Source organism: Methanomassiliicoccaceae archaeon DOK, from assembly GCA_009911715.1.
Lineage (GTDB): Archaea > Thermoplasmatota > Thermoplasmata > Methanomassiliicoccales > Methanomethylophilaceae > Methanoprimaticola.
In genome coordinates, this window is record CP047880.1 from 113,621 (window position 1) to 228,963 (window position 115,343).

Here is a 115,343-nt window from a genome sequence, read left to right on the forward strand (position 1 = left end):
GTTCAATTCCGCTCTGCGCTGGCATTTGGAGGCAGTCTACCTGGACATTAGTGCCTCGTTCTTTTCAAAATGGCTTGAAATTGAGAAGGAAAGTGGGAAGGATTCGTTTCCTGAGTTTATGTATGTCCATAGGGAAGAAGTGGGTTTCGACAGTTTCAAGGATTTAATCGATATGTACATGGAGCAGGTCGAGGACTATAAACCGGACATCTCTCGTCTGCAAGTAACGGTTCCGTTGGGGTTAATCAAGAGGGTTCTGGACACATACCCTGTGTTTGTAGAATATGCAAAGGAAGATGGCCGCATAACTGGCAAGATGTCGGAGACGCGTTACTATACCATAATTATAGCTGCTTATCTCAATCACGTCCATGAGGATTGGGAGAAGTTAATCATAATCAACAATGACTGATTCATAATCGTAAAAAATCATCCCTCTCTCGTTGCCTCTGAGCGCAAACGATGGCTCTGCCAGTTGCCAGCACCTTGACCTTCACGATTTCGATATGGGCGGGGAACGAGGGGTTTTCGGCCATGTGCAGATTTATTCCATTTAGTATTGATAAAACACTATTTGTGGCTAAGCAACAATTATAATTAATATTCTAAAGCCATGCCCATAGTGCTCCGCCGCATCTAGCATCGTCCGGGGTCACAACACCAATGGCTGGATAGAATGGCGCACCGACGACGGTATTATCCTGGACGAGGTTCTTCGTATGGCACCACAAAACGAATGACACGGTCTAACTGGAACCGTATCTGGACCTCAAGTGAGTTCCTGGAATCTTCGGTAGCTCGTTTTACCATGTATTCGGAGGATGTGGTTGCAAACATCATTATTAAGTCTATAAATGATACCATTATTGATGGAAGCACTCTACGTCATCTTCTTCACGATGAGTCCGGAGATCAGATACAGGATTGACCGTCTCGTCGAGGTCGGCCTGTATCCGAGTCTGAACGATTTCGTGAAGAGCTCGTGCAGAACGATCCTGTACTCCATGTCCAGGGCCTCTGTGGAGGGTCCGAGGTCTCTGGCGGATTGGACGGTAGCTGCCGTGGCGCTGTCCCTCACTTACCCGTGCTCCAAGGATGACCCTCGCGTGAGTACCAGGCTTCCTCTGGGTCTGTCCAACGTCTTGTCTCATACCGCTGAATCCATCGGCATGTCCGTAACGGCGCTGAAGCGGGCGGGGGTGATGGCCGAGCTGATGAACGCCGAGCAGTTCCTCAAGGAATACGAGATCGTTGGTAGCAAGGGCGCCGATTCCATGAAGGTCATGAGGATGAGGTACAAGGAATCCCACCGTGCAGGGGAGAGGGTCCCCGGAGGATGTGGCCGGCTGAACATGAAGAAGATCGACCGGGAATTCCATTCGATGATGGTGCAGAAGCGGCTCTAGACATCATTTTCCCAGAAATAATGTCGAATCAGCATTCGTTTCCATTAGCACTGAAAAAAGGTAGCCAGAACGAAGTGTCCATAGCCCACGGGGGGCTTTCGAACATATCATATATATTTCTAGGGCGACACAGAGTTATATCGTATAATTCGGTCATACATTTCTTCAGTTGTAGGGGATAATGGGTTTGTACTCGACATCAGTGCCGGCCTAAGTGACATAGCTCCTGCTGTGGTAAGGTGTAAATGACGATTCCGATAGGGTCCATCCTGATCGGTTTCGTCGTCTAGATATTTTGAACTCTCCGTCCTCCTTCACATCGTCGGGGGTCTTCCCTGCAAGCAGGAGCCCTGCCACCGTTTTTTCGTCCTCCGTCTCCATCATTCTGAAGAGCACCTCGTCCCAGCGGCGGACTATGCCCAGTTCCACTAGGTACTGCATAGACCTGTAGATCCTCGACGCCGTGTAGATGTCCGTGGACTCGTAAAGCACCGGCTCCCCCTCGGCGTCGGGGAAGAGTTTTCTCATCACGGCGTCCGTCTTCATCTTGGAGCCGTACTTCTCAAGAAGGTTGGGACAGTTTCCCCTTATGAGAGCTCCGACACTGGGGTAGACAAACTTTCTGACGATGTCTTCTGGCGCATTGTACGGGGTAAGTTTCCCGTCCAATGGGTTGACATAGATATGGTTGAAGAAATCGACGTCCACTATACACCCGTGGATCGTCCCCCATCCTCCAAGGGCCTTTACCTTTTTCGACACCTTGGAGGTGAGGCTCATGTAGCCGGCGGTGAACCTGCGGACGCACTCGGCGTATTCAGTCAGTCTGTCATAGTAGTAGCGCAGGTCCCTTGTCTTTGCGTTTCTCAACATACCCCCAGATAGCATGTAGAACGATCCGCGTGGGAGGCTGACGAAGAACATGTAGACTCCTCCGCGCTTGACCATGTAGAACGTCCCTATCTGGCTGCAGGTCATGCTGACGTGCCTTGAGCGGTAGAAGTCGTACATCTGGGCCTTGGTTATCTCGTGGATCCCGTCGGGGTAGTAACCCAGGGCGTCGCTGCGCCAGTAGGTGTCATCGTCTGCCATCGGATGGAACGACTTCAGCGAAACCCTCCCGCCGTACCCGATCTGGTTGTCAGCCAGCTCCACCGTACTCTCATCGATCGTGATGCGGTTACTGTGGTCGTGTCCGCGGACGTAGATCCAGTTCGGGTTCCTGGGGGCATCCGTCCAGTCGTGGAGGGGCATGTGGGTAAGCACCACCATGTCGTAGCGCTGGACGGCGGAGAGGAGCTGGCGGTACAGCCTGTCCATCCCTTCGGACAGACGGACCTCCTCGTCGCGGTCCATGCCCTCGCGGTACATGCCCGAGTCAGTGTTGTGATCCCCTCTCAGGCCGGAGAACCCCACTCCCCCGAAGACGGCGAGCCTGGCGCTCCTCAGAAGACGCTGGAATCCCTCGGGCGGGAACGAGCGCATGTACTGGCGCTTGACAACCTCGACGCCAGTGTCCTTGAAGACGATGAGATCCCCCTCCAACAGATGTATCCCGGCGCGCTCGGCCATGGAGCGGTACCACGCTATCGCCGAATCGCACGGATGACCTCCTCCACAATGGGTCTCCGGGTCCCAGAACTCGTGGTTCCCAAGGACTGCGACGATGCGCTCGCCGCCGATGCGGTGCGCGAGAGCGGTGTAGAACGCCTCAACGAGGCGGCAGTGATTGGACACGTCCCCTCCCACGAGGAGTACGGGGTCGCTGTCGTCGTCCGTGATGAAATCCTCGGCGATGCGCTCAACAACTTCCTCCACTAACGCCGAGACCTGTTCGGGTGTGGCGCCGTCCGGATGACGTTTCATTATCTTGGAGTCCAGGTGGATGTCGGTGACGTAGAACGCCGTCATGCGCTTCTGGAGGGCGAGGGAGCGCCCGGTTGATTCGATCAGGGCGTCGTTGGATGTCTCCGGAAGGGAGTATGGGGTGGCCTTACACAGGGCCATCCGACTCGGTTCGGGGACGTAGCCGTTCAGCTCCGCGTCTGACAGGTCATAGTCGCACGCTTTCAGGAACGGTTCAAAGTCATCGAATGTCCATGTCGTCCAGCCCTCGTCGTCATCGTACTTCTCTACGATGAACCTCCCCGTCCCGGGATCGTACCGCTTGCTCACGAACTCCAACGTACCACCGATATCGAAGGATGGTACGAATAGATGAAACAGTACGCTCAGCGTACCTGAGAATTAGACCTGGGAAGACTCGGTGACGAGATGAGTAGATGAAAATGGTCTCCGATTATTCAGATGCGATGGAGCATGTCGTTATCGAATCTTAACGAAATCAATCAACTTTGGTTTCGATATCTTCTTTCAACCATCTTCTCGCTGTGGAGTACGGGACGCCAGCAATTGCCGATGCTGTCTTGACATCTATGTCCAAGTCAATTGCACGTCTGATTGTAAGTAGTTTGTATGCTTTTGGTGCATCAATCTTCTTTTCGTCCGATTCGGTGCAGTTCTCGGCGTAGAACCTCTTGATTGTGTCGATGACCCTGATGGAGCTGACACCTCCGACCGTGCGGTTGAAAAGGTTCCAGTCGAACCCATCCCCAACGTAGAACGACGCCGAGGCCTCGTGGTCATAGCAAAATTCTCCCTCTTCCAGGTCCTCCTTCCTTCCGGTCCACTCCGTGACGGGCACTATGATGAGGACGGGCGAGTCCATATCGTAGTTCTGGAACGCGATAAGCTCCTCCGGACGCAGGTTAAGATGCTCCGTCTCTATGTACCGTTTGTTGAAGGCCAGGTCCTTCCTGAACTTCCCGGTGAGGTTTCCTGCATATTCCTTGTTGTTTATGAAGTTCCTGAACGCGGGGCCCACGGACCTGCTGGAGGGGGTCAGGAACCAAACCATCATGCGGAACTTGCGTATGATCCCCAGGAACCCCTTCATCATCACGCTGGCGTTGGTCTGGTTGGAGTCGCCCCCTATGAAGTTCTGGGCCTCGTCCAGGATCAGCAGGAACAGAACGTTTTCGCGTCCGTAGCGCTCCATGTTCTCGACCACCAGCGGGAACACCTCCTTCATGGTCCTGATGTGATATACCCCGTCCGGGGTCCCCTCCGTGAGCTTCCCGCTGCGCTTCGTGAAGAAGATGATGTTCGTAAGGAGGATGACCTTCCCCAGCCCGGGGAAGCGTCCCGTGACCATCTTCTCCGCGATGGCCACGGCCGTGTGGGTCTTGCCACCGCCTCTGAACCCGGATGTCAGCCAGACCGCACCGGGTTTGGCCATCCCCTCGATTAGCCTTCCGAACCGTCCCGTCTTCGTATTTCCGGATGTTACAGACTCCTTTTCCACAGTATCCCGACCAATTCCCTACGTCACCGAGAGGAGACACAGCGATGATGGAATCATGATGTCAATCTATAAATATTCTTATAAGAATATTTTATTAGATATGAGAATATCGAAAATGCACTTGAGAAGGGAGGGGATATCGTGAGGAACAGATTCGTGAAGGTCAAGGGTACGAATATCAGTCTGAACGCCACCAGGATAACAGAACTTGCGGAGGCGGGTGATCCGCTGATGCAGACCACTCTGGGGATGATGATCCTGTCCAAGACGCTCCCCCTCCGCAGGAGGGAGGAGGGAGTCACGTGGCTGAAGAGGGCGGCGGAGGGCGGAGATCCTCTGGGCATGTACGTGCTTGCGAGAGCATACGGAGTGGAGGGAGAACTGGATCCAGACGGATCCGAGGCGAGGATGTGGATGGAGCGCTCTGCGAAAGCCGGACACCCTGCCGCACAGGCCGAGTACGGGATGTCCCTGCTCGACGAGGGGGCGGACATCGACCAGGTGGATTACTGGGTGACTTCGGCATTCAACGGCGGCGACTGTAGGGGCGTGTACGCGCTTGGCTCTCATCTCGTGAAAAGCAATCCTCCGGAATCCGACGACTACAGGTACGGGGTGATGAAGCTTACCAACGCCGCCTTCGGTGGCATCTCCGACGCCACAATGGAACTTGTCGGAGTATACCTGAATGACGACAACCGCTTCATGGCCGCCCGCTTGCTCAGGAAGGCTTCTTCCCAGGATCACCCTCTGGCGAACTATATACTCGGAACTCTGTTGGTACGGGGGACTCCGTACATCGAGAAGGATCAGACCGAGGCATTTGCTCTGCTTTCAAGGTCCATGGAGCAGGGGTGCAGGGAGGCGGGGTGGACGCTGGGATCAATGTACCTATACGGGGTGGGTGTCGAAGTAGACCCTGGTAAAGCACTCGGATTGCTGGCCGACGGATATGAGAACGACCATCCGATCTCAATCCTTAATCTGGGCGTGATGTTCCTCGAGGGCATCGGTGTCGAGAAAGATCCCGAAATCGCGGCGAACCTGTTCCAACGGGCGTCCGAACTCGGCTCCAGGGAGGCCACGAACAATCTCGGCGTGATGTACGCTGTCGGCATAGGGATTCCCCGGGACTTGGATAGGGCCGAGAAGCTCTTCAGAGAAGCCGCGGACGAGGGAGAACCAAATGCCGAAATCAACATTGGCCTACTATGAACACGGTATTGCCCCATTGTCCAAAAGTGTCAATTTCCGAGAGTAAACACAGATTCATATTTTCTGTTATACTCTGATTCATAACTGATACTATATATCCTCCATAATCAAACATATTTTTAAGTCTGCAAAGAAATAAACTTGTTAGAGCATGGAATGCAGACAATGCTCAGGGGGAGAGAATGAAAGGAACCCGCGCATTAATCCTGGGCGGTGTCATGATGGTGACATTGCTGCTTTGCCTTTCCCTTCCGTCGGACCCGACTTGGGATGCCGAACGGGGGGGGGAGGAGGTGATGTCTTTGCGGACACCATAACCACACCCCAGGGATACACGATAAACACAGACGGACTCCAAGACACGGAGTTGTACACTTCTACCACGATTAGCGAAATCGAGAACCTCATCACGGTCACGGATTCCAGAGATCAGCCAGTTACCGATTTTGTAGTCGCCACTGGGGAGACCACGTTGCACGCTGGTTCGAACACCGTCCACGTCTATGTCAACGGCGTTTCCATCGCATCGTTCAGCGTCAATGTAACGGCCGTGGAGATAGAGAGCATGACGGCAGACCTCGCCGACGATTTCGAGATATACTCGTCCTACGACACGATGACCGAACTCATAAAGGAGCATCTAACCGTCACCGCTACCTTCAACGATGGGATCAAGAGAGAACTCGGTGGGAGCGAATACACTATCACTGGAGCATTCACGCCCGGCGTCGAGAACACGTTCACCGTAACCTACAACGATGATCCTACCAAGAGTTGCACCTTCGCGGCCTATGTGAACGAGCAGGTCTACGAGAGTCTGAGGGTAGAGGTGAATCAGACTAGCCCCATCAAATCCAGCACCTCGATGTCCATGCTGAAACTCACAACCTCGGAGGAGTTCGGAGACCATTCCGTGACCGTGAAGGTCTTCGGAAAATACGCCGACGGCAGAGAGGAACAGCTGGACTACACCCAGTACGATTTCACCGGCAGCCTCAACGTCAACGAAGGCACTCCCAACGGAGATGGGACGTACAAGGTCACGGTGACCGTTGTGGATTCCGCCACCGGACTCCTGTCAGAAACCTTCCAGCTGAGGGTCACGGCATCGGTCCCAACGTCCCTGACATACACCGGCGAGATCATCGGCTACATGGTAGGCGACAGGTACGTCGTCAACGCCGAGAACTTCACCGTCAGTTTCCAGGGAGGCGGTTCACGCAATCCCATCCAGAGTGAGCTGAATGTGTCATTCCCCGAAGGCTCCGTCGACGATGAAGGGTGCTTCACGACGACGGGTCTGAAGACCCTCACAGTATCCTACACGGAGGGAGTCGACGAAGATGGCAATCCCATAACGGTCTCCTGTAAGGTGAACGTGACCGTTTCGGCCGCTTTGGTCGACAGACCGTCCTTCGACTCCACTCCGGCGACCTACGACAACGGACAGGAGTTCGACAGGACCATGACCGGTTACGACGAATCCATAATGGACCTCGCCGTGACCCGCGACGGGGAGGCCCTCACCAATGGAGATGGGTACAGATACACAATCAGCGAGGATGGCACGCTCATCTTCCATGCTTCCGACGCTGGGGTGTACACCATAACCGTCGTTCTCGACGACAACCACAGGTGGAGCACATCAGCTGGAACTAATCCGGTGTGGACCTGGACGATATACAAGGCGTCCATCGACGCCGTCCTGGAGATCGATGGATGGGAGTACGACGGGGGGCTCCAGACACACGACTACGCCATCCATCAGAGGGGCGACGAAAGCATCGTCTACACAGATTTCAGCATAGTCTACTACTACGGGGAGTCCAACGACGGGACTGTGGACCTAGCCAGAGGTCAGGCAGTGACGCAACAGCCGACCCTCGCCGGGTCCTGGCACGCGTACGCGGTCGTCACTGAGAGCGACAACTACTACGGCGACACCACGGATGATGTGGACTTCACCATCGACAGGCAGGACGTGGTGCCGATATCGATAGCAGACATCACCTATGACAGCAGTGAGCATGACGTCTCGGGAAGCTTTGAGAACTACACCATCTCGGCCACTCCCCAGACCGTCGTGGGCGATTACACTGCCACCGTGACAATGACTGATGACTACTATCACAACCACGAGTGGTCGAATACGCACAGCAGTGTCACCACAGTCGAGTGGAGCATCGTCAAGGCCACGGTGCCGATCCCCACAATCGCCGGGGGGCCTTGGACCTATACCACAGATGCCGAAGGCAACGCAATCGAATACACCGTGAGCCTGGAGAATGAGTTCGAGGGGCTCGTGATAATGAAATGCGCCCAGGTAGACGTCACCATCGACGGCATAACGGCAACGTCCTCGCAGGCCGGGGTATACAGCCTGTCCGTGAGCCTGTCCGATTCCGACAACTACAGGTGGGAGGGCACAGGGGATGACATCTCTATCAAGACCATCACCTGGACCATCGGCAAGGCAGAGGTGAGTAAACCGACCCTGATTACTGACCAGCCGAAGTACACGGGCAACATCATCCAGTACACGGAGGCCATCGAAGTCCCAGAGCCATCGCTGGTGACCGTGTCCGGAAAGACGTCCGGAACCGATGCCGCGTCGTACACGGTGACAATCGAACTCGAAGATGCGGACAACTACAAGTGGGCCGAGACCGACGACTCCTCTCAGTTCACTCTGACCTGGTCGATCGTCCAGGCGTCCAACAGCATCTCGAACGTGACTGTCGATACAGATCCGTCACTGACTTACAACGGGTTTGGTCTGGACGTGTTCTCGGCAACAGCCGAGTTCGGACAGGATCAGATAACATATCTCTTCTCAACCGAACAGGATGGGGATTACACCGAGATGCAGCTTCCTCTGGGGGCCGGCGACTGGTACGTCAAGGCTCATGTGGATGCTACCAGCAACTACGCAGCGGCGACCTCGGCCGAAGGCACGCTTTTCCATATTGACAAGGCGGAGAACACTATCGTGCTAACCCCTTACGCCGACAACACCGTGACGTACGGGGAAAGCTGCGAGGCACCCGCCATCGACAGCGCCGACTACAGAACCGGTCTGGAGTTCCAGTACTCGGACTCCGAGGTCGGTGGGTACACGGAAGGGCTCCCGACGGACGCCGGCCTCTGGTACATCAGGGCACACGTGCCGGAGTCCGACAACTACCTCGAGGGACACTCCGAACCGGTGGAGATCGACATAGAGCGGTTTGCCATACCCTATCCTACGTTCTCGTACACCGGCTACTCGGTAGCCGAAGACGGTTCTTCGTTCATATACAACGGCACCGTAAGGACGCCGAATGTGGTCCTGGATGTAAAGGACTACCCGTATGAGGATGGCATAGTGGATGCCATCAAGTACACGCTGGTCTCCCAGACCAACGCCAACACCTACAACGTGACCTTCAAGCCGGGCGACAACTACAGGTGGGCAGACTCCTCGAACCCCGCAGGGGTGACAGGAGCGTACACCGCGGGATGGACCATTTCCAAGAGCGTCGTTGTGATCGGATCCTTCGACAGGACGATGGTGTACGACGGCAGCCAGTTCACTCCAGGGATCCCCAGGAATGACAACCTCTACAAAACCTACATCCCAGGGGCCCTGGAGATGAACGAGTACACGGCCACGCTGACCCTGATCTATCCGGAGAACTACGAATGGGGGATCAACAGTGATAGGAAGGATGACGGGACCACGCCGTGGGACTCCATAGACGGTACGAATCCCGCCGTCCTCCATGTCGGGTTCGCGATCACCAACCAGACCTACACGATAACCATCACGGTGTCGGATGTCACGTATCCAAATGCGCCCTCGCCAGATGTTGAGAGCATAGTTCCCAGCATCATCGGGTCCGACATCACGCAGATTGAGAATGCCTTGGAGGATGGATATTTCCAGTACTACTACAGGGTCCAGGGCGAAGACGGAAACGGTTCCACGGACGTTCCCACCGGAGTCGGACACTACGAGGTTAGGATCCATGTCGATGCTACGACGAGCTTCGACCAGGCTTATTCCGCATGGGTCCAGTTCAGTATCGATCCAGCGACCATCGAAATAACCAAAGTGCAAGGATTCGACAAGACTTATGACGGGACTGCGTTCTTCGTCGAGAGGAACGCAACACTTGAGGCCACAGTCCAGAATCCGGCGCAGAACGCGCTCGACTGGAAGTTCAGCCTGTCGCTGGACGGAGAGTTCACGGACGACCTTTCGCTCACCGATGTGGACACCTACACTGTGTACTACACCGTGTCGGCCCCCAACCACACGACCATAGGTCCGGATGAGGACCACTACTTCACGGTGAAGATCTCGCCCGTGGCCATTCCCGTGGACCTGGGAACGGGATCGATCGACTACGACGGCGAGACTCCGACGGCCGACGACCTTTGGGTCGTGTTCGGCGGAACGGTCACCGACCAGGTCACCGGTTATCTCGTACCGGGCGACACGGTCGAAAGGCTGGACATAACCCTGTTCGTTCCAGAGGATTCCGAGGACGTCTCCGAAACGCCCTACACGGTCGACGGAGACTGCGGGAACGGGAACTACGCGATAACCTTCACCCACGGGTCCCTGACCATCCGGCCGGTGGACCTGGAAACGCCGAATCCCACCATCGCGGCAGGCACAGGCCTCGTTTACAACAACACAGACTATGCGGTGAGCGACTACATCACCGGGCTCCCTCAGTATACAGACGAGGGCGACCCGATCACCTGGACATTCAGCACCTCTGCGGACGGATCGTACAGTGAGGGTCTGTCAGTGAGCGATGCGGACGACTACATAATCTACTACAGGGGTTCCGCCCCCAACCACAACGACTTCGTGAGTTCGGCCCAGACCACAGGCCAGTACCTTACACTGACCGTCGAGAAACGCCAGCTGATCATAACCCTGGAAGGTGTTCAAGTCGAGTACGGGGACGTACCGGTCTACGGAACCCCGGCGGTGAGCGGGTTCGCCAAAGACGAGAACCAGAGCGGTCTGCACATGGTGGTCACCCCGTCCAGCGGTTACGAACAATGGGAGACAGCCGCTGGTGTAACCCTGGACATCACCGTCGGTGTCACCGGTGACCTGGACAACTACACCTGGAAGTTCGGCGGTGCCGACCTCACAGTCACGGAACGCGGCATCACCGTGATTATCGATGACAAGAGCTCCGGATACGGGGAGGATCTGGAAGATCTCACCTGTCATCGGGACACCGGATCCACCATCAGGGATGGAGATTCACTCAGCAGCATCGTATTCGTCGGGTTCAAGAACGGCATCACTCCCACAGATGTCAGGGCGGGAGGATACCGCATCGTAGGAACCGATGTTCCGAACGACAACTACGACGTCACGTTCGTGGGTTCCGGGGACAGAAACAGGGACTACGGGATATACACCATAACTGCCGCCTCTGTGACGATCAGCTTCCTCGAGTTCACCGATGACGTCTATGACGGCGAAGAGAAGGTTTTCGGATACGAGCTCAGCGTCTCCGATGTTCCGCAGGATTCCGTCTCCGTCACCTACTACAGGCTAGTGGACGGAGCCCCGGCGGATCAGGTGGACAACGTCGTGGACGCCGGAACCTACAGGGTCACGGTCACGCTCAGCGGTAACTACACCGGTAGCGCGTCCAACGACTACACCATCTCTCCGGCGGACTACGAGGAGTACTACGACATAAGCATCACCTTCACCGACTCACAGCCCACCTACAACCGCAAGATGCAGTATCCGAATCTCAACCTGGAGAGCATGGAAGACTCTGCTCTGCACAGACTCGGATGGAGCTACTCGAAGGGTGCCACCAACGTCAGCGACGGTCGCGTGGAGGTGACAGTGACGTTCACGCTCCCCGACGAAATATCCGGGAACATCAGCGTCCCCGACTCCATGACGGCTTACGTCACGGTCCAGCCCGTCACGGTCGATGTTAATTGGGATAATGCCGATTTCGTCTACGACGGGACAGAACAGACCGTCCTGGCATGGTACTACCATGTGGATGACACGGAACATACGTCTCCGGTGTACTTGGACACCTCTGATGTGCGCACCTACATCGGAAACGAGGTTGCTGAGTTCAAGGATTGGGTCAACGGCGGGTATCTAATCACAGCCGATTTCAGGTCCGACGACAACCTGGAGAGGAACTACGCTCTCAGTCACTCCGACGACGTCAACGCAGAGAACTGTGACCGCAGCGTCTTCATTATGGCTCAGCGCCCCGTGACCGTGGTTGCGAACAGCTACACGATCACCTACGGCGATGAGCCTCCGGCCCTGTCCTGGCACTACCAGGAAGGCACCACAGATGCGGGGAAGTTCGTCCTGGACGGGGGCACCGTGGTCCAGGCCAGCGACATGACCACGGGGATCGCCGTGACAACATCGCAGACGGTCGAGGTGGGGACTCCCGTAGGCAGTGTCTACGTCAACGCCAGTTGTTACGGGATGACAGGCCTATCCAACTTCGATGTGACCTACGAGCAGGGTACCCTGACCATCGAGAAGAGACAGATAACCATCGACATACACAACCAGTCGTCCGTGTACCATCAGGAGATTGTCGTCTCCTCCGAGAGGGGAGAGAGTGCCGACGAAGGCGCGTACCACGTGGTCTCCGGCACTCTGCCGGACATCGCGAACCATCCTGACCTGGACCCGGCAATCGTGCTGGTGAAGGCGGAGGGAACTGACGCAGGCACATACGCCATCACTCTGGGAAGCTACAACCAGAACTACGAGGTGACCGTCCAGGACAACGGAACGTACGAGATACGCCCCGCGCAGATCACGGGCATCTCCGTCAGTCACGATGATTTCGATTACGACGGCAGCACACACGACGGGACGGAGTTCGAGACAAGCGCCGTGACGGTTGACGGGTCCGCATACACGTTCACGTTCTCCTTCACCGGAGAAAACTATGTCGCAGGCGAGAGCCTGACGTTCTCCGATGCGGGAGACTACACTGTGTACTACCAGGTCTCCGCGCCCAACCACGGAACCGTCGACGATTCGTTCACGTTCTCCATAGGTACTGCCCAGATTCACATCTCGTACACCGAGGTTGATGACTGGATATACAGTGGAGAACCACCGAACGTCTCGGGGACCTTCGAGTTTGGAGACGCCGAGGTGAGCATTTACAGAGGGAACTCCACATCCGCGGAGAATCTGGTCGAAGGAGGATTCACCACATCCACCGATGCGGATACGTACACCGTCCTGCTATACGTCCCGGAGAGCATCAGCTCATGGGACCACAACACGCCGAACTACGGATACACCGAGGCCTCATACCTGGTTATCATCGACCCCCTGGAGGTGTCGGTGGAATGGGTCTATCCCTCTTTCGTGTACGACGGGTACAGCAAGACCAACACAATCACGATCGAGGATTACATGGAGTTCGGCACTGGTGGGGATCACGACCATTCGCCCGAGCCCGTCACCACGACCTCCGGGAAAACGATGACCATGATTATCGCCACCGCCGGAACGTACCAAGTCTGGGTGGAACTCACCAGCGACAACTACTGCTGGGACAGCGACAACCCGGAGGAGAGGTGGTTCCCAGTCGTGTGGTTCATCTCCGAGGGCTCTAATGATTGGGTCAACGAACTAACCGAGTTCGGCGGCTGGGTCTACGACGGAGGATACGACGAGCCGCAGGGCGTGACAGCGGAGCACGGAACGGTGTACTTCATGTACTCGGCGACTGAGGACGGGACCTACACCAGGGCCCCCTTCACCGACGCCGGAACGTACTATATCGTGGCCGTGGTCGACGCCACCGAGAGCTACGGGGGGCTGAGGTCCGAACCCGTCGAGTACACCATCGAGAAGTGCCCCGTCGACATCGTGGAGGCAACCGGCGACACCGAGTTCACATACGATGGCTCGGTCCACACAGTGGCCGTTTCGGAATACGATCCAAAGAAGGTCTCGGTCACCGGGACCTCGGCGACAAACGCCGGGAACTACACCGTCACGGTGTCGCTGGTCGACGGACGCAACTACGTCTGGAACGACGGCACAGGCTCGTCCGAGGACTATACCATCCCGTGGGCGATCAACAAGGTCATCCTTACGCTACCAACATACAGCTCTGGTCACATCGGTGATGACGGAGTCGGGTTCCTGGAGTACAACCTCTACGAGCAGACCTATCCGTTCGTGTTCAATCCAGCCCTCGTAGAGGTGACTGGAGACACAGGCGCTGCAGCCAAGACCTACACGGCGGAGTTCAGGATCGTAGATTCCACCAACTATGCCTGGCCGGAGGACACACAGACCACGGATGGCGCATACGTCTTGGAATGGCGCATCGACCCGATGACGCTGACGGCCCCCACGCTGGACTCTGATACCACAGTTTACGACCCCGACGGCACGTACAACACCGTCACCAACTATGTGGCGGCGTACATGGGCCTGAGCACCAACTCCGTGTACGTGTCCGTGAGCATCGTCGGGGACGAAGTGACGCTCACGGCGGACAGGGTCAGCTCCGTACATGAGAGCGGACAGTACTGGATCGATGTGAGTTTCGCCTCTGACAACTTCCAATGGAATGATGGCACCCAGGAGGTCAAGCGTCTCTACTGGACCGTCACCCCCGTGCAGGCCACGCTGACTTCTGGAAACGACAGCTTCCTCTACGACGGGGAGGAGAAGACCTACAGACCGGGCGGGTTCGATGCAAATATGATGTTCATCGACGGCGACCGCAGGACCAACGCGGGGAGCTACGAGGCGAAGGTTACGCTCCGCGACACGCTCAACTATGTCTGGAGCGAGAACATGTCTGAGTACATCGGGGAAGACGGAAGCGCCTACATGCCCTGGAGCATCACGGCTGAGACGTTCGACCTGGACAGTCTCGCTGTGAACCTCGAGTTCATATACGACGGAACGCCGCACGTCCCTGTGTTCACCGACCTGCCGTCCTGGCTCACCGTCTCATTCGAAGGCGGTGTGACGGAAGCAGGCACCGGTGACGTCACGGTCACGTTCGCGACGGTCGGTCAGCCGGATTACACGCTGGAAACGACCGAGAAGACCTACACGGTAACCGTCGTCCAGCGCACCGTCACCATAGATGTGGCCGACGCCGAGATGACCTACGGCGGAGACGTCCCGAGCATAGGATGGTCCTACGCTGAAGGCTCCCTCGGTTTCGTCGAGTCCGACAGCGTGACCGTCGAGACGGGCACCGACTACAAGGGCGGAAACCGTGGAGAATACAATACGACCGCCACCACCACGGCGGACACCGGAAACTACAGCGTGAACATCAACCCGGGAACACTGACCGTGAACCCCATCGTGGTCTCGTACCCAGAGAACGACCAGGTCGAGTACACAGGGTCCGAAGTGGATTGCCCGTTCACTGGCCCCTTCACCGTGGTCTCCGGAGCCACAGCGACGTCCCTTGGCGACCACACCGCCACTATCTGTCTCAACGACCCCGTGAACTACGTGTGGTGGGACGGTACCAACGGCGACAAGACGCTTACGTGGAGGATCGTCGCCGGGGACCAGCTCATGGAGGACTACTTTGACGTGGACACGTCCGATGAGGTCTACACCGGTTCGGAGATTGAGAAGTCCGTCGTCAGTCTGAACCCCAACATCAGACAGGGCGAGGACTACACCGTTACCTACAGCGACAACATCGACGCCGGGACGGCCACAATCACCATCACCGGAATCGGAGACTTCGAGGAAAGTGTGCTCACCTATGAGTTTACAATCGGTCCGAGGCCGGTCTCTGTTCCGGAGCCTGTGTCCCTGGAGTATCAGGAGGGTGTGGAGCAGACCGCACCCTACTTGTCAAACGAGTACTACACCGTGTCCGGGGAGGTCTCCGGCACCGAGGTCGGGGATTACACCGTGACCTTCACGTTGAACAACACGGAATCGAGGAACTACGTCTGGTCCGACGGCACCTACGACCCGAAGACAGTGACCTGGCGCATCGTGTCGGAGCACGTGCTCATCGACGGATTCTTCGTCATCGACACGTCCGATGAGATCTACACCGGTTCGGAGATTGAGAAGTCCGTCGTCTGTGTTAACCCAGATCTGATTCTCGGCACCGACTACTCCGTGTCGTACAGCAACAACGTGGATGCCAGTACGACGGGGAACCCCGCGAGGATAACCATCACGGGTCTCGGAGACTACGAGGACAGCGTCCTGGAGTACACCTTCTGGATCGACAGGCTCGTACCCGTCCTGGAGTTTGTAGGGGACGGGTTCAGGAGCTTCGAGGACGAGGGCACGTTCTCCCTGACCCCGTACATGTCTGGAATCGGCGCGGACGACATTGTCTGGACCTCCAGCGATCCGTCCGTGGCCGAGGTCGATCCGGAGACAGGAGTCGTGGCAATCCGTTCCGTGGGAACCGCGGAGATCACCGCGACCTTCCCTGGAGACGGGAACCGCGAGGCAGCGGAGGACAGCTACACCCTGAACGTGGACGAGGTCAGAACCGAGATCGTGGTCGTGCCTGGAGGATCTGGCGGTGCCGGAGGCGACTCCGAGGTCATCTACGTGCCCACGGTCATAAGGCAGACCGTGGACGGTGGGATAAGCGACCTGACCTGGCTGCTGATTATCGCGTGTATCGTCGTCATTATGCTTGCCGTCATCTGGCTGATCTGGACCAGGAGGGACGGCGAATGATGTACGACGACGCGTTCCAGCTTATGCAGGAGAAACACGTGCTGTCCATAGTTCTGTACCTGGCCGAGAACGGTCCCAGCAGGAAGTCGGACATCTATGGGGCCGTCTCCAGGGGTACGAGGATGCCCGACAAGCTGGAATATCTGGAGAGGACGGGGATAGTCCAGATCTCCAACAAGGACGGCCGCGGATCCCTCATCTCCCTGACGGAGAAGGGGGAGAAAGTAGGGGAACTGATATCCGAAATAAAGGAGATGATCGATCGGAATTGATGATTCATTCGAAAATCGACAAACCATTGACTTCGCAAAGGAGTTAAACTAATGGTCGAGCGGTAATTTCTATTGTTTCGTAGACTACCGCTCGACCATCTTCATTTAATTAATCTAGTTTTGGATGACAGAAGATAATGACGAAGGTGGGGAGGTTGTCAAGTCTCTCATGTTGTATTCACATAGTTTCGACTGTTCATTAAAATGACTAGAACCATCTGGTCATTAAACATCTGTTTGCTATCCAACGAGATTTCAACGGTTTATTTATAAAACAAAGGGGGAGGGATTTTCTATCCACCCCTCCCCTGGGGGCTCATGGGATCAGCCCCTCCTCCCGAGCAAGTTTGATCAGGGTTGCCCGAGATATCCCATCGAACTGCTCCGCCAGTTTCCTTTGGGAGATATCGGGGTTCTCGGCGAGTATCGCCAGCAGCTTCTCCCTCTGATAGGTAGTAAGATGCTTCGGCCTCCTGCCCATCTTCTTCCCTTCGTTTCTGGCACGGGCCTGCCCATCTATAACACGGTCCCGAATGAGCTCGCGTTCGAACTCGGCGATGGCACCAAGCACGGTTATGAGGAGCTGTCCAGAAGCCGAACCGGAGTCTATGGGCTGGTCCAGGAATTCGATCTCGACGCCGTAGCGTTTCAGATCCTGGAAGATGTTCAGGAGGTTTATTGTCGAACGGGCGATGCGATCCAGCTTTGTAGCGATGATCTTGTCGAACTTGTGTTGTTTGGCATCTGCCATCATGCGATCCAGTTCCGGGCGATGCGATTTTGCACCGGATGCAACGTCTGCATATTCATCGAAAACAACCATTCCACGGGTTTTAGCGAAGTCCCTCAGCCTTTCGATCTGGTTCTCTGTGGTTTGGCGGTTAGTCGAAACCCTGCTGTATATTGCAACCACAGTCGGATTGTCCTGGTTACCAACCATGGCTAGTAATCTATCATGTCGACTTAGCGGTTGACTTTTGCATCATTTCAATCCAGTTAAGAGAATTTGGAGAGCATTACAATAAAATGGGTCTGTTAACTCAAATGCTGGATATAGCTGGCCATCAAGAACAAGTTAACAAAGTGAATGAAATTAATTTCCAGATTTGTCTTCATAGGGTATCTGGTCCAGCCATGAATGTTATGAATTGTGATACAAGTGGTCAAAAACTTGGTGTTACTTTGCTTTTCAAATGGCAATCGTACTTTCATGTAGCTGCATAACCATCCTGGATTTCAGCGGAAAGGGTTTGATAGTGAATGGAGTTAATTGAGTTAAACGAATTATACATGTGCAAAGATGAAAAAATCGACGGTTTACGCCACAAATCTGGGCGGGCCCACTTTCTGCATCCCTATCATCTGGTGTGAACATGCTCCGTTTCGTCGTATCTGACATTCTCACCGATGATGCCGCGCTCATCCGCAGGGAGGTTTTCATGGATGAGCAGGGTTTCGTCAACGAGTTCGACGAGACGGACGATGTGTCGCGCCATATCGTCGCGTATGACGGTGACTCGCCCGTCGCCGTATGCCGCATCACCCCTGGGGAGGACGGAGTGTGCCATCTCGGCAGGGTCGCGGTCGTGTCCGATCATCGGGGCAGGTCACTGGGATCCATCCTCCTGAGGGAAGCCGAGGCGCAGGCGTCAGACATCGGTCAGCGCCGCATGGTGCTGGGTGCGCAGGTCCGTGCCAAGGGGTTCTACGAGAGGCAGGGATACGTCGCATACGGTGAGGAGTACATGGACGAGTGGTGTCCCCACATCATGATGGGGAAGGACCTCCGATCACACCGTTGAGTCGGCCGAGGAACGCCTCCGTCCTGACCGCGACGTTCCTCACAAGGTTGTCGTAGTACAGGCCGTAGTCCATGTTGTGCAGGCTGGCAGGGCCGAAGAGGGGCGTCTGGCCCACGTCTATGTAGAATTCAGATGCCGTCGTGCAGATGACGGATCCGCGCTCCGTGTCCACACGTGCGTCGCCGAATCCAGGGACGTGCTCGAAACGGCATTCCCCGTGCTTGACGAGGCTTCCGAGGTTGTCCTCCGCCGGGGCGTAGGTCCCGTCGCGCCTCCAGTTTATCGGGTTTATGCACAGCGCTCCATCCCTGATCACGACGTTGTCCATGCCGACGTTCTCCGGTCCTTCGGTGTTCCAGGAGACGACGACCCCTGTGTCGTCCTCATGCTCCGCGAACCTCAGATGGGGGTTGGCCGACATGAACCTGCGGGTCACGGAGAATCCGATGACGTATGCGGCCACCATGCGGGAGTACTCCTCGGGATGTACGTCCATGTACTCGTCGAGTATCATCCCAGTCATTATGGAGCCCTGTGAATGCCCCGCGAGGATGAACGGGCGTCCGTCGTTCATGTGCTCGAAGTAATGGTCGAGGGCGGCGAAGACGTCCTCCCTCTGCGGGCCGTGCTGGAACTCGTACAGCTCGTCGTGTCCGAGGCGCTCCACCTTGAAGAGGTTGGTCTGTCTGTAGAACGGTGCGAAGACGTTCGTGGAACCTGAGAATGCGGATGCCTGTCCGATGAGCTTGTCCCGGGCGCCTGCGCGCATGACGGGGTTCGAGATCTCGCACACGTCGGGGGCGCCGGGAGACGGGTCGATGTACGTGGTCGGGTAGAGGTAGAACGTGTCCACCCCGTGGACGACCTCCGGTATCTGCAGCCAGTTGTCTGGATCGGAGTAGTCTGTTCTCGACAGGGCATCACCGTCGGAGAATCGACGTCCACGTAGATAACGTCCTGCCGTCCATATGGATGCTATCTCCATCTGTGCCATTTATATCGTTCAATCGCCATTTCTAAGACCATGTACTGCCAGAACTGCGGTTCTCAACTGCCGGACAGTGCGAAGTTCTGTGACCGCTGCGGAGCCAAGGTGGGAACGGACACGGAGCGCAGCAACGGCAACACCGAGTACAACATGGCATCGATCATGGTCAACAAGAAGAGCGAGGCTCTGGCCCTGATCCTGTCACTTCTGATTCCGGGTCTGGGGCAGATATACAACGGGCAGGTCTCGAAGGGTGCAATGATGATTGTCGCTGCGATCGTGTGCGCAGTTCTGATCTTCGTGTTCTTCCCCATAGGGATACTGTACATCGTGCTCTGGATCTACGCGATGTACGATGCGTTCAAGGACGCCAAGGAGTACAACCAGTACCTTCTCAGTCACAACGGCAACCCGCCCTGGTGAGGGTGCCGGACTCCAAACTCCTTATTTTTCAATACGACTCACACGGACCGTGCATCCCGGTTCCACTGAGGGTGCGATGCAGTCAGCATCCGCGCTGTCTCTGGCATGAGGGACATGATACGCTGCTCCTCCCGCCGATGACCCTGCGGACGAGGGTCGTCCCGCAGACGGGACAGGGCTCGCCGCCATGGGCGTATATGCGGATGTAGGGGGTGTTGCGGTACTCCCTGCCCCTGCCCTCGAGCCAGTCCTCGGCGGAGATCTCGTTCTTCTCGACGAAGAACTCCAGTGTGCGCGGAATCTCATCCGCAAGGTGTGTCCAATCCCCGTGTCCTAGCAGATTGGCGGGACACGCTGGGTCGATGCCGGTGGCGAACAGGATCTCGTCGGAGTAGATGTTGCCTATCCCCGCGACCACGCTCTGGTCGAGGAGACATTCTTTGATAGCCCTCCTGCTGCTGCCGATGCGGCCCTCCAGGTATTCCGCGGTGAATGACGGGTCGAACGGCTCCGGTCCCAGCTTCGACAGGCCGGTGCAGTCGTCGTCCTCGCCCTCTGCGAGGAGCCAGAAGCGTCCGAAACGGCGGGTGTCGGAGAACCGCAGCTCCATGCCGTCGTCAAGACGCACGACGATGTGGGTGTGGGGGTCTTCAGGGCGGTCATGCGGGGCAACCACCAGGCACCCTGTCATGCGCATATGCATGACCATCCTTTCTCCGTCGTCGAGCTGGGCGGTCAGGATCTTGCCGCGACGGGTCAGGTCGGTGAACCTTCTGCCCGTCAGGCGCTGTACGAACCTGTCCGGATCCGGGCTCCCGATGACCTTGGGGTGTCTGACCGATACGGAGGCCACCCTGCGGCCTACGATCTGCGGTCCCACGACACGTCTGACAGTCTCTATCTCCGGGAGTTCGGGCATTCGGATCTCAGCTCCTCGATGACTTCCTTATCCGCTCGTGGTAGAAGTAGTTGACAACGATCGGAGGGGCGTCGAACGGCCTGGACATGCTGTCGTCGTTGGTCACGTACTCGAGTCCCTGATCCTCGGAGAATCTGCGCATCTCCTCGTCCAGGTCCTCCCAGTAGCTCAGGTCCCTGCGGTTGTATATGCGGTCGTACAGGGGGACTAGGTCCGGGCGCTTCTCCGCGATGTAGCCCAGTATGTCCGATTTGAACGACCCTCTCAGATTGAGGTTCTCCAGCCAGATCATGTTGCATATGTCCTTCGCACGCAGCACGATCTCCCGCGGGTCGGTTATACCCGGGAAATTGGGGGATATGAAACACGTCGTGCGGATGCCTGCGTCATGGAATCTCCTCATGGCCTCCAGACTCCTCTCCACGGGCACAGCCCTGTCCATGTCTTCGCGGAACCCCTCGTCCAAGGTGTTGATGGACCAGGAGACGCGGGCGTCGGGGAACGAGGCTATGAGGTCCAGGTCGCGGAGGACCAGATCGGATTTGGTGGCGATGCTGATTCTCGCTCCGCTGCCCTGCAGCTGCTTGAGCAGTGCGTGCGTCCGCCCGTGTTGACGATCACCTGGCGGCTCCCCCGTTTCCGTCGTTTGCATCCGGGCAGTATCTGTCCAGGCACATGACTATGAAGTCGCGGATGGCCTCCCTGAAGTCCAGCGGGTCCGTGCTGAGGTTTGCCATGTCCAGGGCCTTCCAGGCAGGGGGGCTCTTCAAGCAGTACGCGTTGAGGCCAACGGCTTGGAAGTACACGGTCGTGTACAGTTTCGTGGCCGAGTCCCTGTCGATGTGCAGCTGCCCCTGCAGCATGTCGAGGATGCGCCCGAGGTCGTCGTAGTACTGCCTCTTGTACAGTGCCAGACGCTCCACGGATACGTTGGTCTCGATGATGGACAGCAGGATGTCCCCGTACCTCAGGAAGTCGCGGTGCGCGTTGAGAATGCCCGCCCACACCTCCGCGAAGACGTTGAGGGGATACGAGCATCCCTCGGGGAAGGCGGCCATCATGGCGTCGAAGTACTCCTTGCGCTTGTCGGAGGACAGCTCGAGGAAGATCTCCTCCTTCGTGGCGGCGTACTTGTATATCTGGGTGCGGGAGCAGCCGAGGGCATCCGCCAGGGCCGAGAGGGTGATCCTGTGGTAGGGTTCGCGGTTGAACATGGCGTCCGCCGCATCCTTGATCTCCTGCATGCGCTGTTCCTTCTGCTCGTCGCTCCTGGCTCTCTTGAAGTCGCTCATCGTACTGTCCCTTCCATCGGGATGACTAATGATAAGGCTGTTCAGATATTTTATCTTATAAAACAAAAGATATTTTAACAAGATATTAAGATTTATCATGTACTTTATACGGGAGAACATCCCGAGAGGTTGAGAACATGGACACGAAAGCCGGTGCATCGAAGGATGACAAGTGCGCGGATGCCAGAGGAGGGATGTTCGGACTGGGGGAGCCCAACGACGCCTTCGCCCAGTACTTCATAGGCCAGAGCTATCTGAGCATCCTCACGAGAGAGGGCGTGTTCACAGCCAACGTCACATTCGAGCCCGGATGCAGGAACAACTGGCACATCCATCATGCCGAGACCGGCGGGGGACAGATCCTCCTCTGCACCAGCGGCAGGGGATGGTACCAGGCGTGGGGGGAGAAGGCCAGGGGGCTGCATCCCGGCGACGTCGTGTACATCCCCGCAGGGGTAAAGCACTGGCACGGTGCGGCCAGGGACAGCTGGTTCTCGCACGTGGCGATCGAGGTCCCGGGCAAGGGCACCCGTAACGAATGGCTCGAGCCCGTGGACGACAAGCAGTACGCGGAGCTTGAGTGATTCCAGCCATCCGGCGTAGAGCGCGGCCATGGCGCATGGGATGCCGGATCGTCGAGACGAATGTAGACAGGAGTGGGTCGAAATGAAGCATGCTTCGTTTTTCAGAGATCAGGACAAGGAGATCTCGGGTATAGTCTCGAGGTTCCTGGACGAATCCATGTCGGAGTCCGGCGACGCACTGGATGCGCGCAGGGCGCATCTCGCCGTGCTGGCGTCGCTGATCGGATGCCAGGGGCTGGACGCGTTCCGTGCGGAGCTCGCGGTGGCGCTGGACGACGGGCTGAGGCCGGAGGAGGCCAGGGAGGTCGTCTGCCAGTCGATCGCGTATCTGGGTGTCGGGAGGTCCGCGCCGTTCGTCACCGCAATGTACGACGTGTTCGCCGAGCACGGCGTCAAAGCTCTGGAGAGCGCTGGGATGCTGCCGGACGACGAGAGGGTCGGACGCGGGTCCAGTATCCAGGCGGAGATGTTCGGGGATTTCATGAAGGATGCCTGGAAGGCGGGGACCGTCAACCGCTGGCTGGCGGCCAACTGCTTCGGGGACTACTACACCCGTGGGAATCTGACCCTGGCGGATCGCGAGATGGCCACGTTCTGCTATCTCATGGCGCAGGGAGGCTGCGAGCCACAGCTCGAGGCGCACATCAAGGGGAACATGAACATGGGGAACGACACGGGGGTCCTGCGCGAGGTCGTGCTCCGCTGTCTTCCGTATCTGGGGTATCCGCGCAGCCTCAACGCCATGGCGTGCATCGCCCGTGTGGAAGCCGAGGGGCAGGAGAGTTGAGGAGGATGCTCTCCTGTCTCTCGATATATACCATGACGTCCAAGATATGTATCACTATGTAATGTAAGCAGGAAAGCTTCAACACACACGTATCACGTTTCCCATTCAAGGTGTTCGTCTGAAAGGATCTGGTCGCGGGGATGGTGTCCATGAGGAGATGGAACGCTACAGGGACGCCATCGACAGACGGTCCAACGCCCGCATGGCCAGGGAGGAGGCTGACGGCACCGTATTCTTCAAAGGTCCCGTCGAGACCCTCACCCAGGAGCTGAAGCTTGTCGACGGGGACCTGATCCTCATACAGTGGGTCGCCGGAGGTGACAGCGACGGCGGAGACAACCACGGCTACAGACTGAGGAGGCTCGACGGCTACAGGTGGGGCAGGAGGACCATAAGGATGTCAGGAGAGTTCCACTACCAGTGGGCGGTGAACCTGCACCGGGTGAACGTGCGGAAGGCCCGCATCGTCAGGAAGACCGTCCGTGTCAGGCTCCCGGTCGAGAACGAGCACATCCTCAGGGCGGAGTTGGAGAGGGCACTCCGTCGGTCCGAGACTGTTGGCCGGACCCCGGCATCCGTCAGAGCCGGCCAGTACCTCGAGATGGAGATCGCCCCGATCGGGCGCGCCCTGGCGATCACCGCGAGGCTTCCGGGGAAGGCGGTCCACTGGATCCGCTACAGGGATGTCGACGGGGTGCTGCTGGGATTCGAGGAGTCCGACGGGAAGCACTATCCCTGCTACTCGTTCTCCCTTCCCGACGGGACCGAGACCGTCAGAGTGGACACCCATGCTGCCGTCGAGGACCTGGTGGACGAGCAGATGGCGATGCGCATCCTGCACAGGAAGTGCCCGAGGGACGTCAGGGTCAGGTGCTCCAGGCGCGATCCCGGGGACAGCCGCTGCGTCTACGTCTGATTCCCGACTATATACGGTATGGAGAATCCCCAGACAACCATCAACTAAGCGTCCGTGCATTTCGTGACGGTCGCATGTTCGGTGGTTCCAGAGAGCGCAGGGAGAAGGCGATGGCCGACTACCAGGCACGTATCCGTTCGAGGATGGACGAGGAGGTCGGAGAAGGCACCGTGTTCTTCTGCGGGCCTGTGGAAACCCTCCGCAGGGAACTGAAGCTCACTCCGAAGGGCGATCTGGTGTACATCGAACGTGTGTGCACCGGAGCCGAGGACATGGATGAGACGAGGGCGTACAAACTCATAAGGCTGGATTCATGGGAGCTGACCGAAAAGGGGTTGAAGTTCTCGGGGGAGTTCATGTACGACCACGATGACCATCTCTGGGGCGTTAGAGACAGTCGTTCCCGTCCCGTTCGCAGGAGGATCAGGGTGCCGCCGCCTCTGGAAAACGTCGATGCGCTACGGGATGTTCTGGGCACGATTTCCAAGTCATCAGGGGCATGCACCTCCGGCGGGGAGTCCGGAAGTCTGTTCGTGGAGATGGAGGTTCTCGAGCCGATTGCGGGAATCGGTCTCTCGACGGTTGCGCCACCCATATGGCTCTCGTCTGCACTGCTTTATGCCAGAACCGAAGGGGCCCTCGAAGGGTTCGAGGTCATAAGAGGCAGGCACCATCCAAGGTTCAGTTTCACCGACAGGGGAGGTTCCAGGCACTCATCTGTCGATCTGCGCCACCCTCTGGAGGACTCATACGATGACGTGGTCATCATGCTTATGGTCCGCGGTGACTTTCCTCGCAGGATCTCTGTGAGGTACAGGCGCAGCAATCCTGATGATTGTTATTGCGAACTATGATAGTCAAGATGACGTCGATTAACATTATACTTGAAATATTCAATTATCTAACCATGTTAAAAACATATTCGATAGTGATTAATTTATAAAACAGACAATTGTTTAAAAAATCACTATCGATAGTAACTTAGTGACAGTCGTGAGCAGATGATGCTTCTATGACTTGTCGTTTTTTTTGCAAAATGTAAGGTCTTCAGGGGCATTAGAGGAGTTTTCTGAGCTCCTCTATCTTCCCAGCGAGGTCGTCGATATACCGCGAGATCTCGTTCATGAATCCGTCGTAGCGGTCGGTGACGGTGGCGCCGTCGGGCGTGGCGTGGATGATCCCCTGCTGTTCGAGAAGTTTCAGGGAGTACCTCACCCTGTGCTTCGGTATTCCCGTCATCTCCGACAGTCTGATCAGACCGACGGGCTGGTTCTCCCTGACGGTCTTCAGGATGGATATGTGCCTCTCAAGGAGTTCGACGTCCTCACTGAGCGATCCGACTGGATCTCTGTTCTCAGTCATGTGACGTCATACCTCCGGCCATAATCTCCGATAATGGATTGAAAAGGAAGGGTTTGAGGAAGGGTCCCGGCTCAGCGGCCGTACCACTTCTGCTTGCCCCACTTGTTGTAGTTTGCCCACCATCCCTGGACGATGGATCCGCAGCAGTCCAGAGCCTTCTGCTCGGCGTCCGGGCCCTTGTAGGTCTTGTGGCAGTTCAGGCACTGCCACACGAGTTCGGGCTGTTTCTCAGCTTTCATCGGCGTGGAATTAGGGAGGACGATATTAAAGCTTACGCGTCATCTGGCGCTGGCACAGCAGTCCGGTCAATGACCCAGGGTACGTAAATCCGACAACCCGGGCGGCGTTCCGTCGGTTGTCAATCTGCATCGTCCGTTCTATGGACTGGCAATGTGGCTGGTCAAAAAATTCATTATATACTTTCGAACCCATCAACTAGGACCATGAACAGAATCAAGGTCATCAACGAACCGTCTGAGCTGGTCCCGATGCTCAGGTCCGTTGATACACCCGTCAAAAGAGACGTTTTGAAAGAGGTGACCTTGGAGTGGAGAACAGCGGACGAGATCGAGCAGAAATACGGTCCCGAGGGCAGGGACGCCATCATCTTCTTCGAGAAGATGAAACTGGTCGAGACACGCTGGCTGTCCAAGGACGGAGGGTACCCGGAGAAATCCTACCACACCTACTACACGTCTTTCAGCATCAACGCCCAGTGGCCGGTATATGAGATCAGCGATGTTCTCACCGCGGCGATGATGAGCGACGAGGAGTACGCGGAGATCGAGACCAAGATCCTAGAAGAGGTGGGGAAGGACGGAAGGTTCTCAGGCGACATAGCCGAGTCCCTGGGCCTCTCCTCAACTATGCTGAAGAGCCTTGTCCGCAGGTCCGTCAAGATGGATTACCGCGGACACAGGATAGAACTGATCCACGAAGAGTAAGCCGATGTCCAACATCTGGATTATGAGGATCGGCCATCGCCCCCAGAGGGACAAGAGGGTGACCACGCATGTGGCGCTCTCCTCCAGGGCCCTCGGGGCGAAGGGCATCTACGTGGATACCGAGGACCCCGTGCTGGAGGAGAACGTCCGCAGCGTCGTCCAGAGGTTCGGGGGAGACTACTCCATCAAGACCGGAGTGAGCTGGAAGGAGGCCACGAAGGACTTCCAGGGCAAGGTCGTCCATCTCACGATGTACGGTCAGAGGGTCGACGAGGCCCTGCCCAAGATCCCCCGCGACGAGGACATCATGATCATCGTCGGGGCGGAGAAGGTCCCGGCGGAAGTCTACCAGCGCGCGGACTTTAACGTGTCCGTGGGGAACCAGCCACATTCGGAGATTGCGGCACTGGCGATCTTCCTGGACAGGTTCACAGAGGGCAAGGCCCTGTACGCGGACCGCGGGGGAGAGCTCGAGGTGGTGCCGAACGAGAGGGGGAAGACTGTTGTCGAGCACCATACCGAATGAGACGGAATGCGTCGAGCTCCTCATCGAGGCGGGATGCAAACGCAGGGTCATAATACACTGCTGCACCGTGGAGGCCGTGGCGAAGGAGATGTCGTCCCGCATCGCGGGGGTCGACAGGGACCTCGTCCTCGCAGGATCGCTCCTCCACGACATCGGCCGCTCGGTCGACCATTCGATCATGCACGCCTACATAGGGTCGCAGATCGTGAAGGGTCACGGGCTGTCGCCGGCACTCGTCGACATCGTTCGCAAGCACACCGGCGCGGGTCTCGACGACGAGGATGTGGCCGAGATGGGCCTGCCCCAGGCGGACTACATGCCGAGGACGCTGGAGGAGAAGATCGTCGCCCACGCGGACAACCTGGTCAGCGACAACAAGGTGGTAACCCATCTGCACTCGGTTGAGAAGCTGAGGAACAAGGGTGCCGACCGCGGCGCAGACAGGATCGAGGCGCTGCACAGGGAGCTCTCCGAGCTCTACGGGGAGGACCTCGATGTGCTGCCGGACCGCATCGGCCAGTATCCGGACCTTCCGCTCGCCAGGAGCTTCGACCTGGTCTGAGGTCGGAGGCTGAAACTTCTTTTTTAAATCATATTCACATACGGAGTCAGTGATTCAAATGGTTACAGAGCTCAACGAATCCAACTTCGATTCCTTCGTGGAGTCGAACCACATCGCCATCATCGACTGCTGGGCGCCCTGGTGCGGACCCTGCAGGCGCATGGGACCCATTATCGAGGAGGTCGCCAACGACCTCGCCGGAAAGGCAGGGGTCGCTAAGCTCAACACCGACGAGAACCAGGCCATCGCGGTCAGGTTCAACATCAACGCCATCCCCACGCTCCTCGTCTTCAAGGACAGGGTCCTCGTCGACGCGCTCGTGGGACTCAGGCCCAAGGAAGACATCCTGTCGTACGTGAGCGGTCTCTGATGGAGACAGACGTACTGGTCATCGGATCCGGGCCCGCGGGCATCCAGGCCGCGATCCACGCATCGAGGCGCAAGGTCTCCGTCGTAGTCGCCGGGAGGCCGTCCGCCAGCGCCGCCGCCGGCACGGAGGTGGACAACTACTTCGGTACAGGGCTCGTGTCGGGCGACAGGCTCATCGAGGAGGGCGTCCGCCAGGCCGAGTCCACAGGGGCCGTCTTCTCAGGACAGAACGTCATCTCGTCCTCCCGGGACGGGGAGGCGTTCCGCTTCGTCCTCGAGGACGGCACGGAGGTGGTCTCGAAAGCAGTGGTCATCGCCACCGGGATATCCAGGAAGAAGCTGGGGATCCCCGGGGAGAAGGAGCTCTTCGGCAAAGGCGTGAGCTACTGCGCGGTCTGCGACTGCAACTTCTACAAGGGCCGCAGGGCCGTCATCGTCGGGAACGAGTCCGAGGCGGCGACCTCGGCGGAGATGATGACGGGATACGCCTCGGAGACGTCCTGGGTCGCCTGGGATGTGCAGGCCAGTCCTGTTCTGGTGGAGAAGGCGGAGGCGGCGGGGGTCAGGTTCTACGGCTCGAAGCCGCGCGCCATCGTCGGTGAGACCAAGGTGGAGGCGCTGGAGCTCGAGGACGGCACGACGATCCCCACGGACGGGGTGTTCATAGAACTCGGCGCCAGATCAGCGGCGGACATAGCCATGGACCTGGACGTGATGCCCGAGATGGACGACACCATCAAGGTGGGCACCGACTGTGCCACCGAGGTCCCGGGGGTCTACGCATGCGGCGATGTCACGGGCAAGCCGTGGCAGGTCGCCAAGGCCGTCGGCCAGGGCTGTGTGGCGGGAACCAACGCCGCGGCATTCGTGAAGGGAGAGAGATGACTGTTTCCGATCTAATCAACGGAATGCTCAGGGAGGACGGGGGGTTCCAGAAGGCCTTCCGCAGCATCCTCGACGACGAGCTGAACATGTCTCTGAACGAGTTCTGCCAGCTATCCGGCATCTCGCAGAGCACGATGTACAAGATACTGGAGGACAAACGCGAGCCAAACCTTCGCACCGTGCGCCAGGTGATCAAGAGCCTGAAGGTCCTGATGGAGCCGGAGGACTCCCACTTCATCGGGGTGATCGCATTCACCACGGTCCTGGAGAACCTCCCGAAGTCCATAGACATGGACGGGTTGACCGTGAACGTCAGGGAGTATCCGGTCTCCACGGTGGAGGACGCCATCATCGCGGCCGTCCGCGCCGAGCGCGACGGCGCCCTTGGGGTCGTGTGCGCGCCCATCGTCGCACCCACCATCGAGAAGATCCTGTCCATTCCGGTGTCCCGTGTCATACCCACGACAAGCGTCCTGCTGGCCATCGACAGGCTCAAGGACCTGGTCTGAAAACCCCTTCCCAATAACATTTCAGTTTAGCTACTCTAATAATAAGTTAATATACCAGCTTAACCGTGGTCATCTCTCGGTACCATGTTCGAGCTGCAGGTCGTTAGCAACACGCCCATGACGGGTGTGGACGATGTCAACGTCGTCGCCGAGACCCTTCTAGTGCAGATTGGATACCTTCCCAAGGGGTACGATCCCAAGACGGGTGCGATAACCGTGAGGGACAGCGTGCCGTACCGCCTGTTCATGGACCATCTGATGGCCCACCCCTCCAAGGCCTGGACCGTCGAGGAGCTGGCATCGCTCCTGGGGACCACCAAGCCCACCATATACAGGCACATAAACAAGCTCAAGTCGATGGATCTGCTGGAGGCCATGGACGTCGAGTACGACGGGCAGATCCGCAAGGGGTACCGCATAAGGTTCGGGGATCTGGTCAAGGCCTGGAGCTTCACCGAGGCCAACGTCAACATGGCCATGGAGAACTACCGCAAGACCATTGTCCATTTCCAGGAGCTTTCTCAGAAGAGGTGATTCGATGGAGAACGAGTACGTGGTCGCGCCCGGCGCGAGGTTCGCTGTTTCTTGGAGGTACTCCCGCGACGAGTGCAGGGAGTTCGAGGGCGTCTACAAGGGTCTGTCGGCCATCGGGACCGACACCGCCATGGTCTTCGACGTGGACGGTACCGTCAGGTTCCTCTCCGCATCATCGATCGTGTGCATGGACCAGCTCGAGGCTGCTCCTGAGAAGAACGACAAGAAGTCCGACGCCGGCAGCGTTTTCTATGGCTGAACCGGACATCGTCGCGTTCTCGCGCGAGATCATCGACGCCGTCAAGACCGGCAGGGTCTCGGACCGCGACCAGCTCCAGAATCTCAAGCTGAAGCTCTGCAAGGCCTACGGCTTCGGGGACGTGCCTCCGAACTCGGACATCCTGGCCAACGTCGAGCCCGGGGAGAGGAAGCTGCTCACCCCGTTCCTGGTCAAAAAACCGACCCGTACCATCAGCGGTGTGGCCGTGGTCGCGGTGATGACGTCGCCGCATGACTGCCCCCACGGACGCTGCTCGTTCTGTCCCGGCGGCGTGCAGAACGACTCGCCGCAGTCCTACACGGGCAAGGAGCCGGCGGCCAGGAGGGCGGGGCGGAACAGGTTCGATCCGTGGATGCAGGTCACCGACAGGGTGACCCAGCTCACAGAGATAGGGCACAAGACGGACAAGATAGACCTGATAATCATGGGCGGCACCTTCACCAGCCGCGAGCCCGAGTACCAGGAGTGGTTCGTCCGCAGGTGCTTCGACGCTCTCAACGGCGTCGACTCAGATACGCTGGAGGAGGCGCAGAGGCTCAACGAGTCGTCCGAGCACAGGTGCGTGGGGCTCACCGTGGAGACGCGTCCTGACGTCTTCACCCCGGAGCAGATCGAGAGGGTGATGGGGTTCGGAGCGACAAGGGTGGAGCTCGGAGTGCAGATCCTCGACGACGACGTGCTCGCAGGGGTGGACAGGGGACACGGTACCGCGGAGGTCCGCAGATGCACCCGCGACTGCAAGGAGCACGGCCTCAAGGTATGCTATCACATCATGCCGGGGCTGCCGGGGTCATCGCCGGAGAACGATCTCCGCTGCTTCAGACGGGTGTTCGAAGACCCGGACTACCGGCCGGACATGCTGAAGTTCTACCCGGTGCTCGTGGTGGAGGGCACGAAGCTCTACGACATGTGGCGGAGGGGCGAGTACTCCCCGTACCTGGAGGACACCGCCACCGAGCTACTGGCACAGATGAAGCAGCTCGTCCCGGAATACGTCCGCATACAGCGCATACAGAGGGACATCCCTGTCACGGAGATCTCCGCGGGCATACACAAGAGCAACATCCGTCAGCTGGTGGCGGACTACATGCGCGACAACGGGATGGAGTGCAGATGCATCCGCTGCAGGGAGGTCGGCCACAAGGGCACAGTCCTGAGGGACCCGTCCAAGGTCGTCCTCAAGGACACGGTGTACGACTCATGCGGCGGAACTGAGCACTTCATAGCCCTGGAGTACGAGGATGCCGTGGTTGGCTACATAAGGGTGAGGCTGGACTCCAACCCCGAGGCGACCATCAGGGAGCTCAAGGTCTTCGGCAAGGTCGCATCCATCGGCGACGAGGGCGAGGACTGGCAGCACAGGGGCTTCGGAAGGGAGCTCGTGGCCGAGGCCGAGAGGGTGGCCCGCGAGGCCGGCAGGACGAGGATAAGGGTCACCAGCGGAGTCGGCGTCAGGGGCTACTACAGGTCCCTGGGCTTCGACTACGACCTTCCGTACATGGCGAAGGACCTCCGATCCCGGTAAGCTGTTTAGCAAATCCGTATATACGGATATTCTGTTTAAGCAATCACTTAAACAGTGACACCATGGACGACATCACAGGCATCCTGAGGGCTCTATCCGATGAGACCAGGTTCTCGATCGTCACGATCCTGCTGAACCACGACATCTGCGCAGGAGCTGTCGCCAGGAGGCTCGGGGTGTCCGACGCCGCCGTGTCCCAGCATATGAAGGTGCTCCGCGACGCGGGGCTGGTCGAGTCCGAGAGGCGCGGATACTTCACGCACTACCGCGTGAACGTCGGTCTTCTCGAGGAGACCGCCGCCAGTCTGTCGGAGATGGCCGGATGGGTCCGCAGCCCATGCGACCCGGATCTGGAGGGATGCACCGAGGTCAGACGCGGCAGATGCCCAGCGGATAAGTGCAGCGGCGGATGTCCGAGGTCGGACGGCGACAGGTGCCCGGGATGCACAATGGGGTCATGCAATTCTGGAGATGCGACAATGAAGGTAGCAGTGACATATGAGAACGGGGAGATCTTCCAGCATTTCGGCAGGACCGAGCAGTTCAAGGTCTACGAGATCCAGGACGGGAGGGTGGTCTCCTCGGAGGTCGTCGGGAACGAGGGCAGGGGCCACGGCGAGCTGGTCGGGGTGCTCAGGCAGCTGGGGGTCTCCGTGCTCATCTGCGGCGGTCTCGGGATGGGTGCCAGGCAGGGCCTGGAGGCATCCGGTATCAGGGTCTGCTCCGGCAACGTCGGAAGTGCCGACGACGCCGTATCGAGGTTCGCCGACGGCACTCTGGAGATTCACTCCGAGGCCACCTGCCACCATCATGACGGCGAGGAGCACCAGTGCACCTGCGGCAGGCACTGATCATCCGTAGAACGGGATGGTGTCCCAGCTGGTGCGGCGCTTCTTGATGTCGCGACCCATCTTCCGGTAGTTCTCGAAGAGGGCCTCGTCCACGGACGGGCCGACCCTCTCCAGCGCTCTGACGAAATGGGCGGTCGTGACGCGTTCTGCGTCACGGTCCTCGCGGTAGGCGCACAGACCCGCCTCCCTGCAGAGGGCGGCGAGGTCTGCGCCGACATAGCCGTCCGTGACAGAAGCGAGCCATCCCAGGTCCACGCCGTCTAGGGGCATGCCCCTGGTGTGGACCTCAAGGATGCGCAGGCGGGAGGCCTCGTCGGGCTTGCCCACCAGGACCATCCTGTCGAACCTGCCTGGCCTCAGGAGGGCCGGGTCGATCATGTCGGGCCTGTTGGTGGCCGCCATCACTGTCACGTTCTTCATGCTCTCGACACCGTCCATTGATGTCAGGAGCTGCGCCACAACCCTCTCCCAGGCGGATCCGTCGCCCCCGCCGCGGATCGGGGCGATCGAATCGATCTCGTCGAAGAATATGATGCAGGGGGCCATCTGCTTGGCCCTTTTGAATATCTGACGAATGGCCCTCTCGCTCTCGCCCATCCACTTGTTCGCGACCTCCGGGCCGTTCACCGAGATGAAGTTGGTCCCGGACTCGTTGGCTATCGCCTTGGCGATGAGGGTCTTCCCGGTCCCGGGCGGGCCGTAGAGCAGGATGCCCCTCCCGGGCTCGATCCCCAGTCTCTCGTACGCCTTGTTCCCCTCCTCGGGGACGAAGACCTCCTCGATCTCCCTGCGGACGTCGTCCAGTCCGCCCACGTCGTTCCAGGTGACCTTGGGGATCTCCACGAGGACCTCCCTCATGCCGCTGGGTTCGACGTCGTTCAGGGCCTCGCGGAAGTCGTTCATGGACACCCTCATGCCCTCTAGTATCTGGGACGGGACGGGTTTGTCCAGGTCTATGGAGCTCATGCGGGAGCTGAGGCAGCGCATGGCGGCCTCCCTGCAGAGGGCGGCGAGGTCCGCACCCACGAACCCCTGGGTCAGTCCCGCAAGGACATCGACGTCCACATCGTCGGTCAGCGGCATGTCCCTGGTGTGCACGTTCAGGATGTCCGCCCTGCCTTTGCGTCCCGGGACACCTATCTCTATCTCCCTGTCGAACCTCCCAGGCCTCCTCAGAGCGGGGTCTATGGAGTCCTCTCTGTTTGTCGCGCCGATCACGATGACGTTCCCGCGGTCGCCGAGGCCGTCCATGAGCGTCAGGAGCTGGGCCACGACCCTCCTCTCGACCTCGCCGGACACCGAGTCCCTGTTCGGAGCGATGGAGTCTATCTCGTCCAGGAACACTATGCTCGGCGAGTTCTCGGAGGCCTCCTTGAAGATGTCCCTGAGCCTCTCCTCGCTCTGGCCGTAGTACTGGCCCATGATCTCGGGACCCCTCACAGAGTAAAGCGAAGCCCCGGATTCGTTGGCCACGGCCTCTGCGATGAGGGTCTTCCCGGTCCCGGGCGGGCCGTAGAGGAGCACGCCCCTGGGTGCGCCTATGCCGAGCCTGTCGAACAGCTCGGGGTGCTTGAGGGGCAGCTCGATCATCTCCCTGATGCGCTTCAGCTCCTCGTCCAGGCCGCCGACGTCGTCGTAGGTGATCTGCTGGCCGGTGTTCCCCTTCTTGGTCTTCTCCTTTCTCGGGGAGTCCCTGAGGACGATCTGCGTGCCCCCGGTGACGAGGACTGGCCCCTGGGGGACCGTGGAGACGACGGTGAAGGTCGACCTGTTTCCCATGAGGGCTATGTTCGGGACGATGATGTCCGTGCCGGCGACCAGGGGCCTCGCCATGAGTCCCCTGAGGAAGATGTCCTCGATGCCCTTCTCGAACTTGATGGTCTTCCCCTCGGGGATGTTGGGTGCCAGGACGACCTGCTCCGCCATCAGGGGGTCGCACCTCCGGACCGTGACGTTCTCGTCGACGCTGACGCCGGCGCTGGTCCTGGTCAGACCGTCTATGAAGATCATCCCCTTGCCCTCGTCCTCCGGATCGCACTTGAACACCTTGGCGACCACCTTCCTCTTTCCCACTATCTCTATGGTGTCGCCTATGTCGAGTCCCAGCGCCCTGCGGGACTCCGTGTCTATCCTTGCGCGGCCGTACCCGGCCTCGGACTGCCTCTGGGCCATGCCGACCTTGAGGACGATGGATTCTGTCATCGTCCGCCGTATTGGTCTGGCACATCATAAAGCACACGCGCGTGCCCGCGCGTAGGGTTAATAAGAGAGGGGAACCATGGCTTCAGCATGACGATCGTCGAGATCAGAATCGAGCTCAAGAAGGGGGTCGCGGACCCCGAGGGCAAGAACACAATGAAGACCCTCCAGTCCCTTGGCTTCCAGGGGATCTCCGGGGTCAAGACCGTGAAGCTCTTCGAGGTGGAGCTTGACGCCCCCGCCGACAAGGCCCAGGCCGAGGCGGAGGAGATGTGCAGGAAGCTCCTGGCCAACCCCGTGATCCAGAACTACCGCGTCACCGTGAGATGATACGATGGCCGGACCGATGATCAAACGCGACGTTCCGTTCGAGCTGTACGACGTGGACATCCTGTCGGCCTCGGACGACGTCCTGGTATCCGTCTCGAAGGACATGAGCCTCGGGCTGTCCCTCGACGAGATGAAGAGGATCAGAGAATACTTCAAGGCCGAGGGCAGGAACCCCACCGACGTGGAGCTCCAGGCGCTCGGCCAGGCATGGAGCGAGCACTGCTGCTACAAGAGCTCCAAGCCCATCCTCAAGGAGTTCGTCTTCGGGCTGGACAGGGAGGACATCCTGTCCAGGGGGGACGCGGGCGTCATGGTCTTCGATGACGATTACGGCTACGCCCTGAGGATCGAGAGCCACAACCATCCCTCCGCGATCGAGCCCTACGGCGGCGCGGCCACAGGGATTGGGGGCATCCTGAGGGACGTCGTCTGCATGGGCGCGCAGCCCATCGGGCTGGCGGACCCTCTCTGCTTCGGGCCCATCGACAGGAAGGGCGATCTCCCGCCGGGGGTCAAGCATCCCAGGTACCTCGTCAGCGGCGTCGTATCGGGGATCAGGGACTACGGGAACCGCGTGGGAATACCCACGATCACGGGAGGGTTCTTCTTCGACGAGAAGTACACAGGCAACTGCCTGGTCAACGTCGCCTGCCTGGGAATCGTCAAGCGCGACGACCTGGCGAAGAACTACGCCGGGGGCCCCGGCGAGGTCATGATCCTGATCGGCGGACGCACCGGGCGCGATGGGATCCACGGCGTGAACTTCGCATCCGCGGACCTCACCGCCACATCCGACGAGGACTCCAGAGGAGCCGTCCAGCTGGGCGACCCCATCACGAAGGAGCCGGTCATGCACGCGTGCTTCGAGGTCAACGCCAGGCACCTCATCACGGGGATGAAGGACCTGGGAGGCGGAGGACTGAGCTGTGTCGTGGGCGAGATGGCCCTCGACGCGGGCTGCGGTGCCGATGTGGACCTGGAGAACGTGCCCCTGAAGGAGCCCGGACTGGCCCCGTGGGAGATCTGGGTGTCCGAGTCCCAGGAGCGCATGATGTGCACATGCAAGCCCGAGAACGTGGAGGAGGTCCTGCAGATCTTCGAGATGTGGGACGTCCTGGCCACGCCCATCGCGAGGACCACCGACCAGAAGCGCACCCGTCTGTTCTGGAACGGCGAGATGATATTCGACATGGACCTGGAGTTCCTCACAGGCGGCCCCGTCTACAACAGGCCCTATGTGCTCCCGGACGTGTACACCAAGGAGAGGGAGAGGTTCCCGGAGCTGCCAGACGACAGAGAGGTCATACTGGACCTCCTTTCCGACCCCAACGTGGCCTCCAAGGAGTGGGCCATCAGGCAGTACGACCACGAGGTCCGCGCATCCACCGTCGTGCACCCGCTCGTCGGACCCCTCAACGAGGCCGGACCCGGCGACGCGTCCGTCCTCATGCCTGTCCCCGGAAGGTGGAAGGGCCTTGCGGCGGCCATCGGATGCAACCCGTGGTTCACCGAGGCCGATCCGTACAAGGGCGGGATGGCATGCATCGACGAGACCTGCAGGAACCTGGTCGCCGTCGGCGCCAGGCCGAACGCTTTCACGGACTGCCTCAACTTCGGCAACCCCGAGAAGCCCGAGAGGCTGGGCGAGTTCAGGGAGGCGGTCAGGGGCATTGGCGAGATCGCCAGGGCCCTGAACATCCCGATACCCTCCGGAAACGTCAGTCTCTACAACGAGGCCCCCGGAGGACATCACATCCTGCCGACGCCCATGATACTCGGCTGCGGACTCATCGACGACGTCAGGAAGGCCGTGACCGCCGACTTCAAGAAGATCGGCAGCTGCATCTTCGTCGTCGGGAAGACCCGTGACGAGATGGGCATGTCCCTCCTGTTCAGGAGGTTCGGCGGAGAGCAGGGCGCTGTGCCCGGAGTCGACGTCGACGCCCTCAAGAGGTACATGGACGAGCTGCTGCAGGCCATGGACGAGGGCATCGTCCTGAGCTGCCACGACTGCTCGGACGGCGGCATCGCCGTCGCGGTGGCGGAGATGTGCATCTCCGGTCACGTCGGGGCCGAGATCACTCTGGACGGGATCGACGGAATGGATCTCAGGAGGAAGCTGTACTCCGAGAGCAACAGCCGCTGGATCGTCGAAGTCGACGGCATGGACGTCACCAGGTTCACGGAGATCATGGGCGACGACGCCGTCCTGCTCGGAATCACCAAGGGCGACGGTCTGAAGATCAAGGACAACGGCACGTTCGTGCCGCTTGACGAGATGAGGCGTGCATGGAACGACCCCATCTGGAACATCATGGGAGGTGCTGCGGAATGAAGCCGGAAGACGTGAAGGTGTGCGTTGTCAGGATCGAGGGTACGAACTGCGAGGACGAGATGGCCTACGCGTTCAGATCCGTCGGCGCCCAGGCCGAGGAGGTCCACCTCAAGCAGCTGATCAAGCAGGCGCCGGCCGGCATGTGCCGCGACCTGGAGGACTACGATGTCCTGGCCTTCCCCGGAGGGTTCTCCGCGGGCGACTACGTCCGCGCGGGAGCGATCTTCGCCGCGAGGATAAAGGCGGCGATCGGCGGGGAGGTCAAGAGGTTCGTCGAGGCGGAGAAGCCCGTCCTGGGGGTCTGCAACGGCTTCCAGATCCTGGTCGAGATGGGACTGCTCCCGGCCTTCGAGGAGACGATGACCGAGCAGCCTGCCGCGGCCCTGTACACCAACGATTCCGGAAGGTTCGAGTGCCGTCCGACGGTACTGAGGAACGACAACCGCGGGAAGTGCATGTTCACCAGAGAGATCCCCGAGAAGAGGATGCTGATGATCCCGTCCGCTCATGCGGAGGGGAAGCTGATGAGCATGGACCCCGACTTCGTGCAGAAGCTCGAGGACAACGACCAGGTCGTGTTCAGGTACGTCTGTCCCGACGGATCCAAGGCCGTCTATCCCTGGAACCCCAACGGGTCCCCCTCGGACATCGCGGGGATCTGCAACCCTGCAGGTAACGTCCTGGGCATGATGCCGCACCCGGAGCGTGTGATCACGAGGTTCACGCATCCTGACTGGACCCGCGGATACACCGACGAGGAGGGTGACGGCAAGGTCATCTTCCGCTCGGTGATCTCGGCTCTCACAAACTGATTTTCAAAGCCCCCGGGCGACCGGGGGCGAACATATGGACGGTCGGACGAGCAGTCCTGCCGGTGATAGTTTCTGAAGAATCCTGCATTCGCCACAGGGGAGGCGGTCAGATGTTGACCTTCACATCGATGTGGTCGCCATCCTCCAGGCTCAGTGTCCTCCTGAGGTGGTACTGGCAGATGATCTCGATGGTGTCGACGTAATGCGACCTCTCCGGGACGACGATGGCGCAGTCGATGTTGCGGATCTTGGCCTTGTAGGCGATGACCTCCCCGAAGCTCCTCCCGTCACTGGAGAAGCCGTTGATCGTGATCCCGGCGATGCTCCTGACGACGTCCAGCTTGCCGACGTCCTCTGGGTCGACCTGGATGTTGAGCGTTCCCTGGAAGGGGGTGAATCCGAGCTTCGACTGGAACTGGGTCTTGTACCCGTCCTGGCAGATGTAGTATCCTCCCTCGCCCATACCGGACACGACATTGCCGTGTATGGTGATGTGGTCGGTGAGCTCGAAGATCCTGCGGTACTCGTTGTACTCCTTCTTCAGGTCGTCGATCCCCTTCTGGGTGAGCTTGATGCGCTGTCTGCGGGCCCCCAGGTCACGGACGATGTACTTCTCGTCCAGAAGCTCCAGGATCCTCTTGGATGCGGACTGCTGGCTCATCTCCAGTGCCTCCCCTAGCTCTCTGGAAGAAATCGCTATGTAATCGTCCATGGCTCCTAGCAGGGCGAGCTTCCTGAGTGCGAAGGAGTACTTCTCATCCATGGGTGGGGGAATCTGTTCCGCCGATTTAAACGTACTGAGAACTCGGTAGATGGGGTTTCCAGCAGGCGCTTTTCAGAATAATCGGATAAGAAAGGAAAGGCCCCGAGGGGCCTGTTTTCCGGGTCAGATCCTCTGGGCGTCGACCCACGTGGTGACGGTGGGGCAGGCGGCGAAGAGGATGTTGACGGCGCCGATGACGGCGAGCACGAGGTTCAGCCAGATGTAGGATCCCTCGTAGAGGATGGACAGGATGACCACGGCCTCGCAGACGGCTGCGAGAACGAGGATTGTGCTGCCCTGGACGGGGGTGAACTTGGTGAATCCTCCAGCGACGGCGAAGAACATGCATGCGACGAGCAGGTTCAGTCCGACGAGCGGCATGGAGTCGAGGGTTCCGTCCCAGGCGGCGGCGACAGCGCACAGAGCGATGATGCCTCCGATGAGACCGAGTGCGGCTCCGAAGACCATTTTCTTTGGAACGGGTGTCATTTTGGTACCTTCCTTTGATTGATTTACGCCTTCTTCGGAACGATCATCTTGGCGCTGATGGCAGCGAGCCAGACGATGCCGCAGGCGACGGTGATGACCTCGAGTGCCGCGATGCTCATTCCGACAGCGCATCCGAGGATGATCAGGATGAGGACGACTGTGATCGCGGAGTTGATCCTGGCTCCGTCCCTCCAGTCTCCGATGGCCGAGAGGACCATGGCGATGAACAGGAACAGGAAGAGGAGGATGGCGATGGTGTCGTGCGTGTTGCCGTTTCCGAAGTCGCTGTGGATGTATCCGGCGAGGATCAGGAAGATGGCGGAGATGGCGAGGATGCATCCGCTGGCGCGGTTGCACTCGGTCTCGCAAACGGCTTTGCCGAGTCCGCACACGAACACGAGGATTCCGACGATCATGCATCCGTAGTTGAAGAGATCAGCCGACATCTGGACGTCGGAGATGCCCAGGTCGGACAGCATGTTCTCCCCGTAGACCCAAGCCGAGTCGCCGTTGATCGCGACGATGAGAACGACCGCGAAGGCGAATGCGGCGAGCAGCCCGATAGCCGCGAACGGTCCGGGGTGGCGATTACTCACATTCATGGAGGACGTGTAGAAGTCCAATTTTTATATTGATTTCGTCCGTGGGGGTAATGTGGCTCTTGCCATCGGAGTGTGGATTTGGTGAAGAACCTGTTCTTCGTGGGAACCGCGGGCAGCGGTAAGAGCACCCTGGTGGGTGCGTACAGGGATTGGCTCGACGACGCGGGAGTCGACTCCATCGTGATCAACATGGATCCGGGCGCGGACTCGGTCCCCTACGAGCCGGATGTGGACATCCGCGAGTGGATCTCGCTTGACGAGGTCATGCAGGAGTACTCCCTCGGGCCCAACGGCGCCCAGATCGTCGCCGCGGACCTGATGGCCGTGAACATCCGCAAGATGATGGACGTCGTCAACACCTACAAGACGGACTACGCCCTCATCGACACGCCCGGGCAGCTAGAGCTCTTCGCCTTCAGGGAGTCCTCCGAGGTGACGGTCAAGGCCTTCGGGAGGGACGACTCGATGATCGTCTACCTGTCCGACCCCTCGCTCTGCAGGTCCCCCAACGGATTCATCTCGGCCATGACCCTCGGCGCCCTGGTCCAGTTCAGGCTCCAGCTCCCGATGCTGAACCTCCTGTCCAAGTGCGACACCCTGTCGGAGGACGACGAGCAGAGGATGCTCGACTGGTACTCGGTGCCGGATGTCCTCTACGGCGATCTCCTCGACTCCGATTCCATCCCCCAGACGGTCGTCGGCATGGAGCTCTTCAAGGCCATGGAGAACACCGGCGTGTTCGGGGAGATAAGGGCGGTGTCCGCTCAGGACTTCATAGGTCTGGAGGAGATCTACGCCGCATCCCAGCTGACGTTCTTCGGCGGAGAGGACAACGAGAGAGAGTGACGCTGAGTCCCGTCCCGCGGTCGGTCAGGTGCAACCCGGTCCGAAACGCGCGGAGAACGGGGTCAGTAAAGTCAGAATGAGAGGATGACGGGTCTGGCGGTTCTCCCGTCGCCCGTCATCCTTGGAGTTTCATACCATGGCCCGCAGGGGTCATGGCCGTTTCTTTGCTTGCTTCCCGCGGTCCGGAATCATCCGAACATGTACGCGGGGGCGGGCTTGGCCTTGTTCCTGCCTGCCTCGAGGACCTTGTCCTTCGCGTTAAGGAAGTCCTTCTCGGTGACATGGTCGCGGTCGTTCCTGATCGCGAGCATTCCGGCCTCGGTGCAGATGCTCTTGATCTCGGCACCTGAAACGCCCTCCGTGATCTCGGCGAGCTTCTTCGCGGAGACCTTCTTGTCGACGTTCATGTGGGCCAGGTGGATCTCGAAGATCTGCTTTCTGCCGTCCACGTCGGGCAGTCCGACGTCGATGATCCTGTCGAACCTTCCGGGCCTCAGGAGAGCGTCGTCCAGGATGTCGGGCCTGTTGGTGGCGCCGATGATCTTGACGTCGCTGGTGGGGGTGAAGCCGTCCAGCTCGGACAGCAGCTGCATGAGGGTCCTCTGGACCTCCCTGTCGCCGGACGTCGCCACGTCGAGCCTCCTGGCTCCGACCGAGTCGAGCTCGTCGATGAAGATGATGCTGGGGGCCTTCTCCTTGGCCAGCTGGAACAGCTCGCGGACGAGTCTGGCACCCTCCCCGATGTACTTCTGGACCAGCTCGGACCCTACCAGCCTGATGAACGTGGCCTGGGTGGCGTTGGCGACGGCCTTCGCCATGAGGGTCTTGCCCGTTCCGGGGGGACCGACGAGGAGCACGCCCTTGGGAGGCTCTATGCCGACCTTCGCGTAGAGCTCGGGTCTCAGCAGGGGGTCCTCCACGGCTTCGCGGAGCTCCAGCATCTGCTGCTTCAGTCCGCCGATGTCCTCGTAGCTGACGTCGGGCTTGTCGATGATCTCCGCACCGGAGACGACAGGGTCGATGGGTGCGGGGAGAACGCTCATCACGGAGAGGGTCTGCTTGTTCAGCGACACCCTGCATCCGGGGACCAGGTCGCTCTCAGGCACGTACTCGGAGACCGACACGACGAAGTCGGGTCCCGTGGAGCTCTTGACGACAACGCGGTTGTCGGGCAGGACGTCCTTGACGGCGCCTATGATGAGCGGCGGGCTCTTGAGTCTCTCGAGCTCGTTCCTGAGCCTCGAGATGTCCTTCTGCAGCCTGAAGAGCTCACTCTCGGAGTAGCGCTTCTCGGTCTCGGCGTTCTGGAGGTCCTCCATAAGCCTGACGTTCCTCTCCTCGAGGGTCACAATCTTCGCCTTCAGTTCAGCGACCTCATCGTTCGTGTCCGTCATGTGTCCTCCCCCGGGGCAATGAGGCGCACGTTATTAATCGTTTGTCAATACCACGCGTGCCCGGTACCATAGTTAAATAAAAGCGCGGGTATCAGAGGGGCCATGATTTGCGAGATGTGCGGCAAGGACGTTCCGCAGACACGTGCGGTCATCGTCGAGGGTACGAAGCTCAACGTCTGCCCCGGATGCGCCAAGTTCGGAGAGGACTACAGGTCCCCGTCAGCCGGAGGCGCTCCTGTCAGCCAGACCGTGATCGACCAGAGGCTCGAGAGGCGCGAGAGGAGGATGAAGTCCAAGGACATCTACGCCGGGACCACCTCCGTCGAGCTCATCGAGGACTACGGCGGAGCCATCAGGGAGGCCCGCGAGGCGAAGGGGATGGACCTCGAGCAGTTCGCGGCATCGATCCAGGAGAAGAAGGGTCTGCTCGCCAAGGTGGAGGCCAACAACCTCGTCCCCGACGACAAGCTCATCAAGAAGATCGAGAAGGCCCTGGACATCAAGCTGATGGAGACCGTGCAGTCCGGCACAACCGTCGGCGGGTCCAGGTCCGACAAGATGACGCTGGCCAACTTCATCAAGAAGGAGTGAGTTCAGCTACCTTTGACCGAATCATAAACGGCGTCGAGGTAGGGGGAGACGTCAGCACCCGCGTCCCTGAGGACGATGAGGGCGGCGACCCCTATCTCGATGTCCAACCTCTTCTGTATCCTGTTGCAGCTCTGGATGAAGTCCCTGCGCTGCATCCCCGCTTCCACGGCCCTCTCCATGAGCATCGGGAACACGTCCGTCGCGTCCGCCTGGGCTTTGGAGGAGGCCTTGTTCTCGGACGTCTGGCTCTTTGATCCGTGAAGGGATTCCACAAGTTCCTTCGGCGGTCTGTACGCAAGGGGCAGGTCGATGGCCCCGAGATCCGATGCGGGGCGGATGTACCCGTCCTTCTGGGTCACGACGCCGGCCCTGACCATCGCCGACAGCAGGAGCTTCGAGTCCGAGGGGGACATCCATTTGAGTTCGAGGGAGGTGCCCATGACGAACTCCTCCGGTGTTGTCACATCCTTTCCGATGCTGCGGAAGTACGCCGCGGCACAGACTGTCAGCTCGTCTGCCATGTCGCGGAGGATGCGGTGCTAATTGAAAACCCTTGTCCGCCGTTCGGCCGCTCTATATATTACGCGCGTGCGTTATTAGTTATTTCCACTAACAAGTAGGGATAGGTTTATATGCACCATCCTTAATGGGGCGGACATCCCGTATGGTGACCCATATGAAGTACACAAGATTCGAGAAGGCAAGGATCATCGGCGCCAGGGCGCTGCAGATCTCTTATGGAGCCCCCGTGCTCGTGGACTATCCCGAGGACATGCTGGACCCCATCGACATCGCCATGCTGGAGTTTGACAAGGATCTCATTCCTATCACTGTCGTAAGAAACTAAAGGAGACTTTCAGATGACCGACGAGGAAATCCAACCTGTGAACAACGGCGACCTTCTGGTCGCAGAAGACATCTACCTGACCTCTGGAGTGCACATCGGTACCCAGCAGAAGTCCGCCGACATGAAGGACTTCATCTACAAGGTCAGGCAGGACGGACTGTACGTTCTCGACGTCAAGAAGACCGACGAGAGGATCAGGGCCGCCGCATCCTTCCTGAGCCGCTACGACCCCAAGAGGATCCTCGTGGTCTCCGCCAGGCAGTACGGACAGAAGCCCGCCAGGGAGTTCTCCAAGGCCATCGGCGCTCCCGCCTTCGCCGGACGTTTCGTCCCCGGAACCCTGACCAACCCCACCAACCCTGCCTTCATCGAGCCCGAGATCATCGTCATCACCGATCCCGCCGCCGACAAGCAGGCCCTCAACGAGGCCCTCAACCTCGGAATTCCGATCATCGCCATGTGCGACGCCAACAACGAGACCCGCAACGTCGATCTCGTCATCCCCACCAACAACAAGGGAAGGCGCGCGCTCGCCTGCATCTACTGGCTCCTGTCCAGGCAGGTCCTCTTCGAGAGGGGCGACCTCAAGGACCCCGAGGACTTCAACATGGAGATCGAGGACTTCGAGGCCAAGCTGGTCTGAATTCAGATACAAACAAACTTCTTCTCAAACCCCTTTCCACCTTCTCATGAGACAGCCTGCAGTGGCGGGACGCTTCTATCCCGACGATCCGGAAGATTTGGAGGAGATGATATCCTGGTGCTTCACGCACAGGCTCGGCCCCGGGCTCCCGGCACGCGTCGGGGACTCCAGGAGGATCTCAGGGGCCATGGCTCCCCACGCCGGATACATGTGTTCGGGGATGACCGCCGCGCGCACCTACAGGGCGCTGAAGGAGGACGGGCTGCCGGAGCTCTACGTGATCATCGGTCCCGACCACTACGGCACGGCCATGGGCAGGACCGTTATCTGTTCGGAGGATTTCGCGACCCCGCTGGGTGTGTGCAGGAGCGACAGGGAGGTGTGCTCGAGACTTGCCAGAAGGTTCCCGGACGATCCGCGTGCCCATTCCAGGGAGCATGCGATCGAGGTCCAGGTCCCGTTCATACAGTACATCGACCCCGATCCAAGGATAGTCGCGGTGACCATGGGGGTCCAGTCTCCCGGAAGCGCGGCGGAGCTGGCACAGGCCCTGAGGGAGGCTTGCGCCGACCGCGACACCGTGGTGATTGCGTCCACGGACATGTCACACTACATCCCCAAGTCGGAGGCCGCCAGGCTCGACGGAATGGTGCTAGACAGGGTCTCGGAGATGGATGTGGAGGGTATGTACAGGACGGTTTACGGGAGCAGGGTGACCATGTGCGGATACGGCCCGACAGCCGTGGCCATGCTGTTCTCGGAGGGTTGCGAATCCCGGATGCTCGGTCATACAGACTCATACGATGCGTTGGGGATGGATCCGGACGCTGTCGTCGGCTACGCTTCGGCGGTTTTCGAGCGTCGGAACTAAACTTTATAGTTCATCGTCCATTCATCCTCATGGAAGACAACCAGAACTTCTGTGTGCAGTGCGGACAGATCCTGGCGGAAGACGCCAAGTTCTGCCCGTCCTGCGGTGCGAGGGTCCCGGGAAGGAACCCGGAACTGGTTGAGCAGGACAGGCAGGCGGTGCGCGACGTCATGAAGTACCGCATGTACTGGGCCATCGCCCTGATGCTCATCTACTCCATCCCGTTCCTCATCATCGGCGTCTACCTGGCCGTCGATCTGGACAGCATCGTCAACATGATCATGACGGACCCGCTGTACGCCGACTACGTCGACTACTACGGATGGACCTACGACCAGCTGCACGACGTGCTCTACTACGCCAGCTTCGTGTACATCCTCTCCTCGGTCTGCGGAATCGTCTCCGCGGCGCTGTGCTGGAAGAGGACCCACTACTGGGTGGCGCTCATCCTGTGCGTCGTGTCCATGTTCACCGGCGCCATGGGCCTCTTCGCCCTGTTCATGGGGATGTTCGCCTTCTGGACCATCCTCACAAGCAAGCTCTCCTTCAGGGAGTATGAGGATCAGCTCGAGGGCGAGCTGAACAAGATCCAGTGATCGAAAACCGGTAAAACGTTTTCAGGGGAGGGTCTCCCCTCCCCGTCATATTTTCTCAGATGCGCTTCAGGTACCTGAGGTTGGGTTCGTAGACGAGTCCCTTGTCCATGAGGACGTTGGATATCTCCTCGAGCTCGATGCTGCTGATGCCCTCGGCCTCGGCGCGCCTCTCCAGTTCGTCCCTGGGTGCGCCCTTGCCGTCGGTGTCCAGCTCCTCGAGCATGTTGAGGATGATGTCCTCCAGCTGTCCGTGGTTGTGCTCCTCGGAGCCGCCGTTGTCGATGTCGATCTCGTCCGGCTCGTTGGACAGGTCCTCGGGGAATCCGAAGTCCACATCCCTCTCGGGCAGGAGCATGCGGAGGGCGTTCTGGATGGTCTTGAGGTACATCGCCGAGTCCGGAAGCTGTCCGTAGTTGTCCAGGGCGTAGAGCAGTCCCTCGGCCTCCGCCTCCGTCATGCCCATGGCGAGCAGGTCCGGGACCTTCGCGTCGGGCATCCCGAGGACGGTCTTGGCGTTCTTCAGCCTCCTCCACGTGGATTTGGCGGTCTCCAGCAGCCACTCGTTGCGGGTCTGCTCGTCGATCTTGATTATGTGCTCCGGCCTGACGGACACGAAGACCCTCTGGTCGTCGGTCGTGTAGGTCCTGACCCTGCCGACGGCCGCCACGAAGCACGGAGCCTCCAGGTCGGCCATCGCTGCGGACGCCTCGGGCTGGTACCTGCCGACGTTGATGTAGTAGTTCCCGCTGACGTCCTGCACCCTGACCTTCCACATCGGCTCGTCGGGCGATCCGATGTTCTCCTTCTCGGTCATGACCCCGGCGATGAGGACCCTGTTCATCTTGGCGCCGAGCGGCGACACGACGTAGGACGGCATCTTCTCCTCAGTGGCCTTGATCTCCAGCGAGGAGCCGTTGAGCTCCGTCGCGAAGACCCTCCATGCTGTCTCCCTCGAGTTCATATTGCCGCCTCCACCTCTGCGAGGAGCTTCTCTGCCTCCTCCTCAATGTTGACCTCGACGTTGTCGGCGGACCTGACTATCATGTTGGGTCCGTAGTCGTCGCTCATGACGTTGCCGGTGATGGTGATCCTGTGCATCAGGATCCTGCCCATGAGCTCCCTGGCGACGACGCCCTCGCCCTTCGCCGCGGCGAGGCCCTCGGCGGCCTTCATGGAGACGCCTGTGAGCTTCTCGGTGTCGGCCCTGTTGACGACTGCGCCGATGGCGCCGGTCCCGTCGTCAATGACTATCTTCATCCTGAGGTCAGGCACGCCGTCGACCTGTCCGTGCGCGGTGCACACCCCGTTGAGGATCGACCTGTTGCACTGGGGGCACCTCTTGATGAGCCCGCTGCCGCCCTTCATGTCGACGACGAGGCCCTCGAGTGTGATGTCGAGTCCCCCTCCGATTCTGGCTATCTCCGCGACGGTCTTCTTCGTGGACCCGGAGTCCACGATGTCGAACACGGCGTCGACCCTGCTGACCTCGCAGCGGTCGCCCATGTTCAGCTGGGGGATGCCCTTCCATGCGCGGATGTACGCGTTCTTGGCGCAGATGGTCTCCCCGACCTTGAGCTCGAAGTCGTGCCAGGCAGAGTACTGGATCTTGCCGGTGTCGTCGGCGATCAGTCCGGAGTAGACGGTCTTGGCCTCACCCCTGACGGTGATCTTCCTGGCCTCCGTGGAGACGATCTGTCCCGTGACGGTGACGTTCCCCATGCCCTCGCGGATGTCCCCGATCTTGCACTCCTGCGCGGAGAGCGATATTGTGCGGTCCGGCACGTCGAGGGTGACGCCGGGGGCCGGCTCGACCCTTCCGCGGTTGCCCAGGTTGATCTGCACCCTCTCGTTCCAGAGCTTGCAGTAGCAGTTCCTGAAGTAGTAGACGGAGCCCTTCTCCAGCATGACGCTGCCGGGCTCCCAAAGTGTGAACGAGGCCGTCGACGTCTCGTCCCCGAGGATTCCGGAGACGATGGTCTTGTTGAGCCCCTTGACCGTGATGTTCTTGCTCTCGACGTACACCACCTTGGCGAGGACGTCGACGTTCTGCTCCGTGCCGGAGAGGTCGGCGATCTTCTTCACCACCGAGGACGCGGTCACGAAAGAGGAGCTGTCGGAGCCGCCGTACTTCCTGATGATCCCGCGCTTGGCGGACTCGATGTTCACGTGGTAGTCGTTGAGGTACTTGTTCAGCTCGGCCTCGAGCTGTTCGTCGTCGATCTTGTCTCCGAGCACCCTTTTCATCTCTTCAATATGGGGTGTTAGTTCTGTTCTATCCAATGTATCGACCTCCCGCGAACGGGATGAATCACCATCGGTGAGGACCTATTTAATCCAAAGGAGGGGGTGTCCGAACAACCCCCGCCGGGGCCGAAAAACCCCTGAAACCACGTAGTCCACACGGTCCGGAGCCAACATAGTTAAATGGGCTAACGCAATAACTGGACATGGTTCCCAAGAGCAAAATCGAAGAGATTCTGGACGGGTACGACACCAGCGACATCACCATCGCCACGCTGTGCTCTCACTCGTCGCTTCAGATCTTCCACGGCGCGAGGAAGATGGGCTTCAAGACCCTTGGGCTCACCATAACTCATAGCACGAAGTACTACGACGCGTTTCCGCTCGCCAAGCCCGACGAGATCCTCAGGTACAAGGACTTCGACGACTTCGACGAGCGCACCGGGGAGCTGCTGGACAGGAACGTCATCATCATTCCCCACGGCTCCTTCGTGGAGTACATGGGGTCCCGCAGGTTCTCCGACATGGAGGTCCCCTCGTACGGGAACCGCGCGGTCCTGAACTGGGAGTCCGACAGGGACATGCAGAGGCAGTGGATCACCGGCGCCGGTGTCCCCATGCCCCGCCTGATCACAGACGCAAGGGAGATCGACGAACCCGTGATGGTCAAGTACCACGGCGCCAAGGGCGGAAGGGGGTACTTCATAGCAATGGACTATCCCGACTTCAAGATGTCAATCGACCCCACCCAGCCGTACACGATCCAGGAGTACTGTCTCGGGACCAGGTACTACATGCACTTCTTCTACGACCCGTTCAAGACCGACGGGTACAGGTGCGAGCAGGGCGGGTCCCTGGAGCTGCTCTCGATGGACAGGAGGGACGAGTCCAACATCGACGAGATGTACAAGCTCGGCTCCATAGAGGAGTCCAAGAGGCACGGCCTGTACCCCTCGTTCGTGGTCACAGGCAACACGCCGGTCGTCCTGAGGGAGTCGCTGCTCCCGAAGGCATTCGAGATGGCGGAGAAGATCGTCAACAAGTCCTACGAGCTCTTCGGAGGCATGTGGGGCCCGTTCTGCCTGGAGACCGTCGTCAACGACAAGCTGCAGTTCAAGGTCTTCGAGATATCCACGAGGATCGTCGCTGGAACGAACCCGTTCATCTCCGGGTCCCCGTACGCCGACCTGATCTACCCCGGCCTGAGCACCGGTGCCAGGATGGCCATGGAGATCAAGGACTCCATCACGCAGGGCCACTTCAAGGACATAATGTCCTGAGCCGGGTCACGGTACGCATCCGTTCGACAGCATCTGCCGTCAGCGTCAGCTCCGGCCACGCGCGGCCCGGGTTCTTCCCAGACGGTGTGCTGTCATCCGGCGGCGTTCTGTCTTCTGGGCTTTCCCGCGAACTCCGAAATGGCCAGTCCGGCAAGCGTCATCGCGGTTCCTACGACCATCAGCCAGGTCACCTCCTCGCCGAGGAATGCGGCGGAGGACACAACCGTCACGACCGGGATCATGTAGATGTACACGCTGGTCTCCACGGCCCCGAGGTTGCGGGTGGCGAGGCCCCAGGTCACGAAGCACATCGCCGACGCCACGATTCCCAGGAAGAGCATGTGGCCGAGCATCGACGGGTCGGCCAGGAGCCCGAGGTCGGGGTCGAACCCGAGGACCATGGCAGCGGGGATCATGAACAGCAGGCCGTAGGCGAAGGTCCTGCGCGTGGTCTGGACGGTCCCGTACCCGAATGTGCTGATCTTCCTGAGGATTACCGAGTAGACGGCCCAGACTAGCGCCGCCAGGAACGCGAGGGCGTCCCCGAGGGGGTCGAGGTGCATGTCCTGGCCGTTGAACATTATGAGGCATATCCCGGAGATGGCGACTACGAAACCGACGACGAACCCTCTGCCCAGGCGGTCGACGTACAGGACGCGCATCAGGATCGCGGTGAATAGCGGTGCCACAGCCACGATCACGCCCACGTTGGACGCCATGGTGTACGTGAGCGCTATGTTCTCCAGCAGGTAATACAGGCAGATCCCGCACAGCCCGGCACCGGCGAACCACAGCTCCTGCCGCCTGTCGGTCACGTGCATCAGCCTGGGGCAGATTATGCACAGGACGACGAACCCGATGCCCATCCTTATCAGGAGTATCTCCACGGGCTCGAAGCCCTCCAGCAGGGCCTTCGTCGACACGAAAGTGACTCCCCACACGAGGACCGAGAACAGCGCGGCGGCGTGCCCTGTCCAAACGGATTCGTCCATGAGTCCCCGAAGGACGCCGTGTATTTGGATGTCACCGCGGGTCCCGTCCGGTCACCGCATCCCCTTGACGGCCCGTCCGAAGCCTTTAAGATTAAACGCGTGCATGGGCGCGAACGAGGCATCCCAATGGTATCCAAGAGACTTCAGGAGATCCCCGCTTCAGGAACGATCGCAATATCAAATCTGGTAAGCCAGATGAAATCCGAGGGCATCGACATAGTCTCATTCTCGATGGGCGAGCCCGACTTCACCACCCCGGAGAACATCATCGACGCCTGCTGCGACTCGCTTCACAGGGGCTTCACCCACTACACCCCCTCGATGGGGATCCCGGAGCTCAGGAAGGCCATCGCCGACATGACGCGCACCAACAACAACGTGCCCTGCGACGCGTCCAACGTCCTGGTCACCCCGTGCAAGCAGGCCATCTTCATGACCATGCTGGCATACATCGATCCCGGCGATGAGGTCATACTGGCGGACCCGTCATGGGTTTCCTACGAGGCCTGCGTGCGTCTGGCCGGAGGGGTCCCCGTGTACGTTCCCACCAGGTTCGAGGACAACTTCGTCCTAGATCCCGCACTGGTGGAGGCGGCCATCACCCCCAGGACCAAGATGATCATCCTGAACACCCCCTCCAACCCCACGGGGGCCGTGATCCCCGCCGACGTCCTGAAGCAGATCGCGGACATCGCCATGGCCCACAACATCAAGGTGTTCTCCGACGAGATCTACGAGGCCATCGTGTACGAGGGCAAGCACACCTCCATCGCATCATTCCCCGGCATGTTCGAGAACACGATCATCGTGTCCGGGCTGTCCAAGAGCTACGCCATGACCGGATGGAGGCTCGGATGGGCCATCGCCCCCAAGGAGGACATCGCCAACATCAACAAGCTCCAGTCCCACTCCATCTCCTGCTGCGTCTCGTTCACCCAGGAGGCCGCGGTGGAGGCCATCACGGGACCGCAGGACTCCAAGATCGCGATGGTGAAGGAGTTCAGGAAGCGCCGCGATCTGGCACTGGACCTGATCTCGGAGATCCCCGGCATGGAGTGCAACGTGCCCCAGGGGGCCTTCTACCTGTTCCCCAAGTACTCCGTGGACATGCCCTCGGCCAAGCTGGCGGAGGTCCTGCTCAGGGAGGGCCATGTGGCCGTCACCCCCGGAACCGCGTTCGGGCCCGGAGGGGAGGGATTCTTCAGGGTCTCCTACGCCGCCTCCGAGGAGCAGATCCGCGAGGGACTCGGCAGGATCAAGAGGACGCTGGCACAGCTCTGATCCATTTCAAAACGCCGATGGTCCGGCCATCGGCGGATCCTTTTTCCACAGACCCGTCCGTCCCCACTTCGGAGAACAGGCGGGCCGGCACGCGCGCGCGTTTCTTATAGGACCTCTCAGATTACCTGACGTCGCCCTTCGGGCATGAGGGATTATATTGAGCAGGACTCTTTTCACGGTGGGACCCGTCTATGTGGCCCCGGACACTCTCGAATCGATGAACAAGCCGATGATCACGCACAGGTCCAAGGAGTACAAGGAGCTCCACGCCGACATCGTCGAGAAGATCAAGAAGACCCTCGACACCGACATGGAGGTGTTCCTCGTCGCCGGTTCCGCCACAGCCTTCCTCGAGGGGGTCATCAGGAACGGCGTGAGGGAGAAGTCCCTTGGCATCACAAACGGATCCTTCGGGAACAGGTCCATCGAGATCGGGGAGCTCAACGGAAAGACCGTGGAGAAGGTCCAGGTCGAGTGGGGCAAGGCGATGAAGCCCGCCGACATCGAGGGCAAGGTCACAAAGGACATCGAGATGGTCCACTGGGTCAGCAACGAGTCCTCCACCGGAGTGTTCAGCGACTCTGTCGCCCTGGCCAACGCCGTCAGGGAGCAGAACCCCGACGCCCTGATGATGGTCGACGCCGTCACATCCGCATACGCTATGGACATCAAGGTCAAGGAGATGGACGTCGACGCCGTCGTCTTCGGGACGCAGAAGGCTCTCGCCCTCCCGCCCGGACTCGCCATCCTGCTCTGCTCCGAGAGGCTCCTGGAGAAGGCCAAGACGGTCCCCAACCGCGGATTCTACACCGACCTGCTGAAGATCAAGAAGCAGAGCGACAACAACTACGCCCTCACCACGCCTCCCGTGTCCATCATGTACGGTCTGGACTACCAGCTGGACAAGGCCCTCAGGGAGGGCATGTCCGCCCGCTACGAGCGCCACCAGAAGATGGCCGACATGGTCCGCGCCTGGGCAGACAAGAACATGGAGGGCATCTTCCCCGAGAAGGGATACCAGTCCAACTCCATCGGGGTCATCAACAAGGGGGCGCTGGACTTCGACGCGTTCCATTCCAAGCTGAAGGCCAGGGGATACGAGATCTCCAACGGCTACGGCGACATCAAGGAGAAGACTTTCAGGATCGGACACCTGGGCGACACCACGCCCGAGATGGTCGCCGATCTCCTGTCCGTAATGGACGAAATTATGGAGGAATGAAGATGACATCAAAGATTCTGGTTTCCGACCCCCTCTCCGACGAGGGAATCGAGATCCTCAAGAACTCGGGTTTCCCGGTCGACGTGAAACCCGGACTCTCCGAGGACGAGCTCTGCGCCATCATCGGCGACTACGACTGTCTGATCATCAGGTCCGGCACCAAGGTGACCCCCAAGGTCATCGAGGCCGGGAAGAACCTGAAGGTCATCGGACGCGCCGGTGTCGGTGTGGACAACATCGACGTGCCCTGCGCCACCGACAAGGGGATCCTCGTCATGAACACACCCTCCGCGAACATCCTGTCCGCGGCGGAGCACTCCTGCGCCATGCTCCTCGCCCTTGCCAGGAACATCCCCTTCGCCCACGAGTCCATGCACAAGGGCGAGTGGAAGAGATCCAAGTACACCGGGGTCGAGCTCAACGGCAAGGTCCTGGGAATCATCGGTGTCGGTCGTGTCGGAGGCGAGGTCGCCAAACGCATGAAGGCGTTCAACATGACCATGATCGGATACGACCCCTTCCTCCCGAAGGAGGTCGCCGACTCTCTCGGCGTCAGGCTGACCACCCTGGAGGAGGTCATCACCACCGCCGACTTCATGACCATCCACACCCCGCTCCTGCCGGACACCAGGAACATGATCTCCCTGTCCCAGTTCAAGATGATGAAGCCCAACGCCAGGCTCGCCAACGTGGCCCGCGGCGGCATCGTCAACGAGGAGGACCTCTACACCGCACTGAAGGAGAAGATCATCGCCGGAGCCGCGTTCGACGTCTGGTGCAACGAGCCTCTCAGCGACGACGAGAAGAAGCTCCTGGAGCTGGACAACCTGGTCACCACCCCCCACCTGGGAGCTTCCACCGTCGAGGCCCAGGAGAGGGTCGCAGTCGAGATCGCCGAGCACGCCGTCATGTACCTGAAGGACGGCATCGTCTCCAACGCGATCAACGCGCCCCGCGGAAAGCTGGACGCCGAGACCGAGCCCTACATGCCCCTCATGGACAGGATGGGCAACCTCGTCCAGCAGATGGTCGGCAACCACCCGCTCGAAAAGCTGGAGCTCATCTACTGCGGCGGGCTCGCCGGCAAGCAGACCAAGCTGCTGACCGTCACAGCCGTCATCGGCTACCTCAGGAACATCATCGGAACCGCCAACATCATCAACGCCCTGCCCATCGCCAAGGCCAAGGGCATCGAGATCGCGGAGACCAGCAACGACACCGCCAAGGACTACGCCAGCGTCGTCGAGATCAAGTTCACCTCCCAGGGCAAGACCCGCTCCATCAGGGGAACCGTCATCGGCGGTCAGCCCAGGCTTGTCGGCGTCGACCAGTTCTCGTTCGACATCCCCATGAGCGGGGACATGATGTACCTGAGCTACAACGACGAGCCCGGAGTCATTGGAATCGTCGGAAACACGCTCGGAACGGCCGGGATCAACGTCGCGCAGATGACCGTCGGAAGGGACGGCGGCCGCGCCCTGATGTTCCTGACCGTCGACCAGAACATCCCCGAGGAAATCGTGGCGAAGGTCGCCAAGAACGTCGGCACCGACGACATCAAGTTCCTCGACCTGGTGGAGTGAAGATGGGCGTAGTGACCGTCGACGAGCTCACGCTCGCCATCAAGAACAGCATCGATTCCTCCCACGGGATGGTCGAGGAGCAGGCGTACATGCTCGCCCACCACGTGCTGAACTTCTTCGGGTACTCCGACAGGATCATCGACAACATCCTGGAGCCCGAGGACCGTGACGCCTTCTACATGCTGGAGGACGCGGGCATCCTCACCACCGAGAGGGAGGAGACCACGCTCTACGACGGAAGGGAGTGGAGGATCCACTACTGGCTGTTCAGAAGGGACAAGATCGAGACGATGCTGGTGAGGCCGCAGTCCGACGACACCGAGACCCAGCAGGAGGAGTCCGTCTACGCGGATCTGCCGGACGACATCTGGCAGCGCGGCGGCTCCGAGTGAAACCCGACATGCAGAGAGCGGACCTGTTCCCGTACGAGTACCGTCCCGGTCAGAGGGAGCTGGTCCGCTTCATTTCCAACACAGTTGACGACGGGATGAGTCCCGTCGTCGAGGCCGGCACGGGGACCGGCAAGACCGTCTCCGCGCTGGCCGCCACCCTCCCCACTGTTCTGGAGAGGGGGATGAAGGTCATCTACCTCACACGCACCAAGTCGCAGCAGAAACAGGTCATACGTGAAGCGGCGGCGATCGGCCACGGGATCCTCTGCGTGGGCCTCCAGGGCCGCACCGCGGCGTCATGCCCCATGATGAGGGACGATCCGGACCTCGCATCCGGAACGTCCGAGGAGATATCCAAGCTGTGCTCGGAGTACAAGCGCAGGGACGCCGGCGAGTGCAGGTGCAGGTTCTACGCTAACATCGAGCACACGGACATCGACTCCTGGGTCGAGAGGATCAGGGAGGAGCATCCGGAGCCGGAGGGCTTCGCGAGGATGTGCGAGGAGGCGGAGCTGTGCCCCTACGAGATGCTGAAGTACGCACTCCCCCATGCGGACGTCATAGCAGCATCGTACCCGTTCGTGTTCATGCCGCAGATCCTGGCCAGGCTCGTGGACTGGATCGGCATCCCACTGCACAGGACGGTCATCGTGGTGGACGAGGCACACAACCTCCCGGACTACCTCCGCGACGTCCAGACCTTCGAGTACAGCAGGGCGGCGCTGGATCTGGCCGAGAAGGAGGCCAGGGAGAACGGCGACAGCGAGGTCCACGAGGGGCTCACGGTGACAGACATCGTGGGGGTTCTCAGGGAGGTCCTCGGATACGCCGTCAAGGAGTATCTGATAGACGACGACGGGATCCTCCCCCCGTACTTCCTGGAGGACGAGCTCATGAGCCGCCTGGGGATGACGTCGGTCAGCATCATGCGCATCGTTCAGGCCCTGGAGGACATCGGCGACTCCGTCGCCGAGAGGAAGAAGCAGAGGCGCAAGCTCCCGCGCTCCTACATCGGGAGCATGGGGCGTTTCATGCGCGCCTGGCTGACGGGTTCGGAGGACTGCCACGTCAGACTTGTCCTGGGCGGGGACAATCCCTGCTTCCAGTCGTACTGCATGGATCCCTCCGGCGCCTCCGATCCTCTAAACGAGTGCTTCGCATCCGTCCACATGTCCGGCACCCTGGAGCCCATCGACGCCTACATCCGGGACATAGGCCTCGACCGTGCCGTCCCGACGACCCTCAACGGCTTCTTCCCCAGGGAGAACCTCCTGACGCTGTACAGTGACGAGGTCTCCATGAGGTACGAGGACCGTTTCATCGAGTCGAACTACGCCAGGCTCAGGCAGCTGCTCTACGACACGGTCAACTCGGTGAGGGTCAACACGGCCGTCTTCTTCCCGTCCTACCAGTTCATGGACCGTATGCTCGACGACGGCGTGGCGTCCGATCTGGGACGCGACATCTACTACGAGCGCAGGGACATGCCCCAAGAGGAGCTTATGGAGGTGTTCGACAGCTTCAGAACCTCGGAGGGCAGCGTCCTCTTCTGCGTGACCGGGGGGAGGATCAGCGAGGGGCTGGACTTCCCCGACAAGAGTCTGGAGCTGGCTGTGCTGATAGGCATCCCGTATCCCAAGCCCACGGCCAAGATGAGGGCCATGACGCGCTACTACGACGCCAAGTTCGGTGACGGGAGGCTCTATGTCTCAATCATCCCCGCGTCCAGGAAGATGAGGCAGTCGATTGGGCGCCTCATAAGGTCCGAGACAGATCGCGGCGTGGCCGTCATACTGGACCGCAGGGCTGCGAGCCTGAGAGACATCTCCCCGATGCTATGTGGGGACATCCCGGCGGCCGTGACCTCGTTCTTCTCCCAAGACCGCTGAGCCCGTTTGTGCATGCTCTATTACAAAAAGGATATTTTTCCATCGTCAAAATAATAAAGTACGCAACGATAACGGGCGTTCCATGGAGATAACAGTCGACGAGGATGTCAGACAGTACATCGCATCGCAGGGATGCGACTTCCGCATCTGCACTGCGTGCATGGGCCCGGCCCTCGTACCGGTCAGTGTCAAGGCCCCTAAGGAGACCGACATAAGGATCCCCGTGGGCGATCAGACCCTGTACATCTCCAGGATACAGGCCAGGTACATCACCAACGTCTCCATGGACATGATCTACGATGAGGACGACATCGACTCATGTCCCGCGTTCTACACGAGGGGCCGCTACTACTGAATCGGTATCGTAGTAGGATCAGACGAGCCTGGCGGCATCGGCGGAGGCGCGTGCCAGCGCGTCGATGTCGATCTTCTCGCTGAAGGCTGAGACCTTCTCGGGGTTGGCCTCGGTTATGGGTTTCATGGGAACGATGCTGCATCCATGTCCCGGTCTTATCGAGATCTCGTAGGTGCCGATGTCCTTGGCGATCTCCTCTATCTCCAGCTTGTCCATGCCGATGAGGGGTCTGACAACGGGGAAGTCCAGTCCGATGTTCTCCGACCTTATGTTCCTCAGGGTCTGAGAAGCCACCTGTCCGAGGGAGTCGCCCATGACGATCCCGGCGCATCCCAGTTTCTTCCCAAGCTCCCTCGCTGTCCTCTGCATCACGCGCTTGCACATGACGCACTGGTACGGCCTGTCGCATCCGCGGGCGATGGCGTCCTGGGACGGACCGTGCGGTGCGAAGTATAAGGGCATATCCTTGCCGGTGGCCTTTCTGAGCTGTTCGGCGAGGGCGATGGCGTCATCGGAGCTGGCATCCTCCGCATAGGGACGGTTGTCCATATGGAGGAGGATCACCTCCGCACCCTGCTGCGCCATCTTGTACGCGGCGACCGGGGAGTCGATCCCGCTGGACATCAGAGCTATGAGCTTCATCAGAGCTTCACGTCACCGTAATCGTCGGCCAGCTTCCTGGGCATGCTGTACTTGCACTCGGGGCAGTAGAGCCCGGTGCCCTTCTTGACCATCTCGGTCTTGCACTTGGAGCAGAGCGCCCTGATGCATCCGAGGTGGTCGTCCTTGGTGGTGAGCTGCAGGGACGGCTTGATGCCGGTGACCCTTGCCCTGATCATGTCCCCCTTCCTGAGCTCCTTGGAGACATCGTCGGTGTACTTGGGGGAAATCTTGGAGACGTGGATGGTGGCGTAGGTCTCTCCGCCGAGGGTCCTGTCGACGCCGTCCTTGGCCACGACGTCCGCGGTGGCCATGGTGTTCCTGATGTCGGCGACCACCGCATAGACTATGTCGCCCTCCTTCAGCACGTTCGGGGGGTTGGGGGAGACGACCTTCACGATGCACTCCTCGTCGTCGAACTCGACGACACCGACCTGGGATGCGTAGACCGTCCCGTCATCGGAGAACGTGCCCTCTCCTCCCATGTACTCCTCCTCGATCGCAACCTCGTCTCCGGGAAAAACCAGTTCTGAACTCATGATGAATCACCTTATGTTGACGACCGCGACGTCAACGCTCATTTTCGCCTTCTTATGGAATGAAAACGTATGCGGGATTTCGTACTTATAGGTTTTACGCCACGTCACCGTGCGTCCGCGGTCCCTGCAGAAGCCCTCGACGAACTCCAGCGTCTCGGCCATGTGTATGGAATAGACGCACTCGGAGCACTCCATCGCCTTATCCAGGAACGCGCGGTCGGCGTTGCGGTTCTGGCATCCGAACGGGGGGTTCATGAAGACAGTGTCCGCGCCCTCCTTGACGTCCCTGATGTCGGACAGGCGGAACTCCACGTCCGCGCCCGACGATTCGGCATTGATCCTGGCTACCCGCAGAGCGGATTCGGAGACGTCGTATCCCACGACCATACCGGCCCCGAGCATCCACGCGCCGATGGAGAACATTCCCGTTCCGCATCCGAGGTCCACGACCTTCAGGCCCTCTATGTCCCCGTTGCCGTACGCCGTGTACAGGATGTCCGCCGCGATGGTCGCCGGTGTCATGTACTGCTCCAGCGACGGGTCCGGATCTTCGAAGTTGCGGACGGACTGCAGCCTGATCTCGAGGTCCCTCTTCCTCATCCTCTTAGGGTAGGGTGAACACTCATATATCGGGCACGGTTCAAGGTGATATTCGGGTATGGAGGCAACTTCCAACCAATACTTCGATTTTCAGACGTGTGGCACATGACCCAGACATGCCTCCAGAGTCGTCGACAGTAAACGTCCAGTCTAAACAATTAAATACCATTCCAAACGTAAGGGTTGATTAGAAGTGCCTATCGGGTTCAGATGTCGAAGATAGGCGCGTTCGACCCTTACAAACGATTTACCGGAATCCGTTCGCGGGTTCCGGGAGCTTCGTTTCTTCTGATAATCCATGTCCCCACAGTCCGTTCGGACATGGGTCGGTTTCGTTTTTCGTCGCAGAACTGCGGTATTCGTACCGGTGCTGTGACAGATTTATTAAGAGGTACCCGATTCGAATCACGCATACAATGTTATGCGCACCTCGATTGAGGGGGTATACCACTGTCAAAAATCAGCAGAGCCATCATCAGCGTCTCGGATAAGACCGGCATCGTCGACTTCGCCAAGGAGCTGGCTGCCATGGGTGTCGAGATTATCTCGACGGGCGGGACGTACAAACTTCTGAAAGAGAACGGGATCGCGGTGACCGAGGTGGCCGAGGTCACGGGATTCCCTGAGATGCTGGACGGACGCGTCAAGACGCTCCACCCAATGATCCACGCAGGCATACTCGCCCGCAGGGACGTCAAGGAGCACATGGACGCCATCGCCGCCAAGGGGATCAAACCCATTGACATGGTCGTGGTGAACCTCTACCCCTTCAAACAGACGGTCCTCAAGGAGGGAGTCACGTTCGACGAGGTCGTCGAGAACATCGACATCGGCGGGCCCAGCATGATCCGCGCCGCCGCCAAGAACTACAAGTCCGTAGCGGTGGTCACGGACCCGAGGCAGTACTCCGACATCATCGCGGAGCTGAAGGACAAGGGTGAGATCTCCGACGAGCTCCACGGGAAGCTCATGGCGGAGGCCTTCGTGGACACCGCCAACTACGACAGCATGATCGCCTCCCAGATGTACAAGCACTTCTGCACAGGGTTCCCCGAGTCCTTCCCCATCCCGCTCGAGAAGGTCGAGGACCTCAGGTACGGCGAGAACCCCAACCAGGCCGCCGCGTTCTACAAGGACCCCTTCACACCCGGACCCACAGTGGCAAGGGCGGAGCACCTCCAGCACGGCAAGCAGCTGTCCTACAACAACATCCTCGACCTGGACAAGGCCATGGACATCTGCATGGACTTCGAGAGGCCCACCGCGGTGGTCATGAAGCACACCAACCCCTGCGGGCTGGCATCCGCGGACAACATCTACGACGCGTTCATGACGGCGTACAACGTCGACCCCCTCTCCGCCTTCGGATGCGTCATATGCCTCAACAGGCCCTGCACCGTGGAGGTCGCGAAGGAGATCTCCCAGCACTTCGTCGAGGCCGTCATCTGTCCCGACTACGAGGACGGCGCTATCGAGATCATGGAGGTCAAGAAGAACATCCGCCTGCTGAGGACCAACTGCCCCATCGGCCCCTCCGAGAGGGTCAGGGAGTACAAGATGAAGAAGGTCCAGGGCGGCATGCTCGTGCAGACCGACGAGGACGTCGTCATCGACCCCAAGAACCTCAAGGTCGTGACCAACCGCGCCCCCACCGAGGAGGAGGTCCACTCCCTGCTCTTCGCTTGGAAGCTGGCGAAGCACGTCACATCCAACGCCGTCGTCTACGTCAGGGGCGAGCGCGCCGTCGGAATCGGAGCCGGCCAGATGAGCCGCGTGGATTCCGCGAAGATCGCCACCATGAAGGCCAACGAGCCCACGCAGGGCTGCGTCATGGCCTCCGATGCATTCTTCCCGTTCAGGGACGGAGTCGACGAGGCCGCCAACGCGGGCGTCACCGCCATTATCCAGCCCGGAGGCAGCATCAGGGACCAGGAGGTCATCGATGCCGCCAACGAGCACAACATGGCGATGGTGTTCACCGGCTGTCGCGTGTTCAGGCACTGAAACTCAAGGCGGGGCCTGCCCCCGCCAAAACTCTTCATCCAATCCCGATCATTCCTGCATTCTCTTATATCTCGGTCATCGGATTAACGGTCATGGCTTGCACATGCGGATGCGGCAACAGTTACGACTTCAGGCCCATAGGCCATTGGATATGCCACAGGTGTCATGCGATCAACGACGCCGGCCCTTACGGCAGTCAGAGGCGGAGCAGCGTCATGGATCCCGACGAGGTGGACCGGATGGTCGTGGAGGGCATCGAGTTCGCAGAGCATGCCGACGCATCCGTGAGGGCGCATCCGGATTCATGGCAGGCGTGGTATTCGCTCGGAGCCACCTACGCCGCACGCGGCAATCTCATGGAGGCGGGGCTGGTCTGGACGAAGGCGGGGACCCTCGCAGGAACCGACGACGTGCTCGAGAAGCTCGTGGAACGCTGCTCCGAAAGGATGTCAGGATGTCTGTCGACGGTCGTCAAGAGCGGAGGGAAGACCAACCAGCCTTACATGTACGGCTTGGAGCACATGGCCCTAAGCCGCTTGGGAGGGCGTGTCTCATTCTGCAGGCGCACGTACGATGGTGTCTGCAGGGAGATAACCGGCATGCCGCCCAGAGAGGCCTTCGGGCTCAGGAACATGGCCTCGCTGATCCTGTTGCAGAGGACGATGGTCCTTCCGGACATCCGTGAGCATGTGCCGCTGCTCAGAACGGTGGTCGAAGATGCGGACGTCTTCCGCGAAGCATCCAAAAAGGGCTCTAATCCGATCAAGCGGATGATCTCCAGGAAGTCCTCCGAGTACACAGACCATCTCTCCGAGCCGTACCGTCTGGCCTTGGATGAGGTGGAGGGGGCCATCTCCGGTGTCGGCTCCGAAGAGCTGGACCGTCTCGCGTCTCTTCAACGTGACGACGGCACCGCCGCATTCGTGGGCAGGCTGTCCGCAGCCGTGAAAGCCGGTGCCGAGGTGGCGTATCTCCGCGCTACCAAGGCAGGTCAGTCCGAGATATCGGAAAAGGAGTCGGAGATGAGGGCGGACATCGACGCGTACGTGTCCATGTACATGTCAGGAGACGCCTCTGTCGTCAACGATCCGCCGATTTACATCGGCTGAGAGCCGATTGGGGTTTGAGGCCGGGTGTCCCCGGCCACGGGATCACTCGGATGCCCTGGATTTCATCTCGCTGTCGAGGTGGTAGAGGCCGAATCCGCCTTCCTTGGCGAAGAGCTGGTATTTGTCCACCAGTCCCTTGGCGTTCTTCTCCTCCTCGCACTGCTCGGCGATGAACCATTCCATGAACTGCATCGTGCGGTAGTCCTTCGCCTCGATGGCAGCGGCGTAGATCGCATGGATCAGTGATGTCACGTACTGCTCATGCTCGTAGGCGACCTTGAGGGGGTCGTCCAGCTCGGAGTAGGTCTTGTCAGGTTTGGCGATGGCCTCCAGGACGACCTTCTGGTCGTTGTCGTGGAGGTAGCGGTAGATCCTCATCCCGTGCTCCATCTCCTCGGCGGCCTGCACCTCGAACCAGTGGGCGAAGCCGTCCAGGTTCCTGTCGGTGTAGAAGTTGGCCATGTCGAGGTAGAGGTACGCCGAGTACATCTCCTTGTTGATCTGGTCGTTAAGAAGCTCATATACTTTCTTGTCCATGTTCTTCACTTCTCCTCCGACGACTGTATTCCGAGGGGTGGATGGGCAGCGACCGATAAACGGGTGTCGGTCGTCCGGCACATGCCGGACGGCTATGGATCACCTCTTGTTCAGCTCATCTGCGACCTCTTCCAGGTCGGCGGGGATGATGGGCTTTCCCTCGGCCTTCCTCTTCATATGTCCGCCCGGGCCGCCGCGGTCGATCCTCGCCTTCTCGAGGCATTCGGGGTCGTCGCAGACGAACGCGGCGTAGACGATGTTCTTGCAGGGTTTGCCGCAGTACTCGCAGACGTAGTCTTCCAGGTTCAGTACCATGCGTCCGTAATCTCGGAATGGGGATTAAAATTAGTCGGAGCTGGATCGTCCAGTCCGAATGGGCTGTCCGAAGGGCGGGACCGTCGCACGGCTCCCGCCCTCGGTACACATCAGTTTATGTCCATCGAGAACTGGATTGCGGGAGCGGAGTGGGTGAGGCATCCCATCGAGACGATGTCGGCCTTTCCGATGTACTCGGGGATCCTCTCGATGGTCATGTCGCCGGAGGCCTCGACCAGGATGCGGTCGTTGACCTTCCTCACGGCGTCGCGGATCTCCCCGGTGAGCTCGGGGCCGACGTTGTCTGCCATGATTATGTCCGCGCCCATCTCGGCGGCGGTCACGGCGTCTGCGACGTTGTCCACCTCGACCTCGACCTTGAGCGAGAAGGACGCTTTGGCGACCTTCTCCATCGCCGTCTTGACGGATCCGCAGGCGCGAATGTGGTTGTCCTTCACGAGGATCATGGAGTCCAGGTCGGCCCTGTGGGGGTCCCCTCCGGCGACCGCCACCGCCTTCTTCTGGAGCGGTCCGAATCCGGGCACGGTCTTGCGGGTGGCCGCGACGATCAGCTTCCCGTCGGCGGCCTCGACCGCACGGGCGGTGAGCGTGGCGACGCCGCTCATCGTCATGAGTATGTTGAGGGCGGTCCTCTCGGCGGTGATCATGCCGGCCAGCGGTCCGGATACGGACATGATGCGGGAACCCGCTTTGACGCGGTCCCCGTCCCTGTACATGGATGTCGCGTCCGCGCCGACGATGGCGAAGACCTCCTCGGCCTCCTCGATCCCGGCGACGACTGCATCTGCCTCGCAGGTGATGTATGCGGTGCCATCGGTGTCCGGGACGGTCAGGCGTGTGGTGACGTCGCCCTTCCCGACATCGGCTTTGAGAAACGCTCCCAGGTCCATGTTCACACGTCCAGCTCGAACTCCTCGCCGGTCTGGGGGAGGATGACGTTGTAGTCGCTGAGGTCGTCGAGGAACGCCTCCCTGTTCTCGGAGTGCATGATGATGACGTTGTCGGGGTCGCATCCCTTGACGAAGTCGACGATCTGGCTGTGGTCGGCGTGGGCGGAGAAGTCGTACTTCTGGAGCTCGCACTCGATCTTGACGATCTCGCCGTCGATGCTGACGCAGCCCTGCTCCATGAGCATCCTGCCGTTGGTGTCCTCCGCCTGGTATCCGACCAGGAGGATGGCGCTCTTGGGGTCGTTCCTGAGCTGGTTGAGGTACCTGAGGACCGGTCCTCCGTCGAGCATTCCGCCGGTGGTGACGATGATCTGTCCCTTGATCGCGGCGTCTCTGTTGGCGGGCCTCCTGACCTCGTGGAATCTCTTCTTGGCGTTCCTAAGCTGCCTGGCGTCCCTGAGGTACTCAGGGTAGTCCAGGAACAGGCGGGTCACGGCCCTTCCCATTCCATCGACCCACATCTCGTAGCCGAGGTCCTTCAGCAGGAGCATGATCTCCTGGGTCCTTCCGACTGCGAAGCAGGGGATCAGGACGGTCCCGCCACGGTCGATGACCTCGTCGATCTTCGCGATGAAGTCCTCCTCGGTCTGCTTTCTCGGAGGGTGGTTGCGTCCACCGTAGGTTCCCTCGATGAAGAGGTTGGTGCAGTCCCTGGGCTTGGCTCCGCCGACGAGCCTCTGGGTCTCGGTGTGGATGTCTCCGGAGTAGATGGTGGTGCTGTCGCGGCTGAACTCGAACATCGCGGCACCGGGGATGTGTCCGGCGTCGAGCATGCTGACGTCCACGTGGTTGATCGTTATGTCGTCCCCGTAGGTCATGGGGACCACGCTCTGCATCGTCTTCTCGATGTCGTCCATCGAGTAGGGCTGGACGTAGTCCTCCGCCTTGGCGATCTTGAGCGTGTCTTTCATCATGAGCTCGGAGATCTCAGCGGTGAGCGGGGTGGTGAACAGGTCGCACCTGTCCCTTCCGACGACCTGGGGCACCATGCCGCAGTGGTCGAGGTGGGAGTGGGTTAGGAACATGTAGTCGATCTTCGGTGCAGGGATGGGGAACTCCGGGGGTTTAGTGGGGCTAAGTCCGTACTCCACCAGGACGGTCATGCGTCCCCCTCCATCGTCATTCCCATGCGGCCGACCATGTCAGCGCCGCCGAGGAACTTGAATCTCATTTTCATTCGTCTCATCTCCTTTTCGTAATGCCTCCGAGGAGGGCTTTGTGAAAGGGGGCGAACCCCCCTTGACTGTGATTGATGATACAGGATGCGCATCCCGTATTATAAGGATGTAAAAAGGGTAGCGGGAATCCATATATCAACTTTGGGGGAGAACCTTCAGTAATGGACACTGTCAGTTCAACATAGCCAGACATCCCTAAACGGGGGTTCAACGGACGAACGCGTTCCGATATGGATGAACGTTTAATCCAGGGTCATGTGCGGATGCGAATGAGCCAGACGTTCCAGTTTCACGCACTCGCGCGTGATAACCGTTAAATGTGCCATCAGCCTTATAGCGGGGCATGGGAGCGCTCGATAAGAGGATATTCAGCGGCGTGGCTATAGTGTCCGCGTTGCTCTTCGTCGTGGCGGCGGTGATGCTCCTCGCCAACGGTGGCGAGGTGGTCGACGACGCCAACGACATCGCACTATACATCGTGACCGTGGCCGGGATCATGGCCGTCGTTTATGCCGTGGCCCTGATGATGGACCGTTCCAGCTTCGTCAGGACCATGAGCGGTGTGCTCACGGCGATAGCAGGCATAATGTTCCTGGCCGTTCCGTTCGTCGGCGAGAGCACAGGCATGCTTCTCGCGGCGGCGTCCATCGTCGCCGCCATAGCGATCGTCGCCGACATGCTCGCCCTCTGGGTGTCGCGCATATACGGTGCCATGTACGTGGCCGCCGTCCTCGCCGCGGTCGATCTCGCGATGGGCGTACTCTACTTCGCCGGCAGCCCCCAGATCACTTATCACGCAATCACGTTCATAGCGTTCGGAGTCTGGCTCGCCCTCTCCGCATACGTCACAGGCTTCGTGAAGGTCGAGTCCGCGGTCAAGACCAGGGAAGTCAAGGAGGACAAGCAGTCCAACAAGGCCAGCAAACCCCAGGCTAAGAACACGAAGGCCACGAAGAAGGCCAAGAAGCCCGAGAAGAGGCCCGAGGAGAAGCCGAAGACGGCGGAAGTCCCCAAGGACGAGGCCAAGGAGGCTCCGAAGGAGGAGCCCAAGGCCGCGGAACCCAAGAGGGAGGAGGCCCCCAAGGAGGAGCCCAAGTCCGAGCCGGCAGCCGAGGAGAAACCCAAACAGAGGCCCGCACCCAGGCCGGTAACTCTTCCGAACAGGCAGAAGCCCGAGGAGAAGCCGAAGACGGCGGAAGTCCCCAAGGACGAGGCCAAGGAGGCTCCGAAGGAGGAGCCCAAGGCCGCGGAACCCAAGAGGGAGGAGGCCCCCAAGGAGGAGCCGAAGTCCGAGCCCGTCGGAGAGAAGAAGGCCGCCGAGAGCGCTGACGGCCAGAAGCCCCCTGCGAAGTCCATGAACGACTTCATGAAGAAGCTCATGTCCTCGGAGAACGCCAACAGGGTCAAACACGACGCTCCGAGAGAGGTTCCCAAGGAGGAGCCCAAGGCCGCGGAACCCAAGAGGGAGGAGGCCCCCAAGGAGGAGCCGAAGTCCGAGCCCGTCATCGAGCAGACCGCTGTCCGCGAGGTCTCGGAGCCTGTCGTCGAGGAGCAGCCCGTCATCGTCGAGGAGCAGCTCGAGGATGTCGCTGTCGAGGAGCCCATCGTTGAAACAATCGAGGAGCCGGAGGGGGCCCCCATCGAGGATACCCCAGAGCCAGAGGAACACGAGTCTGAGGAGTCTGCAGTGGAGGCCGTCGTAGCCGAGCCGATCCAGGACGTTGTCATGGACGAGGCCTCCGAGGAGCCCGAAGCCGTCCCCGAGGATTCCGTCCCGGAGCCCGTCGTCATCGAGCAGGAGCCCGAGGAAATCACAACGGAGGAGCCTGCCGAGTCCCAGCCCGACTGGTCCATGGTGAGCCATGACGCATCACAGGTGGACGAGCCTGTCGAGGACATGGCTGACGACGTATCCGACGAACAGGAGGCAGTCGAGGAGACCGTCCCCGAGGAACCGGTCGTCCAGGAGGAGTCCGAGCCCGTCATCGACGAGCCAGAGGCCGCGTATCCGGACGATGCCGAAGAGGCAGCAGAGGATGCACCGATCCAGGAGGCCGTCGTAGCCGAGGCCGTCATTGAGCAGGAGATTCAGCCCGAGGCCGAGGTCATTGCCGAGGAGCCAATCACCGAAGCCATTGACGAGTCCGAGGAAGCTCCAGTCGAGGAGCAGGCAGGCGAACCGGTCGATGCTTCCACAGCAGACGAGGCCTCCGAGGAGCCCGAAGCCGTCCCCGAGGAGCCTGCCGAGTCCCAGCCCGACTGGTCCATGGTGAGCCATGACGCATCGCAGGTGGACGAGCCCGCCGAGGAGCCAATCACCGAAGCCATCGACGAGCCCGAGGAAGCTCCAGTCGAGGAGCCTGTCATGCAGGAGTCCGAGATGCCTTCCGAGAATGTCGCAGAGGCGCCCGAGCAGATCGTCGAGCCCGAGGCCCCGCAGCAGAGTTCCGAGCAGATCCAGTCATCCGGAGAGATGGACGTCGAGTCCGGGGCTGTCACGGAATCAGGAGAGGAGGTCCTCGGCGAGGACCTGTACACGGACTACTCGCCCGAGGCGGTCGTCCGCAGAGCGGCATGGAACAAGGGCCTGAGATGCAGGCGCGGATACGGACCTTACAACATCCCGGTCGCCTTCGTGAAGGGCAAGGTCGCCGTATTCGTCGACGACGGGGACGCCGACACATCCATCGACTCCAAGCTGAGGGAAGAGGGATGGACGGTCCTCAGGTACGATTCGTCCACGATCACCGACGGAAAGGCCCAGGGGGAGGAGATCGCCGCGGCGGTCAAGTCCAACCTGCGCAGCGCCAAGGCCGCTTCCAAGAAGAAGTCCAGGAAGTGACGTCAAACGACGGGGGCATCCCCCGTCTTCCCCCTTATATTTTAGTCGCACACGGACGTGCGCTATCTCTTTATAGGGACATTCAATCCACCCGCTAGAGGCTGATAAAATGTTTTGTCCATCATGCGGATCGATGATGTTCCCGAAGGAGGGGAAGTACGTCTGCAACTCCTGCGGTGCCACCAAGGACATCGGGGAGAAGGCCGAAGTCATCGTGACGGATTCAAAGGACAGGATGATGAGGGTCATCGAGGATGACGTCGCCACCCTTCCCAAGACGCGTATCCTTTGTCCGGAGTGCGGACACACAGAGGCATTCTTCGTCATCAGGCAGACGCGTGCCGCGGATGAGCCTGAGACCAGGATCTACCGTTGCTGCAAGTGCAACCACTCCTGGAGGGAGTACTGATGTTCAGTGCGGACCTCAAGTCCGACACCCTGAAGGGTCTGGTGAACATCATATCCACGCTCATCGACGAAGTCAAGTTCACAATCACGCCAGAGGGGATGACCCTCAAGGCTGTCGACGCCGCCCATGTCGCGATGATCGAGATGGAGGTAGAGAAGTGCGCGTTCGACAAGTACGAGGCAGAGGACTGCGAGATAGGCCTCGACCTCGACAAGGTCAAGGACGTTCTGAAGCTCGCCGCATCCGGCGACGTCATCGGAATGGAGCAGGACGACACCCACGGCAGGCTCGTGTTCAAGGTCGGCAACATCACCAGGCGCATGAACCTGGTCGACACGACAACAATGAGCGACCCCAAGGTCCCCCAGCTGTCCCTCACCGCCAAGATCAGCCTGCCGGTGGACGAGCTCCAGAAGGGCATCCGTGCGGCGGACAAGATCTCGGACCACATCACGCTCAAGGCCGGCCCCGGGTACTTCGACATGTTCTGCGAGGGGGACACCGACTCAGTGAGCCTCCATCTGGACGGGGCGTCCGTCGAGGTGGACTCGGACTCCGAGGTCTGCAGCATGTTCCCGCTCGACTACTTCTCCAACATCATCAAGGCCATCCCCGCCGGAACGACGGTCATGGTAGAGCTCGACAACGACTACCCCGTCAAGCTCGTGTTCTCGCTGGCCGACGGAAACGCCAGGGTCAACTACCTCCTGGCACCCAGGATTGAGAGCGAGTGACCATGAAGGACATCAGCGTGGCCGAGCTCGAGGAGATCGCCAACAGGCTTAGGATCCATGTGGTGGAGATGACCACCGCGGCAGGCTCCGGGCATCCGGGAGGGTCCCTCTCGGCCGCGGACCTGATGGCCGTCCTGTACTTCCGCAACCTCAACCACGACCCGAGCAACCCCCAGTGGGAGGACAGGGACAGGTTCGTGCTCTCGAAGGGGCACGTCGCTCCGGTCCTGTACGCCGCCCTGGCGGAGTCCGGGTACTTCCCGGTCGAGGACCTCGTGACCCTCAGGAAGATGGGCTCGAAGCTCCAGGGACACCCCGTGCGCGGGAAGGTCCCAGGCGTCGAGATGTCCACCGGGTCCCTCGGACAGGGGCTCAGCATGTCATGCGGCATAGCGCTCGCTGGCAGGATGGACGGCAAGGAGTACAAGACGTACTGTCTCCTCGGGGACGGGGAGCTGCAGAGCGGCCAGAACTGGGAGGCGGCGATGTTCGCCAGCCACAACGGGCTCAGCAACCTGATCGCCATCGTGGACAGGAACAGGCTCCAGATCACAGGCAGCACAGAGGACGCCGTCAGCCTCGAACCACTTCCGGAGAAGTGGAGGGCGTTCGGCTGGAATGTCATAGTCATCAACGGCCACAACATCAGGCAGATCTCGGAGGCCCTGGACAAGGCGGCCGAGTCCAAGAGGAGGCCCACCGTCATCATCATGAACACGATCAAGGGGAAGGGCGTGTCGTTCATGGAGAACAACGTCGGCTTCCACGGCAAGGCCTGCAACCAGAATGAGTACGAGCAGGCCATGTCCGAACTGAAGGGGGAGTCCGAATGAGCGAGAAGCTCGCACAGCGCAACTACTACGGCAAGGCCCTCGCCGAACTCGCGGGGGAGAATCCGAACGTCGTCGTCCTCGACGCGGACCTGGCGGGATCCACCAAGACCTCCGACTTCCAGAAGGTCTGCCCCGAGAGGTTCGTCGAGGTCGGGATAGCGGAGCAGAACATGATCGGCATCGCCGCCGGCCTCGCGGCGTCCGGCAAGGTGGCATTCGCATCCACATTCGGGGTGTTCGCCACCGGCAGGTGCTGGGAGCAGATCAGGCTCGCCGTCGCCTATCCGAGACTCAACGTCAAGGTCGTCGCAACCCACTGCGGGATCAGCGTCGGGGAGGACGGGGCGTCACACCAGGCCCTGGAGGACATGGCGGTCATGCGCGCGCTCCCCAATATGACGGTCATATCGCCGGCGGACGCCTACGAGGCGTACTCCGCCACGAAGGCCATAGCGGACTACGACGGTCCCGTCTACATGAGGATGGGCCGTGCGGAGTTCCCGACCATCACGGAGGAGGGCGCTCCGTTCACCATCGGCAAGGCCACGGTCATGAGGGAGGGCGGCGACGTCACCCTCGTCGGATGCGGCCAGATGGTCTCGTTCTGCCTGGACGCGGCCGAGGAGCTTTCGAAGGAGGGCATCGAGGCCGAGGTCATCAACATGTCAACTATCAAGCCCCTGGACACGGAGACGCTCGTGGCGTCCGTATCCAAGACGGGCTGCTGCGTCACCGCCGAGGAGCACAGCATCATCGGCGGTCTCGGTTCCGCGGTCGCGGAGGCTCTCTCCGAGAGCGTCGTCGCCCCGCTGGAGAGGGTCGGCACCCGCGACACCTTTGGGGAGTCGGGGAAGCCGGCAGAGCTCATGGAGAAGTACGGGCTCACGGCCGCGCACATCGCCGAGGCGGCCAGGAAAACGATATCGAGGAGGAGCTGAGATGAAGATATTCATAGACACTGCGAACCTTGACATGATCAAGGACATCAACAGCTGGGGGATCCTTGACGGGGTCACCACCAACCCCAGCCTCATCGCCAAAGAGGGCGTCGACGTCAGGACCCGCGTCAGGGAGATCGCCGAGGTCGTCGACGGGCCCATCTCCGCCGAGGCCATGTCAACCACCTGCGACGAGATGGTCAGGGAGGGACGCGAGCTCGCCTCCATCCACCCCAACATCAACGTCAAGCTCCCCATGTGCATCGAGACGCTGAAGGCCACGAAGATCCTGTCCTCGGAGGGCATCAAGGTCAACGTCACCCTGATCTTCTCCCCGCTGCAGGCCCTGCTCGCCGCCAAGGCCGGAGCGGCCTTCGTGTCCCCCTTCGTCGGACGTCTGGACGACATCGGAGAGCACGGAATCGACCTCGTCTCCCAGATAAGGACCATATTCGACAACTACGGGTACGACACGGAGATCATCGCGGCATCCATCCGCGGCCCCGCGCACGTGTTGGACGCCGCGCTCATCGGAGCCGACATCGCCACCATACCCTACGACACCCTCAAGCTGATGATCAAGCACCCCAAGACGGACGAGGGAGTCGCGAAGTTCATCGCGGACTACGAGAAGTCCAAGAAGAGCTGAGCAGATGCGTGACGTCGTGGTCGTCGGCGGCGGTCCAGCCGGAAGCCGCTCGGCGGCCCTGCTTGCACGGGACGCGGACGTGGTCGTGCTCGAGGAGCACCCCCGCTCCGGAGTCCCGATGCAGTGTGCGGGCCTGATAACCGACGACGTCATCGAACTGTCCGGCGTGAGGCCGGACATCCTTTCCACGCTTTTCGGGGCGGAGGTCGTCTTCCCGGACGGCACCGCCCTCACCGTGCGTTCCGATAGTCCCAAGGCCCGCGCGGTGGACCGTGCGGACCTCGACTCCAAGATGGCAGACGCCGCCATGGCGGCCGGCGCCGAGTACATGTTCGGCACAAGGTTCCTGTCCAGCAGGGTCTCCGACCGTGTCTCCGTCGACACCACGGCTGGAGGGATCGAGGCGGCCCTGGTCGTGGGTGCGGACGGTCACACATCCAGTGTCTCCGCGGGCATACCCGGCAGTGGTCCCCGTGAGTACCTCCGCGGCATCCAGGCGGATGTGGCCTGGAGGCCGGACCACGACGACCTGTTCAGGATCCATCTGGGGAGCAGATACGCTCCCGGCTTCTTCACATGGGAGATCCCATGCGGCGACTTCACACGTGTCGGCCTCTGCGCATCATGGGAGGCGGGCCCGCCCATGCAGTATCTCAGAAGACTTCTCGAGGACCTTGGAGCGGAGGAAAGGGTGGTCGGCATGCACAGCGGCAAGATCCCCCTTCATGGTCGCGGACGGATCGTCGGGGACAGGACGATGCTGGTCGGGGACGCCGCCAGCCAGGTGAAGCCGGTCTCAGGCGGAGGCCTCTACCCTGGACTGACAGCCGCGGGCATACTGGCGGATGTTGCGGGGAGGGCCCTCTCCGATGGCGATCTGTCGGCCGGCAGTCTGTCCGAGTACGAGAGGCGTTGCGACCGGGACTTCGGCTCAGAGCTCCGCAGGGGATACACTCTCAGACGCATGTTCGTCCGCATGTCCGATGAGGATCTCACCGCCGCGGGCAGGTTCGCGTCCCGTGACGACGTCCGCTCCGTGCTGGACGACATCGACATAGATCATCCATCCGCTGTTGTCAGGGGACTCCTGGCACATCCATCGGCGGCCCTCTCGGCCGTGCCGCTCGTGCTGAGGTGTCTCGTATGAAGCGGGTGACCTTCGCAAAGATCCCCTCGGAGGGTGCGGGACCCAGGATCAGGGAGCTGATGGACCGCGGATGGGTGGACCTGCATGCCAAGATCTCGAAGGATGAATGCTACCGTTACGTCCCGATCCTGCCGGAACACATCGGCGAGGTCGTCGAGGAGGGCTACGAGACGGTAGACGGGGATGCCCACACACTGGACCGCAGGAGTCCGCAGGAACGCATACGTGAGGCTCTGTCCGACCATCCGGATCTGCTGGAGATGCTCCCGGAACGCTGGGAGTTCGTCGGTGACATCGTCATCCTGAAGATGGACCCACGCTGCCGCCCGTACGGCCCCCTCATAGGCGAGACCTATGCCAGGGTCCTGGGGGCGAAGACCGTCTGCGCCGATGTCCGCGGGGTGTCCGGCGAGTTCCGCCAGCCCAGCATGGAGGTTCTATATGGGACGGACACCGAGTCCGTTCGTCTGGAGAACGGGATAAGGTACGGTTTCGATGTGACCAAGGTGATGTACGCATCGGGCAACACGGATGAGCGCATGCGCATGAGGAGATTGGACTGCAGGGGCGAGACCGTGGTCGACATGTTCGCGGGCATAGGGTACTTCACCCTGCCACTGGCCAAATTCTCCGGTGCCAGGAGGGTATTCGCATGCGAGAAGAACCCTGACTCCTACAGGTTCCTGGTCCGCAACATTCGTGACAACGAGGTCTCCGACGTGGTCATCCCGATCCTGGGGGACAACAGGGACCTCCTCGGAAAAGGGTTCGCCGACAGAATCCTGATGGGATATGTGCAGACGACGGCGGACTTCCTTCCAGCGGCGCTGAGGATGATCAGGCCCGGTGGCATAATACACTATCACGACACCTTCTATGTCAGCGAGTACCGCGAGCGCATCGAGTCCATATTCGGTGAGAACTGCGGGGAAGGGGGTTATGAGGTTTTGGGGATCCGCGAGGTGAAGTCCTTCGCCCCCGCGGTGTCCCATTATGTGGCGGATGTGAGGATCACACCTTCTCGTTCGCGGAGCTCGCAGTGAGAAGCGTGTTCATCTCGTCCCTGTACTTATCGCCCTGAGCGTCGACCACGTTCTTCACGAACGGCACCAGGTACTGGGCGAAGTCCAGCTCGTCGGCGGACAGCTTCACGGGAGCATCCTCGCCGGCGGCGATCGAGAACGCTGCGGCCACGACGCGGGACTTACTGTCCTTCAGAGGGGTCTTCGATATGGTCTCCAGGACCATCCTGCCGCCTCCGACCTTGGAAGCCTTTGCGAGCTTGTCGGCGATGGTCGTGATCGGCCCGGGCTTCTTGAACTCCGGGAGCGAGGCCACCACATCGGCAGACACGAACACGTTGTACGCATTCGCCAGAACGGTCATCGGCTGACTCTTGGACACGTCGCCCATGGCTTCCGCGGTCCTCATGTCGGTGTGCGCCGCTATGAGCTCCTTCCAGTCCAGCTCCCAGAGGGATCCGTACGCCTCGGACAACTTGTTGGTCTTGAGGATCAGGGCCCTGTTGTTCTCGGACAGGAACTTCTTCAGGGAGGCCTTCTCCCTCTCCTCACCGGTCAGATCTGCTATGAACTCGTCCAGGGAGGAGCCGTAGTTCTTGGTGCCTATGATGTACGTGGCAGTGGAGCCTCCCTTGAGGCTCCCCATCCTGGCCCTCTTGACCGAGGCCAGAAGGGCTGCGTCGGTGACCTTCCCGACCATGTACTCCTTCAACCTGTCGCCCTCGATGGGCTCCACATCGCTCTCCCCCACGGCGTGGTACTTGTGCCTGACGCTGACGGAGATGTCATCCAGCGGGTCGACGGCGGCGAGCCTGGACACGATATACATGAGTGTGGACACGTCCTTGGCGCATCCGTCGCAGATCCTGATAGTCTCGTTCAGCGATTTTATCCTGATCTCTATCATCGCGGATGTCTCGTGACCGCAGACCAGGCCGTCGTCGGGGAACTCGTACGGGGTCTCCCAGAACGTGTCGTAGAGGTAGTCCTCCGGCATGTTGGGGGTGTCGGAGCACACCAGGTCATCGCCGAACGAGTACAGGTGGAGCTTGTTCTTCTTCACGACTCCGTTGTAGAGGAGGAGTCTCTTGCGGGGATCGTCGTAGTACTGGCAGCCGATCAGGTAAGGCGCCGCCACGGTTCCGCGCACGGCGTAGGAGATCTTCTCTCCTCCGAGTGTACCGCTGGCGAGCAGAGGGATGGCCCCTTCGGCGGCCAGGGATATGGTTCCGGCATAGGCCCTGACGATGTCGTCGCCACCGAGTCTGGACGCCTCCTTGATGAGAGCGTCCTTGCTGTTGCGGATCTTCTGGAGAGAATCGATGTTCTTGAACGTCTTGTCGAAGACGCATTTCCTGCAGTTGCCCGCACACTGGGGCCTCAGGAGCCCCGGGTTGTCCGCGAGAGTCCTCGCGCGGTCTAGCAGATCGTCCTCCAGTCTTTTGGACGAGTGCTTGACACCTCTCATTCTGAGACGTTTCTTGCCGGCCATGTTCAGGTCATGGGCCTGTTTCTAAAAGGTTCTTTCTACAGGCCGTGCGGAGGTCCAGCAGGATCGTCTCGGTGCGCATATGTCCAGCGAACGGGACAATCCCGAGACGTACGTCCCATGTCAATCAGTTTTGATGAACAATTGAGTATAATTATTAGATATTATTATTCACTTTACAGGTAAGATTGAAAAATGATTAGACATTTGTCTATTTTGTCTAAAACACAATAGACATTCATCAAGGAGGAAATCAATTGAGGCTATTGAAGGCGGCGATCCTCGGGATGTTGGCATTGGTCTCCGTGACCGTGTTCATCATACCCGAGGTATCCGCAGATTTCGAAGGAGGTACCGTCGACACCACATCCTCCGTGTTCATGTTCCTGTGCACGATGCTGGTGTTCATGATGGCCCCCGGAATCGCCCTCTTCTACGGCGGCATGCTGAGGAAGCAGAGCATGACTTCCATGATGGCCCAGTGCATCGGGGTCATGGCGGTCGTCGGTGTGATCTGGTGGGCAATCGGATACTCCCTGGCTTTCGGCGATTCCGGCAACGGGTTCATCGGAAGTTTGGACTACCTGTTCGGGGCTGACACCCCGTACGACTCCGGCAACGGGACGATGCCCTGGGTCCAGTTCATGCTGTTCCAGGGAACGTTCGCAATCGTGACGTCCTGCATCGTGTTCGGAGCCACCGCGGAGAGGGTCAGATACCCTGCGATACTTGTGTTCCTGGCACTGTGGTCCATCCTGGTCTACGCACCCATGGCGCACATGGTGTGGGGCGGGGGATTCCTCAGCGCCGGACTCACGTCACTGGGCCTCCCCGTCCAGGACTTCGCCGGAGGTACCGTCGTCCACATATGCTCGGGAATCTCCGGAGTCGCCGCGGCACTGGCGATCGGACGCAGGAGCTCCCGCACCGACAAGGGCAGGAGCCACAACGTCCCGATCATGTTCATCGGATGCGCCCTGCTGTGGGTCGGATGGTTCGGATTCAACTGCGGTTCGGAGGGAAGCTTCGACGAGATCACCATCCTGGCGATGGAGAACACCTTCGTCGCCTCCTGCGTGTCCACAGTGGTCTGGATCATCGTCCAGTACATCCACGTGGGTCGCGTCAGCGTGACGGGTCTCTGTGCAGGCGTCCTCGCAGGACTGGTCGGCATCACGCCCGGCTGCGGGTTCGTGGAGCCATGGGCGGCAACCGTCATAGGTGCCGTTGCCGCAGTGGTCTGCTACTTCGGCATAATATTCATGCGCAAGAGGAAGGACATCGACGATGCCCTGGACGTCATGGGCGTCCACGGGATCGGAGGCATATGGGGTGCGATCTCCGTCGGAGTGTTCTCCGTCGCCAGTCTCAGCTGGGAGGGGAACGGCGGCCTCATCGCCGGTCAGGTGGACCTCCTGGCCGGTCAGGTGGTGTCCGTGCTGGTCACCCTGGTCTACTGCTTCGTCGTGTCATTCGTACTCATGAAGGTCATCGACTACGTGATGAAGAGCGTGGGGGAGAAGAAGGGAGCCTCGCTCAGCGAGTCCGAGCAGATGGTTGGATCGGACATCGTGGAGCACGGGGAGTCCTCCTATCTGATGTGAGGCGGTTCGCATGAAGATGATCATGGCGATAATCAGGCCCGAGTGTCTCCAGAGCGTCAAGGACGCTCTCAGGGATGCGGGCATCAGCGGGATGACCATAACCCACGTCACCGGGCGTGGAGAGCAGCGCGGACTGGTGTTCACCAACAGGGTGGGCGAGTTCGTGGTGGATGAGATCGAGAAGGTCAAGGTGGAGGTGGTCGTCGAGGACGACGCCCAGGCGGACGTCGTCGTATCGGCTGTCAAGGGTGCAGCGGACACAGGCCACCCCGGAGACGGAAGGATCTTCATAATGCCGGTGGAGGAATCGATTAGGATCAGAGGATGACGAGGTACACACAGACTGACATGACTAGGCAGACATCTCCTAAACCATTTTCAAACAACTTCCAAACCATTTTTATCCGTCCGGAGTGAGCCAGATGCGTTTGGAATCGATTTTGAGCCGTATTGCCGATGCCGTTCTCGAAGGCAAGGACGACATCGCCGTCCAGGCCGCCGTCGATGCTATGAACAGAGGGGTCAGCGCCGAAGCGGTCCTGGAGGTCGTGGACGAGGTCGTCCTGGAGGTAGGCGGCGGTTTCTCCAGAGGGGAGGTCCTCCTGCCGAGGATAGTGGCGGTCTCGCGTGCGGCGGAGGCGGTCATCAGGAAGACAGGGCCGATCCAGAGCAAGCCGATGAGAGGGACAGTCATAATGGGTACCGTCAAGGGGGACATCCACATAATCGGGAAGAACCTGTGCTGCGCCATGCTGAGGGGAGCGGGATACACCGTGATCGACCTCGGGTGCGATGTTACGCCTGACGACTTCATCGACGAGGCGATGGTGAACCACGCATCCATCATCGGGGTGTCGTCCCTCATGACCACGACCCTGATCTCCCAGAAGGACCTGGTCAGAGAGCTGAAGTCTTCCGGCTGCAGGTGCAGGACCATAGTCGGCGGGGCCCCATGCAGTCAGGAGTGGTGCGACAGGATCGGTGCGGACGCCTACTCCGCAACCGCTTCCGAAATGGTCTGCATCGTCGGCAGGATGGCCGCGGGGTCGTGATCGGGACCATGTGCGGACGGACGGCATCCAATGGGTAGATATCCGACCGTGTGCCATCCCCTGTCTATGATATACACCCCTCTGACAGTCAAGGCAGCCCGCATCGCATACGATGCTCACCACGGACAGTACGACGTCTGCGGGATGCCGTACATATTCCATCCGTTCACCGTGGCGGAGAACATGACCGACGAGTACTCCACATGTGTGGCGCTTCTCCACGACGTGGTGGAGGACACCGATGTGACGCTGGACGATCTCGCAGGGGAGTTCCCGGAAGAGGTCATCGAGGCTGTCCGTCTGATGACGCATGACAAGGATGTGGACTACGAGGAGTACGTGACGGCACTGAAGGGGAATCCTATCGCCAGGACCGTGAAGCTCGCTGATGTCGCCCACAACTCCAACGAGTCCCGCAACGCGCTAGCCGATGTGTCCGAGAAGAAGAGGGAGCACTGGCGCAGGAAGTACGCCAGGGCCAGGGAGATCCTGGAGGGATGAGTCGGCTGACCGGGTCCGATGCCAATCGATCATCTTCTTCATCCCGGAAGTGAATCGTCATTACACCTTCGTTGGTGATGTGACTTTCAGACACTATTAAATTGTTGAAACTTAAACAATTATTAAGAGCATATATGTCAACGATATCATTGACTCATCCTTGATGACATTGCATCATAGGTGAATGAAAATCAACGGTCGGTTGGGAGAAAGGGAAGATGCCCCGGTCTCCCGGGGCGGTTTGGTTCAGTACAGCTGCTCGGAGCAGTACGGACAGAACTTGGGGGTCTTCGGAAGACCGCTGATGTTCTGGCCGCAGTACGGGCAGTTCTTGAACTTGGGGGGTTCCTGTGCCGGGACGGCCTGGCTCTGAACCGGCTGCGCGGGGGCCTGCTGGGGCTGACCCTGCTGCATCTGCATCTGGGGCGACGGCTTTCCGCAGTTGTTGCAGAACTTGTACGGATAGGGGTTCGGGCTGCCGCAGTACGGGCACATCGTGGTGGGCCCCTGCTGTCCCTGGGGGGCTCCCTGCACGCCCTGGATCGGCTGCTGCTGGAGCTGCTGGTACATCTGCGGGAACAGGAGCATGCCCGTACCCATGGCGGCGCCCCCGTCAGAGGTGCCGATGGCGTTGGCCATGCTCTCCATGATCTCGTACCTCCTGAACGCCTCTCCGTTGGCGCTGCTGAACTGGAGGTACTCGAAGACCTTCTGCTGGTCCTCTTCCGTCGTCCTGACCTCGTTGATTTTCAGGGAGAGGAGCTCGATTCCCCTCTGGACGAAGTACTGCTCCACCAGGACCTTGGTGGTCGTGGAGGCCTTCTCGAGGTTGTTGAGGACGTCCATGTAGTACTGCTTGGTCAGCTGCTGGGTTATCTGCTCGTTGATGAAGCCCCTCATGAACTCGTTCACATCACCGGTGGTGTAGTTCTGGAGTCCACCGAGCACCTGCGTGTAGAACACGGGCACATCGGTTATCCTGAACTGGAAGTCGCCGTTGGCCATCAGGGTGATCGGCACCTCGTATCCCTGCGCGGCCTTGATCATGCCGCGGATGCCCCACCTGCCGTTGAACATCTTCAGAGAGACGAAGATGATCTGCACCTTGAACGGGGTCTCCTTGTAGCCCAGGGCGAGGTTGTACAGCTTGGTCAGCCAGGGGATGTTGCTGCTGGTGATCAGGTGCCTTCCAGGCTCCAGGACGCCGGTGAGCTGTCCGTCCCTGGCGAATATCGCGACGGCGTGCTCGGGGACGGTCACGGAGGTGAGGGTCCTGAGGTCGTCGTGCTCGCATGCGTATATTATGTCGTCGGGCCCCTGGCTGTCCCAGGTCACGACGTTGGTCTTTCCTGCCATTCAATCACTCCTCCGCCGGCTCCCCGCCGAATCCCTTCATGATCGTCTCCCTCTGGTTGTAGTCCTCCATCATGGAGTCAACTCCCCTCTCGAGGTTGCGGATCTCGGCCTTGACCTCCATTCCGCGGTCCACGCTGTCGAGGAGGTCGGATGCCGCCTCCCTGAGCAGCTTGATGTCCTCGATCAGCTTGGCGTCCCATTTCACGAGGGCGTCCAGGTCGTCCTCGAGGATCTTCACGGCTGTGTGGAATCCGGAGTACCCGTTGACCGCCTTCTTCACGCTGATGTCGTACCTGTCGACCTTTGTCCTGATCCTCTCCAGGTCCATCATCAGTTCGGGCTGGGAGACCAGCTCCCTCTGGATCGTGGCCAGGTCCGCCTTGGTCCCCTGGATGGCGCGGGAGAGCTCCCCCCTGACCGCCCTGTCCTCCTCCCTGCGGAGGTTCTTCTCCTTGTAGCCTTTGTAAATCGGGATGTAGAGCGCTATCCTCTCGACGAGGGACATCTCGCTCTTCATCTCACCTTTGACCGTCTCATCCAATGTCATTCTATCACGCGTTCCTGTTCTTGATCGCCATCGTGATTCCCACCACGGCCAGGACGATGATCAGCACCGCCACCGTGACGAGTACGTTCTCCGTGAAGCTGTATGCGAACCCCGCGAGTCCTATTCCCGCGAGAACGGCACCCGCCGCCATGGCGGCGTCGGACGCCGAGGGTCCGAAGTTGTCCTCTCCGCCCTTCTTGGCGAAGCTCATGACCGCCATGTACAGTCCGTACACCACCAGTATGGCCGAGAACGTGTTGAGCAGGTCCCCGGTCACGACGTACAGAAGCACGCCCACGGCTATCGCCAGGAGCAGGACTCCCGCCGATATCGCGTTCCAGGTCCTGGGGTTCAGGCCTTTGGATCCATCGCTCGTTTTCCATCCCTCCTTCAGATTCTGAGTGTCTTCTCCAGATCGGTGTTCCTTAATATCGCCGGGGCGAGGCGGTCGAACTCCTTCGGGAGTGTGATTCCGTTCACGGACTTCCCGCAGGGGATGTAGATCAACCTCTTCACGCTCGGCTTGCTGAGTTTTAGTTGGCTGTGTGTCTTGGAGCTCTGGTCGAGGTAGCACTCGACCAGTCTCGCGGCCTCGGTCTTGGTGCTCAGGGGGATGACGACCTCCCTGGACCCGGGGCTGTTCTCGGCCGCCGAGTCGGCGAGCCTGCCGATGCCGGCTCCGCCGCTGATGCTGTCCTGGTCGCCCTTCATGCGGTCGAAGAAGGACTTGTCGGGCGCGGCGGCGAAGATGTCCGTGAGTCCCGAGCGCGGGTTCCCGAGGGCCTCCGCCGATGCGGTGAAGGTCGCCGGGACCAGGAGGTCCTCCTTGACCTCCACCGTCTTCTTCGAGAGGAACGACCCCGTGGTGAAGCTGTACCTCAGGTCCACGTCCCAGAACGGGTACAGGATGTCCCCGGCGCCGGGGCAGATCGGGAGGGTGCCGCCGTTCTTGGCGGACACGATGCCCTCCACGTACCCGTAGAGTTCGAAGTCCCTCTCCTGCCTTCCCAGCAGGCGGTCCCACTCGCGGGACCGGGGGTAGTCGATGCTCGACAGCTGGTTGACCAGGTCCAGCATCTTGAGCGGGTCCTTGGTCCTGCCGTTCATCACCATCTCCGTGACGTTCTTCAGGGTCCTGCACTGGCCTATCTCGATGTCCACTGCCCTGATCATGACGGCCATCTTCGGATTCGCCAGTATGTCCTTCTTCGCGGCCTCCAGCTTGGATATCGCAGACTCCGTCTTCAGCGCGCATCCGGATGCGTCGCCGTTAAGGACCATGTCCGACGCTGCGCACACCTCGGAGAGCGCCTCCAGGCGGGCTGCCAGCGGCTCGTATCCGTTGCATTTCCTGACGGATTCGGCCGAGTCCTTAAAGTTGTTGGACATTAGCGCGAACCTTCCGGGCGTTGTGTCCGTCAGCAGGTTGGAGTTGTTCACGATCATCGCGTACGCCGAGGCGAGGTTCTCTCCGTCGGTGATGGACGTCTTACTCTCCTGGTCCACCGCCAGCGGCTCGATGCTCTTCAGCTTGGCGTTGAACTCGAACGCCTGCGTCGAGGTGTGGTCCGTCTTCGCCGGCTCCCCCTTGCTGAATGGGAGGACGATCAGGGGCGAGGAGATTACGGAGTTCAGCGCGAACCTGTACTCCCTTAGCTCCACGTCCAGCATCGGTTTGACGTTGTTCACGAATATGTTGTGCCTGGCTATGGGGTCCACGTTGTCGGTCTGCGACAGCGAGAACCCTCCGGGGATGGCCTTCCCTATCCAGGACTTGATCTGGGCCATCATCTGGTCCATGTACGCCTTGGCGTCGACCCTCTGCTGCGTGGTCCCGCAGCTGGGGCATGTGACGTACGGCGAATCGGATTCTATGTCCTTGCGGTCGAGCGGTGCCCCGCAGTACTTGCACCGCAGCTCAATCATCTCGTCCATCTCATCTGCCCATCCTTGCGAAGGCTATCTGGCTCTGCAGGGCGGCGATCTGCGCCTGGAGTCTCGCCTCCATGGCGCGCATCTCCTGCATAGTCTGGTTGTAGTATCCTCTGGAGATCTCGTCCGAACGGTTCGACACAGCCGAGTAGCAGGCGCGGCAGATGTAGATGTGCTGTGGGTCCCCGTCGGGCCTGGATCTCGCAGTGGGCTTGTCCTTGTCGTCGAGCGCCGGTGAGACGTCAGCCGGTGCCGAGAAGAAGTGGATCCCTTCTCCGGTGGCTATCCTGCCGCACAGCCAGCATGTGCATGTGGTGGAGTACGCCCTGACCTTGGCCATGTTGGTGTCACCGCTCTGCCCGTTCTGCTGGCGGTACCCCATCGCGATCTGCTCGTACTCCGCGGCCTGGGATGGGTTGTCCCACACGACCGCGTCGGCCATGCACTCGTAGGACACCGCCATCAGGTTGAAGAACTCGGTCATACCGGTCACGGAGGTGTCGTTCTTGAACAGCTCCAATATGATCAGGTTCTTTTCGCCGATCCTGCTCTGGAAATCCTGTGCGAGCTTCTGGATCTGCTTACCCTTGTCCATCAGGGCCTGCCCCTCGCCGCCGCTGGAGAGGAGCTCGATCTTCCTGATCGTCAGCTGGCACTCCGTTATGAGCTCGTCGCGGGAGATCTCCGTGAGTCCGAACTCGAACCTGTCATGGCTCGTGAATCTCTCGAGGGCGCTCAGGAGGTTCCTGTAGGCGTTGACGTTGGTCAGCCTTTCCCTCAGGTCTATGAGGGCGACTTTCACGGCTGCGGCATCGTCGATCCCGCCCTCCTTGTCTATCGACTTCTGGAGATAGTCGCGGGCCTTGCCGTACTCGCCTCTCTTGATGAGCTCCTTGCCCTCGTCGTAGAGCTCGTCTCCGCTTTTGAAGAGCTTGAAAACCATGTCCCTTCCCTGCAGGATGTATGGACGTCCACGGTTAAGAACGCTGGCATGGGTCCAGTTTAGTCGCGCGTGCGTGTCGCGCACGAATAGAACAACGGTATAATGCGAGGGCATATCGCGGGATTCATCCGACGCATGTGCACAGATGCCCCATGATACTGAGCAAATGTATAGATTCGTTCGGGATTGTCGTTTCTATCATAGACATTTGTCTAATGATTTCTCAAATCACTGATTTTTTATCTCGGCCAATTCGAAAGGTTTATTAAGATGTGACGTTGAATGTGGGTCCATGTCCTACACAAGGTTCGACGCTGTGGAAGAGGCGTTCGTAAGGCCCCCCGTGAAGGCGGTACCTCCTGCGCCGGCTACCTCCGATTACTTCGGCTGCTATGTTTTCAACAGGAAGAACATGAGGAAGTACCTCTCCTCGGACACCAGGCAGAAGGTGTACGAGTCGATCGAGCAGGGCGTCACCCTCAACAGGGACGTTGCGGAGCAGGTCGCCGCCGGAATGAAGCGTTGGGCTATGGACATGGGCGCCACGCACTACACCCACTGGTTCCAGCCTCTGACCGGAGGCACGGCCGAGAAGCACGACTCCTTCGCGGAGCCCTACGGGAAGGGGGAGAGCCTGGAGGAGTTCACAGGGAAGCTCCTCTGCCAGCAGGAGCCTGATGCGTCGTCCTTCCCCAGCGGGGGACTCAGGAACACCTTCGAGGCCAGGGGATACACCGCATGGGATCCCTCCTCGCCCGCGTTCGTCATGGGGGACACGCTGTGCATCCCCACGGTTTTCATCTCATACACAGGGGAGGCCCTGGACTACAAGGCGCCCCTCCTGAAGTCAGAGGCGGCCATCGCCAAGGCGACCGCCGACGTCCTCAAGTACTTCGGAATCGAGGACGAGTTCGTGTACTCCTATCTCGGATGGGAGCAGGAGTACTTCCTGGTGGACGCCTCGCTCTACGCGATGCGCCCCGACATCATCATGGCCGAGAGGACCCTGGTCGGACACAACTCCGCCAGGAACCAGCAGCTGGAGGACCACTACTTCGGATGCATCCCCAGCAGGGTCCTGGAGTTCATGAAGGACCTGGAGTTCGAGTGCTACAAGCTCGGCATCCCGATCAAGACGAGGCACAACGAGGTCGCGCCCAACCAGTTCGAGATCGCTCCCGTTTACGAGCAGGCGAACCTCGCCATCGACCACAACCTGGAGCTCATGGCGGTCATGAAGACCGTCGCCGAGAAGCACGGGTTCAAGGTCCTCCTCCACGAGAAGCCCTTCGCCGGCATCAACGGGTCCGGGAAGCACTGCAACTGGTCCATCGGCACATCCAGCATCGGACTGCTGTCCCCCGGGAAGACCGAGATGGAGAACCTCAGGTTCCTCACGTTCGCAGCGAACATCCTCAAGGCGGTGTACGACAACAACGCCCTCCTCAAGGCGTCCGTGATGACCGCCTCCAACGCCCACAGGCTCGGTGCCAACGAGGCCCCTCCCGCGATCATCTCGTCCTTCCTGGGGTCACAGGTGTCCGCTGCCTTCGACGAGCTCCTTAACAGCAACGACATGGTCAGGATCAGCGGAAAGAGCAGCTACAGCCTCGGCATCCCCCAGATCCCGGAGCTGCTGATCGACAACACCGACAGGAACAGGACGTCCCCGTTCGCGTTCACAGGCAACAGGTTCGAGTTCAGGGCCGTCGGTTCGTCGGCGAACTGCTCATCCGCTGTCACCGTCCTCAACACCATCGTCGCCAACCAGTTAACGAAGTTCAAGGAGGCCGTCGACAGGAGGATCGCAGACGGGGCATCGGTGGTCCAGGCTCTCCTGGATGAGACCAGGGAGACGTACAGGGCCTGCAAGGACGTGTGCTTCGACGGGAACGGATACTCCGAGGAGTGGAAGGCCGAGGCGAAGAGGCGCGGCCTCGACTGCGAGACGTCCGCACCCGTTTGCTACGATGCGTTCGTCTCCCCCAAGACCATCGAGACCTACAAGGCCGTCGGGGTCATGAACGAGGTCGAGCTCAAGGCCAGGACCGAGATCAACTGGGAGATCTACAGCAAGAAGATCGAGATCGAGGCCAGGGTCCTGGCGGACCTCACCGCCAATCACATCCTGCCCGTGTCCACGAGGTACCAGTCCATCCTGCTCGACAACGTGTCCAAGATGAAGGAGATCTTCACGGACGCCGACGAGTTCCAGCAGGTAGCCGCAGGCGAGATCCAGATCATCAAGGACATCGCCATGCACACCAGCGAGGCCCGCGCCCAGGCGGTCGCGATGGAGGTCGAGTGCGACAGGATCAACGCCATCGACTGCGAGAGGGAGAAGGCGGTCCAGTTCCACGACATAGTCGTGCCCTACCTGGAATCCATAAGGGAGCATCTCGACGCCCTCGAGATGATCGTCGACGACGACATGTGGCCGCTTCCGAAGTACCGCGAGCTCCTGTTCATCCGCTGATAGGCCGGTGGTAGCTTGGACGACCCATTCGCAGACTCACACAATAGAGGACTCTATGACCCCCGCTACGAGCACGACGCATGCGGCGTCGGCATGGCGGTGAACATAGACGGGAGGAAGGAGCACCGCATCGTCGAGTACGGGCTGGAGCTTCTGGAGAACATGGCCCACAGGGGCGCCGAGAACGGCGACGGCCGCAGCGGCGACGGGGCGGGCATCATGGTGCAGGTCCCGCACCGCTTCATCGAGTCCCTTGGGATCCCGGTGCCGGAGGCCGGAAGGTACGGCACCGGACTGTTCTTCCTCCCCAGGGATCCGGAGGCTGCGGAGGGCTTCATGGCCATGTTCAGGGAGGAGTGCTCCCGCCGCGCGCTCTACGTGATCGCGGAGAGGGACGTTCCCGTGGACCACACGGTCCCGGGAAGGATGGCCCTGGATGGGGAGCCCCGCATAGTCCAGATCTTCGTCACATCCTACGACAGCCCGGAGGTCCTGGAGCGCAAGCTGTACAGGGTCAGGAAGGTCGTCGGCAACAGGATCGCCTCCTCCGGAGCCCCAGGTTCCGGGGACTTCTACATCTGCAGCCTGTCCACCAGGTGCATGGTCTACAAGGGCATGCTCACGCCGGAGCAGCTCAGGGCGTACTACCGCGACCTCAGCGATCCTCTGTTCGAGTCGGCGGTCGCCATGGTGCACTCCAGGTTCAGCACCAACACGATGCCCGCGTGGAAGCTTGCTCAGCCGTTCAGGATGCTCTGCCACAACGGCGAGATAAACACGATAAGGTCCAACAGGTCGTGGATGCAGGCTCGCGAGAGCCTTATTCACACCGACGCCATCCCGGATACCGAGGAGATCTTCCCGATAATGCAGTCCGGGATGAGCGACAGCGCCACCCTCGACAACGTCTTCGAGTTCCTGGTCATGGCCGGCAAGGGCATGCCCAACGCGCTGTCCATCATGATCCCGGAGTCCTGGAACGACAGGAACCCGATCCCGGACAGCCTCAAGGCGTACTACGAGTACCACTCCATCCTGATGGAGCCGTGGGACGGCCCTGCGGCGGTCCTGTTCTGCGACGGCAGGCTCGCCGGAGGGATGCTCGACAGGAACGGCCTGCGTCCGGCGAGGTACTGTGTCACCGACGACGGCATGATGATCCTGGCGTCGGAGGCGGGTGTCATCCCGCTGGATGCCGTAAACGTGGTGGAGACGGGGCGCCTCAGACCCGGAAAGATGCTGCTGGTGGACACAGGCCAGGGCCGCGTCATCGAGGACGCCGAGATCAAGGAGGCCCTGGCAACCGCGTACCCGTACCGCGACTGGCTCGAGCAGAACCGTCTCGACCTGGGCACGCTGTCGTCGGGCAGGCAGGTCGGCCGCAAGGTCGACGGCTACGAGATGCTGCTGGCCGGATTCGGGTACTCAGCAGAGGACCTCGCGAAGGTGATGGAGCCCATGGCCGTGACCGGCAAGGAGGCCGTCGGGTCGGCTGGATACGACGCCCCTCTGGCCGTGCTCTCAGACAGGCCCCAGTCCCTGTTCAGCTACTTCCGTCAGCAGTTCGCGCAGGTCACGAACCCCCCGATAGACCCGATCAGGGAGGAGCTTGTCATGTCCATCACTGGATACATAGGGTCGGTCCAGCAGAACATCCTGGATCCCGCCCCCAAGCTCTGCAGGGTCGTCAAGTCCAGGCGCCCGGTCATCACCAACAGGGAGCTGGACCTTCTCAGGAACCTCAGATACAGGGGGTTCGACGCGGTCACCCTGGACACGACGTTCCCCGCGGACAGGTCCCCCGGGGTTCTGGAGAGGGAGGTCTCCAGGCTGTGCGCGGAGGCCGAGGCGGCGGTCGACGCCGGGGCCTCGTTCATCATACTTTCAGACCGTGGGGTTTCCGCGGAGAGGGCTCCGATGCCCTCGCTCCTGGCGCTGTCCGCCGTGCATCAGTACCTCATAGCCGCAAGGAAGCGTCTCCAGACCGCGCTGGTGGTCGAATCCGGGGAGCCGAGGGAGGTCATGCACTTCGCCCTCCTCATCGGATACGGGGCCAACGCCGTGAACCCGTACCTGGCCTTCGCAGCGGTGCAGGACATGGTGGACACAGGCAGGATCAAGATGGATGCCGACACCGCCGAATCGAACTACCTGAAGGCGGTGGACAAGGGTCTCCTGAAGATAATGTCCAAGATGGGCATAGCCACGATCAGGTCCTACCGCGGTTCCAGGCTGTTCGATGCGATAGGCATCGACTCCGCCGTGGCGGAGCGCTACTTCGGGAACACGTCCTCCGCGGTAGGTGGGATCGGGCTCGACGGCATCGCGTCCGAGTACCTCGCCATGCATGACGCCTCCGCGTCCGGACAGGTCCAGGACAAGGGTGAGTACGCGTACAGGAAGGACGGGGAGCGTCACAGCTGGACACCGGACGCCGTCAAGGCCCTCAGGTCCGCGGCGGTCAACGGTAGTCGTGCAGACTACGACCGCTTCGCCGGCATGGAGGACGGGGGCGGGTTCTTCCTGCGCCATCTCCTGGACGTCAGGACCGGCGAGCCGGTTCCGATAGAGGAGGTCGAGCCGGTAGAGTCCATCATGAAGAGGTTCGAGGTCGGTGCGATCTCGTTCGGAGCGATCAGCAGGGAGGCCCACGAGACCCTGGCGGAGGCGATGAACTCCATCGGGTCCAGGAGCAACACCGGAGAGGGAGGGGAGGACCCCGCGAGGTTCGTCCCGGGCCCCGACGGCAGGAACCTCAGGTCGTCGATCAAGCAGGTCGCGTCCGGGAGGTTCGGGGTCACCGCTGAGTACCTGGTCAACGCGGACGAGCTGCAGATCAAGGTCGCACAGGGGGCCAAGCCCGGAGAGGGCGGCCAGTTGATGGGCTTCAAGGTCGACAAGGTCATCGCCGCCACGAGGCACACGATCCCGGGGATCACCCTGATCTCGCCTCCTCCGCACCATGACATATACTCCATAGAGGACCTGAAGCAGCTCATATTCGACCTCAAGTGCATCAACCCCCGGGCCAGGATAAGCGTGAAGCTGGTCTCCGAGTCCGGTGTCGGAACGGTCGCCGCCGGAGTGGCAAAGGCCGGGGCGGATGTCATCCTCATCTCCGGAGGCGACGGGGGAACCGGTGCCAGCCCGCTCTCGTCCATCAGGTACGCCGGGTCTCCCTGGGAGACCGGTCTCGCGGAGGTTCAGCAGACCCTCAAGATCAACGACCTCCGCTGCCGCGTCCGCCTGCAGGTCGATGGTCAGCTCAAGACCGCCAGGGACGTCATAGTGGCCGCACTGCTCGGCGCGGAGGACTTCGGTTTCGCCACGGCGCCGATGGTCGCAATGGGATGCGTGATGTGCAGGAGGTGCCAGACCAACACCTGCCCTGTGGGGATAGCCACACAGGATCCGGAGCGCAGGGCGAGGTTCGACTCCAGGCCCGAGCACGTCGTCAACTACTGGAGGTTCATGGCCGAGGACGTCCGCAGGATCCTCTCGGAGATGGGCTTCAGGAGCCTGGACGAGATCGTCGGACGCTCGGACCTCCTCGTTCAGAAGTCAGGGGATGGCAAGGCCGCATCCCTGGACTTCTCGAGGATGCTGGCACATGTGGCGGGCGACGACTCATGCGTCAGGGGTCAGGAGGACATCCTGGCCAGGGTGTTCGACCGCAGGATCATCGAGGACTGCGGTGACGCCCTCATAACGGGAAGGAAGGTGTCGCTCAAGTACAGGCTCACGAACGTGGACCGCTCCGTCGGCGCCATGCTGTCCGGGGAGGCCGTCCGCAGGGGCGCGAGACTCGAGGACGACACCATCGACATCACCTTCGTCGGCGCTGCCGGACAGAGCTTCGGTGCGTTTCTGACGAAGGGGATAACGTTCAGGATGAACGGTCTCGCCAACGACTACGTCGGCAAGGGTCTCTCCGGCGGGAGGATCGTCGTCAGTCCCGGGAGTTCGGTTCCAGAGGGCAACGTCATCGCCGGGAACACGCTCCTGTACGGGGCGACATCCGGGGAGCTGTACGTGGCGGGATCGGTCGGGGAGAGGTTCTGCGTCCGCAACAGCGGCGCAGTCGCTGTAGCCGAGGGTGCCGGAGACCACTGCTGCGAGTACATGACAGGGGGCAGGGTCGCGATCCTCGGCAGATGCGGCAGGAACTTCGCCGCCGGAATGTCCGCGGGAATCGCCTACGTCCTGGATGAGGACGGGGACTTCGACAGACACTGCAACATGGACATGGTCGAGCTCTCCCTGGTGGAGTCGGACGCAGATGTATCGGAGCTCAGGTCCATGATCGAGCGCCATCTCGCCGAGACGGGCAGTCCCAGGGCCAGGGAGATCCTGGAGGACTGGGAGGGCTACCTCCCCAGGTTCCTCAAGGTCATGCCCGTGGGCTACAAGCTGCTGCTGGAGCAGGAATCGGAGTGACCGGGGCGACAGCCCCCGTCTCTACCACCTGCCGCGCTCGTCGCACAGAGGCCAAAGGCGAGGGCTCGATGTTTCAGAACGGATGTCAGTCTCGGCTCCCGACCAGAAGGGCGATCGTCCTTCGAAAAATCATGCGACTGCAGAAATGATGAGTTTGTGCCTGGGTCCGGCGGGCCATGGACACCCGCCAAACCCTGAATTTTTTCAGGCTCCCTCGTAGACGATGAGGGAGTCCACGTCGTAGCCTTTGAGCTTCTCTCTGCCCTCGAGTCCAGCGAGCTCCATCACGAAGGCGACCTTGGCGACGACTCCGCCCTCCCTCTCGACGAGTTTGATGGCAGCCTCGACGGTGCCACCCGTAGCGATGAGGTCATCGATGATGACGACCTTCTGGCCGGGCTGGATGGCGTCTATGTGCATCTCCACCTCGGCGGTGCCGTACTCCAGATCGTAGGATTCGGAGATGGTCTCCCTCGGGAGCTTCCCTTTCTTGCGCACGAGGATGAACCCCTTGTTGAGGGCGTATGCGACGGGGGCCCCGAAGATGAAGCCCCTGGACTCGGTCCCGACGACGTAGTCGAAGTCAATGTCCTTCACGAGGTCGATGAGGCCGTCGATGGCCATCTTGAATCCGTCCTTGTCGCTGAGGACGGTGGTGATGTCTCTGAACAGGATTCCCTTCTTGGGGAAATTGGGGATCTCGGTAACATAGTCCCTCAATGCGGTCATGGGACGATGGTAGAAACGAGCACTTTAAAAACATGATTATCGGAACAACCCGGAACTGGGCAGGCACGAGAACCCTGCCCTTCTTGATCGGCCCCTTTGAGGGTAAGGGGGCGCTGAGGCCCGTTTGTTGCGGTCATCAGTCGAGTCTTGCAACCGACCGAATCAGAGCGCCGTCGGGAGATAAGTGTCCAACGACCAGTCTTTCTTCGAGACGCCGGTGTTCATGTCGGTCTCGCCGCAGATCCCAGTTACTTTCCGTTTACTGATAGCTCTCTTACCTCCTGCGAATGAGTACGCTTTGCAAGTATATAAAACATATAGTTTCATAAACGAATTACACTGATATTTTTACGATTATCGTCAAATTCATTGCGATATACCTCGAAAACGTAACATTTGTACGAATATCGTATCTATTTTCGTACATCGTACAAATGTTTAAGTATAGTGCAAGTCGATTCGACCTCTCAGGATAGCGTACGATCGTCGTATGTCTTCGATCATTTCTCAGTTTACGGCTGTTACCAATGGTTATTCATCTTCCGTAATACGCATCAACAACCACTAAATCCGCAGTCGGCTTACCGTCGGTCGATGGAGTCCGACTTCGAGATGGAGGTCCGTCAGTTCCTGGCCCGTGACCCGTTCCGCTACCGTATGGTCCCAGCGGACGGTCTCGCACTGTTCTGCCAAGCGCTCACCCATGACAGCTACACGAACGAGCGCGGAGGGGAGAGCTACGAGAGGCTAGAGTTCCTGGGTGACGCGATACTCGAGTTCGTCGTCTGCGAGGAGGTGTACTCGGACACGGATCTGAGGGAGGGGGCCATGACGGACTACAAGCAGGACCGCGTTGCCAACCGCAGGATCTCAGAAAGGGTCCTGGCGTACGGGCTCGGCATAGACGGCATGATGCGCGTCGGCGGCGGCCATCACGGTCCGGACGGGAAGGTCATCGAGGAGAACATGCGCGCCGACTCCTTCGAGGCGCTGCTCGCGGCCATCTACCTGACATACGGCATGGACGAGGTCCGTCGCATAGTCCGCGAGGTCATCGACTCCACGGAGCTTCCCTCAGGCCCAGCCGACGGCGGACGTCCTGACGTCCCTGAGACGGACGGCGGAGTAGTCGAGGACCTCCGATGGCGTCCTTCCCGCGCAGGGCGCGTCCTCGCGCGACATCCAGCTGAGGATCCTCTCGTTCATCCCGCCGTAGGCGGAGATCGCGTGGTCCAGGACCGAGATGTCCCCGGAGGTCAACGGGGAGAGGTCGGGGGTGGATTGGAGTGCATAGGAGACGGAGCCGTGGCGGAACGACACCCTGAGCAGCTTCCTGCGGACCAGGTCGACGAGGAGGTCGTCGATGCCGGCGGGTTCGGGGCCGCCGTTCGCCAGAACGTAGTCGGATCCGGATACGGATTCCCCGCGGAGCTCGTAGCTGCCGAAGTCGCTGAAGTAGCACAACCTGCAGAGCATGACCCTTCCGAAGTTGCGGTTGCATCCGCAGCGTGACACGATGTACAGGACCATCGCTCCGAGCTTCCCCTCTCCCCTCATGCACAGGTGTTCTCCGCCGAAGGTATATGGATGTGTCCCGCTGGATGTCGGATGCTGTGGGACGGCTTCCACATGTTCCGAGCATCTTCCGGTCTCTTCGTATTCTATAGAGATTCAGGACAATCTCATTATTATCTGACGAGCGTGATTCAGGAACCGTGCAAGACATCATAGCCGAAACATCGGAGAAAATCCGCGACATGACGATCCGCGGTGCCGGCAGGATAGCACGTGCCGGAGCCGACGCGCTGGGCAGGTTCGCCGAAGGGTACACGGGCAATTCGCTCGAGGCCTTCAGGGAGGACCTGGACAGGGCGACCGCCACAATCCTCGACTCCCGTCCCACGGCGGTGTCGCTCTGGAACGGGGTACACTACACGGTGAAGGGCGTCGAGTCCGCCTCCAGCGTGGGCGAGGCCAGGGAACTGGTCATCACCAACGCCAGGGAGTTCTGCGAGAGGTCCGAGAAGGCGGTGGAGACCATCGCCCGCATAGGGGCCAAGAGGATTGAGGACGGGGACACCGTCATGACCCACTGCAACAGCAGCGCCGCGCTGGGAGTGATCGAGGAGGCCCACCGCCAGGGCAGGGAGTTCAGGGTGTTCGCCACCGAGTCCCGTCCGTGGAGGCAGGGGATCCTGACCGTCACCCAGCTGGCGGAGGCCGGGGTCGACGTGACGATGATCATCGACAGCGCCGTCCGCTACGTCATGAACGACACCGACAAGGTGTTCGTCGGAGCGGACACCATCACCTCCCACGGGGCGGTGATTAACAAGATCGGCACCTCGCAGCTGGCCCTGGCGGCCCATGAGGCGAGGACGCAGTTCTACGTCTGCGGCGAGACCTACAAGTTCTCCCCGATGACGGTGTTCGGCGACATGGTGAAGATCGAGGAGAGGGAGACTTCCGAGGTCGTCAGGCCCGGGGAGATCCCCGAATCGGTGAAGATTTTCAACCCTGTATTCGACAGCACGCCGGCTCAGTACATAGACGCCATAATCACTGAGGTGGGCATGGTCCCGCCCACGGCGGTCTACGACATCCTGGTGCGCCAGCTCGGAGACGGGATTTTCAAGGAGTGAGTGAAATGGAGAACTTCTCATATCTGCACCTCGGCGAGCCCGAGGACCCTGACAGGTACGTGGTCTGCAAATACAGGGTGACCACAGACCTTCCGATTGAGAAGGCCGCAGAGGCCATCGCCGCGGAGCAGTCCACCGGCACGTGGACAGGCATCTCCACGCTCGACCACACGGTCTTCGACCATCTGGGCGCGAGGATAACCTCCATCGAGGGGGACATCGTCACCGCCGAGTTCCCGGCAGACGACTTCAGCATCGAAGTGGGTTCCGTCCCGCAGATCCTCAGCGTCATCGCGGGGAACCTGTTCGGCCTCGGCGCCCTCAAGGGCGTCAGACTGGAGGACGTGACCTTCCCGAAGAGCATCCTGGAGCAGTTCAAGGGGCCGAAGTTCGGCGCCGACGGTCTCAGGGAGCGCCTCCATCGCCCGGAGAAGCCCCTCGTGGGAACCATAGTCAAACCCAAGATCGGTCTTTCGCCCCAGAAGACCGCCGAGTACGTCTACGAGGCCGGGGCCGGAGGGCTGACCAACTCCAAGGACGACGAGACCCTGGTGGACCAGACCTTCTGTCCCATCGAGGACAGGACGGTCGCGGTAGCGGAATCCCTTGACAGGCTCGAGTCGGAGGGCAAGTACATGATGCATGCCATAAACGTCAGCACCCGCGGCGACAAGATCGTCGAGCTGGCCGAGAAGGTCCAGGGCTGGGGCGCCAGGGAGATCATGGTCGATGTCATCACCTGCGGATTCGGGGCCGTCCAGGCCCTTGCCGAGGACCCGTCGATCAAGGTGCCCATCCACGTCCACAGGACGATGCACGGCGCGTTCACGAAGGATCCGCTCCACGGGGTCGCCATGCTGCCCCTCACGAAGCTCGTGAGGATGGTCGGAGGGGACGCGCTCCACATCGGGACGCTCGGAGTGGGCAAGATGACCGGCGCCAAGGCGGACGACGGCAACCTCCTCGCGTGCCTCGGTGACGACGTGCCCTACAGGCAGGTCATGCCGGTCTGCTCCGGAGGGGTCCACCCCGGACTGGTGGGCGAGATCGTCAGGCGTGCAGGCAAGAACGTTCAGATACAGGCGGGCGGCGGAGTCGCCGGCCATCCCGAGGGCGTCTGTGCGGGCGCCATGGGGATGAGCCAGGCTGTCGACGCGGCGTTCCTGGGCATACCCGCGGAGGAGTACGCCAAGGACCACAGGGAGCTCGCCATAGCACTCGACACATGGGGATCCAAATGAAGCTGATAGTCAAGAACTACGACATAGATGCCTCGGAGCCGACGGTGCTCCTGCACGACAGGGACTGTCTCGAGATCGGGGTGAAGGAGAACGACCGCGTAAACATCTCCGGGGCGAGGTCCGCTGTCGCGCTGGTAAGCCGTTCGGACACGCTCGTGGAGGAAGGCATCGTCATGATGCCGGCGCCCCTGATGTCCAAGTGCGGGGTGAGGGAGGGCGAGGAGGTCAACGTCGTCTACTGCCAGAACCCGGACTCCGTCAGGTCGATCCGCAGGAAGATGGACGGCGAGAAGCTGTCCAAGGAGGAGATCGAGTCCATAGTCGTGGACATCCTCAACAACAAGCTCTCGAAGATCGAGATCTCCGCCTGGCTTACGTCCCTGTACATCAACGGGATGGACATCGACGAAATCGCGGACTTCACCAAGGCTATGGCCAACACCGGGGACATCATCGAGTTCGACAGGGAGCCGGTGTTCGACTTCCACAGCCTGGGCGGTGTCCCCGGCAACAAGATCACGCCCATCGTCGTTTCGATCGTGGCAGCGGCGGGCATCATGATCCCCAAGCTCTCGTCCCGTGCCATCAGCAGCGCGTGCGGGACGTCCGACTTCGTCGAGACCTTCTGCAACGTGGAGATGGACGCAGACACCCTGAAGCGCGTGTCCGAGGACGTCGGCGGGGTGTTCGCGTGGGGCGGTTCGATGAACCTCGCCCCCGTGGACGACATGGTGATCAAGATCGAGCATCCGCTCGGCATCAACCCCAGGGCGCAGATGCTAGCCTCGATCATGAGCAAGAAGGTCGCCGTCGGTGCGACCCATCTTCTGGTGGATGTGCCCACAGGATCCGGGACGAAGGTCCCCACGATAGAGGACGCCAGGGTGTACGCCCGCGACCTCATGGATCTGGGGGAGAAGCTCGGCATGCATGTCGAGTGCGCCATAACCTACGCCGACCAGCCCGTCGGGAACGCGGTCGGCCCCAAGCTGGAGGCGAGGGAGTGCATCAGGATCCTGGAGGGTAGCAAGCATCCTGCCAGCGTCGTCGAGAAGGCCTGCGACTGCGCGGGCATCATCCTCGAGATGGCAGGCATACCCAACGGGTCTGCCAGGGCAAGGGAGATCCTCGAGTCGGGAGAGGCCCACAAGAAGTTCATGGAGATCGTGGTCGCGCAGGGCGGCAGGGCCGACCTGAAGTCCGACGACCTGGTTCCCGGATAGTACTCCGAGGACATCATCGCCACGAAATCCGGCTACATCCACTCCATCCACAACAAGGACGTGGTGGCAATCGCCAAGGCCGCAGGGGCGCCTAACGACAAGGGCGCCGGGCTGATGATCTACCTCAAGAAGGGCCAGAGGGTCGAGGCCGGCGAGAAGCTGTTCACGATCTACGCCGACAACGAGGCCAAGCTGAGACGTGCCAAGGAGACCGCCATGAAGTATCCTCCCATCGTCATCGAGGGAATGCTCCTGAAGAGGGTCTCGTCGGTTCCTGTGAGGGGATGAGGCCTAAACTGTACTTCACGGTGGACGCCGACCGCGACGTAAACATCCCGATCCCGGGAAGCGTAGCGGCCGGGTCCATCGACCGCGGCTCGGGCACCGGGCCGCGCTTCTCGTCCTCCGAGAGGGGGATGCGGATTCTGGCGGATCTGCTGGACGGTCTCGGCGTCAGGGGGACGTTCTTCATGGAGGGGCGCACCGCCGAGGTCACCGACTGCTCCTTCCTGGCGGGTCACTGCATCGGCCTCCACGGATACGACCACGAGGACCTGACAGGCGCCCAGACCGGCGTCGTGCCCGATGTGGAGGCGGTCCTGGGAAGGGGATTCGACGCCGTGTCGGACGCCGTCTCCCATCCCACGTGCTTCAGGGCCCCGTACATGACCGCGGGTCCCGATATCCTCGAGGTCGTGCGCAGCCTGGGCATATCCGCCGACTCATCTGTCTACACGCCCGTGGGGGGACCGACGGATCCCTTCGAGGTCGACGGCATGGAGGAGTACCCCGTTCCGAAGATGAGGGATTCCGCGGGCAAGACCATCGCCGCGTACCTGTGGCCAATGCACGAGGGCCGCAGGGTTCCGTCGGACTACGTCCGCATGGCCGAGGGGCTGTCGCACCTCGTCCTAGCCACACACACCTGGCACATGGTAGAGACGAGGGAGGGCGGCGTTATGGATGAGGTCTGGATCTCCGAAAACGCGGAACGCGTGAGGGTCGTCGTCGAGGGGATACTTGACCAGGGGTTCGAGCCCTGCGTCATCGGGCAATGACCCGATGATGGGTGCCGGACCCGACCCCGGGCCCGGCTGTAAAGAGGTTACGCGGACTCTTCCAAGCAGTGGTGGCGCTCCGGATCGGGGATCCTGGCGACGACCATGAGCACGAGGAATCCGACGATGAACAGCACGACCAGGGACAGGATGCCCAGGGACATGCTGCCTGTCAGCTGGCTCATCGCCGAGACCATGAACGTCCCCATGAAGGAGGCCCCCTTGCCGAAGATGTCCATGAGTCCGAAGAACTCCCCGGACTTCTCCGGAGGGATGATCCTGGAGAAGTAGGATCTGGACATCGCCTGTATGCCTCCCTGGAACACCCCGACGCAGATGGCCAGGACGAAGAACTGCGTGATGTTGTCCATCACGGATGCGTAGATGGTGATGCAGGCGTAGGCGAAGATGCAGACCATCAGCAGTCTGACGATGTTCCTCCCCTGGGCGAGCCTTCCGAAGGCGATGGTGCACGGAAACGCGACTATCTGCGTGACCAGCAGCGCGACGAGAAGCATCGTGGTGTCGAGGCCGATGGCCTCCCCGTACGCCGTCGCCATCTCGATGATCGTGTAAACGCCGTCGATGAAGAAGAAGAACGCGATGAGGAACATGAACGCCTTCTTCTCGGATCTGGCGTTCCTGAGCGTCGCCGCCAGGAGCCTGAACGCGTTGAGGGAGGACTCCCTTCCCTCGACGTAGTGTGTCTGTCTGTACCTCCTGAGGAGGGGGACAGTGAACACGACCCACCATGCCGCGATTATGACCAGCGAGATCGTCATCGCCGTGCCCATCGTTATCCCGAACGACTCGCAGCCGAGGATCAGGACCAGGCAGACCACGAATGGGATGCAGCTCCCGATGTATCCCCAGGCGTACCCCAGGGCGGAGACGTTGTGCATGCTCTGAGGGGAGGACACATCTACCAGCATCGAGTCGTAGAACACGAGGCTCAGCGAGTACCCCAGTCTGGTTATCACGAGGACTATCAGGAACACCAGCCACTCGTTGACGAATCCCAGGGCGGCGCACCCTATGACGCCGACTGCCAGGACGCAGGAGAACATCCTGATCTTCATGCCCCTCCTGTCAGAGACGGCTCCAAGGAACGGCCCCAGGACGGCGCAGAGCACGGTGGCGATGGATGCGGCGTATCCCCAGTACGCCAGGTAGTCGACGGAGCTCAGCTCCTCGCCGGCTATCGAGTTGAAGTAGATCGGGATGATGGTGGACAGCATCAGCGTGAACGCCGAGTTGCCCACATCGTAGAGAACCCAGGACCTCTCGGTCCTGGTCAGCTTGAGTGACATCCCCGTCACTCCACGCCGAAGGTGCGGTCGAAGCGCGGGGGAAGCTCCTCCGTGCGACCGTCCAGATATCCGTGCAGGTCCCCGATCAGCTCCACGGCGAGACCGACCGCGCCGTCGTAGAGCTCCCTGAGCCTCGCGTTGCTCTCATCGCAGCGCGGGTCGCCCTCGGCGTTCAGCAGGAGGCCGATCATGTCGTCGTAGTTTCCGGACTTCTTCAGGGCCCTGATGACCAGACGTCTCTTCAGCCATCCGGGGCATACCAGGAGGCCGTTGTACTTCAGCATGTCCTCCAGGGCCGCCTTGACCTGATCGGGCGTCGTGTTGGGGAAGAACGCCGCTATGACTTCTGAGTTCTCCGCAGTCGGATGTATGTGCGGGACGAGGTTCTGCCTCACGGGGTCCTTGCCGTCCTCGACCAGCAGCATCCTGTCGAACTCGCCCTCGATCTTTGTGTGGGCGATGCCGCTCTGGTTTATCCTGTCCTCGATGTACGGGTGGCACTCGCTGTCCAGGGCGAAGTGGCATATGAACCCGTAGAGGTACGATTCCCCGGCCCCGCGATCCCCGACTCCTGAGATGCGTTCGCGGGCAGGACCGAAGAACTCCCTTCCGGGTCTGTCATGCATGGAGAACCCGATCTGGCTGACGGGGTTCCTGTGCAGGGCGTCGTAGTAGAACAGGATGTCCGGGCCGTGGAGGCCGATGTCGTACAGCTCCCTGTGAGCCTCGATCACCGAGCGTAGGTCGGGGTCCAGTCTCTCTAGGACCTCTTTCCCGAATCTGTAGTGCGCGTATGTGGACGGCATGTGAATCACTGGGTGTCTGATTACGCTCAAAGTGCGGTACGATATGATGACTGTCGAATGACGATATATCTGGCTAGGGAGCCTATATAGACGGCTTGATAAAAAGGAAGGGGTTTGTACCCGGATCACTGGCCGAAGTATCCGCGGACCTCTGCCATGCGGGCCACTTGGTCCACATGGAACGGACAGGTGTCGTTGCAGTGTCCGCACCCCGTGCAGGCGTCGGCCTTCACCGCCAGTCCCGCATAGTGCTCCGACGCCAGGGCGTCCCCGGCCCTGGCCAGGTCGTAGTACTTGTTGACCAGGCCTATGTCTAGCCCGGCCGGGCATGGGCGGCAGTGGTTGCAGTACACGCATCTTCCTTCCGCCTCGGGCGGGGTGAACGACCCTATGACGGAGTAGTCCCTGTCATCGGGCGTCGAATCCAGGTACGCCAGCGCAGAGCGCAGGTCGTCGCGGTTCCTCACACCGGCCAGGACGGTGACGACGCCTGGCTTGTCCAGGGCGTACTGGATGCACTGGGTGGCGGTCAGGGCCCTGCCGAAGGGCGAGATCTTCGCGTCGGTGAGCTGACCGCCTCCGAACGCCTTCATGACGGAGATCCCGACACCGTCGGATTCGCATCTGCGGTAAAGCTCCGACCTCTCGCCGATCTCGCCGTAGGCGAACTCCCCCTGCTTCCAGTCGTACGCGGGGTTGATGCTGAACATGACCATGTCTATGATTCCCGAGTCCAACGCCTTCTGGGCGACGGATGGGGTGTGGGTGGAGATGCCTATGTGGTGAACGGCCCCCTCGTCCTTCAGCTCCTGGATGTACCCGACTATGCCCCCGTCCCACTCGTCGTCAAGCTCCGAGAGACTGTCGATGCAGTGTATGAAGCCGTAGTCGATGTAGTCCGTGCCGACCTTGGACATCTGCCACTTTATCGACTTCCTGACGTTGTCCAGGCCGTAGACCCTGCCGTACTCGCCGGTGGCGTAGTCGGCCCCGAAGTGCATCTGGAGCATGGCCTCCTCGCGCCTTCCCTTCAGGGCCTCTCCGAAAGCGCCGAAGGTCATGCCGGTGGCTGATGCCAGGTCGAAGTAGTTCACGCCGGAGTCCAGCGCGAGCTCCACCGTCCTCCTGGTCTCCTCGGCCCCGGCCTCCCCGTTGGAGCTGGTGCCCATGCCTATGATGCCGACCTCGTCCCCGGTCCTGGCAACCTTTCTGTACAGCATTTCGGCCATGACTCACGCCCCGAGCTTCTGGGCGAAGTCCTTCATGATCCCGGGGATGTCGATCTGTTGCGGGCAGACATCGGCGCACTTGCCGCATCCGATGCACGCGGAGGGCTGTCTGTCCGCGGGGACCGCTGCAAGGGCCATCGGTGCGATGAATCCTCCTCCGGTGAACACGTGCTCGTTGTAGAGCTCGATCATGCGCGGGATGTCTATGCCCTTGGGGCAGTGGCTGAGGCAGTACTTGCAGGCGGTGCACGGTGCGGATTTCGCATCCACCATGTTCCTCGCGAGCGAGATGAGCCCCTCCATCTCCTTGCCGTCCAGCGGCCTGTCCTCTTCGCAGATGGCTATGTTCTGCCTCATCTGCTCCATGTTGGAGGAGCCGGAGAGGACCATGGTAACCTCTGGAATGGACTGGAGGAACCTGAACGCCCAGGCCACGGGGGCCTCGTCGGGCCTCATCGCCCTCAGGACGGCGGCCTCGGGGTCCGTGAGGTTCGCCAGGCGTCCTCCGCGGACCGGTTCCATCACCCAGCACGGTATGCCCATGCTTCTCAGGAGCTCGATCTTGGCCTTCGCGTCCTGGAACTCCCAGTCCACGTAGTTGAGCTGGACCTGGCAGAACTCCATGTCCTTCCCGTAGGCGTCCAGGAAGCGCTTCATGACCTCGAAGCTCCCGTGGACAGAGAATCCGAGGTGGGTTATCCTCCCGTTCCTCTTCTGCTCCATGAGGTAGTCGTGGATCCCGTACTTCGGATCCAGGTAGGAGTCGATGTTCAGCTCGCAGACGTTGTGGAACAGGTAGAAGTCGAAGTGGTCCACTCCGCATTTCCTCAGCTGCTCCTCGAAAATCTCCTCGACCTTGTCCATGTTTGACAGGTCGTAGCCGGGGAACTTGTCCGCCAGGTAGTAACTCTCGCGGGGATAGCGGGCCAGGGCCCTCCCCATGACTGTCTCGGAGTTGCCGCCGTGGTATCCCCAGGCGGTGTCATAGTAGTTGACCCCGTGCTCCATCGCGTAGTCCACCATCTCGAACGTCGCGGACTCGTCGATCCTGGAGTCGTCGCCCTCGACGACGGGCAGACGCATCGCGCCCATCCCGTACAGCGAGATCTTCTTTCCCTTGAAATCCCTGTATATCATTTCCAGAGCCCCTTTCCTTGATGTTCATGATGCAGTCAAGGTAGATAAATAATCTGGAGTTAAATCAAACATAAAGAACAATGTGCCAGACGTCAGAAAAGCATCACAATTCGTCCCAGGATCGCCGGGGGAACGAGGTCTCGGAAACGCACGTGCGCGCCCGTCCCTTCGCGCGTTAACTATAAGACAGGAGTGACGCATTGAGCGCCAGGTGCTAAAATGACTGCGAAGCTCATCCTCGGCAAGGAGGTCTCTGAGGAGATTTACGGGGAGCTCAGACAGAGAATCGGGGCCTTGAAGGCCAAGGGCGTGACGCCGGGCCTGGCAGTGGTCCTCGTGGGGGACGACCCGGCCTCGCAGGTGTACGTCAGGAAGAAGGGCGAGATGTGCGAGGAGCTCGGGATGAGGTCCCTGACCGTCAGGATGCCCGAGGAGACCACGCAGGAGGAGCTTCTGAGCAAGGTCGCGGAGCTCAACGCCGACCCGTCCATACACGGGTTCCTGGTGCAGCTTCCGCTGCCAGACCACATCGACGAGGAGGCCGTGATCAACGCCATCGATCCGGCGAAGGACGTCGACTGCTTCCACCCGTCGAACGTGGGGAGGATGCTCATCGGCGACCCGGACTTCCTCCCGGCAACCCCTGCCGGAGTCCAGCAGATGCTGGTCAGGTCCGGCGTCGAGACCGCCGGCAAGCACGTCGTAGTGGTGGGGAGGAGCAACATCGTGGGCAAGCCCATGGCCGCGATGATGGTGCAGAAGGGCCAGGGTGCGAACTCGACCGTGACGGTCGTCCACTCGAGGACCAGGAACCTGGCCGAGATCACGTCCACCGCCGACATCCTCATCGTGGCGATCGGGAAGCCCCGCTTCGTCACCGCAGACATGGTGAAGGAGGGCGCCGTGGTCATAGATGTGGGCACCAACAGGGTCTCCGACCCCACGCATCCCAAGGGAAGCAGGCTGGTCGGGGACGTGGATTTCGAAGAGGTCTCCGAGAAGGCCTCGTACATCACGCCCGTTCCGGGCGGAGTGGGCCCCATGACCATATGCATGCTCATGGCCAACGCCGTCAGGGCCGCGGAGAAGGTGGTCGGATGATAAGGGAATGCGAGGAGCACGGATATTTCAGAGACGAGAGGTGCCCGTACTGCGGGGAGGAGGGCAAGTTCATCATGTCCGACTACGAGGTCGAGAAGATCGGGAGGACACTTGCCGCAATCCTGAGGCACGGGAAGTTCGGGCTCGAGATGGATTCCCAGGGCAACGTCAGCCTGAGGGACGTCATGGCGAAGATCCGCGAGCGCAACCCCCGCATGAACTGGCTCAGGTCCAGGCACATCGAGGCCCTCGTCGAGACCGACCCGAAGGGGAGGTACGTGATCTCAGGGGGGAAGATCCGCGCCACGTACGGCCACACCATACCCCTCGACATAAAGCTTGACTGCGAGAACATACCCGACGAGCTGTTCTACCCCGCCACCCAGGAGGAGGCGGAGCTCCTGCTCGAGTCGGGGATATTCCCGTCGGACCGCGCCATGGTCCACCTGTCCCTGACCTACAGGGACGCACTCAGGGCCGGTTCCGTCAGGACTGAGGATCCTGTGATCCTCGTGATCGACACGGGAGTCTGCATGGAGCTCGGTTCCGACATAGGGAAGGCCGCCAGGACGGTGTACCTGTGCAGGAGCGTCCCCGCCGATGCGATCGACATCGCGGATCCGGAGGATTGGGACACAGAGGGAGATGATTGAGATGGTACAGATTCTGAGACCGGACGAGGTCCGTGAGAAATACGGCCCCATGTTCTGCCGTGGGTTCTACACCCTCGTCGATGAGGAGCACGGCAGGGCCCAGATCATCGAGAAATGCATGGCCAAGGGTCCCGGTGAGTGGGACATCGTGAACAGGCGCCGCACGAAGGGCGTCATCGAGAACATCCGCATGGAGTCCAACATGCTCGTCATGGACACGATAATCGGCGAGAGGGAACTGAACTTCGGTCCCGTCGCATCCCACGTCGGGGGCCAGGGCCTCAAGGCACTGAAGGTCGAGGGGGACGAGGTCCGCACGACCTGGTACGGCATAGCCGGGGCATCCGTCGGCATCGGGGCCTGCATCCCGCAGTGCCCGGACGTCATACGCACGGAGTACCCGGACGACTTCACGATCGGTGGCGCCCACAGGGCGCACGTGGACATAATCACCCCGAAGCTCGTCCGCGTGATCATAGGTATAGACGACACCGACACCAAGGAGAAGGGCGCGTCCTGGGTGGCGTCGCTCAAACTCGGGATGTCGTGTCCCATCGGCCACTTCATCGAGCACAAGATCATACAGCTCAATCCGGAGGTCCCCAACAAGACCACCAACTGCTGCTCGACAGCAGTGTCCTTCGCCGTGAGCGAGAGGGAGATCCCGGCGCTCATAGAGTACGCTGTCGACTTCATCAGGAAGGAGTCGTACTCCGAGGACGCCGTGATCACGGTCTACCAGGGTCTGGAGGTGCCGGAGAAGCTCAGGGACTTCGGTTGGAGCTGCAAGTCCGTCCTGTACACCCCCGCCGATGCCATGCGCGTCGCCGAGGAGAACGGCGTCCAGATCATCAGCGTCACCGGCATGAAGGGCGTCATTGGCGCGGTCGCCGCCATAGGGTGCTTCGACCTCGGCGAGAAATCCGCGGGAATCCCCGAGGACTTCGAGTGATCTCATGGAAGTGCCCCGCATAATCACAGACAGGGCATATTCGACGTACGAGTCCCTGATCGAGAAGGAGGTGGCCTCGGGCGTGATGCCCAGGCACATCGCCATAATCATGGACGGGAACCGCAGGTACGCATCGGAGGTGCTTGGCACTGAGCCGATGGAGGGCCACAAGCTCGGCCGTGAGAAGCTGGACGAGGTCCTGCACTGGTGCCTGGACCTCAACATCCACATACTGACGGTCTACGCCTTCTCCACGGAGAACTTCAACCGCGAGAAGGACGAGGTGGACTACCTCATGGAGCTGCTGGAGCAGGCCCTGTACGACTTCGCCGACGACCCCGAGGTCCACAGGCATCATGTCGCCATCAACGTGATCGGCGACCCGAGCATGCTGCCTGACGGAGTGATCGAGGCCATGGAGTACGCCAGGTCCCGCACCGCGGGGTACAAGGACAACTGCCTTAACATGGCCATCGCGTACAGCGGCAGGCAGGACATCGCCAACGCAGTCAGGATGATCGCGAAGGACGCGGTCGACGGCAAGATCTCCGTCGACGACATAGACGAGTCGACGGTCTCCGAGTACATCTCCACCACGGGTCTGCCCGACCCAGACCTGGTGCTCCGCACATCCGGTGAGATCAGGATCTCCAACTTCCTCCTCTGGCAGATGGCGTACTCGGAGCTGTACTTCGCGGACGTCTACTGGCCCGGGTTCAGGCACATCGACTTCCTCAGGGCCATAAGGACGTACCAGCAGCGCACGAGGCGCTTCGGGAAGTGAGATCATGGGATCGGACATAATATTCCTCCATGCACCCAGTGTTTACGATTTCAGGAAGAAGCCCATATTCTACGGGCCTGTCAGCGACGTGATCCCCTCCTCGCCGGTGTTCGAGATGTACCCGATGGGTTTCATGACGATATCCTCCCATCTGGAGGCGGCAGGATTCAGGACCCGCATCGTCAACATCGCGGTGCAGATGCTCCAGAGCGAGAGGTTCGACGCCGAGGAGAGGATAAGGAAGCTCGACGCAGACGTCTTCGCCATCGACCTCCACTGGATGCCCCACGCCCACGGGGCTATAGAGCTTGCGAAGATTGTCAAGAAGCACCATCCGGAGGCCAAGGTCGAGTTCGGGGGACTCACGTCCTCGTACTTCTACGAGGAGCTCATCCAGCGCCCGGAGGTCGACTTGGTTATGAGAGGGGACACGACGGAGGTCCCGACCGTCATGATGATGGAGGCCCTCCAGAGGGGAGGGGACCTGTCGAAGGTCCCGAACCTGGTCTGGAAGGATTCAGACGGGAGGATCCACGACAACGGCCTCACGTACTCCCTGGAGAGTCTGGACGAGGTCATGTTCGACTACGGGACCATGATCAAGGGGGTCCTTCGCAACAGGGACATCTCCGGAGCGCTGCCGTGGTTCGGCTGGGACAAGCTCCCCCTGACCTCGGTGTTCACCGTGAGGGGGTGCAGCGTCAACTGCGCAGAGTGCGGAGGCTCGCACTTCGCCAACGGCCGTGTCGTCTGCAGACGCAGGCCCGCTTTCAGGAGCCCGGAGAAGCTCGCGGAGGACATCGACCTCATCCAGTCATACCTGGACACGCCCGTGTTCATCGTCGGCGACCTCAGACAGCAGAGCCAGGACTACGCCGACAGGTTCCTGAGGGAGTGCAAGGAGAGGCGCATCAAGAACCACGTCGTCATCGAGCTCTTCAACGGAGCGGGCGACGAGTACTTCCAGAAGATCGACAAGTCGCTGGAGGGCGGGTGGTCCATAGAGTTCTCTCCCGACTCCCACGACGAGAAGGTCAGGCTGGCCCTCGGCAAAGGGTACACCAACGAGGCGATAGAGAGGACGATCCCGGCGGCGTTCAGGAACGGATGCTTCAGGTTCGACCTGTTCTACATGAACGGTCTCCCGTTCCAGGACCGTGAGTCCGCCATGGACAGCGTCAGGGCGTCCAGGAGGCTCTGGGGCCTTGTCGGCAGGGATGACGGCCTCTTCATCTACAACGCCCCCTTCGCGCCTTTCGTGGATCCCGGCAGCAGGGTCTTCGAGGAGCCGGAGAAGTGGGGATACACGCTCAGGGCCCGCACCCTGGAGGAGCACAGGTTGCTGCTGGACAACCCGTCGTGGAAGCACGTCCTGTCCTACGAGACCAAGTGGATGACGCGCGACGACGTGGCGGAGATCTCGTACGATGCCGCCGTGGAGCTCGCCAGGAGCGAGCACGACGCCGGCCGCATAGACGACGAGGCGATGAGCCAGCGCATAGAGAGGACCGAGTTCGCACGCTCGCTGATGCACAAGGTGGACGAGATCATGGCCATCCCCGATCCAGAGGAGAGGGAGGCCCGTCTCTGGGAGACGAAGGAGGAGGGCACGCGGATGATGAACTCGACCGTGTGCAACAAGAAGGACCTCGACTGGGAGGCCGGGTCCATCTGGTCCAACGGCCCCCGTGTCGTGGCGGGGCTTCTGAAGTCGACGTTCAGGCGTCACTGACCCCTGCTCATCTCGCGGGACTTCTCGATGGTGGAGTCCACCGCGGCGATCATCGCCGCACGGAGGCCCATGTCCTCGGCCGCACGGACGCCCACGATCGTTGTTCCGCCCGGGGAGCAGACCTCGTCTCTCAACACGTCCGGGTGCCTTCCGGTTTCAAGAACCATCTTCGCGGCCCCGAGCATCGACTGCGCCGCCAACCTTGTCGAGTCGGCCCTCGACAGTCCGTTCAGCACGCCGGCGTCCGCCATGGCGTCGATGACGAGGTACAGGAATGCGGGGGAGCTCCCTGCGATGCCCGTTATGGCGTCCATGTACTCCTCCCCTACCTCCACAGCGAGGCCGACGGAACCGAGGATGTCGGCGACGGCGGCCTTGTCCGCATCGGTGACGGAGGGGTCGCAGCAATATCCCATGGCACCTTCGAGGACCATGCAGCAGTGGTTGGGCATGACCCTGATGTTCTTCGCATCTGGCACATATGCCCTGAGCTTCTCCAGCGTGAGTCCGGCGACGATGCTGATCAGGACCTTCCCGCCCAGGTCGAGGCCTTCGGCGAACACCTCGGGCACCTGCTTGGGTTTCACGGCGAGGACGACGATGTCCGCTTCGGAGCAGACCTCCTTGGCAGTTCCGAGGACCCTGATCTCGTAGGTCCGGGAGACCCTCTTGCGGGTGGACTCGTGGGGAGCGCATGCGATGATGCCATCCCTGTCGAAAACGTTCTTCGCTATCAGGCCCCCGATCAGGGCCTCCGCCATCTTGCCTGCGCCTATGAATCCTATGCCCGCGGACATGTCAGAGGAATCCGGATGCCCGTTGATAAATGCTCGGAAATCCGTGTTCTCAGAGGGCTACTTCTATTTATATGCGCGCTGTGGAAGCTTTATGTACTAACAAAACATCGCCGAGAATCAATGTCACTAATTGTGTACTACATGCCATTAGCGATAGTGAGCGTTATCGCGCTCGGTTTCGCTCCGCTGGCATGGTGGGCATCGAGGTTCGTCCGGCCCAAGAAACCCACTCAGTGGATGGAGACAACCTATGAGTGCGGTTCAGAACCCATTGGAGTAGCCCAGGTGCAGTTCAGGTTCCAATACTACACTTTTGCACTGATTTTTGTCGTCTTTGACCTGGTTGCAACCTTCCTGATGATCTGGGCAGTCGCGTTCTCTGGACTTTCAGTGACCGCGCAGCTCATGATGATGCTGTTCTTCGGGATTCTGATTCTTGGTGTCGCATATTCCTTGAAAAAGGAGGATTACGTATGGATATGAGCCTCTACCCCCATGCGGTTGCAATGAGTGCTGACGAGTTCATGTCATGGTCTGACGCCATGATTAATGACCTCCTCAGCTCTGGAACCAAAAAGACAGTGGACGAGCTCACAGGACCCATCTGGTCCTGGGCGATGAAGAACTCCATGCACCCCCTTCACTGGGGACTCGCATGCTGCGCTCTCGAGATGGCGGCGGCTTCCGCCCCCAGGTACGACGCAGAGCGTTACGGTATGATCTACCGTTCATCCCCCAGGCAGACCGATATCCTGCTGGTCAACGGCTGGATCTCCAAGAAGATCCGTCCCGACCTCAGGCGTCTCTACGAGCAGATCCCCAACCCGAAATGGGTCGTGGCGATGGGCGAGTGCGCCATCTCCGGAGGACCCTGGTACGACTCCTACAACACAGTTCAGGGTCTGGACCAGATCGTCCCCGTGGATGTCTACATCCCCGGATGCCCCGCTCGTCCCGATGCGATGATTGATGGATTCATGCTTCTCCAGAAGAAGATCGAGAGCTACTTCAGGAGAGGAGCATTCCTGGAGGACTGAGCATGGACACAGAAGCCGTGTACCAGAGTCCCTCCGAGGAAGAGGTCAAGACCCTCCTCACCGAGAAGTTCCCCGAGGTCGAGGTCACCAGGACCGAGGCCCGCAGGGTGTACGCCAAACTCCCGAGGGAGAAGGTCCTTGAGGTGTGCAAGTACATTCAGCACAACCTGACCTTCGAGCACTGCTCCACCGTCATCGGAGTGGACTACGTCGACCACATGACTGTGGTCTACCACCTGTCCAACTACTACAACGGACTCATGATCGAGCTTTCCACAGACCTTCCCGCAGACGACCTCCATGTGGAGTCGGTGACATGCGTCTGGGAAGGAGCCAACTGGCACGAGAGGGAGACCTGGGAGCTCTTCGGAATCGTCTTCGACAACCACCCCAAGCTGGAGAGGCTGCTGACTCCGAAGACCTACGAGTTCTTCCCCTTCAGGAAATCATACAAACTCAGGGGGAGTGAGTGATGGCTGACTCGTTAGTTCCCGTTAAAGAATTGGAAGAGAAGATGGAAACCGACAAGATGTGGATCATCATGGGTCCGCAGCACCCGTTCTCCCACGGTCTCTGGACCCTCAAGATCCAGGTCGACGGAGAGATCGTCACGGACGCAGAGCCCATCGTCGGTTACCTCCACCGTGGCTGGGAGAAGGAGGCCGAGAACAGGATCTACCCCAAGATCATTCCCATGGCCGACCGTCTCTGCTACGCCGCGTCGATGACCTACACCCACCTCTACTGCATGACTGTGGAGAAGGCTCTGGGAATCGACATCCCCGAGAAGGCGAAGTACATCAGGATCGTGGCCGACGAGGTGTGCAGGATCAACTCCCATCTCATGTGGCTCGCGGCCGTCGGTACCGACCTCGGAAACCTGACCGTGTTCCTCTGGGCCATGAGGGAGAGGGAGTACTTCCTCGACCTGAACGTCAAGCTCTGCGGAGCCAGGATGACCACCAACTACCCGCGTATCGGCGGAGTCAGGAACGACCTGACCGAGCTGTTCGACAGGGACATCATCCGCACCGTGGACCGCTTCGAGAAGGCCATGTGGGACATCATCGATCTGATGGACGAGAGCTCAATCATCGTCTCCAGGATGAAAGGCGTGAGCTACATCTCGCGCGAGCAGTGCGCCAACATCGGAATGACCGGTCCCGCCATGAGGGGCTGCGGCGTCGACTTCGATATCCGCCGTGACGACCCCTATGACAACTACGACAAGGTCGACTTCGAGGTTCCCGTGCTGACCGAGGGAGACTCCTACGCCAGGTACATGATCCGTATCGAGGAGATGTTCCAGTCCTGCGAGATTATCAGGCAGGCGGTCCAGAAGATCAGGGCGCTCGGAAAGAACGCCCCCTACAGGCTCAAGACCCCCACAAAGGTCCCCGCAGGAACTGCCTTCATGAGGATGGAGGACCCCCGCGGAGAGTCTCTCATGTACCTCGTCTCCGACGGAACCGACAAGCCCTACAGGCTCAAGGTCCGCAGTCCGATCTTTACGAACGTATCCACATCCAAGGTAATGTGTCAGGGATGCAGGATCGCCGATGTTCCGGCCATCCTCGCCCAGATCGACATGTGCCTCGGAGAGACTGACAGGTGAGTATGGTGTACACGTACGACAGCATACTGAACTTCATCAACTTCCACACGGACATCATGTCGAACGCGTATTACCCGTTCGAGACGTTCAACCTGCCCTATGCGGTGTCCTACGGCCTGTGGGAGATCATCGGAGGAGCCATCGCATGGCTCATCAACCTGATCTTCCCCGGCAACTGCGTGTCCGAGTGGCTGGTCTCCGATGGAGCGAGCACCCTGTTCGCACTGATCATCTTCATGCTGATCATCTTCATCGTGGTCTTCGTCTGTACCCTGATATCCTTGTGGATGGAGCGTAAGTTCCTAGGAAGGATGATGGACAGAAGGGGAACCATGGTGGGTATGAAGGGATTCCTTCAGTGCGTCGCCGACGGTCTCAAGACCTTCATGAAGGAGAACACCATCCCCGGCAAGGTCGACAGGATGACCTACATGTGGACCGTGTCCCTGGTCATCGGTGTGTCCGTCCTCGTCGCATGCATGGTGCCTCTCTCCGCGAGATGGTACGTAGTCGACTACGACACCGGACTGCTCATCATCATGGCGTTCTTCGCCCTGGCTCCGTTCTTCATTCTCGTTTCCGGATGGGCGCAGAACAACAAGTACTCCCTGATCGGAGGAATGAGGGCAGCCGAACTCATGATCTCATACGAGGTCCCGATGCTCATCATGATCGCCACCACCGCCCTTCTGGCAGGTAGCTTCAACATCGGAGACATCGTCTACGCACAGAACGACACCGTCTGGTACTTCATCCCCCAGATCATCGGTTTCATCACGTTCTTCTTCTGCGCAACCGCGGAGTCCGAGCGTCTGCCCTTCGATATCGCAGAGGCAGAGGCCGAGCTGGTCGAGGGATGGCAGACGGAGTACGCCGGAATGAAGTGGGGTCTCATCATGCTGGCCGACTACTTCAGAGGCTACGTCGCATGCGCCATGGTCACAATCATGTACCTCGGTGGATGGACTCTGCCCTTCATCGGCGACGGACCCATACCTGAGATCGTGTTCCTGCTGAAGACATGGTTCGTGTTCTTCCTGATGATCCTGGTGAGGGCCGCTCTGGCTCGTGTCAGGCCCGATCAGATCCTCAACATCGGATGGAAGGTCTTCATGCCGCTGTCCGTAATCAACCTGGCAGTTGTTCTGCTGCTTAAGGTCGGAGGTGTGTTCTGATGACTATGAAATACCTTGACAAGTACCCGAAGAACCTGGCGAAGAGCCTGTGGGTACTCAAGCCCCAGTGGGCGGTGTTCAAACTGTTCTGCAAGAACATCATCCACAGGCCCGTCACAGTTCTCTACCCCTACGAGAAGGAGTGGGTCCCCGAGAACTACCGCGGACGCCCGGGACTCAGATACGACAAATGCGTCGGATGCGGCATGTGCGCACGCATGTGCCCCACCGCGTGCATCAAGATCGTGGACTCCGTCGACGACGACGGCAAGACCGTCAAGAGGCCACAGGTCAACATGGGCAGGTGCGCCATGTGCGGATACTGCGCCGAGTATTGTCCTGTGGACGCCATGACCGTCACGCCCGAGTACGAGATCGCGGAGTACACCAGGTACGATCTCCTCTACGGCCCCAGGAGGCTCAACTACGAGGGAACCACCGAGGGAATGGAGGTCAAGCTGGAGGTCACACTCCCGTCCGACATCGCCAACGGCAACCCCGAGAGGCGTGTCTCCCTGTTCGACCTGGACAGGCCCGAGCTGATCGACAGCAAGTGCATCGGATGCAAGAAGTGCGCCAAGGTCTGCCCCGTCAACGCCATCGAGATGGTGGAGAAGGGAACCAACGAGAAGACCGGAAAGCCCATCCTGCGCCCGGTGATCGACAACAGCAAGTGCATCTGCTGCAGCAACTGCGTGGACGACTGTCCCAAGGATGCTCTTGAGATCAAGGAGGTGCTCTGATGGGAGCGCTCATGGATTTGTGGAACGCGTTCTGGACCGGTCTCGGCGACTTCGGGCAGTACTGCCTGGCCAACCTGGACCTCGTCGCATTCCTGATACTGGCAGCAATCGCTGTCCTCGGAGCACTCTTCGTCGTCTCCGAGAAAGAGGTCGTTCACAGTGCGTTCTATCTCGCGCTCGTCTTCCTCTGTGTCGGGTTCGTGTACTTCTTCCTTGAAGCCGAATTCATTGGTGTGGTGCAGATCCTCGTCTACGTTGGAGCCATCACCATCCTGTTCGCGTTCAGCATCATGTTGACTAGGAGATACATCATGAAGAAGGAGGGTGAAGAATGACCGCAAAGAAGGTCGCGATTGGAGCGACAGTCTCCGTTATCCTCCTGGCCGTCCTCGTCGTCGGTATCGTCACCGTCGACTGGAACGATTACACCAGCAGCGATGTCCCGGAGTCCATCCCCGACATCGATCCCGACGGTCCCGACTCCATCTACGATGAGAACGGCGACCTCAGGGAGGACAGCCTTGCCTACACCGTCTTCGAGAAGTACGGTCTCGTACTGATCCCCCTGGCGCTGCTAATGTTCGGTGCCATGATCGGCGGTGTCTGCATATCTAGAGAGGAGGTTGAAGGCGATGATTCCGATTGAGTACTTCCTCATCCTCGGTGCCATCCTGTTCGTGATCGGCGCCTACGGAGTCGTAACCAAGAGCAACGCTATCGTCGTGCTCATGTGCATCGAGCTCATGCTCAACGCAGCCAACATCAACTTCGTCGCATTCGGCGCCTTCAACGCCGACGTGATCGGTCAGGCTTTCGTCGTCATGACCATCTCCGTCGCAGCAGCTGAAGTCGCTGTCGGAATAGCCATACTGCTCAACGCGTACAAGATGAGGAAGACAAGCGACCTCGACGACGCTGAGCTCACATCGATGAGGTGGTAAGGATGTTCATAGAATACACATATCTGGTGCCCCTCATCCCGATGCTCTGTTTCCTGATCATCGGCCTCGCCGGCAGGAAAACGCCCCAGAAAGGCGGATACATCGCAATAGCGGGAGCACTCATCTCGTTCATCATCGCCGCGCTGATCTCCTACGAGTACCTCACCGGCGACCAGTACCCCAACCCCGTGACCCAGTCCATCGAGTGGTTCTCGATCGGCGACATCACGATGCACCTCGGATACTACGTGGACGGCCTCACCTGCATGATGATGCTGTTCTCCTCGTTCATCTCCACCCTGATCTTCGTGTACTCCATCGGATATATGGGAGAGGAGGGACCCAGGAGGACGAGGTACTACGCCGAGGTCTCCCTGTTCCTGACCGGAATGCTCGGACTGATCGTCTCCAGCAACTTCCTGGAGATGTTCATCTTCTGGGAGGTCATGGGACTGTGCTCCTACCTGCTGATCGGATTCTGGTCCTTCAGGCACAACGATGGAGACGCTGCCTCCGCCAACGCGGCATCCGCAGCCAAGAAGGCCTTCCTGGTCACCCGTCTCGGAGACGTGTGCCTGATGGCCGGTCTGTTCATCCTGCTGGGCGAGTTCCAGAGCCTCGATTACACCACAATGTTCGACACCGCCAACATCGCGGCTGCCGACCCCAACATGCTGACACTCGGTATGCTCCTCGTCTTCGGTGGAGTCATCGGTAAGAGCGCTCAGTTCCCCCTGCACGACTGGCTGCCCGATGCGATGGCCGGTCCCACAACCGTCTCCTCTCTGATCCACGCCGCGACAATGGTCAAGGCCGGAGTCTACCTGGTCGCCAGGGGATACCCTCTGTTCGTCCAGAACCCCGAGGTCATGCTCTTCGTCGGTATCATCGGAGGAGTCACCGCAATCTTCGCCGCCACAATGGCGCTCAACAACATGAACATCAAGAAGGTCCTCGCGTTCTCCACCGTTTCCCAGCTGGGATACATGGTCCTCGCTCTGGGAGCCGGAGGTTACCTCATCGCTCTCGGACTCGACATGGGCGGAGCCGAGGGCACCGCGCTGATCACAGCCGGTGTCGCCGGATTCACCGCAGGATGCTTCCACATGATGAACCACGCCTTCTTCAAGGCCCTGCTGTTCATGTGCTCCGGATCTGTCATCCACGCCGTGGGCACAGAGGACATGAGGGAGATGGGAGGCCTCCACAAGCACATGAAGATCACATCGATCACGATGCTCCTCGGTTCCCTGTCCATCGCCGGATTCCCCTTCTTCAGCGGATTCTGGTCCAAGGACCTGGTCCTGGAGATCGCGATGGAGGCCGGACACGACGGAACCGTCTGGTTCACCGTCCTGTGGGTCCTCGGTGTCATCACCGCCTTCATGACCGCGTTCTACATGTTCCGCATGTGGTTCATGACCTTCATGGGAGAGGAGGGCCACGCCACGCAGCACTGCCACGGCGAGTCCCCCAAGACCATGACCGTGCCCCTGATGATCCTGTCCGTGTTCGCCGTCCTGAGCGGATTCCTCATCATGTTCGGACTCGACGGAGTCGTGTCCTTCAACGTCACCGATGCGGGATTCGTCGTTGGAGGTGCCCACGCGGAGGGATTCCACTACTTCACGGAGCTGTTCACCAACCCCTACACCTACCTGACCATCGTGCTCGCACTGCTCGGTATCGGAATCGCCTACCTCATGTACGCGAAGAAGACCGTGGACCCCGGAAAGTTCAACAAGAATGGACAGTCCTGGATCTACAAGCTCTTCGCCAACAGGTGGTACTTCCCCGAGTTCTACAACCAGGTCTCCTGGAAGCTCGGATACGGTGTCGCACGCGGCGTCAACTACGTCGACAGGCAGGTCATCGACGGAACCGTCAACGGTCTCTCCGGAGCCGTCGTCGGAGGAGGAGACTCCCTCAGCAAGATGCAGACCGGTCACGTCCAGGACTACTCCTCGGTCGTGCTCCTCGGTGTCGCAGTCCTGTCTGTGTTCCTGATCGTCATCGC

The 115,343-nt window shown here is 60.2% G+C and carries 108 protein-coding genes and 2 pseudogenes (2 of these 110 running past the window's edge); 74 read left to right on the forward strand and 36 right to left on the reverse strand.

The genetic code is table 11. The features are described from left to right. The 3 genes from JS82_00610 to JS82_00620 all read left to right on the forward strand — a co-directional run. Positions 1-412 carry the 3' portion of a hypothetical protein gene (locus JS82_00610; GenBank protein QHK16724.1) on the forward strand. It extends 134 nt beyond the left edge of the window, so 412 of the gene's 546 nt are visible here — the last part of the coding sequence; its start codon lies off the left edge, out of view; it ends in the stop codon at positions 410-412. A 229-nt stretch (positions 413-641) separates the two neighbouring features. Next, a complete protein-coding gene (locus JS82_00615; protein ID QHK18338.1) occupies positions 642-740 on the forward strand; it encodes a hypothetical protein in 99 nt (32 codons plus the stop codon). A gap of 129 nt (positions 741-869) precedes the next feature. Continuing rightward, entirely contained in the window at positions 870-1,406 is a 537-nt protein-coding gene (locus tag JS82_00620) for a hypothetical protein (protein QHK16725.1), read from the forward strand. Positions 1,407-1,616: 210 nt separating this feature from the next. Here the strand turns inward: JS82_00620 and JS82_00625 are convergent, their stop codons facing one another. Both JS82_00625 and JS82_00630 read right to left on the reverse strand, forming a co-directional pair. After that, positions 1,617-3,581 carry a hypothetical protein gene (locus tag JS82_00625; GenBank protein QHK16726.1) on the reverse strand — a complete coding sequence of 655 codons (1,965 nt, stop codon included), beginning with the start codon at positions 3,579-3,581 and terminating at the stop codon, positions 1,617-1,619. A gap of 169 nt (positions 3,582-3,750) precedes the next feature. Further along, entirely contained in the window at positions 3,751-4,704 is a 954-nt protein-coding gene (locus tag JS82_00630) for a hypothetical protein (GenBank protein ID QHK16727.1), read from the reverse strand. 207 nt (positions 4,705-4,911) lie between these two features. Here JS82_00630 and JS82_00635 point away from each other — a divergent pair, with 207 nt between their 5' ends. From JS82_00635 to JS82_00645, 3 genes are all read left to right on the forward strand, one after another. Continuing rightward, entirely contained in the window at positions 4,912-5,985 is a 1,074-nt protein-coding gene (locus JS82_00635) for a hypothetical protein (protein ID QHK16728.1), read from the forward strand. Positions 5,986-6,457: 472 nt separating this feature from the next. Beyond that, positions 6,458-16,714: a hypothetical protein gene (locus JS82_00640; GenBank protein QHK16729.1), complete on the forward strand. Its 10,257-nt coding sequence runs from the start codon at positions 6,458-6,460 to the stop codon at positions 16,712-16,714. Next, positions 16,711-16,986, forward strand: a complete 276-nt coding sequence (locus tag JS82_00645; protein ID QHK16730.1) for a hypothetical protein — start codon at positions 16,711-16,713, stop codon at positions 16,984-16,986. The genes JS82_00640 and JS82_00645 overlap by 4 nt, the downstream gene beginning before the upstream one ends. Positions 16,987-17,302: 316 nt before the next feature. On the opposite strand, the gene JS82_00650 is transcribed toward JS82_00645, so the two are convergent. Then, positions 17,303-17,926 (reverse strand): recombinase family protein, encoded by a 624-nt coding sequence (locus JS82_00650; protein QHK16731.1) that lies wholly within the window; start codon positions 17,924-17,926, stop codon positions 17,303-17,305. Positions 17,927-18,359: 433 nt separating this feature from the next. Between JS82_00650 and JS82_00655 the strand changes: the two genes are divergently transcribed. Then, positions 18,360-18,788 carry a GNAT family N-acetyltransferase gene (locus JS82_00655; protein ID QHK16732.1) on the forward strand — a complete coding sequence of 143 codons (429 nt, stop codon included), beginning with the start codon at positions 18,360-18,362 and terminating at the stop codon, positions 18,786-18,788. Here JS82_00655 and JS82_00660 read toward each other — a convergent pair. Further along, a complete protein-coding gene (locus JS82_00660) occupies positions 18,754-19,782 on the reverse strand; it encodes a DUF3089 domain-containing protein (GenBank protein ID QHK16733.1) in 1,029 nt (342 codons plus the stop codon). The two genes, JS82_00655 and JS82_00660, sit on opposite strands and share 35 nt — an antisense overlap. Before the next feature lie 30 nt (positions 19,783-19,812). On the opposite strand from JS82_00660, the gene JS82_00665 reads away from it, so the two are divergent. Then, the gene (locus tag JS82_00665) at positions 19,813-20,199 is read left to right on the forward strand and encodes a zinc-ribbon domain-containing protein (GenBank protein QHK16734.1); all 387 of its coding nucleotides are present in this window, start codon (positions 19,813-19,815) and stop codon (positions 20,197-20,199) included. Between the two features lie 82 nt (positions 20,200-20,281). Here JS82_00665 and mutM read toward each other — a convergent pair whose 3' ends face one another. From mutM to JS82_00680, 3 genes are read right to left on the reverse strand one after another with little or no spacing between them, the layout of a single operon-like run. Continuing rightward, on the reverse strand, positions 20,282-21,118 hold the full coding sequence (gene mutM / locus JS82_00670; GenBank protein QHK16735.1) for a bifunctional DNA-formamidopyrimidine glycosylase/DNA-(apurinic or apyrimidinic site) lyase: 837 nt from the start codon (positions 21,116-21,118) through the stop codon (positions 20,282-20,284). Between the two features lie 7 nt (positions 21,119-21,125). Continuing rightward, positions 21,126-21,770 (reverse strand): radical SAM protein, encoded by a 645-nt coding sequence (locus tag JS82_00675; protein QHK16736.1) that lies wholly within the window; start codon positions 21,768-21,770, stop codon positions 21,126-21,128. After that, a complete protein-coding gene (locus tag JS82_00680; protein QHK16737.1) occupies positions 21,736-22,410 on the reverse strand; it encodes a TetR family transcriptional regulator in 675 nt (224 codons plus the stop codon). Before JS82_00680 ends, JS82_00675 begins: the two co-directional genes overlap by 35 nt. A 194-nt stretch (positions 22,411-22,604) precedes the next feature. Here JS82_00680 and JS82_00685 point away from each other — a divergent pair, with 194 nt between their 5' ends. The 4 genes from JS82_00685 (at position 22,605) to JS82_00700 (ending at position 25,551) form a co-directional block, all read left to right on the forward strand. After that, positions 22,605-22,994 (forward strand): cupin domain-containing protein, encoded by a 390-nt coding sequence (locus JS82_00685; protein QHK18339.1) that lies wholly within the window; start codon positions 22,605-22,607, stop codon positions 22,992-22,994. Between the two features lie 82 nt (positions 22,995-23,076). Continuing rightward, positions 23,077-23,781 (forward strand): carboxymuconolactone decarboxylase, encoded by a 705-nt coding sequence (locus tag JS82_00690; GenBank protein QHK16738.1) that lies wholly within the window; start codon positions 23,077-23,079, stop codon positions 23,779-23,781. Positions 23,782-23,938: 157 nt separating this feature from the next. Next, positions 23,939-24,697, forward strand: coding sequence for a hypothetical protein (locus JS82_00695; GenBank protein QHK16739.1), 759 nt, complete (start codon positions 23,939-23,941; stop codon positions 24,695-24,697). Positions 24,698-24,771: 74 nt separating this feature from the next. Beyond that, a complete protein-coding gene (locus tag JS82_00700; protein QHK16740.1) occupies positions 24,772-25,551 on the forward strand; it encodes a hypothetical protein in 780 nt (259 codons plus the stop codon). 202 nt (positions 25,552-25,753) lie between these two features. On the opposite strand, the gene JS82_00705 is transcribed toward JS82_00700, so the two are convergent. Then, positions 25,754-26,059 carry a hypothetical protein gene (locus JS82_00705; protein ID QHK16741.1) on the reverse strand — a complete coding sequence of 102 codons (306 nt, stop codon included), beginning with the start codon at positions 26,057-26,059 and terminating at the stop codon, positions 25,754-25,756. Positions 26,060-26,502: 443 nt separating this feature from the next. On the opposite strand from JS82_00705, the gene JS82_00710 reads away from it, so the two are divergent. The 10 genes from JS82_00710 (at position 26,503) to JS82_00755 (ending at position 33,044) form a co-directional block, all read left to right on the forward strand. After that, a complete protein-coding gene (locus JS82_00710; protein QHK16742.1) occupies positions 26,503-27,003 on the forward strand; it encodes a hypothetical protein in 501 nt (166 codons plus the stop codon). Between the two features lie 4 nt (positions 27,004-27,007). After that, entirely contained in the window at positions 27,008-27,529 is a 522-nt protein-coding gene (locus JS82_00715) for a tRNA (cytidine(56)-2'-O)-methyltransferase (GenBank protein ID QHK16743.1), read from the forward strand. Beyond that, positions 27,519-28,091 carry an HDIG domain-containing protein gene (locus tag JS82_00720; protein QHK18340.1) on the forward strand — a complete coding sequence of 191 codons (573 nt, stop codon included), beginning with the start codon at positions 27,519-27,521 and terminating at the stop codon, positions 28,089-28,091. Before JS82_00715 ends, JS82_00720 begins: the two co-directional genes overlap by 11 nt. A gap of 58 nt (positions 28,092-28,149) precedes the next feature. Beyond that, the gene (gene trxA / locus JS82_00725) at positions 28,150-28,461 is read left to right on the forward strand and encodes a thioredoxin (GenBank protein QHK16744.1); all 312 of its coding nucleotides are present in this window, start codon (positions 28,150-28,152) and stop codon (positions 28,459-28,461) included. Then, the gene (locus JS82_00730; GenBank protein ID QHK16745.1) at positions 28,461-29,345 is read left to right on the forward strand and encodes an FAD-dependent oxidoreductase; all 885 of its coding nucleotides are present in this window, start codon (positions 28,461-28,463) and stop codon (positions 29,343-29,345) included. The genes trxA and JS82_00730 overlap by 1 nt, the downstream gene beginning before the upstream one ends. Beyond that, on the forward strand, positions 29,342-29,854 hold the full coding sequence (locus JS82_00735; GenBank protein ID QHK16746.1) for a helix-turn-helix domain-containing protein: 513 nt from the start codon (positions 29,342-29,344) through the stop codon (positions 29,852-29,854). The genes JS82_00730 and JS82_00735 overlap by 4 nt, the downstream gene beginning before the upstream one ends. A gap of 117 nt (positions 29,855-29,971) precedes the next feature. Then, entirely contained in the window at positions 29,972-30,388 is a 417-nt protein-coding gene (locus JS82_00740; protein QHK18341.1) for a helix-turn-helix domain-containing protein, read from the forward strand. A gap of 4 nt (positions 30,389-30,392) precedes the next feature. Then, positions 30,393-30,647, forward strand: coding sequence for a hypothetical protein (locus JS82_00745; GenBank protein ID QHK16747.1), 255 nt, complete (start codon positions 30,393-30,395; stop codon positions 30,645-30,647). Beyond that, positions 30,640-32,193 (forward strand): tRNA uridine(34) 5-carboxymethylaminomethyl modification radical SAM/GNAT enzyme Elp3, encoded by a 1,554-nt coding sequence (locus tag JS82_00750; protein QHK16748.1) that lies wholly within the window; start codon positions 30,640-30,642, stop codon positions 32,191-32,193. The genes JS82_00745 and JS82_00750 overlap by 8 nt, the downstream gene beginning before the upstream one ends. A 62-nt stretch (positions 32,194-32,255) precedes the next feature. After that, positions 32,256-33,044, forward strand: a complete 789-nt coding sequence (locus tag JS82_00755; protein ID QHK16749.1) for a metalloregulator ArsR/SmtB family transcription factor — start codon at positions 32,256-32,258, stop codon at positions 33,042-33,044. Here the strand turns inward: JS82_00755 and JS82_00760 are convergent, their stop codons facing one another. Continuing rightward, entirely contained in the window at positions 33,045-35,246 is a 2,202-nt protein-coding gene (locus JS82_00760; protein ID QHK16750.1) for a CDC48 family AAA ATPase, read from the reverse strand. Positions 35,247-35,333: 87 nt separating this feature from the next. On the opposite strand from JS82_00760, the gene purS reads away from it, so the two are divergent. From purS to purQ, 3 genes are read left to right on the forward strand one after another with little or no spacing between them, the layout of a single operon-like run. Next, positions 35,334-35,573 (forward strand): phosphoribosylformylglycinamidine synthase subunit PurS, encoded by a 240-nt coding sequence (gene purS, locus JS82_00765; GenBank protein ID QHK16751.1) that lies wholly within the window; start codon positions 35,334-35,336, stop codon positions 35,571-35,573. A 4-nt stretch (positions 35,574-35,577) separates the two neighbouring features. After that, complete coding sequence (purL, locus tag JS82_00770) at positions 35,578-37,908, forward strand: phosphoribosylformylglycinamidine synthase subunit PurL (protein ID QHK16752.1); 2,331 nt, start codon at positions 35,578-35,580, stop codon at positions 37,906-37,908. Between the two features lie 11 nt (positions 37,909-37,919). After that, positions 37,920-38,720 carry a phosphoribosylformylglycinamidine synthase subunit PurQ gene (gene purQ / locus JS82_00775; protein QHK18342.1) on the forward strand — a complete coding sequence of 267 codons (801 nt, stop codon included), beginning with the start codon at positions 37,920-37,922 and terminating at the stop codon, positions 38,718-38,720. A gap of 106 nt (positions 38,721-38,826) precedes the next feature. On the opposite strand, the gene JS82_00780 is transcribed toward purQ, so the two are convergent. The 3 genes from JS82_00780 to JS82_00790 all read right to left on the reverse strand — a co-directional run bounded on the left by JS82_00780 (position 38,827) and on the right by JS82_00790 (position 40,574). Then, positions 38,827-39,483 carry a DUF120 domain-containing protein gene (locus tag JS82_00780; protein ID QHK16753.1) on the reverse strand — a complete coding sequence of 219 codons (657 nt, stop codon included), beginning with the start codon at positions 39,481-39,483 and terminating at the stop codon, positions 38,827-38,829. Positions 39,484-39,606: 123 nt separating this feature from the next. Continuing rightward, complete coding sequence (locus tag JS82_00785) at positions 39,607-39,972, reverse strand: hypothetical protein (protein QHK16754.1); 366 nt, start codon at positions 39,970-39,972, stop codon at positions 39,607-39,609. 23 nt (positions 39,973-39,995) lie between these two features. After that, complete coding sequence (locus tag JS82_00790; protein ID QHK16755.1) at positions 39,996-40,574, reverse strand: DUF998 domain-containing protein; 579 nt, start codon at positions 40,572-40,574, stop codon at positions 39,996-39,998. Positions 40,575-40,655: 81 nt separating this feature from the next. On the opposite strand from JS82_00790, the gene JS82_00795 reads away from it, so the two are divergent. Further along, positions 40,656-41,420, forward strand: a complete 765-nt coding sequence (locus JS82_00795; protein ID QHK18343.1) for a GTPase — start codon at positions 40,656-40,658, stop codon at positions 41,418-41,420. Between the two features lie 188 nt (positions 41,421-41,608). Here JS82_00795 and pan read toward each other — a convergent pair whose 3' ends face one another. Next, the gene (pan, locus tag JS82_00800) at positions 41,609-42,814 is read right to left on the reverse strand and encodes a proteasome-activating nucleotidase (GenBank protein ID QHK16756.1); all 1,206 of its coding nucleotides are present in this window, start codon (positions 42,812-42,814) and stop codon (positions 41,609-41,611) included. A gap of 114 nt (positions 42,815-42,928) precedes the next feature. Between pan and JS82_00805 the strand changes: the two genes are divergently transcribed. Next, positions 42,929-43,405, forward strand: coding sequence for a TIGR00270 family protein (locus JS82_00805; protein ID QHK18344.1), 477 nt, complete (start codon positions 42,929-42,931; stop codon positions 43,403-43,405). 2 nt (positions 43,406-43,407) lie between these two features. Here the strand turns inward: JS82_00805 and JS82_00810 are convergent, their stop codons facing one another. Then, positions 43,408-43,926: a DUF2240 family protein gene (locus JS82_00810; GenBank protein QHK16757.1), complete on the reverse strand. Its 519-nt coding sequence runs from the start codon at positions 43,924-43,926 to the stop codon at positions 43,408-43,410. A gap of 155 nt (positions 43,927-44,081) precedes the next feature. Here JS82_00810 and JS82_00815 point away from each other — a divergent pair, with 155 nt between their 5' ends. Genes JS82_00815 through JS82_00830 form a run of 4 tightly spaced genes read left to right on the forward strand, consistent with a single transcriptional unit; the run spans position 44,082 to position 46,362 of the window. Continuing rightward, the gene (locus JS82_00815; protein ID QHK16758.1) at positions 44,082-44,252 is read left to right on the forward strand and encodes a DNA-directed RNA polymerase subunit K; all 171 of its coding nucleotides are present in this window, start codon (positions 44,082-44,084) and stop codon (positions 44,250-44,252) included. Positions 44,253-44,265: 13 nt separating this feature from the next. Beyond that, positions 44,266-44,895, forward strand: coding sequence for a 30S ribosomal protein S2 (locus JS82_00820; GenBank protein QHK16759.1), 630 nt, complete (start codon positions 44,266-44,268; stop codon positions 44,893-44,895). 46 nt (positions 44,896-44,941) lie between these two features. Next, complete coding sequence (gene amrB, locus JS82_00825; GenBank protein QHK16760.1) at positions 44,942-45,766, forward strand: AmmeMemoRadiSam system protein B; 825 nt, start codon at positions 44,942-44,944, stop codon at positions 45,764-45,766. A 29-nt stretch (positions 45,767-45,795) separates the two neighbouring features. After that, a complete protein-coding gene (locus JS82_00830) occupies positions 45,796-46,362 on the forward strand; it encodes a zinc-ribbon domain-containing protein (GenBank protein ID QHK16761.1) in 567 nt (188 codons plus the stop codon). A gap of 55 nt (positions 46,363-46,417) precedes the next feature. On the opposite strand, the gene JS82_00835 is transcribed toward JS82_00830, so the two are convergent. Both JS82_00835 and JS82_00840 read right to left on the reverse strand, forming a co-directional pair. Then, on the reverse strand, positions 46,418-47,323 hold the full coding sequence (locus tag JS82_00835) for a glycerol dehydrogenase (protein ID QHK16762.1): 906 nt from the start codon (positions 47,321-47,323) through the stop codon (positions 46,418-46,420). Next, positions 47,320-48,606 carry a single-stranded DNA-binding protein gene (locus JS82_00840; protein QHK16763.1) on the reverse strand — a complete coding sequence of 429 codons (1,287 nt, stop codon included), beginning with the start codon at positions 48,604-48,606 and terminating at the stop codon, positions 47,320-47,322. Before JS82_00840 ends, JS82_00835 begins: the two co-directional genes overlap by 4 nt. A 203-nt stretch (positions 48,607-48,809) precedes the next feature. Here JS82_00840 and JS82_00845 point away from each other — a divergent pair, with 203 nt between their 5' ends. Then, on the forward strand, positions 48,810-49,883 hold the full coding sequence (locus JS82_00845; GenBank protein QHK16764.1) for a DUF1297 domain-containing protein: 1,074 nt from the start codon (positions 48,810-48,812) through the stop codon (positions 49,881-49,883). Between the two features lie 92 nt (positions 49,884-49,975). Here the strand turns inward: JS82_00845 and JS82_00850 are convergent, their stop codons facing one another. Continuing rightward, complete coding sequence (locus JS82_00850) at positions 49,976-50,875, reverse strand: EamA family transporter (protein QHK16765.1); 900 nt, start codon at positions 50,873-50,875, stop codon at positions 49,976-49,978. Positions 50,876-50,995: 120 nt separating this feature from the next. Between JS82_00850 and JS82_00855 the strand changes: the two genes are divergently transcribed. The 6 genes from JS82_00855 (at position 50,996) to JS82_00880 (ending at position 57,597) form a co-directional block, all read left to right on the forward strand. After that, positions 50,996-52,156, forward strand: coding sequence for an aminotransferase class I/II-fold pyridoxal phosphate-dependent enzyme (locus JS82_00855; GenBank protein ID QHK18345.1), 1,161 nt, complete (start codon positions 50,996-50,998; stop codon positions 52,154-52,156). Positions 52,157-52,313: 157 nt separating this feature from the next. Beyond that, positions 52,314-53,378, forward strand: a complete 1,065-nt coding sequence (locus tag JS82_00860; GenBank protein QHK16766.1) for an aminotransferase class V-fold PLP-dependent enzyme — start codon at positions 52,314-52,316, stop codon at positions 53,376-53,378. Positions 53,379-53,380: 2 nt separating this feature from the next. Beyond that, positions 53,381-54,961 carry a phosphoglycerate dehydrogenase gene (locus tag JS82_00865; protein QHK16767.1) on the forward strand — a complete coding sequence of 527 codons (1,581 nt, stop codon included), beginning with the start codon at positions 53,381-53,383 and terminating at the stop codon, positions 54,959-54,961. A 2-nt stretch (positions 54,962-54,963) separates the two neighbouring features. Continuing rightward, positions 54,964-55,353 (forward strand): hypothetical protein, encoded by a 390-nt coding sequence (locus tag JS82_00870; protein QHK16768.1) that lies wholly within the window; start codon positions 54,964-54,966, stop codon positions 55,351-55,353. An 8-nt stretch (positions 55,354-55,361) separates the two neighbouring features. Next, a complete protein-coding gene (locus JS82_00875) occupies positions 55,362-57,242 on the forward strand; it encodes an ATP-dependent DNA helicase (protein ID QHK16769.1) in 1,881 nt (626 codons plus the stop codon). 82 nt (positions 57,243-57,324) lie between these two features. After that, on the forward strand, positions 57,325-57,597 hold the full coding sequence (locus JS82_00880) for a hypothetical protein (GenBank protein ID QHK16770.1): 273 nt from the start codon (positions 57,325-57,327) through the stop codon (positions 57,595-57,597). Between the two features lie 18 nt (positions 57,598-57,615). Here JS82_00880 and JS82_00885 read toward each other — a convergent pair whose 3' ends face one another. Genes JS82_00885 through JS82_00895 form a run of 3 tightly spaced genes read right to left on the reverse strand, consistent with a single transcriptional unit; the run spans position 57,616 to position 59,396 of the window. Then, the gene (locus JS82_00885; protein ID QHK16771.1) at positions 57,616-58,239 is read right to left on the reverse strand and encodes a tRNA 4-thiouridine(8) synthase ThiI; all 624 of its coding nucleotides are present in this window, start codon (positions 58,237-58,239) and stop codon (positions 57,616-57,618) included. After that, complete coding sequence (locus tag JS82_00890; protein QHK16772.1) at positions 58,239-58,796, reverse strand: RNA-binding protein; 558 nt, start codon at positions 58,794-58,796, stop codon at positions 58,239-58,241. Before JS82_00890 ends, JS82_00885 begins: the two co-directional genes overlap by 1 nt. Before the next feature lie 6 nt (positions 58,797-58,802). Further along, on the reverse strand, positions 58,803-59,396 hold the full coding sequence (locus JS82_00895; GenBank protein ID QHK16773.1) for a methyltransferase: 594 nt from the start codon (positions 59,394-59,396) through the stop codon (positions 58,803-58,805). Positions 59,397-59,846: 450 nt separating this feature from the next. On the opposite strand from JS82_00895, the gene purH reads away from it, so the two are divergent. After that, positions 59,847-61,400, forward strand: coding sequence for a bifunctional phosphoribosylaminoimidazolecarboxamide formyltransferase/IMP cyclohydrolase (gene purH / locus JS82_00900; protein ID QHK18346.1), 1,554 nt, complete (start codon positions 59,847-59,849; stop codon positions 61,398-61,400). A 92-nt stretch (positions 61,401-61,492) separates the two neighbouring features. Further along, positions 61,493-62,509, forward strand: a complete 1,017-nt coding sequence (locus JS82_00905) for a hypothetical protein (protein QHK16774.1) — start codon at positions 61,493-61,495, stop codon at positions 62,507-62,509. Positions 62,510-62,551: 42 nt separating this feature from the next. On the opposite strand, the gene JS82_00910 is transcribed toward JS82_00905, so the two are convergent. The 4 genes and pseudogenes from JS82_00910 to JS82_00925 form a co-directional block, all read right to left on the reverse strand. Continuing rightward, positions 62,552-63,046, reverse strand: a complete 495-nt coding sequence (locus tag JS82_00910; GenBank protein ID QHK16775.1) for a ferritin — start codon at positions 63,044-63,046, stop codon at positions 62,552-62,554. A 99-nt stretch (positions 63,047-63,145) separates the two neighbouring features. Beyond that, the gene (locus JS82_00915; protein ID QHK16776.1) at positions 63,146-63,361 is read right to left on the reverse strand and encodes a hypothetical protein; all 216 of its coding nucleotides are present in this window, start codon (positions 63,359-63,361) and stop codon (positions 63,146-63,148) included. Positions 63,362-63,471: 110 nt separating this feature from the next. Beyond that, positions 63,472-64,278 (reverse strand): carboxylating nicotinate-nucleotide diphosphorylase, encoded by an 807-nt coding sequence (nadC, locus tag JS82_00920; GenBank protein ID QHK16777.1) that lies wholly within the window; start codon positions 64,276-64,278, stop codon positions 63,472-63,474. After that, positions 64,275-65,509 (reverse strand): annotated as a pseudogene (locus tag JS82_00925) (MBL fold metallo-hydrolase). Before JS82_00925 ends, nadC begins: the two are co-directional and overlap by 4 nt. 344 nt (positions 65,510-65,853) lie before the next feature. Here JS82_00925 and JS82_00930 point away from each other — a divergent pair. The 8 genes from JS82_00930 (at position 65,854) to JS82_00965 (ending at position 74,105) form a co-directional block, all read left to right on the forward strand. Then, positions 65,854-68,352 (forward strand): hypothetical protein, encoded by a 2,499-nt coding sequence (locus tag JS82_00930; GenBank protein QHK16778.1) that lies wholly within the window; start codon positions 65,854-65,856, stop codon positions 68,350-68,352. A gap of 109 nt (positions 68,353-68,461) precedes the next feature. After that, positions 68,462-68,761: a transcription factor S gene (locus tag JS82_00935; GenBank protein QHK16779.1), complete on the forward strand. Its 300-nt coding sequence runs from the start codon at positions 68,462-68,464 to the stop codon at positions 68,759-68,761. Continuing rightward, entirely contained in the window at positions 68,761-69,495 is a 735-nt protein-coding gene (locus JS82_00940; GenBank protein QHK16780.1) for a DNA polymerase sliding clamp, read from the forward strand. The genes JS82_00935 and JS82_00940 overlap by 1 nt, the downstream gene beginning before the upstream one ends. Before the next feature lie 17 nt (positions 69,496-69,512). Then, positions 69,513-70,328: a transketolase gene (locus JS82_00945; protein QHK18347.1), complete on the forward strand. Its 816-nt coding sequence runs from the start codon at positions 69,513-69,515 to the stop codon at positions 70,326-70,328. After that, positions 70,325-71,266 (forward strand): transketolase family protein, encoded by a 942-nt coding sequence (locus JS82_00950; protein ID QHK16781.1) that lies wholly within the window; start codon positions 70,325-70,327, stop codon positions 71,264-71,266. Before JS82_00945 ends, JS82_00950 begins: the two co-directional genes overlap by 4 nt. A gap of 1 nt (position 71,267) precedes the next feature. Continuing rightward, positions 71,268-71,915 (forward strand): fructose-6-phosphate aldolase, encoded by a 648-nt coding sequence (gene fsa / locus JS82_00955; GenBank protein QHK16782.1) that lies wholly within the window; start codon positions 71,268-71,270, stop codon positions 71,913-71,915. 4 nt (positions 71,916-71,919) lie between these two features. Continuing rightward, positions 71,920-73,062, forward strand: a complete 1,143-nt coding sequence (locus tag JS82_00960) for a geranylgeranyl reductase family protein (protein QHK16783.1) — start codon at positions 71,920-71,922, stop codon at positions 73,060-73,062. Continuing rightward, complete coding sequence (locus JS82_00965; GenBank protein ID QHK16784.1) at positions 73,059-74,105, forward strand: class I SAM-dependent methyltransferase family protein; 1,047 nt, start codon at positions 73,059-73,061, stop codon at positions 74,103-74,105. Before JS82_00960 ends, JS82_00965 begins: the two co-directional genes overlap by 4 nt. Before the next feature lie 161 nt (positions 74,106-74,266). Here JS82_00965 and JS82_00970 read toward each other — a convergent pair whose 3' ends face one another. Beyond that, a complete protein-coding gene (locus JS82_00970) occupies positions 74,267-74,542 on the reverse strand; it encodes a hypothetical protein (GenBank protein QHK18348.1) in 276 nt (91 codons plus the stop codon). Between the two features lie 1,288 nt (positions 74,543-75,830). Here JS82_00970 and amt point away from each other — a divergent pair. From amt to JS82_00990, 4 genes are all read left to right on the forward strand, one after another. Next, positions 75,831-77,177 (forward strand): ammonium transporter, encoded by a 1,347-nt coding sequence (gene amt, locus JS82_00975; GenBank protein QHK16785.1) that lies wholly within the window; start codon positions 75,831-75,833, stop codon positions 77,175-77,177. 10 nt (positions 77,178-77,187) lie between these two features. Then, positions 77,188-77,505: a P-II family nitrogen regulator gene (locus JS82_00980; GenBank protein QHK16786.1), complete on the forward strand. Its 318-nt coding sequence runs from the start codon at positions 77,188-77,190 to the stop codon at positions 77,503-77,505. Positions 77,506-77,599: 94 nt separating this feature from the next. Beyond that, positions 77,600-78,229, forward strand: a complete 630-nt coding sequence (locus tag JS82_00985; GenBank protein ID QHK16787.1) for a dimethylamine methyltransferase — start codon at positions 77,600-77,602, stop codon at positions 78,227-78,229. A 66-nt stretch (positions 78,230-78,295) separates the two neighbouring features. After that, a complete protein-coding gene (locus JS82_00990) occupies positions 78,296-78,730 on the forward strand; it encodes an HD domain-containing protein (protein QHK16788.1) in 435 nt (144 codons plus the stop codon). Between the two features lie 246 nt (positions 78,731-78,976). On the opposite strand, the gene JS82_00995 is transcribed toward JS82_00990, so the two are convergent. From JS82_00995 to JS82_01015, 5 genes are all read right to left on the reverse strand, one after another. Further along, the gene (locus JS82_00995; protein QHK16789.1) at positions 78,977-80,086 is read right to left on the reverse strand and encodes an SPFH domain-containing protein; all 1,110 of its coding nucleotides are present in this window, start codon (positions 80,084-80,086) and stop codon (positions 78,977-78,979) included. 4 nt (positions 80,087-80,090) lie between these two features. Further along, positions 80,091-80,633 carry a hypothetical protein gene (locus JS82_01000; protein QHK16790.1) on the reverse strand — a complete coding sequence of 181 codons (543 nt, stop codon included), beginning with the start codon at positions 80,631-80,633 and terminating at the stop codon, positions 80,091-80,093. A gap of 4 nt (positions 80,634-80,637) precedes the next feature. Beyond that, positions 80,638-80,931 carry a hypothetical protein gene (locus tag JS82_01005; protein QHK16791.1) on the reverse strand — a complete coding sequence of 98 codons (294 nt, stop codon included), beginning with the start codon at positions 80,929-80,931 and terminating at the stop codon, positions 80,638-80,640. A 92-nt stretch (positions 80,932-81,023) separates the two neighbouring features. Beyond that, a complete protein-coding gene (locus JS82_01010; protein ID QHK16792.1) occupies positions 81,024-82,568 on the reverse strand; it encodes a hypothetical protein in 1,545 nt (514 codons plus the stop codon). A 1-nt stretch (position 82,569) separates the two neighbouring features. Then, the gene (locus JS82_01015) at positions 82,570-83,508 is read right to left on the reverse strand and encodes a hypothetical protein (protein QHK16793.1); all 939 of its coding nucleotides are present in this window, start codon (positions 83,506-83,508) and stop codon (positions 82,570-82,572) included. Between the two features lie 292 nt (positions 83,509-83,800). Here JS82_01015 and JS82_01020 point away from each other — a divergent pair, with 292 nt between their 5' ends. Both JS82_01020 and gltB read left to right on the forward strand, forming a co-directional pair. After that, the gene (locus JS82_01020) at positions 83,801-85,984 is read left to right on the forward strand and encodes a glutamine synthetase type III (GenBank protein QHK16794.1); all 2,184 of its coding nucleotides are present in this window, start codon (positions 83,801-83,803) and stop codon (positions 85,982-85,984) included. A gap of 15 nt (positions 85,985-85,999) precedes the next feature. Beyond that, a complete protein-coding gene (gene gltB / locus JS82_01025; protein ID QHK16795.1) occupies positions 86,000-90,421 on the forward strand; it encodes a glutamate synthase large subunit in 4,422 nt (1,473 codons plus the stop codon). 204 nt (positions 90,422-90,625) lie between these two features. On the opposite strand, the gene JS82_01030 is transcribed toward gltB, so the two are convergent. After that, on the reverse strand, positions 90,626-91,150 hold the full coding sequence (locus JS82_01030) for an adenine phosphoribosyltransferase (protein QHK16796.1): 525 nt from the start codon (positions 91,148-91,150) through the stop codon (positions 90,626-90,628). A gap of 594 nt (positions 91,151-91,744) precedes the next feature. On the opposite strand from JS82_01030, the gene JS82_01035 reads away from it, so the two are divergent. The 5 genes and pseudogenes from JS82_01035 (at position 91,745) to JS82_01055 (ending at position 97,314) form a co-directional block, all read left to right on the forward strand. Further along, positions 91,745-92,662 carry a hypothetical protein gene (locus JS82_01035; GenBank protein QHK16797.1) on the forward strand — a complete coding sequence of 306 codons (918 nt, stop codon included), beginning with the start codon at positions 91,745-91,747 and terminating at the stop codon, positions 92,660-92,662. A gap of 203 nt (positions 92,663-92,865) precedes the next feature. Beyond that, on the forward strand, positions 92,866-93,792 hold the full coding sequence (locus JS82_01040; GenBank protein QHK16798.1) for a ribose 1,5-bisphosphate isomerase: 927 nt from the start codon (positions 92,866-92,868) through the stop codon (positions 93,790-93,792). A gap of 5 nt (positions 93,793-93,797) precedes the next feature. Continuing rightward, entirely contained in the window at positions 93,798-95,033 is a 1,236-nt protein-coding gene (locus tag JS82_01045; protein ID QHK16799.1) for a ribulose 1,5-bisphosphate carboxylase large subunit, read from the forward strand. Beyond that, positions 95,030-96,544: pseudogene (locus JS82_01050) on the forward strand (AMP phosphorylase). The gene JS82_01045 and the pseudogene JS82_01050 overlap by 4 nt, the downstream one beginning before the upstream one ends. 20 nt (positions 96,545-96,564) lie before the next feature. Beyond that, positions 96,565-97,314 carry a polysaccharide deacetylase family protein gene (locus tag JS82_01055; protein QHK18349.1) on the forward strand — a complete coding sequence of 250 codons (750 nt, stop codon included), beginning with the start codon at positions 96,565-96,567 and terminating at the stop codon, positions 97,312-97,314. A 47-nt stretch (positions 97,315-97,361) separates the two neighbouring features. On the opposite strand, the gene JS82_01060 is transcribed toward JS82_01055, so the two are convergent. The 4 genes from JS82_01060 to JS82_01075 all read right to left on the reverse strand — a co-directional run bounded on the left by JS82_01060 (position 97,362) and on the right by JS82_01075 (position 101,796). Further along, on the reverse strand, positions 97,362-98,624 hold the full coding sequence (locus JS82_01060) for an MFS transporter (protein ID QHK16800.1): 1,263 nt from the start codon (positions 98,622-98,624) through the stop codon (positions 97,362-97,364). Between the two features lie 5 nt (positions 98,625-98,629). Beyond that, entirely contained in the window at positions 98,630-99,430 is an 801-nt protein-coding gene (locus JS82_01065) for a hypothetical protein (protein QHK16801.1), read from the reverse strand. 125 nt (positions 99,431-99,555) lie between these two features. After that, a complete protein-coding gene (locus JS82_01070) occupies positions 99,556-100,650 on the reverse strand; it encodes a (4Fe-4S)-binding protein (protein ID QHK18350.1) in 1,095 nt (364 codons plus the stop codon). A gap of 12 nt (positions 100,651-100,662) precedes the next feature. Beyond that, positions 100,663-101,796: an oxidoreductase gene (locus JS82_01075; protein QHK16802.1), complete on the reverse strand. Its 1,134-nt coding sequence runs from the start codon at positions 101,794-101,796 to the stop codon at positions 100,663-100,665. Between the two features lie 219 nt (positions 101,797-102,015). Between JS82_01075 and folD the strand changes: the two genes are divergently transcribed. The 5 genes from folD to JS82_01100 are packed head-to-tail and all read left to right on the forward strand — an operon-like array spanning position 102,016 to position 107,018. Beyond that, positions 102,016-102,897: a bifunctional methylenetetrahydrofolate dehydrogenase/methenyltetrahydrofolate cyclohydrolase FolD gene (folD, locus tag JS82_01080; GenBank protein QHK16803.1), complete on the forward strand. Its 882-nt coding sequence runs from the start codon at positions 102,016-102,018 to the stop codon at positions 102,895-102,897. Further along, positions 102,894-103,550, forward strand: coding sequence for an RNA 2'-phosphotransferase (locus JS82_01085; protein ID QHK16804.1), 657 nt, complete (start codon positions 102,894-102,896; stop codon positions 103,548-103,550). The genes folD and JS82_01085 overlap by 4 nt, the downstream gene beginning before the upstream one ends. Position 103,551: 1 nt before the next feature. Beyond that, positions 103,552-104,502 carry a hypothetical protein gene (locus JS82_01090; protein QHK16805.1) on the forward strand — a complete coding sequence of 317 codons (951 nt, stop codon included), beginning with the start codon at positions 103,552-103,554 and terminating at the stop codon, positions 104,500-104,502. A 4-nt stretch (positions 104,503-104,506) separates the two neighbouring features. Further along, entirely contained in the window at positions 104,507-105,286 is a 780-nt protein-coding gene (gene uppS, locus JS82_01095; GenBank protein ID QHK16806.1) for a di-trans,poly-cis-decaprenylcistransferase, read from the forward strand. A 4-nt stretch (positions 105,287-105,290) separates the two neighbouring features. Next, positions 105,291-107,018, forward strand: coding sequence for a TIGR04190 family B12-binding domain/radical SAM domain protein (locus tag JS82_01100; protein ID QHK16807.1), 1,728 nt, complete (start codon positions 105,291-105,293; stop codon positions 107,016-107,018). Here JS82_01100 and proC read toward each other — a convergent pair. Then, entirely contained in the window at positions 107,012-107,815 is an 804-nt protein-coding gene (gene proC / locus JS82_01105) for a pyrroline-5-carboxylate reductase (GenBank protein ID QHK16808.1), read from the reverse strand. The two genes, JS82_01100 and proC, sit on opposite strands and share 7 nt — an antisense overlap. Positions 107,816-107,956: 141 nt before the next feature. Here proC and ndhC point away from each other — a divergent pair, with 141 nt between their 5' ends. The 10 genes in view from ndhC to JS82_01155 are tightly spaced (at most 5 nt apart) and all read left to right on the forward strand, a layout consistent with a single transcriptional unit that may run on beyond the window. Beyond that, a complete protein-coding gene (ndhC, locus tag JS82_01110) occupies positions 107,957-108,298 on the forward strand; it encodes an NAD(P)H-quinone oxidoreductase subunit 3 (protein ID QHK18351.1) in 342 nt (113 codons plus the stop codon). Then, positions 108,289-108,852, forward strand: coding sequence for an NADH-quinone oxidoreductase subunit B (locus JS82_01115; protein ID QHK16809.1), 564 nt, complete (start codon positions 108,289-108,291; stop codon positions 108,850-108,852). The genes ndhC and JS82_01115 overlap by 10 nt, the downstream gene beginning before the upstream one ends. Positions 108,853-108,854: 2 nt before the next feature. Further along, positions 108,855-109,325 (forward strand): NADH:ubiquinone oxidoreductase subunit, encoded by a 471-nt coding sequence (locus JS82_01120; GenBank protein ID QHK16810.1) that lies wholly within the window; start codon positions 108,855-108,857, stop codon positions 109,323-109,325. After that, positions 109,325-110,467: an NADH-quinone oxidoreductase subunit D gene (locus JS82_01125; protein QHK16811.1), complete on the forward strand. Its 1,143-nt coding sequence runs from the start codon at positions 109,325-109,327 to the stop codon at positions 110,465-110,467. The genes JS82_01120 and JS82_01125 overlap by 1 nt, the downstream gene beginning before the upstream one ends. Positions 110,468-110,472: 5 nt before the next feature. Continuing rightward, entirely contained in the window at positions 110,473-111,642 is a 1,170-nt protein-coding gene (locus JS82_01130; GenBank protein QHK18352.1) for an NADH-quinone oxidoreductase subunit H, read from the forward strand. Continuing rightward, positions 111,642-112,385, forward strand: coding sequence for a 4Fe-4S dicluster domain-containing protein (locus JS82_01135; protein QHK16812.1), 744 nt, complete (start codon positions 111,642-111,644; stop codon positions 112,383-112,385). Before JS82_01130 ends, JS82_01135 begins: the two co-directional genes overlap by 1 nt. Further along, positions 112,385-112,720, forward strand: a complete 336-nt coding sequence (locus JS82_01140; protein ID QHK16813.1) for an NADH:ubiquinone oxidoreductase subunit 6 (chain J) — start codon at positions 112,385-112,387, stop codon at positions 112,718-112,720. Before JS82_01135 ends, JS82_01140 begins: the two co-directional genes overlap by 1 nt. Next, positions 112,717-113,031 carry a hypothetical protein gene (locus JS82_01145; protein QHK16814.1) on the forward strand — a complete coding sequence of 105 codons (315 nt, stop codon included), beginning with the start codon at positions 112,717-112,719 and terminating at the stop codon, positions 113,029-113,031. Before JS82_01140 ends, JS82_01145 begins: the two co-directional genes overlap by 4 nt. Further along, complete coding sequence (gene nuoK, locus JS82_01150) at positions 113,018-113,326, forward strand: NADH-quinone oxidoreductase subunit NuoK (GenBank protein ID QHK16815.1); 309 nt, start codon at positions 113,018-113,020, stop codon at positions 113,324-113,326. Before JS82_01145 ends, nuoK begins: the two co-directional genes overlap by 14 nt. Positions 113,327-113,328: 2 nt before the next feature. Next, positions 113,329-115,343 carry the 5' portion of an NADH-quinone oxidoreductase subunit L gene (locus tag JS82_01155; protein QHK16816.1) on the forward strand. The gene runs 22 nt beyond the window's last position, so only the first 2,015 of its 2,037 coding nucleotides appear in the window; it begins with the start codon at positions 113,329-113,331; its stop codon lies off the right edge, out of view.

Excerpts from the sequence above, each read along its gene's own strand:
- nuoK (QHK16815.1), top strand. The coding sequence starts at position 113,018 with ATGATTCCGATTGAGTACTTCCTCATCCTCGGTGCCATCCTGTTCGTG.
- JS82_00880 (QHK16770.1), top strand. The coding sequence starts at position 57,325 with ATGGAGATAACAGTCGACGAGGATGTCAGACAGTACATCGCATCGCAG.
- JS82_01000 (QHK16790.1), bottom strand. The coding sequence starts at position 80,633 with ATGACATTGGATGAGACGGTCAAAGGTGAGATGAAGAGCGAGATGTCC.
- JS82_00620 (QHK16725.1), top strand. The coding sequence starts at position 870 with ATGGAAGCACTCTACGTCATCTTCTTCACGATGAGTCCGGAGATCAGA.
- amrB (QHK16760.1), top strand. The coding sequence starts at position 44,942 with ATGAGACAGCCTGCAGTGGCGGGACGCTTCTATCCCGACGATCCGGAA.
- JS82_00930 (QHK16778.1), top strand. The coding sequence starts at position 65,854 with ATGGGAGCGCTCGATAAGAGGATATTCAGCGGCGTGGCTATAGTGTCC.
- uppS (QHK16806.1), top strand. The coding sequence starts at position 104,507 with ATGGAAGTGCCCCGCATAATCACAGACAGGGCATATTCGACGTACGAG.
- JS82_00830 (QHK16761.1), top strand. The coding sequence starts at position 45,796 with ATGGAAGACAACCAGAACTTCTGTGTGCAGTGCGGACAGATCCTGGCG.
- JS82_00960 (QHK16783.1), top strand. The coding sequence starts at position 71,920 with ATGCGTGACGTCGTGGTCGTCGGCGGCGGTCCAGCCGGAAGCCGCTCG.
- JS82_00965 (QHK16784.1), top strand. The coding sequence starts at position 73,059 with ATGAAGCGGGTGACCTTCGCAAAGATCCCCTCGGAGGGTGCGGGACCC.
- fsa (QHK16782.1), top strand. The coding sequence starts at position 71,268 with ATGAAGATATTCATAGACACTGCGAACCTTGACATGATCAAGGACATC.
- JS82_00840 (QHK16763.1), bottom strand. The coding sequence starts at position 48,606 with ATGAAAAGGGTGCTCGGAGACAAGATCGACGACGAACAGCTCGAGGCC.
- JS82_00870 (QHK16768.1), top strand. The coding sequence starts at position 54,964 with ATGGGCGTAGTGACCGTCGACGAGCTCACGCTCGCCATCAAGAACAGC.
- JS82_00985 (QHK16787.1), top strand. The coding sequence starts at position 77,600 with ATGCGTTTGGAATCGATTTTGAGCCGTATTGCCGATGCCGTTCTCGAA.
- JS82_01145 (QHK16814.1), top strand. The coding sequence starts at position 112,717 with ATGACCGCAAAGAAGGTCGCGATTGGAGCGACAGTCTCCGTTATCCTC.
- JS82_01065 (QHK16801.1), bottom strand. The coding sequence starts at position 99,430 with ATGCCGTCCACATACGCGCACTACAGATTCGGGAAAGAGGTCCTAGAG.
- folD (QHK16803.1), top strand. The coding sequence starts at position 102,016 with ATGACTGCGAAGCTCATCCTCGGCAAGGAGGTCTCTGAGGAGATTTAC.
- JS82_00845 (QHK16764.1), top strand. The coding sequence starts at position 48,810 with ATGGTTCCCAAGAGCAAAATCGAAGAGATTCTGGACGGGTACGACACC.
- JS82_00890 (QHK16772.1), bottom strand. The coding sequence starts at position 58,796 with ATGAGTTCAGAACTGGTTTTTCCCGGAGACGAGGTTGCGATCGAGGAG.
- JS82_01035 (QHK16797.1), top strand. The coding sequence starts at position 91,745 with ATGGAGTCCGACTTCGAGATGGAGGTCCGTCAGTTCCTGGCCCGTGAC.
- JS82_00810 (QHK16757.1), bottom strand. The coding sequence starts at position 43,926 with ATGGCAGACGAGCTGACAGTCTGTGCCGCGGCGTACTTCCGCAGCATC.
- JS82_00980 (QHK16786.1), top strand. The coding sequence starts at position 77,188 with ATGAAGATGATCATGGCGATAATCAGGCCCGAGTGTCTCCAGAGCGTC.
- JS82_01090 (QHK16805.1), top strand. The coding sequence starts at position 103,552 with ATGGTACAGATTCTGAGACCGGACGAGGTCCGTGAGAAATACGGCCCC.
- JS82_00750 (QHK16748.1), top strand. The coding sequence starts at position 30,640 with ATGGCTGAACCGGACATCGTCGCGTTCTCGCGCGAGATCATCGACGCC.
- JS82_00700 (QHK16740.1), top strand. The coding sequence starts at position 24,772 with ATGTTCGGTGGTTCCAGAGAGCGCAGGGAGAAGGCGATGGCCGACTAC.
- JS82_00950 (QHK16781.1), top strand. The coding sequence starts at position 70,325 with ATGAGCGAGAAGCTCGCACAGCGCAACTACTACGGCAAGGCCCTCGCC.
- purL (QHK16752.1), top strand. The coding sequence starts at position 35,578 with ATGGCCGGACCGATGATCAAACGCGACGTTCCGTTCGAGCTGTACGAC.
- mutM (QHK16735.1), bottom strand. The coding sequence starts at position 21,118 with ATGCCCGAACTCCCGGAGATAGAGACTGTCAGACGTGTCGTGGGACCG.
- JS82_00815 (QHK16758.1), top strand. The coding sequence starts at position 44,082 with ATGAAGTACACAAGATTCGAGAAGGCAAGGATCATCGGCGCCAGGGCG.
- JS82_00735 (QHK16746.1), top strand. The coding sequence starts at position 29,342 with ATGACTGTTTCCGATCTAATCAACGGAATGCTCAGGGAGGACGGGGGG.
- JS82_00875 (QHK16769.1), top strand. The coding sequence starts at position 55,362 with ATGCAGAGAGCGGACCTGTTCCCGTACGAGTACCGTCCCGGTCAGAGG.
- JS82_00675 (QHK16736.1), bottom strand. The coding sequence starts at position 21,770 with ATGCAAACGACGGAAACGGGGGAGCCGCCAGGTGATCGTCAACACGGG.
- JS82_00915 (QHK16776.1), bottom strand. The coding sequence starts at position 63,361 with ATGGTACTGAACCTGGAAGACTACGTCTGCGAGTACTGCGGCAAACCC.
- JS82_00905 (QHK16774.1), top strand. The coding sequence starts at position 61,493 with ATGGCTTGCACATGCGGATGCGGCAACAGTTACGACTTCAGGCCCATA.
- JS82_01070 (QHK18350.1), bottom strand. The coding sequence starts at position 100,650 with ATGCTGTACAGAAAGGTTGCCAGGACCGGGGACGAGGTCGGCATCATA.
- JS82_00940 (QHK16780.1), top strand. The coding sequence starts at position 68,761 with ATGTTCAGTGCGGACCTCAAGTCCGACACCCTGAAGGGTCTGGTGAAC.
- JS82_00715 (QHK16743.1), top strand. The coding sequence starts at position 27,008 with ATGTCCAACATCTGGATTATGAGGATCGGCCATCGCCCCCAGAGGGAC.
- JS82_00695 (QHK16739.1), top strand. The coding sequence starts at position 23,939 with ATGGAACGCTACAGGGACGCCATCGACAGACGGTCCAACGCCCGCATG.
- JS82_00990 (QHK16788.1), top strand. The coding sequence starts at position 78,296 with ATGATATACACCCCTCTGACAGTCAAGGCAGCCCGCATCGCATACGAT.
- trxA (QHK16744.1), top strand. The coding sequence starts at position 28,150 with ATGGTTACAGAGCTCAACGAATCCAACTTCGATTCCTTCGTGGAGTCG.
- JS82_00805 (QHK18344.1), top strand. The coding sequence starts at position 42,929 with ATGTGCGGCAAGGACGTTCCGCAGACACGTGCGGTCATCGTCGAGGGT.
- JS82_01085 (QHK16804.1), top strand. The coding sequence starts at position 102,894 with ATGATAAGGGAATGCGAGGAGCACGGATATTTCAGAGACGAGAGGTGC.
- JS82_00790 (QHK16755.1), bottom strand. The coding sequence starts at position 40,574 with ATGAATGTGAGTAATCGCCACCCCGGACCGTTCGCGGCTATCGGGCTG.
- JS82_01100 (QHK16807.1), top strand. The coding sequence starts at position 105,291 with ATGGGATCGGACATAATATTCCTCCATGCACCCAGTGTTTACGATTTC.
- JS82_00705 (QHK16741.1), bottom strand. The coding sequence starts at position 26,059 with ATGACTGAGAACAGAGATCCAGTCGGATCGCTCAGTGAGGACGTCGAA.
- JS82_01010 (QHK16792.1), bottom strand. The coding sequence starts at position 82,568 with ATGGACGAGATGATTGAGCTGCGGTGCAAGTACTGCGGGGCACCGCTC.
- ndhC (QHK18351.1), top strand. The coding sequence starts at position 107,957 with ATGCCATTAGCGATAGTGAGCGTTATCGCGCTCGGTTTCGCTCCGCTG.
- JS82_01075 (QHK16802.1), bottom strand. The coding sequence starts at position 101,796 with ATGATATACAGGGATTTCAAGGGAAAGAAGATCTCGCTGTACGGGATG.
- JS82_01030 (QHK16796.1), bottom strand. The coding sequence starts at position 91,150 with ATGACCGCATTGAGGGACTATGTTACCGAGATCCCCAATTTCCCCAAG.
- JS82_00885 (QHK16771.1), bottom strand. The coding sequence starts at position 58,239 with ATGAAGCTCATAGCTCTGATGTCCAGCGGGATCGACTCCCCGGTCGCC.
- purS (QHK16751.1), top strand. The coding sequence starts at position 35,334 with ATGACGATCGTCGAGATCAGAATCGAGCTCAAGAAGGGGGTCGCGGAC.
- JS82_00865 (QHK16767.1), top strand. The coding sequence starts at position 53,381 with ATGACATCAAAGATTCTGGTTTCCGACCCCCTCTCCGACGAGGGAATC.
- JS82_01060 (QHK16800.1), bottom strand. The coding sequence starts at position 98,624 with ATGTCACTCAAGCTGACCAGGACCGAGAGGTCCTGGGTTCTCTACGAT.
- JS82_00740 (QHK18341.1), top strand. The coding sequence starts at position 29,972 with ATGACGGGTGTGGACGATGTCAACGTCGTCGCCGAGACCCTTCTAGTG.
- JS82_00655 (QHK16732.1), top strand. The coding sequence starts at position 18,360 with ATGCTCCGTTTCGTCGTATCTGACATTCTCACCGATGATGCCGCGCTC.
- JS82_00745 (QHK16747.1), top strand. The coding sequence starts at position 30,393 with ATGGAGAACGAGTACGTGGTCGCGCCCGGCGCGAGGTTCGCTGTTTCT.
- JS82_00760 (QHK16750.1), bottom strand. The coding sequence starts at position 35,246 with ATGACAGAATCCATCGTCCTCAAGGTCGGCATGGCCCAGAGGCAGTCC.
- JS82_00820 (QHK16759.1), top strand. The coding sequence starts at position 44,266 with ATGACCGACGAGGAAATCCAACCTGTGAACAACGGCGACCTTCTGGTC.
- JS82_00785 (QHK16754.1), bottom strand. The coding sequence starts at position 39,972 with ATGACACCCGTTCCAAAGAAAATGGTCTTCGGAGCCGCACTCGGTCTC.
- JS82_00755 (QHK16749.1), top strand. The coding sequence starts at position 32,256 with ATGGACGACATCACAGGCATCCTGAGGGCTCTATCCGATGAGACCAGG.
- JS82_00650 (QHK16731.1), bottom strand. The coding sequence starts at position 17,926 with ATGGTTGGTAACCAGGACAATCCGACTGTGGTTGCAATATACAGCAGG.
- JS82_01140 (QHK16813.1), top strand. The coding sequence starts at position 112,385 with ATGGGAGCGCTCATGGATTTGTGGAACGCGTTCTGGACCGGTCTCGGC.
- JS82_01045 (QHK16799.1), top strand. The coding sequence starts at position 93,798 with ATGGAGAACTTCTCATATCTGCACCTCGGCGAGCCCGAGGACCCTGAC.
- JS82_01120 (QHK16810.1), top strand. The coding sequence starts at position 108,855 with ATGGACACAGAAGCCGTGTACCAGAGTCCCTCCGAGGAAGAGGTCAAG.
- JS82_01125 (QHK16811.1), top strand. The coding sequence starts at position 109,325 with ATGGCTGACTCGTTAGTTCCCGTTAAAGAATTGGAAGAGAAGATGGAA.
- JS82_00730 (QHK16745.1), top strand. The coding sequence starts at position 28,461 with ATGGAGACAGACGTACTGGTCATCGGATCCGGGCCCGCGGGCATCCAG.
- JS82_01020 (QHK16794.1), top strand. The coding sequence starts at position 83,801 with ATGTCCTACACAAGGTTCGACGCTGTGGAAGAGGCGTTCGTAAGGCCC.
- JS82_00850 (QHK16765.1), bottom strand. The coding sequence starts at position 50,875 with ATGGACGAATCCGTTTGGACAGGGCACGCCGCCGCGCTGTTCTCGGTC.
- JS82_00710 (QHK16742.1), top strand. The coding sequence starts at position 26,503 with ATGAACAGAATCAAGGTCATCAACGAACCGTCTGAGCTGGTCCCGATG.
- JS82_00895 (QHK16773.1), bottom strand. The coding sequence starts at position 59,396 with ATGAGGAAGAGGGACCTCGAGATCAGGCTGCAGTCCGTCCGCAACTTC.
- JS82_00645 (QHK16730.1), top strand. The coding sequence starts at position 16,711 with ATGATGTACGACGACGCGTTCCAGCTTATGCAGGAGAAACACGTGCTG.
- JS82_00935 (QHK16779.1), top strand. The coding sequence starts at position 68,462 with ATGTTTTGTCCATCATGCGGATCGATGATGTTCCCGAAGGAGGGGAAG.
- JS82_00680 (QHK16737.1), bottom strand. The coding sequence starts at position 22,410 with ATGAGCGACTTCAAGAGAGCCAGGAGCGACGAGCAGAAGGAACAGCGC.
- JS82_00665 (QHK16734.1), top strand. The coding sequence starts at position 19,813 with ATGTACTGCCAGAACTGCGGTTCTCAACTGCCGGACAGTGCGAAGTTC.
- JS82_00690 (QHK16738.1), top strand. The coding sequence starts at position 23,077 with ATGAAGCATGCTTCGTTTTTCAGAGATCAGGACAAGGAGATCTCGGGT.
- JS82_01135 (QHK16812.1), top strand. The coding sequence starts at position 111,642 with ATGACTATGAAATACCTTGACAAGTACCCGAAGAACCTGGCGAAGAGC.
- JS82_01015 (QHK16793.1), bottom strand. The coding sequence starts at position 83,508 with ATGGTTTTCAAGCTCTTCAAAAGCGGAGACGAGCTCTACGACGAGGGC.
- JS82_00910 (QHK16775.1), bottom strand. The coding sequence starts at position 63,046 with ATGGACAAGAAAGTATATGAGCTTCTTAACGACCAGATCAACAAGGAG.
- JS82_00835 (QHK16762.1), bottom strand. The coding sequence starts at position 47,323 with ATGAACTCGAGGGAGACAGCATGGAGGGTCTTCGCGACGGAGCTCAAC.
- pan (QHK16756.1), bottom strand. The coding sequence starts at position 42,814 with ATGACGGACACGAACGATGAGGTCGCTGAACTGAAGGCGAAGATTGTG.
- JS82_00630 (QHK16727.1), bottom strand. The coding sequence starts at position 4,704 with ATGGCCAAACCCGGTGCGGTCTGGCTGACATCCGGGTTCAGAGGCGGT.
- JS82_01115 (QHK16809.1), top strand. The coding sequence starts at position 108,289 with ATGGATATGAGCCTCTACCCCCATGCGGTTGCAATGAGTGCTGACGAG.
- JS82_00685 (QHK18339.1), top strand. The coding sequence starts at position 22,605 with ATGTTCGGACTGGGGGAGCCCAACGACGCCTTCGCCCAGTACTTCATA.
- JS82_00660 (QHK16733.1), bottom strand. The coding sequence starts at position 19,782 with ATGGCACAGATGGAGATAGCATCCATATGGACGGCAGGACGTTATCTA.
- JS82_00780 (QHK16753.1), bottom strand. The coding sequence starts at position 39,483 with ATGGATGAGAAGTACTCCTTCGCACTCAGGAAGCTCGCCCTGCTAGGA.
- JS82_00995 (QHK16789.1), bottom strand. The coding sequence starts at position 80,086 with ATGGCAGGAAAGACCAACGTCGTGACCTGGGACAGCCAGGGGCCCGAC.
- proC (QHK16808.1), bottom strand. The coding sequence starts at position 107,815 with ATGTCCGCGGGCATAGGATTCATAGGCGCAGGCAAGATGGCGGAGGCC.